The 115,343-nt window shown below is 55.9% G+C and carries 103 protein-coding genes, 1 tRNA gene, 1 pseudogene and 1 other annotated feature (1 of these 106 running past the window's edge); of the genes and pseudogenes, 51 read left to right on the forward strand and 54 right to left on the reverse strand.

The window, feature by feature from the left end:
- Positions 1–211: pseudogene (locus tag ABLU80_RS05845) on the reverse strand (hypothetical protein); the annotation flags it as partial.
- Between the two features lie 127 nt (positions 212–338).
- On the opposite strand from ABLU80_RS05845, the gene ABLU80_RS05850 reads away from it, so the two are divergent.
- Both ABLU80_RS05850 and ABLU80_RS05855 read left to right on the forward strand, forming a co-directional pair.
- Entirely contained in the window at positions 339–1,454 is a 1,116-nt protein-coding gene (locus tag ABLU80_RS05850) for a YbdK family carboxylate-amine ligase (protein ID WP_348849822.1), read from the forward strand.
- A gap of 48 nt (positions 1,455–1,502) precedes the next feature.
- Positions 1,503–2,231, forward strand: a complete 729-nt coding sequence (locus tag ABLU80_RS05855) for a phosphodiester glycosidase family protein (RefSeq protein WP_015367801.1) — start codon at positions 1,503–1,505, stop codon at positions 2,229–2,231.
- Between the two features lie 44 nt (positions 2,232–2,275).
- On the opposite strand, the gene ABLU80_RS05860 is transcribed toward ABLU80_RS05855, so the two are convergent.
- Entirely contained in the window at positions 2,276–4,999 is a 2,724-nt protein-coding gene (locus tag ABLU80_RS05860; RefSeq protein ID WP_348849823.1) for a cation-transporting P-type ATPase, read from the reverse strand.
- 501 nt (positions 5,000–5,500) lie between these two features.
- Here ABLU80_RS05860 and ABLU80_RS05865 point away from each other — a divergent pair.
- The gene (locus tag ABLU80_RS05865; protein WP_015367805.1) at positions 5,501–5,749 is read left to right on the forward strand and encodes a DUF1158 domain-containing protein; all 249 of its coding nucleotides are present in this window, start codon (positions 5,501–5,503) and stop codon (positions 5,747–5,749) included.
- 57 nt (positions 5,750–5,806) lie between these two features.
- Here ABLU80_RS05865 and ABLU80_RS05870 read toward each other — a convergent pair whose 3' ends face one another.
- Both ABLU80_RS05870 and ABLU80_RS05875 read right to left on the reverse strand, forming a co-directional pair.
- Entirely contained in the window at positions 5,807–6,148 is a 342-nt protein-coding gene (locus ABLU80_RS05870) for a RamA family antibiotic efflux transcriptional regulator (protein WP_015367806.1), read from the reverse strand.
- A gap of 32 nt (positions 6,149–6,180) precedes the next feature.
- The gene (locus tag ABLU80_RS05875; RefSeq protein WP_267984383.1) at positions 6,181–7,296 is read right to left on the reverse strand and encodes an MBL fold metallo-hydrolase; all 1,116 of its coding nucleotides are present in this window, start codon (positions 7,294–7,296) and stop codon (positions 6,181–6,183) included.
- 173 nt (positions 7,297–7,469) lie between these two features.
- Here ABLU80_RS05875 and ABLU80_RS05880 point away from each other — a divergent pair, with 173 nt between their 5' ends.
- The 3 genes from ABLU80_RS05880 to nfsB all read left to right on the forward strand — a co-directional run bounded on the left by ABLU80_RS05880 (position 7,470) and on the right by nfsB (position 9,193).
- Complete coding sequence (locus ABLU80_RS05880) at positions 7,470–8,051, forward strand: TetR/AcrR family transcriptional regulator (RefSeq protein WP_015704684.1); 582 nt, start codon at positions 7,470–7,472, stop codon at positions 8,049–8,051.
- Positions 8,051–8,419, forward strand: a complete 369-nt coding sequence (locus ABLU80_RS05885) for an MmcQ/YjbR family DNA-binding protein (RefSeq protein WP_015367809.1) — start codon at positions 8,051–8,053, stop codon at positions 8,417–8,419. The genes ABLU80_RS05880 and ABLU80_RS05885 overlap by 1 nt, the downstream gene beginning before the upstream one ends.
- A gap of 120 nt (positions 8,420–8,539) precedes the next feature.
- A complete protein-coding gene (gene nfsB / locus ABLU80_RS05890) occupies positions 8,540–9,193 on the forward strand; it encodes an oxygen-insensitive NAD(P)H nitroreductase (RefSeq protein WP_348849824.1) in 654 nt (217 codons plus the stop codon).
- A 472-nt stretch (positions 9,194–9,665) separates the two neighbouring features.
- Here the strand turns inward: nfsB and ABLU80_RS05895 are convergent, their stop codons facing one another.
- Both ABLU80_RS05895 and ABLU80_RS05900 read right to left on the reverse strand, forming a co-directional pair.
- The gene (locus ABLU80_RS05895) at positions 9,666–10,703 is read right to left on the reverse strand and encodes a DUF2157 domain-containing protein (RefSeq protein ID WP_049033107.1); all 1,038 of its coding nucleotides are present in this window, start codon (positions 10,701–10,703) and stop codon (positions 9,666–9,668) included.
- A gap of 24 nt (positions 10,704–10,727) precedes the next feature.
- Positions 10,728–11,597: a helix-turn-helix transcriptional regulator gene (locus ABLU80_RS05900; protein ID WP_020079399.1), complete on the reverse strand. Its 870-nt coding sequence runs from the start codon at positions 11,595–11,597 to the stop codon at positions 10,728–10,730.
- A 109-nt stretch (positions 11,598–11,706) separates the two neighbouring features.
- On the opposite strand from ABLU80_RS05900, the gene ABLU80_RS05905 reads away from it, so the two are divergent.
- Positions 11,707–13,134, forward strand: coding sequence for an MFS transporter (locus ABLU80_RS05905; protein ID WP_348849825.1), 1,428 nt, complete (start codon positions 11,707–11,709; stop codon positions 13,132–13,134).
- A 77-nt stretch (positions 13,135–13,211) separates the two neighbouring features.
- Positions 13,212–14,456: a mechanosensitive ion channel family protein gene (locus tag ABLU80_RS05910; RefSeq protein ID WP_015367814.1), complete on the forward strand. Its 1,245-nt coding sequence runs from the start codon at positions 13,212–13,214 to the stop codon at positions 14,454–14,456.
- 41 nt (positions 14,457–14,497) lie between these two features.
- Here ABLU80_RS05910 and pheP read toward each other — a convergent pair whose 3' ends face one another.
- The 3 genes from pheP to ABLU80_RS05925 all read right to left on the reverse strand — a co-directional run bounded on the left by pheP (position 14,498) and on the right by ABLU80_RS05925 (position 19,098).
- A complete protein-coding gene (gene pheP, locus ABLU80_RS05915; RefSeq protein WP_047054926.1) occupies positions 14,498–15,874 on the reverse strand; it encodes a phenylalanine transporter in 1,377 nt (458 codons plus the stop codon).
- Between the two features lie 106 nt (positions 15,875–15,980).
- The gene (locus tag ABLU80_RS05920) at positions 15,981–17,285 is read right to left on the reverse strand and encodes an NAD(P)/FAD-dependent oxidoreductase (RefSeq protein WP_047042330.1); all 1,305 of its coding nucleotides are present in this window, start codon (positions 17,283–17,285) and stop codon (positions 15,981–15,983) included.
- 328 nt (positions 17,286–17,613) lie between these two features.
- Positions 17,614–19,098, reverse strand: a complete 1,485-nt coding sequence (locus ABLU80_RS05925) for an aldehyde dehydrogenase family protein (protein WP_348849826.1) — start codon at positions 19,096–19,098, stop codon at positions 17,614–17,616.
- Between the two features lie 158 nt (positions 19,099–19,256).
- Here ABLU80_RS05925 and ABLU80_RS05930 point away from each other — a divergent pair, with 158 nt between their 5' ends.
- The 4 genes from ABLU80_RS05930 (at position 19,257) to ABLU80_RS05945 (ending at position 23,382) form a co-directional block, all read left to right on the forward strand.
- Positions 19,257–20,558 (forward strand): FAD-binding oxidoreductase, encoded by a 1,302-nt coding sequence (locus tag ABLU80_RS05930; RefSeq protein WP_020079404.1) that lies wholly within the window; start codon positions 19,257–19,259, stop codon positions 20,556–20,558.
- 13 nt (positions 20,559–20,571) lie between these two features.
- The gene (locus ABLU80_RS05935; protein WP_015704675.1) at positions 20,572–20,937 is read left to right on the forward strand and encodes a cupin domain-containing protein; all 366 of its coding nucleotides are present in this window, start codon (positions 20,572–20,574) and stop codon (positions 20,935–20,937) included.
- A gap of 374 nt (positions 20,938–21,311) precedes the next feature.
- On the forward strand, positions 21,312–22,811 hold the full coding sequence (locus tag ABLU80_RS05940) for an APC family permease (protein ID WP_015367825.1): 1,500 nt from the start codon (positions 21,312–21,314) through the stop codon (positions 22,809–22,811).
- Positions 22,789–23,382 carry a DUF3156 family protein gene (locus tag ABLU80_RS05945; RefSeq protein ID WP_047081044.1) on the forward strand — a complete coding sequence of 198 codons (594 nt, stop codon included), beginning with the start codon at positions 22,789–22,791 and terminating at the stop codon, positions 23,380–23,382. Before ABLU80_RS05940 ends, ABLU80_RS05945 begins: the two co-directional genes overlap by 23 nt.
- 6 nt (positions 23,383–23,388) lie before the next feature.
- On the opposite strand, the gene ABLU80_RS05950 is transcribed toward ABLU80_RS05945, so the two are convergent.
- From ABLU80_RS05950 to ABLU80_RS05960, 3 genes are all read right to left on the reverse strand, one after another.
- Positions 23,389–24,504: a class II histone deacetylase gene (locus ABLU80_RS05950; RefSeq protein WP_320944422.1), complete on the reverse strand. Its 1,116-nt coding sequence runs from the start codon at positions 24,502–24,504 to the stop codon at positions 23,389–23,391.
- Entirely contained in the window at positions 24,501–25,694 is a 1,194-nt protein-coding gene (locus ABLU80_RS05955) for an MFS transporter (protein ID WP_348849827.1), read from the reverse strand. The genes ABLU80_RS05950 and ABLU80_RS05955 overlap by 4 nt, the downstream gene beginning before the upstream one ends.
- A 117-nt stretch (positions 25,695–25,811) precedes the next feature.
- Positions 25,812–26,495 carry a LuxR family transcriptional regulator gene (locus tag ABLU80_RS05960; protein WP_015367829.1) on the reverse strand — a complete coding sequence of 228 codons (684 nt, stop codon included), beginning with the start codon at positions 26,493–26,495 and terminating at the stop codon, positions 25,812–25,814.
- A 424-nt stretch (positions 26,496–26,919) separates the two neighbouring features.
- Here ABLU80_RS05960 and ABLU80_RS05965 point away from each other — a divergent pair, with 424 nt between their 5' ends.
- The 4 genes from ABLU80_RS05965 to ABLU80_RS05980 all read left to right on the forward strand — a co-directional run bounded on the left by ABLU80_RS05965 (position 26,920) and on the right by ABLU80_RS05980 (position 31,568).
- Positions 26,920–28,107 (forward strand): anaerobic sulfatase maturase, encoded by a 1,188-nt coding sequence (locus ABLU80_RS05965; protein ID WP_348849828.1) that lies wholly within the window; start codon positions 26,920–26,922, stop codon positions 28,105–28,107.
- A gap of 45 nt (positions 28,108–28,152) precedes the next feature.
- Positions 28,153–29,886 carry an arylsulfatase gene (locus tag ABLU80_RS05970; RefSeq protein WP_020079411.1) on the forward strand — a complete coding sequence of 578 codons (1,734 nt, stop codon included), beginning with the start codon at positions 28,153–28,155 and terminating at the stop codon, positions 29,884–29,886.
- A gap of 88 nt (positions 29,887–29,974) precedes the next feature.
- Positions 29,975–30,751, forward strand: a complete 777-nt coding sequence (locus tag ABLU80_RS05975) for an SDR family oxidoreductase (RefSeq protein ID WP_015704666.1) — start codon at positions 29,975–29,977, stop codon at positions 30,749–30,751.
- Between the two features lie 25 nt (positions 30,752–30,776).
- Positions 30,777–31,568, forward strand: coding sequence for a MoaF C-terminal domain-containing protein (locus ABLU80_RS05980; protein ID WP_348849829.1), 792 nt, complete (start codon positions 30,777–30,779; stop codon positions 31,566–31,568).
- Positions 31,569–31,965: 397 nt separating this feature from the next.
- Here ABLU80_RS05980 and ABLU80_RS05985 read toward each other — a convergent pair whose 3' ends face one another.
- The 3 genes from ABLU80_RS05985 to ABLU80_RS05995 all read right to left on the reverse strand — a co-directional run bounded on the left by ABLU80_RS05985 (position 31,966) and on the right by ABLU80_RS05995 (position 35,024).
- On the reverse strand, positions 31,966–32,919 hold the full coding sequence (locus ABLU80_RS05985) for an aldo/keto reductase (protein ID WP_015704664.1): 954 nt from the start codon (positions 32,917–32,919) through the stop codon (positions 31,966–31,968).
- A gap of 130 nt (positions 32,920–33,049) precedes the next feature.
- Complete coding sequence (locus ABLU80_RS05990; protein ID WP_015367838.1) at positions 33,050–33,826, reverse strand: ABC transporter substrate-binding protein; 777 nt, start codon at positions 33,824–33,826, stop codon at positions 33,050–33,052.
- A 19-nt stretch (positions 33,827–33,845) separates the two neighbouring features.
- Entirely contained in the window at positions 33,846–35,024 is a 1,179-nt protein-coding gene (locus ABLU80_RS05995; RefSeq protein ID WP_032714021.1) for a M20 aminoacylase family protein, read from the reverse strand.
- 236 nt (positions 35,025–35,260) lie between these two features.
- On the opposite strand from ABLU80_RS05995, the gene ABLU80_RS06000 reads away from it, so the two are divergent.
- Positions 35,261–35,851: a YSC84-related protein gene (locus ABLU80_RS06000; protein ID WP_015704661.1), complete on the forward strand. Its 591-nt coding sequence runs from the start codon at positions 35,261–35,263 to the stop codon at positions 35,849–35,851.
- Positions 35,852–35,940: 89 nt separating this feature from the next.
- On the opposite strand, the gene ABLU80_RS06005 is transcribed toward ABLU80_RS06000, so the two are convergent.
- The 7 genes from ABLU80_RS06005 to ABLU80_RS06035 all read right to left on the reverse strand — a co-directional run bounded on the left by ABLU80_RS06005 (position 35,941) and on the right by ABLU80_RS06035 (position 40,987).
- Positions 35,941–36,405 (reverse strand): RcnB family protein, encoded by a 465-nt coding sequence (locus ABLU80_RS06005; RefSeq protein WP_213795591.1) that lies wholly within the window; start codon positions 36,403–36,405, stop codon positions 35,941–35,943.
- 175 nt (positions 36,406–36,580) lie between these two features.
- Positions 36,581–37,006 (reverse strand): hypothetical protein, encoded by a 426-nt coding sequence (locus ABLU80_RS06010; RefSeq protein WP_015367842.1) that lies wholly within the window; start codon positions 37,004–37,006, stop codon positions 36,581–36,583.
- Positions 37,007–37,121: 115 nt separating this feature from the next.
- Positions 37,122–38,264, reverse strand: coding sequence for an HlyD family secretion protein (locus ABLU80_RS06015; protein ID WP_015704659.1), 1,143 nt, complete (start codon positions 38,262–38,264; stop codon positions 37,122–37,124).
- Entirely contained in the window at positions 38,264–38,599 is a 336-nt protein-coding gene (locus ABLU80_RS06020; protein ID WP_020079414.1) for a DUF3302 domain-containing protein, read from the reverse strand. Before ABLU80_RS06020 ends, ABLU80_RS06015 begins: the two co-directional genes overlap by 1 nt.
- 93 nt (positions 38,600–38,692) lie before the next feature.
- The gene (locus tag ABLU80_RS06025; protein WP_074167364.1) at positions 38,693–39,349 is read right to left on the reverse strand and encodes a helix-turn-helix domain-containing protein; all 657 of its coding nucleotides are present in this window, start codon (positions 39,347–39,349) and stop codon (positions 38,693–38,695) included.
- 103 nt (positions 39,350–39,452) lie between these two features.
- Positions 39,453–40,391 carry a LysR substrate-binding domain-containing protein gene (locus ABLU80_RS06030; RefSeq protein ID WP_015367846.1) on the reverse strand — a complete coding sequence of 313 codons (939 nt, stop codon included), beginning with the start codon at positions 40,389–40,391 and terminating at the stop codon, positions 39,453–39,455.
- 101 nt (positions 40,392–40,492) lie between these two features.
- Entirely contained in the window at positions 40,493–40,987 is a 495-nt protein-coding gene (locus ABLU80_RS06035) for a DUF1097 domain-containing protein (protein WP_348849830.1), read from the reverse strand.
- 259 nt (positions 40,988–41,246) lie between these two features.
- On the opposite strand from ABLU80_RS06035, the gene ABLU80_RS06040 reads away from it, so the two are divergent.
- From ABLU80_RS06040 to ABLU80_RS06065, 6 genes are all read left to right on the forward strand, one after another.
- Complete coding sequence (locus tag ABLU80_RS06040) at positions 41,247–41,852, forward strand: ankyrin repeat domain-containing protein (RefSeq protein ID WP_045361902.1); 606 nt, start codon at positions 41,247–41,249, stop codon at positions 41,850–41,852.
- A 39-nt stretch (positions 41,853–41,891) separates the two neighbouring features.
- On the forward strand, positions 41,892–42,755 hold the full coding sequence (locus ABLU80_RS06045; RefSeq protein ID WP_348849831.1) for a DUF2877 domain-containing protein: 864 nt from the start codon (positions 41,892–41,894) through the stop codon (positions 42,753–42,755).
- Positions 42,745–44,292 carry an acyl-CoA synthetase FdrA gene (fdrA, locus tag ABLU80_RS06050; protein WP_015367852.1) on the forward strand — a complete coding sequence of 516 codons (1,548 nt, stop codon included), beginning with the start codon at positions 42,745–42,747 and terminating at the stop codon, positions 44,290–44,292. The genes ABLU80_RS06045 and fdrA overlap by 11 nt, the downstream gene beginning before the upstream one ends.
- A complete protein-coding gene (locus ABLU80_RS06055; protein WP_260841651.1) occupies positions 44,292–45,710 on the forward strand; it encodes a DUF1116 domain-containing protein in 1,419 nt (472 codons plus the stop codon). The genes fdrA and ABLU80_RS06055 overlap by 1 nt, the downstream gene beginning before the upstream one ends.
- Positions 45,711–45,837: 127 nt before the next feature.
- Positions 45,838–46,788: a carbamate kinase family protein gene (locus tag ABLU80_RS06060; RefSeq protein ID WP_047081033.1), complete on the forward strand. Its 951-nt coding sequence runs from the start codon at positions 45,838–45,840 to the stop codon at positions 46,786–46,788.
- Positions 46,789–46,805: 17 nt separating this feature from the next.
- On the forward strand, positions 46,806–48,194 hold the full coding sequence (locus ABLU80_RS06065) for an amidohydrolase family protein (RefSeq protein WP_047081032.1): 1,389 nt from the start codon (positions 46,806–46,808) through the stop codon (positions 48,192–48,194).
- A gap of 58 nt (positions 48,195–48,252) precedes the next feature.
- On the opposite strand, the gene lysS is transcribed toward ABLU80_RS06065, so the two are convergent.
- From lysS to cadC, 5 genes are all read right to left on the reverse strand, one after another.
- On the reverse strand, positions 48,253–49,770 hold the full coding sequence (lysS, locus tag ABLU80_RS06070) for a lysine--tRNA ligase (protein WP_015704650.1): 1,518 nt from the start codon (positions 49,768–49,770) through the stop codon (positions 48,253–48,255).
- Positions 49,771–49,974: 204 nt separating this feature from the next.
- The gene (dtpD, locus tag ABLU80_RS06075; protein WP_348849832.1) at positions 49,975–51,447 is read right to left on the reverse strand and encodes a dipeptide permease DtpD; all 1,473 of its coding nucleotides are present in this window, start codon (positions 51,445–51,447) and stop codon (positions 49,975–49,977) included.
- A 60-nt stretch (positions 51,448–51,507) separates the two neighbouring features.
- Positions 51,508–53,655: a lysine decarboxylase CadA gene (cadA, locus tag ABLU80_RS06080; RefSeq protein WP_015367858.1), complete on the reverse strand. Its 2,148-nt coding sequence runs from the start codon at positions 53,653–53,655 to the stop codon at positions 51,508–51,510.
- An 82-nt stretch (positions 53,656–53,737) separates the two neighbouring features.
- A complete protein-coding gene (gene cadB, locus ABLU80_RS06085; RefSeq protein WP_015367859.1) occupies positions 53,738–55,075 on the reverse strand; it encodes a cadaverine/lysine antiporter in 1,338 nt (445 codons plus the stop codon).
- A 365-nt stretch (positions 55,076–55,440) separates the two neighbouring features.
- Complete coding sequence (cadC, locus tag ABLU80_RS06090) at positions 55,441–56,967, reverse strand: lysine decarboxylation/transport transcriptional activator CadC (RefSeq protein ID WP_058676019.1); 1,527 nt, start codon at positions 56,965–56,967, stop codon at positions 55,441–55,443.
- A gap of 205 nt (positions 56,968–57,172) precedes the next feature.
- Here cadC and ABLU80_RS06095 point away from each other — a divergent pair, with 205 nt between their 5' ends.
- Positions 57,173–58,279 carry an alkene reductase gene (locus ABLU80_RS06095; RefSeq protein ID WP_348849833.1) on the forward strand — a complete coding sequence of 369 codons (1,107 nt, stop codon included), beginning with the start codon at positions 57,173–57,175 and terminating at the stop codon, positions 58,277–58,279.
- 110 nt (positions 58,280–58,389) lie between these two features.
- Here ABLU80_RS06095 and ABLU80_RS06100 read toward each other — a convergent pair whose 3' ends face one another.
- The 3 genes from ABLU80_RS06100 to ABLU80_RS06110 all read right to left on the reverse strand — a co-directional run bounded on the left by ABLU80_RS06100 (position 58,390) and on the right by ABLU80_RS06110 (position 60,803).
- Complete coding sequence (locus ABLU80_RS06100; protein WP_015367862.1) at positions 58,390–58,662, reverse strand: DUF1471 domain-containing protein; 273 nt, start codon at positions 58,660–58,662, stop codon at positions 58,390–58,392.
- Between the two features lie 103 nt (positions 58,663–58,765).
- The gene (locus ABLU80_RS06105) at positions 58,766–59,686 is read right to left on the reverse strand and encodes a Kdo(2)-lipid IV(A) acyltransferase (protein WP_015704646.1); all 921 of its coding nucleotides are present in this window, start codon (positions 59,684–59,686) and stop codon (positions 58,766–58,768) included.
- 280 nt (positions 59,687–59,966) lie between these two features.
- Positions 59,967–60,803 carry an alpha/beta hydrolase gene (locus ABLU80_RS06110; protein WP_015367864.1) on the reverse strand — a complete coding sequence of 279 codons (837 nt, stop codon included), beginning with the start codon at positions 60,801–60,803 and terminating at the stop codon, positions 59,967–59,969.
- Positions 60,804–61,428: 625 nt separating this feature from the next.
- On the opposite strand from ABLU80_RS06110, the gene ABLU80_RS06115 reads away from it, so the two are divergent.
- A complete protein-coding gene (locus tag ABLU80_RS06115) occupies positions 61,429–62,295 on the forward strand; it encodes a GNAT family N-acetyltransferase (RefSeq protein WP_045393442.1) in 867 nt (288 codons plus the stop codon).
- Between the two features lie 118 nt (positions 62,296–62,413).
- Entirely contained in the window at positions 62,414–63,313 is a 900-nt protein-coding gene (locus tag ABLU80_RS06120; RefSeq protein ID WP_015704636.1) for a LysR family transcriptional regulator, read from the forward strand.
- Here the strand turns inward: ABLU80_RS06120 and ABLU80_RS06125 are convergent, their stop codons facing one another.
- The 5 genes from ABLU80_RS06125 to ABLU80_RS06145 form a co-directional block, all read right to left on the reverse strand.
- The gene (locus ABLU80_RS06125) at positions 63,314–64,114 is read right to left on the reverse strand and encodes a substrate-binding domain-containing protein (protein ID WP_015367868.1); all 801 of its coding nucleotides are present in this window, start codon (positions 64,112–64,114) and stop codon (positions 63,314–63,316) included.
- Between the two features lie 9 nt (positions 64,115–64,123).
- Complete coding sequence (locus ABLU80_RS06130; RefSeq protein WP_032714006.1) at positions 64,124–65,431, reverse strand: MFS transporter; 1,308 nt, start codon at positions 65,429–65,431, stop codon at positions 64,124–64,126.
- A 255-nt stretch (positions 65,432–65,686) separates the two neighbouring features.
- The gene (gene kduI / locus ABLU80_RS06135; RefSeq protein ID WP_015367870.1) at positions 65,687–66,523 is read right to left on the reverse strand and encodes a 5-dehydro-4-deoxy-D-glucuronate isomerase; all 837 of its coding nucleotides are present in this window, start codon (positions 66,521–66,523) and stop codon (positions 65,687–65,689) included.
- 58 nt (positions 66,524–66,581) lie between these two features.
- Complete coding sequence (gene kdgT / locus ABLU80_RS06140; RefSeq protein ID WP_348849834.1) at positions 66,582–67,580, reverse strand: 2-keto-3-deoxygluconate transporter; 999 nt, start codon at positions 67,578–67,580, stop codon at positions 66,582–66,584.
- A 445-nt stretch (positions 67,581–68,025) separates the two neighbouring features.
- Positions 68,026–68,102, reverse strand: a tRNA-Arg gene (locus ABLU80_RS06145).
- 320 nt (positions 68,103–68,422) lie between these two features.
- On the opposite strand from ABLU80_RS06145, the gene folD reads away from it, so the two are divergent.
- From folD to ABLU80_RS06170, 5 genes are all read left to right on the forward strand, one after another.
- Positions 68,423–69,289, forward strand: coding sequence for a bifunctional methylenetetrahydrofolate dehydrogenase/methenyltetrahydrofolate cyclohydrolase FolD (gene folD / locus ABLU80_RS06150; RefSeq protein ID WP_015367875.1), 867 nt, complete (start codon positions 68,423–68,425; stop codon positions 69,287–69,289).
- 1 nt (position 69,290) lies between these two features.
- Positions 69,291–69,503 (forward strand): ribosome-associated protein YbcJ, encoded by a 213-nt coding sequence (ybcJ, locus tag ABLU80_RS06155; RefSeq protein ID WP_015367876.1) that lies wholly within the window; start codon positions 69,291–69,293, stop codon positions 69,501–69,503.
- 118 nt (positions 69,504–69,621) lie between these two features.
- Positions 69,622–70,155 (forward strand): metal-dependent hydrolase, encoded by a 534-nt coding sequence (locus tag ABLU80_RS06160; protein WP_047081023.1) that lies wholly within the window; start codon positions 69,622–69,624, stop codon positions 70,153–70,155.
- A 9-nt stretch (positions 70,156–70,164) separates the two neighbouring features.
- The gene (locus ABLU80_RS06165) at positions 70,165–70,596 is read left to right on the forward strand and encodes an STM0539 family protein (protein ID WP_047081022.1); all 432 of its coding nucleotides are present in this window, start codon (positions 70,165–70,167) and stop codon (positions 70,594–70,596) included.
- On the forward strand, positions 70,593–71,417 hold the full coding sequence (locus tag ABLU80_RS06170) for a DUF2145 domain-containing protein (RefSeq protein WP_047081021.1): 825 nt from the start codon (positions 70,593–70,595) through the stop codon (positions 71,415–71,417). The genes ABLU80_RS06165 and ABLU80_RS06170 overlap by 4 nt, the downstream gene beginning before the upstream one ends.
- Before the next feature lie 53 nt (positions 71,418–71,470).
- On the opposite strand, the gene cysS is transcribed toward ABLU80_RS06170, so the two are convergent.
- Entirely contained in the window at positions 71,471–72,856 is a 1,386-nt protein-coding gene (gene cysS, locus ABLU80_RS06175) for a cysteine--tRNA ligase (RefSeq protein ID WP_045393462.1), read from the reverse strand.
- A 173-nt stretch (positions 72,857–73,029) separates the two neighbouring features.
- Between cysS and ppiB the strand changes: the two genes are divergently transcribed.
- The 5 genes from ppiB to mnmH all read left to right on the forward strand — a co-directional run bounded on the left by ppiB (position 73,030) and on the right by mnmH (position 77,130).
- Complete coding sequence (gene ppiB, locus ABLU80_RS06180) at positions 73,030–73,524, forward strand: peptidylprolyl isomerase B (RefSeq protein ID WP_015367878.1); 495 nt, start codon at positions 73,030–73,032, stop codon at positions 73,522–73,524.
- Between the two features lie 3 nt (positions 73,525–73,527).
- Positions 73,528–74,250, forward strand: coding sequence for a UDP-2,3-diacylglucosamine diphosphatase (gene lpxH, locus ABLU80_RS06185; protein WP_020079436.1), 723 nt, complete (start codon positions 73,528–73,530; stop codon positions 74,248–74,250).
- A gap of 119 nt (positions 74,251–74,369) precedes the next feature.
- A complete protein-coding gene (purE, locus tag ABLU80_RS06190) occupies positions 74,370–74,879 on the forward strand; it encodes a 5-(carboxyamino)imidazole ribonucleotide mutase (protein WP_015367880.1) in 510 nt (169 codons plus the stop codon).
- Positions 74,876–75,943, forward strand: a complete 1,068-nt coding sequence (gene purK / locus ABLU80_RS06195) for a 5-(carboxyamino)imidazole ribonucleotide synthase (RefSeq protein WP_015704628.1) — start codon at positions 74,876–74,878, stop codon at positions 75,941–75,943. Before purE ends, purK begins: the two co-directional genes overlap by 4 nt.
- Before the next feature lie 110 nt (positions 75,944–76,053).
- A complete protein-coding gene (mnmH, locus tag ABLU80_RS06200; RefSeq protein WP_320944431.1) occupies positions 76,054–77,130 on the forward strand; it encodes a tRNA 2-selenouridine(34) synthase MnmH in 1,077 nt (358 codons plus the stop codon).
- Between the two features lie 611 nt (positions 77,131–77,741).
- Here mnmH and ABLU80_RS06205 read toward each other — a convergent pair.
- The 3 genes from ABLU80_RS06205 to ybbA all read right to left on the reverse strand — a co-directional run bounded on the left by ABLU80_RS06205 (position 77,742) and on the right by ybbA (position 82,166).
- The gene (locus tag ABLU80_RS06205) at positions 77,742–78,887 is read right to left on the reverse strand and encodes a porin (RefSeq protein ID WP_015367884.1); all 1,146 of its coding nucleotides are present in this window, start codon (positions 78,885–78,887) and stop codon (positions 77,742–77,744) included.
- Between the two features lie 181 nt (positions 78,888–79,068).
- Complete coding sequence (gene ybbP / locus ABLU80_RS06210) at positions 79,069–81,483, reverse strand: putative ABC transporter permease subunit YbbP (RefSeq protein WP_348849835.1); 2,415 nt, start codon at positions 81,481–81,483, stop codon at positions 79,069–79,071.
- Complete coding sequence (gene ybbA, locus ABLU80_RS06215) at positions 81,480–82,166, reverse strand: putative ABC transporter ATP-binding protein YbbA (protein ID WP_015367886.1); 687 nt, start codon at positions 82,164–82,166, stop codon at positions 81,480–81,482. Before ybbA ends, ybbP begins: the two co-directional genes overlap by 4 nt.
- Between ybbA and tesA the strand changes: the two genes are divergently transcribed.
- Genes tesA through ABLU80_RS06230 form a run of 3 tightly spaced genes read left to right on the forward strand, consistent with a single transcriptional unit; the run spans position 82,134 to position 84,469 of the window.
- A complete protein-coding gene (tesA, locus tag ABLU80_RS06220) occupies positions 82,134–82,760 on the forward strand; it encodes a multifunctional acyl-CoA thioesterase I/protease I/lysophospholipase L1 (RefSeq protein ID WP_015704624.1) in 627 nt (208 codons plus the stop codon). The genes ybbA and tesA overlap by 33 nt on opposite strands.
- On the forward strand, positions 82,750–83,556 hold the full coding sequence (locus tag ABLU80_RS06225; RefSeq protein WP_161798737.1) for an SDR family oxidoreductase: 807 nt from the start codon (positions 82,750–82,752) through the stop codon (positions 83,554–83,556). The genes tesA and ABLU80_RS06225 overlap by 11 nt, the downstream gene beginning before the upstream one ends.
- Positions 83,557–83,614: 58 nt before the next feature.
- Positions 83,615–84,469 (forward strand): co-chaperone YbbN, encoded by an 855-nt coding sequence (locus tag ABLU80_RS06230; protein WP_047053331.1) that lies wholly within the window; start codon positions 83,615–83,617, stop codon positions 84,467–84,469.
- Between the two features lie 96 nt (positions 84,470–84,565).
- On the opposite strand, the gene fetB is transcribed toward ABLU80_RS06230, so the two are convergent.
- A complete protein-coding gene (fetB, locus tag ABLU80_RS06235; RefSeq protein ID WP_015367890.1) occupies positions 84,566–85,348 on the reverse strand; it encodes an iron export ABC transporter permease subunit FetB in 783 nt (260 codons plus the stop codon).
- The gene (gene fetA, locus ABLU80_RS06240; RefSeq protein ID WP_046883703.1) at positions 85,335–86,012 is read right to left on the reverse strand and encodes an iron ABC transporter ATP-binding protein FetA; all 678 of its coding nucleotides are present in this window, start codon (positions 86,010–86,012) and stop codon (positions 85,335–85,337) included. Before fetA ends, fetB begins: the two co-directional genes overlap by 14 nt.
- A gap of 139 nt (positions 86,013–86,151) precedes the next feature.
- Between fetA and ABLU80_RS06245 the strand changes: the two genes are divergently transcribed.
- From ABLU80_RS06245 to ABLU80_RS06260, 4 genes are read left to right on the forward strand one after another with little or no spacing between them, the layout of a single operon-like run.
- A complete protein-coding gene (locus ABLU80_RS06245; protein ID WP_020079443.1) occupies positions 86,152–87,069 on the forward strand; it encodes an SPFH domain-containing protein in 918 nt (305 codons plus the stop codon).
- Positions 87,066–87,524: an NfeD family protein gene (locus ABLU80_RS06250; RefSeq protein WP_047063647.1), complete on the forward strand. Its 459-nt coding sequence runs from the start codon at positions 87,066–87,068 to the stop codon at positions 87,522–87,524. Before ABLU80_RS06245 ends, ABLU80_RS06250 begins: the two co-directional genes overlap by 4 nt.
- A 21-nt stretch (positions 87,525–87,545) precedes the next feature.
- Positions 87,546–89,714, forward strand: coding sequence for a hypothetical protein (locus ABLU80_RS06255; RefSeq protein WP_047081016.1), 2,169 nt, complete (start codon positions 87,546–87,548; stop codon positions 89,712–89,714).
- The gene (locus tag ABLU80_RS06260; protein WP_047081015.1) at positions 89,684–90,400 is read left to right on the forward strand and encodes a DUF3142 domain-containing protein; all 717 of its coding nucleotides are present in this window, start codon (positions 89,684–89,686) and stop codon (positions 90,398–90,400) included. The genes ABLU80_RS06255 and ABLU80_RS06260 overlap by 31 nt, the downstream gene beginning before the upstream one ends.
- On the opposite strand, the gene cueR is transcribed toward ABLU80_RS06260, so the two are convergent.
- A complete protein-coding gene (gene cueR / locus ABLU80_RS06265; RefSeq protein ID WP_042893743.1) occupies positions 90,397–90,807 on the reverse strand; it encodes a Cu(I)-responsive transcriptional regulator in 411 nt (136 codons plus the stop codon). The two genes, ABLU80_RS06260 and cueR, sit on opposite strands and share 4 nt — an antisense overlap.
- A 105-nt stretch (positions 90,808–90,912) precedes the next feature.
- Here cueR and copA point away from each other — a divergent pair, with 105 nt between their 5' ends.
- The 4 genes from copA to ybaK all read left to right on the forward strand — a co-directional run bounded on the left by copA (position 90,913) and on the right by ybaK (position 95,995).
- Positions 90,913–93,414 (forward strand): copper-exporting P-type ATPase CopA, encoded by a 2,502-nt coding sequence (gene copA, locus ABLU80_RS06270; protein ID WP_348849836.1) that lies wholly within the window; start codon positions 90,913–90,915, stop codon positions 93,412–93,414.
- A 199-nt stretch (positions 93,415–93,613) separates the two neighbouring features.
- Positions 93,614–94,441, forward strand: a complete 828-nt coding sequence (locus tag ABLU80_RS06275; RefSeq protein WP_348849837.1) for a DUF1311 domain-containing protein — start codon at positions 93,614–93,616, stop codon at positions 94,439–94,441.
- 78 nt (positions 94,442–94,519) lie between these two features.
- On the forward strand, positions 94,520–95,314 hold the full coding sequence (locus ABLU80_RS06280) for a TraB/GumN family protein (RefSeq protein ID WP_087860350.1): 795 nt from the start codon (positions 94,520–94,522) through the stop codon (positions 95,312–95,314).
- A 201-nt stretch (positions 95,315–95,515) separates the two neighbouring features.
- The gene (gene ybaK, locus ABLU80_RS06285) at positions 95,516–95,995 is read left to right on the forward strand and encodes a Cys-tRNA(Pro)/Cys-tRNA(Cys) deacylase YbaK (RefSeq protein WP_348849838.1); all 480 of its coding nucleotides are present in this window, start codon (positions 95,516–95,518) and stop codon (positions 95,993–95,995) included.
- A 58-nt stretch (positions 95,996–96,053) separates the two neighbouring features.
- Here ybaK and ushA read toward each other — a convergent pair whose 3' ends face one another.
- The gene (gene ushA / locus ABLU80_RS06290) at positions 96,054–97,706 is read right to left on the reverse strand and encodes a bifunctional UDP-sugar hydrolase/5'-nucleotidase UshA (RefSeq protein ID WP_020079445.1); all 1,653 of its coding nucleotides are present in this window, start codon (positions 97,704–97,706) and stop codon (positions 96,054–96,056) included.
- 170 nt (positions 97,707–97,876) lie between these two features.
- On the opposite strand from ushA, the gene ABLU80_RS06295 reads away from it, so the two are divergent.
- Positions 97,877–99,097 (forward strand): MFS transporter, encoded by a 1,221-nt coding sequence (locus ABLU80_RS06295; protein ID WP_015367899.1) that lies wholly within the window; start codon positions 97,877–97,879, stop codon positions 99,095–99,097.
- A 235-nt stretch (positions 99,098–99,332) separates the two neighbouring features.
- Positions 99,333–101,009 (forward strand): YbaL family putative K(+) efflux transporter, encoded by a 1,677-nt coding sequence (gene ybaL, locus ABLU80_RS06300; RefSeq protein ID WP_015367901.1) that lies wholly within the window; start codon positions 99,333–99,335, stop codon positions 101,007–101,009.
- A gap of 40 nt (positions 101,010–101,049) precedes the next feature.
- Here the strand turns inward: ybaL and ABLU80_RS06305 are convergent, their stop codons facing one another.
- The 9 genes from ABLU80_RS06305 to ABLU80_RS06345 form a co-directional block, all read right to left on the reverse strand.
- Positions 101,050–102,354, reverse strand: a complete 1,305-nt coding sequence (locus tag ABLU80_RS06305) for an inosine/guanosine kinase (RefSeq protein ID WP_015367902.1) — start codon at positions 102,352–102,354, stop codon at positions 101,050–101,052.
- A 63-nt stretch (positions 102,355–102,417) separates the two neighbouring features.
- On the reverse strand, positions 102,418–103,380 hold the full coding sequence (hemH, locus tag ABLU80_RS06310; protein ID WP_015367903.1) for a ferrochelatase: 963 nt from the start codon (positions 103,378–103,380) through the stop codon (positions 102,418–102,420).
- Between the two features lie 128 nt (positions 103,381–103,508).
- Positions 103,509–104,153, reverse strand: a complete 645-nt coding sequence (adk, locus tag ABLU80_RS06315; protein ID WP_015367904.1) for an adenylate kinase — start codon at positions 104,151–104,153, stop codon at positions 103,509–103,511.
- Positions 104,154–104,376: 223 nt separating this feature from the next.
- A complete protein-coding gene (gene htpG, locus ABLU80_RS06320; RefSeq protein ID WP_015367905.1) occupies positions 104,377–106,251 on the reverse strand; it encodes a molecular chaperone HtpG in 1,875 nt (624 codons plus the stop codon).
- 114 nt (positions 106,252–106,365) lie between these two features.
- The gene (gene recR, locus ABLU80_RS06325; RefSeq protein WP_015367906.1) at positions 106,366–106,971 is read right to left on the reverse strand and encodes a recombination mediator RecR; all 606 of its coding nucleotides are present in this window, start codon (positions 106,969–106,971) and stop codon (positions 106,366–106,368) included.
- Entirely contained in the window at positions 106,971–107,303 is a 333-nt protein-coding gene (locus tag ABLU80_RS06330) for a YbaB/EbfC family nucleoid-associated protein (protein ID WP_008805448.1), read from the reverse strand. The genes recR and ABLU80_RS06330 overlap by 1 nt, the downstream gene beginning before the upstream one ends.
- 56 nt (positions 107,304–107,359) lie before the next feature.
- Complete coding sequence (dnaX, locus tag ABLU80_RS06335) at positions 107,360–109,267, reverse strand: DNA polymerase III subunit gamma/tau (RefSeq protein ID WP_015367907.1); 1,908 nt, start codon at positions 109,265–109,267, stop codon at positions 107,360–107,362.
- Positions 107,963–108,027, reverse strand: a sequence feature (DnaX frameshifting element). Its footprint overlaps the gene before it by 65 nt.
- Before the next feature lie 92 nt (positions 109,268–109,359).
- Complete coding sequence (gene apt, locus ABLU80_RS06340; protein ID WP_015367908.1) at positions 109,360–109,911, reverse strand: adenine phosphoribosyltransferase; 552 nt, start codon at positions 109,909–109,911, stop codon at positions 109,360–109,362.
- A 150-nt stretch (positions 109,912–110,061) separates the two neighbouring features.
- Positions 110,062–110,439, reverse strand: a complete 378-nt coding sequence (locus tag ABLU80_RS06345) for a DUF454 family protein (protein WP_015704615.1) — start codon at positions 110,437–110,439, stop codon at positions 110,062–110,064.
- Positions 110,440–110,508: 69 nt separating this feature from the next.
- On the opposite strand from ABLU80_RS06345, the gene priC reads away from it, so the two are divergent.
- Together priC and rsmS are read left to right on the forward strand one after the other, a co-directional pair.
- A complete protein-coding gene (gene priC, locus ABLU80_RS06350; protein ID WP_015367910.1) occupies positions 110,509–111,036 on the forward strand; it encodes a primosomal replication protein N'' in 528 nt (175 codons plus the stop codon).
- 12 nt (positions 111,037–111,048) lie between these two features.
- Entirely contained in the window at positions 111,049–111,222 is a 174-nt protein-coding gene (rsmS, locus tag ABLU80_RS06355) for a pleiotropic regulatory protein RsmS (RefSeq protein ID WP_020079449.1), read from the forward strand.
- Positions 111,223–111,259: 37 nt separating this feature from the next.
- Here rsmS and mscK read toward each other — a convergent pair whose 3' ends face one another.
- Positions 111,260–114,604 carry a mechanosensitive channel MscK gene (gene mscK / locus ABLU80_RS06360; RefSeq protein ID WP_045366562.1) on the reverse strand — a complete coding sequence of 1,115 codons (3,345 nt, stop codon included), beginning with the start codon at positions 114,602–114,604 and terminating at the stop codon, positions 111,260–111,262.
- A 130-nt stretch (positions 114,605–114,734) separates the two neighbouring features.
- Positions 114,735–115,343: the 3' portion of a multidrug efflux transporter transcriptional repressor AcrR gene (gene acrR / locus ABLU80_RS06365; protein WP_015704611.1), read on the reverse strand. Its footprint extends 42 nt past the window's final position; the window shows 609 of its 651 coding nt (coding positions 43–651); the start codon falls outside the window, past its right edge; its stop codon occupies positions 114,735–114,737.

Consider the following 115,343-nt stretch of genomic DNA (forward strand, 5'->3'; position numbering starts at 1 on the left):
TAAGCGACAGCGCCACCGGGGATTTTGAAGCCACCAGCACCGGTGTCAGCGATACGCCACCCGCCTTCCCGGATTGCGCTGCGCTAATCCGGGCTACCAAATCGCACAGCGCTGTAGCCCCGGTAAGCGACAGCGCCACCGGGGATTTTGAAGCCACCAGCACCGGTGTCAGCGATACCCCCCCCGGCCTCCCGGATTGCGCTGCGCTCATCCGGGCTACCAAATCGCACAACTCTGTAGCCCCGGTAAGCGGCAGCGCCACCGGGGTTTTCTCATCCCGTCCGCACTCACTGCGCTTCTCCTATACTTGCAGTTTAAGCGGGGACAGGAGAAAGACGATGACGCTACCCGATTTTCACGTTTCAGCGCCTTTTACGCTTGGTATTGAGCTGGAGTTACAGGTCGTCAACCCGCCGGGATACGACCTCAGCCAGGATGCCTCCACGCTGATTGCCGATATCCAACGCGAACTGACGGCGGGAGAGGCCAAACACGACATCACCGAAAGCATGCTGGAGATAGCCACCGGCATCTGTCGCGATATCAGCCACGCCACCGCACAGCTAGGCGCCATCCATCAGGCGGTACAGCGCGCCGCTCTCCATCACCACCTACAAATCTGCGGCGGCGGTTCGCATCCTTTCCACGCCTGGCAGCGTCAACAAATCAGCGATAACCCGCGCTATGTGAAAACCGTCGAGCACTTCGGCTATCTGGCAAAGCAGGCGACGGTGTTTGGCCAGCATGTCCACGTCGGCTGTCAGAACGGCGACGACGCCATCTATTTGCTGCACGGGCTGTCACGCTTTGTACCGCACTTTATTGCCCTCAACGCCACCTCGCCGTGGTTCGACAGCACCGACAGCCGCTTCGCCTGTTCGCGTCTGAATCGTTTCTCTTCCTATCCCGATAACGGGCCGATGCCGTGGGTTGAGAACTGGCAGGCCTTTCAGCGTTTATTCCGCCGCCTGAGCTACACCAGCATGATCGACAGCATGAAGGATCTGCACTGGGATATTCGCCCGAGCCCGGTTTTCGGTACCGTCGAGGTGCGGGTGATGGATACGCCGCTGACGATAGGCCAGGCGGTGAATATCGCCGGATTTATCCAGACGCTGGCCTGTTGGCTGTTAAGCGAACGGCCGTTTAAACATCAGCCGGAGGATTACCTCCTCTACCCTTTCAACCGCTATCAGGCCTGTCGTTACGGCCTCGACGGGGTGATAACCGATGTCTGGTCCGGAGAACAACAAAGCATCCGCGCGAACATTCTACAGTTAGCCGACAGACTGGCGCCCTTTGCCCATAAGGTGCAAGCCAGCGCGGCGCTGGAATCGGTTGTGCGCCAGGCCAGGTCCACCCTCAGCGAAGCGCAGCAGATGCGCGAATTCATCGCCAACGGCGGTTCGCTGATCGGCCTGGTACAAAAGCATTGCGAGATTTGGGCGGCATAAGGAAGCGAAACGGGTATACTCGGCGCAGGATATTCAAAAGGATTGTTCATGTTATTACGCCGCCTGCTCCCTCTTGCGCTTCTTCCTTTCACCGCCTTTACCCATGCTGCCTGTACGCTCACTGACCCAACGCTGACCTTGCAAAGCTATACGGTTAATCCGCAGCAAGAGCGCATCGTGATGTACTGGCAAAAGCAAAATGGCAAAGCCTGGGGATCGCTACGCTCGCTGCTTGCGGATATCAATAAAGACGACCGCGTCCAGATGGCGATGAACGGCGGGATATACGATAAGGCCTACGAACCGCTGGGCTTGTATATCGAAAATGGCGAGCAGATAAAGCCCCTCAACCGCGCCTCCGGCGGCGGCAACTTTTTCATTCGCCCCGGCGGCGTATTCTGGCTGAAGGGCCAGCGGGCGGGAATAACGCCTATCAATAAATTTAAGCCATCGCCTGAGATAACCTACGCCGTGCAGTCCGGGCCAATGCTGATTGAAAACGGCGCCATCAACTGGCGACTGAAGCCCTCCGCCAGCTCACGCAAACTGCGCAACGGCGTCGGCATTGATAAGCAGGGACGGGTGGTATTTATGCTTAGCGAGCGCGAAACCAATTTCTACGATTTCGCCTGTTACGCACAGTCCAAACTCCACGTGCGCCAGATGCTCTACCTCGACGGCACTATCTCAAAAATGTATCAAAAGGGCGGCAGCATACCGTGGCAATACCATCCGTTCGTCACCATGATCGCGGTGGAAACCCAAAAACCTGGCTAAACGAAAATGGCGCCCGCTCTATCCTGAAGGGGCGCCATTCGGTATCAGGTAGGTTTACGCAAACGGCGGGTTAGCCGCTTCTCGACTTCGACCACCAGGAACATGGCCACGCCAATCGCCAGGGTCACGAACCAGTAGCGCAGCGGTAGTGCTTCGGTGCCGAACATGTTCTGCATCAGCGGCAAATAGATGATGACCAGCTGCATCAGCAACAAGACGCCGGTCACCAGCCAGATGCCTTTGTTGCGCAGCAATCCTTTGTTCAGGGAGAAGCTGTCGCTGCTGCGGCAGTTGATCATATAGACCCACTGGGCGGTCACCAGCATCTGCAGTAGTACGGTGCGGATGAACTCAGCGCTGTGGCCGCGCGGCGCCAGCCAGGCTTCGAGAACAAAAGCGGCGACGGCAATCATCGAACCGACAAAAGCGACGCGCCAGACGGCGAACCCATCCATTACGTGCTGGCCGGTCTTACGCGGTGGACGGTTCATCACGTTGCGCTCGGCGGCTTCAAAGGCCAGGCCGAAGGAGAGCGTGGCCGAGGTCGCCATGTTCATCCACAAAATCAGCACCGGCGTCAGCGGAATAATATTGCCCGCCAGCAGCGCAATGATGATCAACAGTCCCTGCGCGAGGTTGGTCGGCATGATGAACAGGATAGTCTTTTTCAGATTATCGTAGACGCGACGCCCCTCCTTCACCGAGCTGGCGATGGTGGCGAAGTTGTCGTCGGTGAGCACCATATCGGCGGCCTCTTTGGTCACCTCGGTCCCTTTAATGCCCATGGCGATGCCCACATCGGCCTGACGCAGCGCCGGGGCGTCGTTAACGCCGTCCCCGGTCATCCCGACCACTTCGCCGCTATCCTGCAGCGCCTTGACCAGACGCAGTTTATGCTCCGGACTGGTACGGGCGAAAATATCAAACTCCACCGCCGCCTTCGCCAGCTCGGCATCATCCATATGCTCAAGCTGATAGCCGGTCATCGCCTGGCGGCTGTTGGCGATCCCCAGCATCTGACCGATGCTCATCGCCGTCTGCGGGTGGTCGCCGGTGATCATCTTCACGCGGATCCCGGCGGTCTGGCAGGCGTGGATCGCGTCAATCGCCTCCGGACGCGGCGGATCCATCATTCCGGCGATGCCGAGGAACACCAGCCCTTCCCTCAGATCATCGTGGGTCAATGTGGCGCTGCCGACGGCTGCCTGTTTGCAGGCGGCGGCAACCATCCGTAAACCCTGGCGGGCGAAGCGCGCCATTTCGTCTTCCCAGTACTGACGGTCAAACGGCCTTGGCCCCTGCTTGCTCATCTGCTGGCCACACAGGGCGAAGATGACATCCGGCGCGCCGGTAATCAGCACCCGCTCCTCATCGCCGATCTGCTGATGGGTGGCCATATATTTGTACTGCGAGTCGAAGGGTATTTTCGCCACCAACCGGGTGGCGACCGGCGCTAACTGGGCTTTCGCCGCCAGCACCTTCAGCGCCCCTTCGGTCGGGCCGCCGGTGATCCCCCACAGGCCACGCTCGTCCTGAACGATCTGGCTGTCGTTACACAGATCGATGGTGCGCAGGTAGGTTTCCAAAACGCTGCCCGGCTGGACCACCACCGGCTCGTCGCTGCCCTCCTGGAAAATGCGCCCCTGCGGCTCATAGCTGTCGCCTTCAACGCGGTAGCAGCAGTCGGCGGTGATGACTGCTTTCACCGTCATTTCGTTCATGGTCAGAGTGCCGGTCTTGTCCGAACACACCACGGTCATCGCGCCAAGCGTTTCAACCGTCGGCAGCTTGCGGATAATTGCCCGCTTGCGCGCCATCGCCTGTACGCCGAGCGACAGGATAATCGAGATAATCGCCGGCAGGCCTTCCGGCACCGCCGCCACCGCGAGGCTAATCAGCGACAGCAGCAGCTCGCCCAGCGGGATATCGCGCAGCGCGAGGCTGAAGAAGAACAGCGCCACCATCATTGCGAGGATGATGACAAAAATCGCTTTCCCCAGCTTATCCATCTGCACCAGCAGCGGAGTACGGTGCTTTTCAATAGCCGCCATCATCTGATTGATGTGGCCTAGCTCGGTCTCTTGACCGGTAGCGGTGACCACACCGACGCCGCTGCCGGCGCTGATAGTGGTGCCGGAGAAGACCATATTGGTGCGGTCACCCAGCGGTAGCTCGCCCTGCAACGCCACAGTGGTTTTATCCACCACCGTTGATTCGCCAGTGAGAATCGCCTCTTCGACCCGTAGATTGTGGCTTTCAATCAGGCGCATATCCGCCGGGACGCGATCGCCAGCGCGCAAAATAACAATATCGCCCGGCACCAGGTCACGGGTGGGGATGGTTTCATGCTTGCCGTTTCGCTGTACGCGGGCATCGCTGGAGAGCATGTTGCGGATCCCCTGCAGCGATTTTTCGGCATTGCTCTCCTGAATATGACCGATCAACGCATTAATGACGGTAACGCCGAGAATAACCAGGGTATCGACCCAGTGGCCCATCACCGCGGTGAGCGCGGCAGCGGCCAGCAGGACGTAAATCAGGACATCGTTGAAGTGGGCAAGAAAACGCAGCCAGGCCGGTTTGCCTTTCTTTTCCGGCAGCGCGTTAGGGCCGTATGATTTCAGGCGCCCGACGGCTTCAGCGGTGCTGAGACCGTCGGCATGGCTCTTTTTTTGCGCCAGTACCGCTTCGACTGTTTGCTGATAAGCCTGCTGTGGCGCGCTGTCGCCCGAAGGCGTGATGTTGTGGGGGTTAATCATCCGGGTCAAAATTAAGTTTCCTTTTAAATTCCGTCATTCGGAAAGCCTGAAATCATTTCTGGCCAATGAATTAATGCGTTTTGCGAGCAAGATTAAATTATCCAGCCAGAATATTTATTTACTCGCAAATTAAAAAATACATGGTAAGTTGGTTCTGAAAAACAAATATTACAGGGTATTCCTAAACCATTTATAAACGAGGTGAAACATGTTTGGAATCTACCGCGGACGCCGTCTGGTGCTGTATGTCGCACTGGCAATTATTATCGCCACAATAGTGGGATATAGTACCTATACTTTTGTAAAAATGCTGGGATAATAAATGACGTTAATTTACATCACGGTGCAATTAACTTAATCACAAATATTAATCAATAAATTAACAGAGGGGTTTTAATTAATAGTATTAGAAATAATATGAATGACGTAAATTAATAAGCGGATAAAGCATATTGCGTTAACGGACTTTTTACCAGACAATATGTTTTTTAACTGACGATTAACATTATAATGAAACACCCGCTGGAAACGCTGTTATCCGCCGCCGGCATTTTGCTGTTAGCCCTGATCTCATGCTTATTGCTGCCGGCGCCCTCGCTCGGCCTGACGCTGGCGCAAAAACTGGTCACATCCTTCCACCTGATGGATCTCAACCAGCTCTATACCCTGATCTTCTGCCTGTGGTTCTTAGCGCTGGGGGTAGTTGAGTATCTGGTATTGCGCTGGATATGGCGCCGCTGGTTCTCGCTGGCAGATTAAGCCGTACGAGAGCAAAAAAAGCCCGCCGATAGAGGCGGACTGGTATGCAGCCGGCGCTCAGTGCGCACGGCTGTGGTTCTCTTTGCGATACGCGCCCGGCGGCTGATTGAAGGTACGGGTAAAAATACGGGTAAAGGTCTGCTGCGAATCAAAGCCGTATTTCAGGCAGATATCATAAACCCGCTGATCGGTATCGCGCAGGTCGCGCGCTGCCAGCAGCAGTTTACGCTCGCGAATGTAGCGCCCGAGACTTTCCCCTTTGTACTGCAAAAACAGCCGTTGCAGATGCCATTTCGAGTATCCGGCATGGCGCGCAATATCATCAATTCGCAGTGGCTGATGTAGATTGTCATCAATCCATTCCACGATAGTGTCAATCACCTGAGCGGATATATTCATATCTCTTCTCTCCTTCTGAACCACTCTGGCGGTTAGCGCCACCAGGCGTTAAATGATTGTGTCTTATCAGCGACCCACACCGGTTCGCCCAGCATTGGCGTGACTAAACGCCACTCACGTCCTTCGCTGGCTGCCGCCAGCCGCTGGTACGGATCGTCCCAGCTGTGTTTTGCCAGCACAAAGCGTCCGGCATGCCCCGGTAATACCGACCGGGCGCGTAAATCATCGGCGGCCTGCGCCGTTTCTTCCGGCATCATGTGGATGTACTTCCAGTCCTGGTCATATTGACCGTTTTCCATGATTGCCAGATCGATAGGGCCAAACTGTTCGCCAATGGCCTTAAAATGCGGGCCATAGCCGCTATCGCCGCTGTAATAAATCTTTTCCTGCGGAGTGACGAACAGGAAGCTGGCCCACAAGGTCTGGTTGCGTTTCAGCCCGCGGCCGGAGAAATGGCGAGCTGGCAGCGCATGCACGGTGAGTTCATCGCTGATTTTTATCGTCTGGTTCCAGTCCACTTCATCAATAATCGCCGCATCCATTCCCCAGTAGCGCAGATGCGAGCCGACGCCGAGCGGCGTCACCACGCGTTTAACTTTCGGCATCAGCGCCTTAATGGTGGCGTAGTCGAGATGGTCGTAGTGATCGTGGGAGATAATCAGCAGATCGATCTCCGGCATCCGCTGCGCGTTCCACGGGTAGTCGCCGGGGAAGGCCTTATTGATGAAAGAGAACGGCGCGGCGTAATCGCTAAATACTGGATCGATCAGGATGCGTTTACCCGCCAGCTGCAGATACCACGATGAGTGACCGAGCCAGACCATCACGTCTTCGCCAGAAGGTAGACCGGCAAGATCGGTATTCACCAGCGGCAACGCCTGCTGCGGGCGCGCGTTTTCTCGCTCCGTGACCAGGAAATCCCACCACGCGGCCAGCATGTTTTTCTGGCCGGTGAATCCCGGCGTCGGCAGTTGGTTATGGAACTGGCCGTCACGGTAGTTCGGCGACTGTTCGACAAGACTGAGCTGCGCACCCTGCGGCGCTTTGCCAAAACCGGCATTAAGAACAAACGGCAATGTCGTTGCTGCTGCTAATAACATAATGGCGACCACGCTAAAGGTGACACGGTTCATATCCTGACCAGACAAAAGCCCCATCCAGGGGACTTTATGATATAACTTGATTATGAGTGAGTAAGCACTCATTATTAGGAAGGAGTAGAAAATCGTCAAGACTATTTTTAATTTTTGACATCTGGCGTTGCAGTTGTGCGGTCCGCCGTGATTAGATCGAGGTTTAACTTTCAGCGAGGTAAAATGTAGTGGCTCGTCCTAAGAGTGAAGATAAAAAACAAGCGTTACTGGAAGCCGCCACGGCCGCTTTCGCCCAGTCCGGCATTGCCGCTTCAACATCGGCGATAGCCCGCAGCGCGGGGGTTGCCGAGGGAACGCTGTTTCGCTATTTCGCCACTAAAGATGAGTTGCTCAACGAGTTATACCTCGCCATTAAGATGCGCTTAGTACAGACAATGATCGCCGGGCTCAATCCTGACGAAAAACGCCCGAAAGAAAACGCGCGGAATATCTGGAACAGCTATATCGACTGGGGGATGCGTAACCCTATGGAATACCGCGCCATTCGCCGTATGGCGCTGAGCGAACGCATCACCGATGAAACGCGCATCCAGGTCAAAGAGAGTTTTCCCGAGCTGAACGAGATGTGCCAGCTGTCGGTGAAAGCGGTTTTCCTTAGCGACGCCTATCGCGCTTTCGGCGATGCCCTGTTCCTGTCGCTGGCCGAAACCACCATCGAGTTCGCCAGCCACGATCCGCAGCGCGCTCGCGAGATCATTGCCCTCGGTTTTGAGGCCATGTGGAATGCGCTACATGAGAATGAGTCGTAATGGATAACGAAGCGCTACACCATCACGCGCAGCGTATCGCGCTAACCTACCCTTTCACCGAACACTGCTGGCCGTTTGGCCCGGAGTATGACGTGTTTAAAGTCGGCGGGCGTATTTTCATGTTGACCATGACCCTTCGCGGGCGTGCCATAGTCAACCTGAAGGCCGATCCGCAAAAATCGCTGCTGAATCAGCAAATCTACCGCAGTATCGAGCCGGGTTATCACATGAACAAAAAGCACTGGATCACCGTGGTGCCGGGCGAAGATATCAGCGAGGATTTACTTGCCGAGCTTATTGACGACTCGTGGAATCTGGTGGTGGATAAGCTGGCGAAAAAAGACCAGCGCCGGCTGCGTCCCGGCTGATTTTCAAATAAATGCGATAAGTGTTATCGCATTTTTCACTCTTATCATTTCCCGCGCATCGCTGTACTCTTCCTCCCACGAAATGTGCCCGTAAGGGGCTGAAAATTGTGAGGAAGAGTCATGGATATTATCTCAGTTGCCTTAAAACGTTACTCCACTAAGGCTTTCGATCCGGCAAAAAAACTGACGTCTGAACAGGCGGAAAACCTGAAAACGCTGCTGCAATATAGCCCGTCGAGCACCAACTCTCAGCCATGGCACTTTATCGTCGCCAGCAGCGATGAAGGTAAAGCTCGCGTCGCGAAAGCAGCCAGCGGCACCTATGTGTTTAACGAACGTAAAATCCTCGACGCTTCCCACGTTGTCGTGTTCTGTGCGAAAACCGCAATGGACGATGCGTGGCTGGAAAAAGTCGTTGATCAGGAAGATGCCGATGGCCGTTTTGCCACTCCGGAAGCCAAAGCCGGTAACCACAAAGGCCGCACCTTCTTTGCCGATATGCACCGCAAAGAGCTGAAGGATGACGATCAGTGGATGGCGAAGCAGGTTTATCTTAACGTGGGCAACTTCCTGCTCGGCGTGGCGGCAATGGGTCTGGATGCGGTGCCGATCGAAGGCGTCGATTTCGCTATCCTCGACGAAGAATTTGGCCTGAAAGCGCAAGGTTATACCAGCGTGGTCGTGGTGCCGGTCGGTCATCACAGCGTGGAAGACTTCAACGCCGCGCTGCCGAAATCCCGCCTGCCGCAGTCCACCACCATCACCGAGATCTAATCTCCGCGCGCTGCCCTCCCCGGATGGCGGCGCTTTGCGCCTTATCCGGGCTACCTCCGTTACAACCGCATCAATGCTGACTGAAACTGCTGGTGTTGGTGGCCTCAAAATCGCTGAGACGTTCCCGGAAGGCCGGGGCAGCCCGCATGGATGCGGGCTGAGGGCCGTGATTTGCAAGGACGCTGCCTCGGCCCGACCCGAAGCCTGCAGGGATAAGTCGAAGGTACCACGAAGTGGCGATTTTGGCGGCCAGAGCCCGGGAGTACAGAGGGCGGTAGCGACTGGCCGCCCTCTGTGCGCTCCCTGCACCATGAGAGACATAACGCAGAAGAATTATCGGGAGCGCAATGTGCTCGGAAACAGCGCAGAACAACCGTTTTTCCAGGAGCGAAGCAATCGAAAACCGATAACAAGGGCTACGGTCCAGTACTCGGTTGGTAGCCCTGGTAAGCGTTAGCGCCACCGGGGAGGGTTACTTTTTCTCCCCCTCGCCGGCGTGCCAGATCCGCTCGGCGTAACGGCCAATCATCGCCAGCGATACCGCCAGGATCAGGAAAAACACCACCTTGTGCAGGCTGTACCAGAAGAATTCGAAGAAGCGGGTGTAGAGGTTGATGGCAAGAAACGTCAGGCCAAATCCACGCAGCATGCCATCGTCGGTTTTCAGGCTGATATAAATACAGATCGCCGCCGCCAGCGCAAACAGCAGCCCCCACGGCAGCAGTTGCGCCTGGCTCACCCCATACCAGCTATCGGAATCGTAGTTGCCGAAAATCGACAGGATCCACAGCGCGACAAACAGCCAGGTCAGCCCCATCGCCTTACTAACGGTAAACAACTGCCGCTGGCGTAATACATTTTGCATCAAGTAGCACAGCGCCAGCAGCACGCCGCCGAACAGCACGAAACGAATCGGGAAGCTCATCCCCAGCCAGTAGGCGCCCCAACCTGATATATAGCCGGTTTCCGCGCCAAACCAGTTACCTAACGCCAGCAGGAAGAACAGCCACACCAGCCCGGAGCGAGCGAAAAACCCTATCAGGCCGTAAATGGCGCAGCCGAGCAGTATTAGCGGCGCCACATAGCCGCTGCCGTCGTCCAGCCGATCGCCTAGCTGCCACAAGGCAATGGCGGTACAGACGACGCCGAGGAACAAAATCGCCTCGGTGCTGTAGTGCCACTGGGATTCGCGCCGCTGGCGGCGGAACCCCCAATAGTAAAATGCGATGGCCAGCAGCGTCGGCAGAATAATCCGCGCCACGGCGGAATCGCTGAACAGATTGATAATAGCCGCAATCAATTCAGCGTCGGCGAACAGACTCCCCAGCGCAATCAAGACGCAGGCTATCGCGGTCCAGAAGGCATAGCGGCTCAGGCGCTGCCAGTCGAAAGTACGGACAGATAGCGACGCTGACAGCCGTTGGCCGTCGCTGCTGTTCAGGACCCCCTCCTGCTGCCATTGCTCAATAGCGCGTTGAAGAATCCGCTGCTGCTTGCGGGTGACGTTCATAAGCGTTCCTTGTCCATTGCGGGCTTAGCCCTGTTGATCCAGCCAGGCCAGCGCCTGTTCTCCGGTTTCATCCAGCGGTAAATAGACCAGCAGACGCGAACCGTTGCGCGGCGCGGAATACCAGTACATTTGCTGCAGGCTAAAGCGCCCGAGCTGCGGATGGTTAAAATTTTTCACCTGGTTTTCGACGCCGCGCACCTCATAGCGCTGGTGCCATAGCGCTTCGAACTCCGCTGAAGCGGCGAAAAAGCGCGCCAGCTTATCTTCCCACTCTGGAGAACCGCGATGCTCAGCCATCGCCGCGCGAAAATAGGAAACAAAAGTCGGCAACACGTCACGATTTTCAATGCGGCTACGCCAGGCTTCGCAGGTGAGATAGAGATAGATGCAATTGCGGTCTTCTTCGGCAATCGTCGCGAAATCAACGCCCATCAGGCGGCAAAAGCTGTCATTCCAGGCGACGATATCAAAGTTCGGTTTCTGAATGCTGGCGGGCTGCGGCATCAGGCTATCAAGCATGCGTCGGGTTCCGGGACTGATCCCCTCGCAAACCGTGGCCTGCGTATTCTCCGGCGGCGTTAAGCCGGCCAGTACGAACAGATGGCGGGTTTCCAGCGGGCTGCACTGCAGCGCGCTGGCCACGCCGCTTAATACCGCCGCCGACGGATTCACCTCCCGCCCCTGCTCAAGCCAGGTGTACCAGGTCACGCCGACGTCCGCCAGCATCGCCACCTCTTCCCGGCGCAGCCCCGGCGTCCGCCGCCGCCCGACGCGCGGCAGGCCGAGTCGCTGCGGGTCAAGGCTTTCGCGGCGGGCGCGCAGAAATGCTCCCAGCTGTTTACGGCTATCATCGGGCGCGAGATTCAGCGCCTCACGTTGCAGCATTAGCGTCATTGTTCCTCCAGCATGGTAGTACCAATACCAGTATAGACAGGAACTGGTACCCGTTTAATTAATCGGAGATGCTACGGCCATCCGCTGAATGACGCAATGGAGAGATCCGATGAATTCGTCTGCTGTTTCACCCGGCCGCGCCGGATTACTGCTGTTACTGACCGGCCAGATGCTGCCGTTAATTGATACCTCGATAACCAACGTGGCGCTGGACTCGATCACCCACTCCCTCGACGCCAGCGCCACCCAACTGGAGCTTATCGTCGCGCTGTACGGCGTGGCCTTTGCCGTCTGCCTGGCGATGGGCAGCAAACTGGGCGATAACTATGGACGCCGCCGCCTGTTTCTGTGGGGGGTGGCGGTATTCGGCATCGCCTCGCTGCTATGTGGGATGGCTAACTCCATTAACGCCCTACTCGCCGCACGAACGCTGCAAGGTGCCGGCGCGGCGCTGATCGTGCCGCAAATCCTCGCCACCCTGCACGTCACCCTGAAAGGCACCGCTCACGCCCGGGCGATCAGCCTGTACGGCGGTATCGGCGGCATCGCGTTTATCGTCGGCCAGATGGGCGGCGGCTGGCTGGTCTCCGCCGATATCGCCGGGCTCGGCTGGCGCAACGCCTTCTTTATCAACGTGCCAATCTGCCTGCTGGTGTTGGCCTTTAGCCGCCGCTATGTGCCGGAAACCCGCCGCGAAATCCATTCCAGTATCGACTGGCAGGGAACTTTCAGCCTGGCGTTAATCCTCTGCTGCCTGCTGTTTCCGATGGCGCTGGGGCCGGAACTGCACTGGCCATGGGAGCTACAGCTGCTTTTGCTGGCCGTACTCCCCCTGCTCGGCTGGATGCGCCTGAGCGCGCTGCGTAAGCAGCAGCGCGGCGAGCAATCGCTGTTACCGCCACGGCTGTTGAAACTCACCAGCATCCGTTTTGGTATGGCTATCGCACTGCTGTTCTTCAGCGCCTGGTCCGGCTTTATGTTTTGTATGGCGCTGACCATGCAGGCCGGGCTTGGGATGGCGCCGTGGCAGTCCGGCAACAGTTTTATCGCTCTCGGGGTGGCCTATTTTATCTCCGCGCTGTACGCGCCAAAGCTTATCGCTCGCTACAGCATGGGACGGATTTTGCTGATCGGTCTGGCGGTGCAGATTAGCGGCCTGCTGCTGCTAAGCCTCACCTTTTATCAACTTGGCCTGCGGACCACGACGCTGGCGCTGGTGCCCTCCACCGCGCTGATCGGCTATGGTCAGGCGTTAATCGTCAACAGTTTCTATCGTATCGGGATGCGGGACATTCGCGCCTGCGATGCCGGAGCCGGTAGCGCCATCCTCAGCACCTTGCAGCAGGCGACGCTGGGGCTGGGGCCGGCCATTCTCGGCTCACTGTTCTTAACCCTGGCCAAGCGCGGCGGCGGTGACTATACGCAGGCGCTGATCGTCTTCCTGCTGGTCGAGGTGGCGATGATGCTGCTGCTGGGCGCTATTGCCCTTTGGCTGCGCCATCACCTGAACCTGCAGCCGGCGGCGACGGCGTCCTGATTCACAACTGTGTAACCTCTGATTTGCATAATAGTCATCCAGCGGTCATCATAACCGCTGGATGTACAGGAGACGTTATGCAGGAATTAATATCGCAAATCGCCGCATTAGGCATCAAAATCACCCCTACCACCTCGCTCATCATTACTTTTGGCATTATTTTTCTGACGGCGATTGTCGTTCATCTCATTCTGCACAAAGTGGTTCTACGCACCTTTGAAAAGCGGGCGCAGGCCAGCAGCCATTTATGGCTGCAGATCATTACGCAAAATAAACTCTTCCACCGCCTGGCGTTCACCCTGCAGGGGATTATCGTCAACGTTCAGGCCGTGCTCTGGCTGCAGAAAGGCAGCGAAGCGGCGGAAATCTTATCTACCTGCGCGCAATTGTGGGTCATGGTTTACGCCATGCTCTCTTTCTTCTCGCTGCTGGACGTGATTTTCAACCTGGCGCAAAAATTCCCCACCGCCTCGCAGCTGCCGCTTAAAGGTATCTTCCAGGGGATTAAGCTGGTCACGGCGATTATTATCGGCATTCTGATCATATCGCTGCTGATTGGACAATCGCCGGCGATTCTGATTAGCGGTCTTGGCGCGATGGCCGCCGTGCTGATGTTAGTGTTTAAAGACCCGATTCTTGGCCTGGTGGCCGGGATCCAGCTTTCCGCCAACGACATGCTCAAACTCGGCGACTGGCTGGAGATGCCAAAATACGGCGCCGATGGCGCGGTTATTGATATCGGCCTGACGACGGTAAAAGTGCGCAACTGGGATAACACTATCACCACCATCCCCACCTGGTCGCTGGTCTCGGATTCGTTTAAAAACTGGAGCGGGATGTCGGCCTCCGGCGGTCGTCGTATTAAGCGCAGCCTGAACATCGATACCACCAGCATCCATTTTCTTGACGAGCAGGAGCAGCAGCGGCTGATTCAGGCCAAATTGCTGAAGCCCTATATGGACTCGCGCCATCAGGAAATTAATGAGTGGAACCAACAGCACGCTAATGAACCCTCGGTGCTTAACCTGCGCAAAATGACCAATATCGGCACCTTCCGCGCCTATCTGCAGGAGTATCTGCGCAACCACCCTCGGCTACGTAAGGATATGACCATGATGGTGCGCCAGCTGGCGCCGGACGCTAACGGCCTGCCGATTGAGATCTACTGCTTCACCAATACCGTGGTGTGGGCGGAGTATGAAGGTATTCAGGCGGATATCTTCGACCATATCTTTGCGGTGGTTGACGAGTTCGGCCTGCGTATTCACCAGACGCCAACCGGCAACGACATTCGTTCACTGTCGGGCGCGCTGTCGTCATAGCATTTGTAATGTCGCCCCGCCACTCCGCGGGGCGATAAGCCTTACGCCGGGCGGCGCAGCAGTTTGAAAGCGGCAAACAGGAAGATAATCCACACCGGCAGCAGTATTGCCGACAGACGCATCCCGTCAATGGTGCACATCAGCACCAGAATCAAACCGAGAAAGGCGATACAGAAGTAGTTGCTGGCTGGCGCCAGTAACGCTTTGAACTTCGATTCACGCCCCTTACGACGCTGCGCGGCGCGAAACTTCAGGTGCGCCATACAGATCATGATCCAGTTCAGCAGCAACGTCGCCACCACCAGCGCCATCAGCAGCCCCAGCGCTTCATGCGGCAGCAGATAGTTGAGCACCACCACCAGCGAGGTAATAACGCCTGACAGCAGTAGCGAATTCACCGGCACGCCGCGTTTGCTGACGCGGGCGAGAAACTTCGGCGCATTGCCCTGTACCGACAGGCCGAACAGCATCCGGCTGTTGGAGTAGACGCCGCTGTTATAGACCGACAGCGATGCCACCAGAATGACGAAGTTCAGCGCGGAGGCCACCACGTTGCTGTCAAGATTATGGAAAATCATCACAAACGGGCTGCTATCGGATTTAATCTCTACCCACGGATAGAGCGCCAGCAGCACCACCAGCGAGCCGATATAAAACAGCAGGATACGGTAAACGACCTGGTTGACCGCTTTCGGAATGCTCTTTTCCGGGTCCTGCGCTTCCGCAGCGGTGATGCCGATAAGCTCCAGGCCGCCGAAGGAGAACATAATCACCGCAAGCGACAGCACCAGGCCATGCCAGCCAGTGGCGAGGAAACCGCCATGCTTCCACAGGTTATCAAAACCGGCTTTGCTGCCGCCGTGGCCGCCAAACAGCATCCACAGGCCAAAGGCGATCATGCCGATAATCGCCAGCACTTTTATCAGCGCGAACCAGAACTCCGCCTCGCCGTACAGGCGTACGTTGACCAGGTTGACGGCGTTAATAATGATGAAGAAAGCCGCCGCCCAAACCCAGGTGGGAACATCGGGGAGCCAGTACTGCATATAAATCCCGGCGGCAGTCAGTTCCGCCATTCCTACCAGCACGAACATCACCCAGTAGTTCCAGCCGGACAGGAAACCGGCGAACGGGCCCCAGTATTTATAGGCAAAGTGGGCAAAAGAACCGGATACCGGCTCTTCCACCACCATCTCGCCAAGCTGGCGCATAATCAGAAAAGCGACAATACCAGCCACCGCGTAGCCCAGTAATACCGCCGGGCCAGCCATTTGAATCGCGGGACCAATGCCAAGAAACAGGCCGGTCCCAATCGCGCCGCCAAGGGCGATAAGTTGAATATGTCGGTTCTGTAAACCGCGATGAAGCGTCGGGCCGCTCTCTTCTACGGCATCCGACGACGTTGACGCGTCTTTCACGTCGTTCCCCTGTGTGTTTTTGTGAAGGGGCACCTTTTATCACTTAGGGGGGATTGTCGCAAGTTGCACGGGGCACCGGGCCCCATGGCGGACTAAAAAACCACGATCAATGCAGCTTCAGGCGCGGGCGAATAATCCGGTTAATCCCGCCGGACAACATCATCAGGCCGGTTTTAAAATAACCGTGCAGCGTCACCTGGTGCATCCGATACAGCGAATCGTAAACCATCCGCGCAATACGGCCTTCGACCATCATCGGGCCGATCGGTAGATGCCCCATGATGCTGCCAAAGGTCGTGTAGCCGGAGAGCGAAACCAGCGAACCGCGATCGCGATAGGAGAACGATTTCAACTTATGCCCCTTCATCCGGGCGATAATATTGTCGGCAGTGAAGAGCGCCATTTGATGCGCCGCCTGGCCACGCGGTGGAATAAATCCACCTTCCGGACGCGGGCACGCAGCGCAGTCGCCGAAAGCAAAAATATCAGCGTCACGCGTGGTTTGCAGCGTCGGGGTCACCACCAGTTGATTAATACGGTTGGTCTCCAGCCCGGCAATATCCTTCATGAAGTCCGGCGCTTTTATCCCCGCCGCCCAGACGATTAAACTCGCCTCGATAAACTGGCCATCTTTGGTATGCAGGCCGCCTTCTTCAACGCCGGTGATCATGGTATTGGTCATCACATTCACGCCAAGTTGGGTCAGCTTTTCGTGCACAGCGCTGGAAATCCGTTTTGGCAGCGCAGGTAAAATACCGTCGCCGGCTTCTATCAGGCTGACATTTAACGCTTCGTTGGTCAGATCTTTATAACCGTAGCTACGCAGTTCTTTCACCGCATTATGTAATTCGGCAGATAATTCAACCCCGGTAGCGCCCCCGCCAACAATGGCAATATTGACCTTACCTGACGTCTGAGGGTCGGCAGAATAGCGCAGAAATTGGTTCAGCATTTGCTGATGAAATACTTTTGCCTGCTCAGAACTGTCGAGAAAAATACAGTGCTCTTTAACACCCGGCGTATTGAAATCATTGGAAGTACTGCCCAGCGCCATTACCAGAGTGTCCCAACATAATTTACGCTCCGGCACCAACACCTCGCCTTGTTCATCCCGCAGCGCGGCGATAGTAATCGTTTTATTCTGCCGATCGATATCCATTACCGAACCGTGCTGGAAGGAAAAGTGGTGTTTGCTGGCATGGGCAAGAAAGCTTAACGCATCCACGCCTTCATCCAGCGAACCGGTGGCGACTTCGTGCAGCAGCGGCTTCCACAGATGGCTCTGGCTGCGGTCGACAAGGGTGATATTCGCTTTCCCTCGGCGCCCTAATTTACGTCCCAGTTGGGTCGCTAGCTCCAGCCCACCGGCGCCGCCGCCGACAATAACGATCTCTTTTAATGGCGTAGTCAATGTGACCTCCAAAATAATTAATTAAATGTTAATTAAAAACACTCTAAATAATTTTTAGTTAACAATAATCCAAACAATAAAATGCCAGACATCCATTAGATGATGACGCGGTGCATATTGGTAATCGCAAATTTAATTGGCGGCAATTTTTAATCGGGATATTATTGTACAAGTTTCCGGGTAATTTTCCTGCACGTATATTCGAGGTAAACAAAAAGGCCACCAAATTATTATTTGGCGGCCTGGTGGTGGATTAGATAATAATAACCAGCAAGTCTTATGTTTCACTAATTAATGGTGATTAGCGGCATTCCGGTATTCCTGTGGTTTAATAACGCATCATCACCGATTTAAGTTCAGTATAATCATCAATAAACGCGCTACCAAACTCACGGCCAATACCCGATCCTTTCATGCCGCCGAACGGCACCGCCGGGTCGAGGAAGGTATGCATATTGACCCAGACAATCCCGGCGTCAATGGCCTGAGAATAGCGCAGCGCCTGGCGGATATTATCCGACCAGACGCTGGCCGCCAGTCCATACGGCGAAGCATTAATTCGGGCCAGCGCCTCTTCTTCACTGCGATAGCCAATAAAGCTGCATACCGGGCCGAAGGTCTCCTCGCGCATCAGGGTGCTCTCTTCGCTGCGCACCTTAACCGCCGTCGGCTGCAGGAAATAGCCCTCGCCGGGCAGCGCTTCGCCGCCGCAGACGATGGTATCCCCCTCTTCGCGTGCGGTCTGAATGAGCCGCAAGACCTTGTCATACTGCTGGCGGTTGGCCAGCGGCCCCATCAGCGTTTGTTCATCCAGCGGCGACCCCGGCGCGAAAGCGCTGAGCCTGTCTTTCAGCAGCGCCAGCACCGCATCCAGTTTGCCCTGCGGCAGATAAAAGCGCTCAGCGGCGGCGCAAATCTGCCCCTGGTTGAGGTAACCGGCTTCGATAATGCCGTTCACCATGGCCTCCGGCGTCAGGTCATCGAGAAACAGCGCGGCGTTTTTACCGCCCAGCTCCAGCGTAACCCGTTTACCTGACGCACTGGCCGACTGCTGGACTTTTTCCCCGGTCGCCACCGAGCCGGTGAAGCTCACCTTGGCGCAGGCCGGATGCGTGATAAGGCGTTGGGCAATTTCGCCGCCGGCGCCGTTGACCACGTTAATGACGCCATCCGGGATACCTACCGCTTTCGCTAGTTCCGCCACCCGCAGCAGCGTCAGCGGCGTATACTCGCTCGGCTTGAGGACGATAGTGCAGCCGCAGACCAGCGCCGCCGCCAGCTTCCAGATGGCAATCATAATCGAGAAGTTCCACGGTACGATGCCGACCACCACGCCCAACGGCTGGCGGCGGGTAAAGGCGGTATATTTCTCCCCGGCCATCGACGGCAGCGAGACATCCAGGGTTTCGCCGGTGATTTTCCCCGCCCAGCCGGCGAAGTAGCGCAAAAACGCCACCGACTGATCCAGCTCGAGCATTCGCGCCAGCATGATGGTTTTACCGGAGCAGAGACTTTCCAGCTGCGCCAGCTCTTCGCGATGCTCTGCCAGCGTGTCCGCCAGCTTTAGTAGCAGCGCGCCGCGCGCCAGCGTCGGCATCTCGCGCCACTGATTAAACGCCTGGCGGGCGCTTTCCATGGCACGGTCCGCCTGGCCGACATCCGCCGCCGTGATTTCGGCAATCGCCTCTCCGGTCGCCGGGTTTATCACCGCGAACGGCGCGCCGTGGCCCGCCTGTCGATGACCGGCAATAAACTGCCCGTGCGGCTGGCGTAAAAAGGCGGTCACTTCCGCCAGTAAGGTTATTTCGCTCATCGTCAGCACCCGTTTTTCAGCAAAGTTAGCCCATCACAGCACGGTTGCGCCGCGCCGCCCATCGTTCTAAAGAACGTCATTCTTCCGGACGATATTCAACGCCCGCGCGGCGTGCTGTGATGAGGACATTGAGCCAGGCAAGACGACAGGGTAACGCGATGAATATTAAAATCGATGCGCTGAACTACTACGGCGCGACGAAGAAATACCAGCTCCATTTTCCGGCGCTGCGGGAAGATATCGAAGCCGATGTGGTGATTATCGGCGGCGGCTTTTCCGGCATTAACACCGCGCTGGAACTGGCGGAACAGGGGATCACCAACGTGGTGGTGCTGGAAGCGCGCCATCTTGGCTATGGCGGCACCGGGCGCAACGGCGGCCAGGTGATGGCCGGGATCGGTCACGATATCGAAGCGGTGAAAAAACACGTCGGCAAAGAGGGGCTGGAAACGCTGTTTAAAATCGCCAATCTCGGCGCAGGCATCATTCGCGAACGCATCCGTAAATACAACATCGACGCCGATTTCGTCCCCGGCTACGGCTACCTGGCCTATAACCAGCGGCAGCTTAAAACGCTGCGCCAGTGGGAAAAGGAGTTTAAAGCCGCTACCCCGGATGAAGAGATTGAACTGTATACCGGGAAAGAGGTACAGCAGGTGGTCGGCTCCGAGGTCTACTGCGGCGCGCTGAAACATATGGGCGGCGGGCAGATCCATTCACTCAATATGCTGCTTGGTTCGGCACAGGCCGCGCATTCTCTGGGGGTGAAAATTTTCGAATCCTCACCGGTGGTGGAGGTGAATTACGGCAAACAGGTGCAGGTGCGCACCGCGATGGGCAGCGTTAAAGCCGCCAAACTGCTGTGGGCCTGCGACAGCTTCCTCAACAATATGGAGCCGGAGATCTACAACAAAACGCTGGTCACCTACTCTTATCAGGTATCGACCGAGCCGCTCTCCGATGAACTGATCGAGCGCATCAGCCCGCTGCGCGGCGCCTTCAGCGATATTCGCCCGGTGATTAACTACTATCGCGTCACTCGTGAAAACCGCCTGCTGTTTGGTAGCGCCACCCGCTTCCTGGAGTATACGCCGAACGATTTCGCCGCCTGGAATCGTACGCTGCTGGCGGAGGTCTTCCCGTACCTTAAAGATGTGAAGATCGATTTCGCCTGGGGCGGGCCGATGGCCTGCAGCGCCAACCTGTTCCCGCAGATTGGCACCTTACGCGACCATAACAACGTCTTTTATGTCCAGGGGTACTCCGGCTTCGGCGTCACCCCCTCGCACATCGTGTGCAAAATCCTCGCCGAAGGGATCAATGGCGGTTCCGACCGCTATCGTCTGCTAAGCAGCATTCCCCACGCGACCATCCACGGCCGTGACAGCCTGCGCTTGCTATTAGTCACCGCCGGAAAACTGATGCATCAAACCGCCGGTTTCTGGAAAGGCCGGAGTTAATCAGGAGAACGCTATGCACGCTTTTAAACTCAAACACCCGGTACCTGAACTGCAGCCGATCGGCAGCGTCAGCCTGCTCGGCGCGACGCCGACCGTCGGCGACCCGCAGGTGGCCGGGGCGATGATCTACGGCGAGCCGCAGGACGCCTTTACCTGCGGACTGTTTTCGTCCACCGAAGGGAGCTTTACCATGACCTATCCGTTTACCGAACACGCCACCGTGCTGGAGGGCGAAGTTGAACTGACCGTCGCCGGCGGCGAGCCGCAGCGCTTCGCGCCGGGGGACAGCTGGTTTGTCAAACAGGGTACCGAAGTGGAATGGAAAATCCTCACCCCACGTTTCGTCAAACACTATCTGGCGAACGTCGAGACGCGCTAACACGCTGATAATGCCCGGCGGCGCATTACGCCTTCGCCGGGCTACCAAATCGCACAGCGCTGTAGCCCCGGTAAGCGGCAGCGCCACCGGGGATTTTGAGGCCAAATTAAAGGCAGGCCGCACGGACCGTAGGCCGGGTAAGGCGCTAGCCGCCACCCGGCAGAAATACGCGCAACGTGGCAAGACAGATGGCCCCGCTTTCCGGGGCTATTTTATTTATCAACCGCCACATTCATGGCCCAGGTCACAGATTCACCCGTTGCTCTCCACCTTCCGGACGATATTCGTTGAGCAGGATGCCCGCCTAAATTATGACTATCCGGGAGTGGCGCTGGCTATTCCCTGCCCTCCCCTACATTGTGCAGAGGTTGACTATGTTTAGTAACAGACTCGCCAGCCATCTTGAACGCGGCGTCGTCGGCTTTCCGACGACCCTCGCCAGCTCGGTTGGGCTGATTATGGCAAGCCCGGTGATCCTGACGGTCACCAGCGGATTCGGCATGGGCGGCGACACCTTCGCGCTGGCGGTACTGCTGGCTTTTATTATGATGCAGGCGCAGGTCACTACCTTCGCTGAAGCCGCGACGTTAATCCCCACCACCGGTTCGGTGTACGACTATATCTCCTGCGGTATGGGCCGCTTCTTCGCCATTACCGGCGCGCTGTGCGCCTATCTTATCGTCCATATCTTCGCCGGCACCGCGGAGACCATTCTCGCCGGCATTATGGCGCTGGTGAACTTCGAATCGGTCAACGCGCAGATGGCCGCCCATCAAAACACCTGGATGGTCGGCGTCGGTATGGTGGTCATTTTCGGCCTGCTGAACGCCATTGGCGTGGAAATTTTCGGCAAGGTCGAAGTGGTGCTCACCTTTGGCATGTGGACGACGCTGACCATTTTCGGCCTGTGCGGCATTTTTATGGCGCCGGTGACTCACCTTTCCGGCTGGTTCGGCACGCCGCTGAACGTTAGCGATATCTCCGGCCTGTTCGGCTATATCGGCATGGCGATGTTTATGTTCGTCGGCTGCGAACTGGTGACGCCGATGGCGCCGGAAATCAAAAAAGCCCACCGCACCATTCCGCGGGCGATGGCGCTGGGTTTACTGGGCGTCGCCAGCTGCATGTTTATCTACGGCGCGGCGATTAACCGCCAGGTGGAAAACGTGGTGGTCGATGCGGCGAATAACATCCATCTGCTGGACACGCCGATGGCGATCCCGGCCTTCGCCGAGCGGGTGATGGGCCACGCCGGCCAGTACTGGCTCGGGGTCGGCCTGCTGCTGGCGGGCTGCGCCACAATTAATACCTTGATGGCCGCAGTGCCACGTATTATTTACGGTATGGCGCTGGACGGCGCGCTGCCGCGTTTTCTTACCTGGCTGCATCCGCGCTTCAAAACACCGGTGATCGCGATTGCCATCGGCGTGGCCATCCCCTGCCTGCACGCCTGGTACCTGAACGGCGATCTGGACCGCATCGTGCCGCTGATCCTCGCCGCGGTCTGCGCCTGGGGCGTAGCCTATCTGCTGGTCACCCTGTCGGTGGTGATGCTGCGCATTCGCCGCCCGGACCTGCCGCGCGCCTACCGCTCGCCGTGGTTTCCGCTACCGCAGATTATCTCCAGCGTCGGAATTATCATCGCGATCGTGAATATTACCCCACCGGGAATGGACAGCCGCGAGGTGCTGGTGCCGTTCGGGATTATGCTCGGCCTGACCGCTGCCTATGCCCTGTTCTGGACGCTGTGCGTACAGCGCGTTAATCCGTTCAAGCCGCTGGAGGTGGAAGAGGTGGTCGAGCGCGCTATCGGCAATTACGAGAAACAGACCCGCGGGGAGATGACGCCTGATGTCCTCCGTCCCCTGGTATGAAACGCCATTAATGAACGCGGTGCAGCGCGACTTAGCGGGCTGGCCGAGCGAAAAACTGAGCGAAAGCAGCGCGATGTTGCGGCTAAACGACGTCACCGCCGTCACCTTCAGCGTGCGCCAGAAGCGGCTATTTATGGCCAGCATTCACAGCTGCGAGTTTGTCGTCGAGGGGCCGGTTACCCGGCCCGCTCGCGGCAAGATCCGCGCCCACCAATCCGGCTGGCTGAAACGTCAGCCCATCCGCTTTATCGGCAGTAAAGAGAGCGCGGAACTCGCCGGCTATCTCAACGGTTTTCCTAATCTCCAGCAGACCTTAAGCGAGCTGGACTACCGCCGCTTTTCGTTGACCTTTGACGATAGCGGCTGGCGCTGCCGCATTGAACCCTGGGCCGCCAGCGAAGTGGTCTGTAAAATGCCGCCGCTGCGCCGTTATCTGAAGCTCGAAGCGCAGCAGCGGATGCTGCTGCTCAGCGTACTGGCGATGATTAATCAGGCGATAAGTCAGTGGATGCGCGGTGAAATCGCAGAAGAGAAAGCATTGACTTCCCCGCCATCACAGCGGGGAAGCTGAGGCGTTTTATAGCAAACCGAACTGCTGCGCCAGCCGATCGATGGCCTGGCGCTGGAACTGCGCGAACGCGGCGCGCGGCTGCTGCTGCTGAATAAATTCCAGCAGCGGATCCTGAACCCCGGTGCGCACCCCGCTCAGCGTTTCCATCACTGCCAGGCCGCAAAACGGCACGTAGGACTCGGCGTAGCCGCCTTCATGCACCATCACCAGTTTCCCGCCGCATAGTCGATCCGCCGCCTGCTGGACCTGTTCGGTCATCGCGCGAAAGCTGTCGCTATGTAGCTGCATCCGCGCTAATGGATCCATCGCGTTGGCGTCATAGCCGCAGGCGACAATGATCAACTCCGGTTCAAAACGCGCCAGCGCGGGAATGACGATAGTTTCCAGCGCATAGCGCCAGCTGTCGTCGCCCGCCCCGGCCAGCAGCGGAATATTGATGTTGTAACCTTCGCCCGCGCCAACACCGCGATCGTCCTCCCCGGAGTAGCCCGGCGGGAAGCAGCCATCCTGATGCAATGAGATAGTCAGCACGTCATCGCGCTGCAGATAGATATGCTGCGTACCGTTACCGTGGTGAACGTCCCAGTCAATAATCGCTACCTTGCCGAGCCCCAGCAACGCTTTCGCCCGTTCAACGGCAATGGGAATATTGGCGAGGAAACAAAACCCCATCGACTGGTCCGGCAGGCAGTGATGTCCGGGCGGCCGCGACAGCGAATAGGCGTTATCCAGCTCCCCTTTCAACACCGCTTCCACGGCGGCGCAGGCCAGTCCGGCGGAAAGAGAGGCGATTTCATAACTCCCCGGCCCCAGCGGCGCCTCTTTGCCGAGCATGCCGCCGCCGTTATCGCTGATTGACTTAAAACGCTCAAGATAGCTATCGGGATGGATCCGCCGCAGGTCCTCAAGGCTCGCCGCCGCCGCGCTGCGTAGTTCCAGCTGCGGCGTCAGCCCGGAGACGTCCATCAGGTTTTTCATCCGCCGTTTGGTCTCCGGCGACTCGGCATGGCCGCCGCCGGCCGGCGGCTGCACCCAACCACCGACCGGCAGCGTTACCGCGTGCAGGCCGGTACTGTGCCAGAAACAACGTTCATCAAAGAAGAAACCGGTTTTTCTTTTCACTCTATCCTCCCGTTGGCTAAACCTTTTCCGGCGGACGACGCCGCCACAATCAAAATCAGCGACAGCAGCGCGCAGGCGCCTGCCGCCGCCAGCAGCGGATTGGCGCTGGCGAAGTGTTGCAGTAAGGCCCCCGCGAGCGCCGGACCGGCGGCCATTCCGCCGCCGATCACCAGATTGATGCTGTTCATCAACCGGCCGTTATTATCGAGCGCGGCCACGCGAGCGAGGATAAAGGGCAGCACGAATGTCCAGGTGAACTTAAACAGCAGCGCCGCAATGGCGTAACGCACTAGCAGCGGATGGCCCGTCAGTAACAGCACGCTGGCGATCAGCAGCGCGTATCCCAGCCACACCGCCAGCCGGTCCGGACGTTGGGTACCGCGCAGCGCCGCGCCGCCGGCGCCGATAATGCCGAACACCGTCGCCGCCGCCAGCACCAGACCGACCTGTGTCGGACTCAACCCCGCCCCGCTGCCGATGGTGCCGATAAAGGTCCATACCGCGCTGAGGCTGATATAGAAGGTGAGAACTGCGAGCACCGCCAGCGCCTTTCGCCACGACGCCGCAGGCGGCTGGCGATGGGAAGCCGATCGCGCTTGAAAACACGACGGGAAGGCGGAAACCAGCGGCAAACAGCAGAGCATGATGGCGGCGAGAATCAGATAAACAACCTTCAGGCCAAAGGTCACGAACAGGCCGGGCAACACCAGCAGGCCAAGCATGCCTAACAGCAGCTGCCCCAGTACCCAGAATGCGTACACCCGCGATGGATTCGGCGTTCCCGCCGCGCAGCTGATGCACAAAATCATTAGCGTGCCGCCCGCCAGGGAAGCAATAAAGCGTACCGCCAGCAGCGACGCATACTGAGTTACCACCGCCGAAGCAAGGTTAGCGAGCAGAAATACCGCGCAGGCGACGAGTGCCACCCGCCGCCAGTCGAGGCGGTTCATCCACCACCACGCCGGGAGCGTCGCCAGGCTCATCGCGCCGAGCTCCGCCGAAAATAGCCAGCCGATCTGTCCTGGTTTAAGGTGCCATTCGCTGGCCAGCTGCGCCGCCACCGCCGGCGCGGTCATTAAAATCCCCGGCGCAATGGCGGCGAAAATAACAATCGCCGCCAGCAAACGCAGCGACACCACCAGCCCGTCAGGCCGGGAAAGGGTATTTTCAGAAAGAGGTGTACTCGACATCGTAGGGCGTGCTCCAGTCAAAAAAGCCTCCCCCCGGACGGTTATCCAGGGAGTGATACCCACAGGCATCAGGAAAACGCCGTGCTGCCACGGCGCGCGCGGGATGCGATAGTCAGATTACAGATGCAGCGTACGCTGAGCGGCAGGCATCCAGGTTCGGGAAACGAGTTCAGTCCGGTTGACGACTTCGGTCTTGGCGAAAATATTGCGCAGATGGGTTTTCACCGTCGAGAGCGAGATATCCAACTGGCGGGCAATCAGCTTATTGCTGGCGCCTTCACGCACCATGCCGACGATTTCGCGCTCTTTGGCCGTCAGGATGGCAGGGAGTTCATCCTCTTCCTGCAGGAAATCGCGAATAGCCAATTCCACCAACGGCAATACCGCCTGGGCCCGCAACCGTTCCTCGCTGGAAAAAGGCACGTCGCGCATCAGCGAGATACCGGCAACGATCCGCCGTTCGCGGCGAATAAAGATTTCGGTCATGTCGCGTACGTTATTCGGCAACATAAATTCATGATAGTAATGGCGGTTGCGGTCGCAGAGCCGCGGCGTCATCGCCGCCATGGTCGTGCTCTGGTGGCTAAAGTGCGCCGGCAGGTGCGGATCCAACGGCTGGAAGCTCTCCAGATATTGTTGGTGTGTATTATCCGAAATATTATGCAATATATAGTTTTCAGGTTTTAAACGATTATTTACTCGATAAAAAACCGCTGAAGACAGTGGAATTAACTGTGAAATAGTCTGTAAACAACGGGCTATTATCGCATCATTACGACTGGCTTTTAATAAAGCAGACATGATATTTCCCCCCGTCAAGGTGGTGGTGCGTAACACGCGGATTACCAGAGTAAGATGAAGCATACATTTCACATTTAAGTAACACAATCATTAACATGTTAACAATGTGATATCGATTACAAACTTTTCATCAATACATTGTTATTTAAAGCATTTAAAAATCGCCCTGCTATCTGTTAACGTAGCGGCGTTAAAACATAAACAAAAGTTATTAACATTACGCGTTATTTTCCGGCAAGGATTAAAAACCCTTATATTGGCAGGTCCGATCTCATCCTTAAGAACGATAGTTTTTTGCATTTTTTCATTTATACCCTAAAAAGGATGTCGATAATTTAACGCCGCGGCTTAATCAACGGATTACGCCTGACTTGCTATTGCCCAAATATGCCGCCCAGGCCAGCAATTAATAGAGGATAAGCCGATGCTGAATATCGCCGCCTTACGCCAGCAGCAAATTCCGCTGGCCGTTGAACCGCGCTCATCGCTGCCGTTTCATATTCTGATGAAACCGATTGGCCCCGCCTGCAACCTCGCCTGCCGCTACTGCTACTACCCGCAGGATGAAACGCCGGTTAAGAAGATGGACGAGGCGCGGCTGGAGCAGTTTATCCGCCGCTATATTGCCGCCCAGCCCGCCAGCGCGCGGGAAATCAACTTTGTCTGGCAGGGCGGCGAGCCGCTACTGGCCGGGCTGCGTTTTTATAAAAAAGCGCTCGCTCTGCAGCAGCGCTACGCCCCTGATGGCGTAACCATCAGCAATAGCCTGCAGACCAACGGGACGCTGATCAACGACGCCTGGTGCCGGCTGTTCCGCGAACATGGCTTTATTATCGGCGTCAGCCTCGAAGGTAGCGAAGCGCTGCAAAACCACCATCGTCCTGATAAACGCGGGCAGGCTTCATGGCCGGCTGCGCTGCGCGGTATCGCCCTGCTCCACCAGCATCAGGTGGAGTTTAATCTGCTGGTAGTGGTGCATAACGAAATCGCCGCCCACGCGGCGGCGATTTATGACCGGGTGGTCACGCTTGGCGCGCGCTATCTGCAGTTCCAGCCGCTAATGAGCGAAGGCGCCGCGCTGCGTGAGGGTTATCAGCTCAGCGCCGATAACTGGGGGCGTTTTATGGTCGGTATCTGGCGACAGTGGCAAAAGCGCTGCGATATGGGGCGGGTATTCGTCATCAATATCGAACAGGCGTGGGCGCAGTACTTTACCCATACCAGCGGCAGCTGCGTGCATAGCGCCCGCTGCGGCAGCAATCTGGTGATGGAGTCGGATGGACAGCTTTACGCCTGCGATCATCTGATCAACGCCGAACACCGTCTGGGTCGCCTTGACGAGCAGACGCTTGCCGCCGCGGTCGACGCGTCTGTTCAGCTCCCTTTCGGCCAGCAAAAAAGCCAGCGCCGCGAATGTCAGACTTGCTCCGTAAAAATGGTCTGCCAGGGCGGCTGCCCCGCGCATCTCAACGCCGCTGGCAACAACCGCCTCTGCGGCGGTTATTACCGTTTCTTTAGCGAAATCCTCGCGCCAGTACGCCCCTTTTCCCGCGACCTTAACGGCCTGAAAGCCTGGCGGGCCGCGTTTGTTGGGGCCGCGCATCCCGCGTAGCCCTTTGCCCTGATGGTTGTCCCACTATGAACAGGAGAGTCAGTCGTGAACAAAAAAGCCATGGCCGCGGCGGTCAGCATGATCCTCGCCGGCGGCGCGCACGGCGCGCAGAATGAGCATCCAAACGTCATCGTGATTATCGCCGATGATATGGGTTATTCCGATATCAGCCCCTTCGGCGGTGAGATCCCCACCCCTAACCTGCAGGCCATGGCGGAGCAAAGTATCCGCATGAGCCAGTATTACACCTCGCCGATGTCGGCCCCGGCGCGTTCGATGCTGTTGACCGGCAACAGTAACCAGCAGGCCGGGATGGGCGGCATGTGGTGGTACGACAGCACCATTGGCAAGGAGGGTTACGAGCTGCGGCTGACCGACCGCGTCACCACCATGGCCGAGCGCTTTAAAGATGCCGGCTATAACACGCTGATGGCCGGCAAATGGCATCTCGGTTTTGTTCCCGGCGCCACGCCGAAAGATCGTGGCTTTAACCACTCCTTCGCCTTTATGGGCGGCGGCACCAGCCATTTTAATGATGCGATACCGCTCGGAACCGTCGAGGCGTTCCACACTTACTATACCCGCGATGGCGAGCGCGTCTCCCTGCCGGATGATTTTTACTCCAGCGAAGCTTACGCCCGCCAGATGAATAGCTGGATTAAAGCGACGCCGAAGGAGCAGCCGGTCTTCGCCTGGCTGGCTTTCACCGCCCCTCATGACCCCCTGCAGGCGCCGGACGAGTGGATTAAGCGCTTTAAAGGCCAGTATGAGCAGGGTTACGCCGAGGTCTATCGCCAGCGCATCGCCCGCCTGAAAGCGTTGGGAATTATTCATGACGACACCCCGCTGCCGCATCTGGAGCTGGATAAAGAGTGGGAAGCGCTAACGCCAGAGCAGCAGAAATATACGGCGAAAGTGATGCAGGTATATGCGGCGATGATCGCCAATATGGACGCGCAAATCGGCACGCTGATGGAGACGCTGAAACAAACCGGGCGCGATAAAAATACCCTGCTGGTGTTTTTAACCGATAACGGCGCCAACCCGGCACAGGGTTTTTATTACGAATCCACCCCCGAATTCTGGAAGCAGTTCGATAACAGTTATGACAACGTGGGCCGCAAAGGATCCTTTGTCTCCTACGGCCCCCACTGGGCCAACGTCAGCAACGCCCCCTACGCCAACTACCACAAAACCACCAGCGCCCAGGGCGGCATCAATACCGACTTTATGATCTCCGGCCCCGGCATTACCCGGCGCGGTAAAATCGACGCCTCAACGATGGCGGTGTACGACGTGGCGCCAACGCTATACGAATTCGCCGGCATCGATCCCAACAAATCGCTGGCTAAGAAACCCGTATTGCCGATGATTGGCGTCAGCTTTAAGCGCTATCTGACCGGTGAAACGCAGACGCCACCGCGCTCGAAGTACGGGGTCGAATTGCATAATCAGGCAGCCTGGGTCGATGGCGACTGGAAGCTGCGGCGCTTAGTCAAGCTCGGCCTCAGCGCCGGCGACGCGCCGTGGCAGCTGTTTAACCTGCATGACGATCCGCTGGAAACGCACGATATCGCGGCCCAACATGCCGACCGGGTCAAAGCCATGAGCGACGCCTACGAGGCATTTGCTAAGCGCACCATGGTTACCAAAGCGCAGGGCAAGATGATCGATTATGTCGGCATCGATAGCAAAACCGGACGCTACCTGGCGGTCGATCCGGCGACCATGAAGCCGGTGCCCGCGCCGCAGGCCATTCCTGTGAGCGAGGGCAAATAAACGAACCCGGCTATCGTTCTTCCGGGCGATAGCCGGAAGTAGACTCGCTTTCTAAGGTAATCCTGAACCCCATTACAGGAGAGAGCGGATGGCGAGAGTCGTGGTGATTACCGGCGGCGGAAGCGGGATTGGTGCCGCCTGCGCGCGGTTGATGAGCGCGGCGGGCGATCGGGTGTTTATTACCGGCAGACGTGAAGCGCCGCTACACAAGATCGCCGTTGAAACCGGTGCGACGGCGCTGGTGGGCGATGCCGCCGACGGCGACGTCTGGCGGGAACGGCTGCTACCGCCGATTCTCGACCAGACTCACGGTATTGATGTACTCATCTGCAGCGCCGGCGGCATGGGCAATAGCGCCGCCGCCGATACCAGCGATCGCCAATGGCGCGAGGCGCTGGACGCGAACCTGAACAGCGCTTTCGTCAGCGTGCGCGCCTGCCTGCCTTCACTGATTGCCTGCCGCGGCAATGTGCTGTTTGTCGCCTCCATCGCCTCGCTCGCCGCCGGGCCGCAGGCCTGTGGCTATGTCACCGCCAAACACGCGTTAATTGGCCTGATGCGCTCCATCGCCCGCGATTACGGCCCACAGGGCGTCCGCGCCAATGCGATTTGTCCCGGCTGGGTCACCACTCCGATGGCGGATGAAGAGATGATTCCACTGATGCTGGAACACGGGCTGTCGCTTGCCGAGGCCTATCAACGGGTATGCCGCGACGTTCCGCTACGCCGCCCCGCCAGCCCCGAGGAGATAGCCCGGGCCTGTCAGTTTCTCTGCTCTCCGCAGGCCGCCATCATCAGCGGCGCGACGCTGGTCGCCGATGGCGGTTCCAGCATCGTCGATGTTCCAACGCTGGCGTTTACTTAACGCCCTACTCTACTCAGGAGCTCACATGACTTCAGAAGCCGTATTTATCCAGGTCGGCGCGCTGGCCGATGGTTTCGCCCCGCACGGCAACCTGCTGGCCACCGCCAGTCTGCCCGCAGGCGAACGCTTTACCTTTTATGCCGACGGGAGCGAGCCGCAGCAGTTGGTTATCGAAAATGACCAGACACTGCTTTGGAACGGCAACCGCGCGCCCTGGCGGGCAACCGCCCTGCGCCCCGATATTCTGTTTATCGATTTTCTTGACCCGGAGCGCGATAACGCCAGTATCAGCGCGGTATGCAACCTGACGCAGCGCAACGCCACGCTGGTATACGGCCAGCTACCGGACGAAGCCGCCGCGCGGCTGGACGCCTTCAGCCGGGTAGAGCAAGGGTTGCCGCTGACCGCCGTCGAGGCGCGATTTGTCTTCGCCCGCCTGGATACCCAGCCGGGACCGCTGCCGGACTTTACCACCGCGCTGGTCGGCATGCGCAATCAGTATACCTATAGCCCGACCGAGCGTTATGAACACATCTATCTCAACGATAATTTTTACGCCTGGCAGTGTCTGGATGGCGTGGAAAAGGGGCTGGCGGATGTCGATCGCTGCCATTACGTGCAGGTGGCTGAGGATCTCTATTTGTTCGTCTGGCGGGAGAAAATCATTCCCACGCTGGGGGTTATCCTTATCGATCTTAAGCAGATGCGAACCGATGGCAAGATCATGGGTTATCAGGGCAGTGATTTTGGCGCCTTGAGTAATTTCCCGGTCGGCGCGAGCGCGAAGATCCTCAACGTCACCCGCCATCAGGAATAATATTGCGTGGCCGGGAGACGCGCCCGTTCAACCGGAAGCGCCCCATCCGGTTGAACGGGCCCTGCGGGCGCGGGTGCTTCGGCATCAGGCACTGACGGAAATGCATGTTCAGGAGCAGAAACGGCGGGTGAGCCTGATGAGTAAAGGGGGTCATGTGTCGCTACGCCGGGCAACATCCGCGGATAAGGAGCAGCTTTGCGCCGGATGGCGGCTGCGCCTTATCCGGCCTACCGTTCGTGGGGCCCGCCGTTAATTTATTCACCATGGTGGCTGAAACTGCCGAGGTTGGGGGCCGCAAAATCCCCGGTGGCGCTACCGCTTACCGGGGCTACGGCACTGTGCGATTTGGTAGCCCGGACAAGGCGCAACGCGCCGCCTCCGGGGATGAGCGACTGATTCAGGCGCTGGCGCTGTCGAGCCGCGCCAACTGCTCGCTGCTAAGGCTCAGCGCCGCCGCGCGGGCGAAGCTTTCCACCTGCGCCAGGCTGGTGGCGCTGGCAATCGGCGCGGTAACGCCTTCCCGGCTCATCAGCCACGCTAACGCCACTTCTGCGGGCTTCGCCTGCTGTTCTTCCGCCACCGCGACCAGCGTGTCAATAATCCGCATTCCGCGTGGATTGAGATATTTAGCGATGCCGCTACCGCGCTGGCTTTGCGCTAAATCGGACGGCTGGCGATACTTACCGCTCAGGAAGCCGGAAGCCAGGCTGTAGTAGGTCACCACGCCTATATCGCGGCTGACGCAGAGATCGCGTAGCGCCCCTTCAAAAGCGGAGCGGTGATAGAGGTTATATTCCGGCTGCAGCACCTGCCAGGCAGGAAGGCCGCCTTTACGCGCCACTTCCAGCGCCGATGACAGCTGTCCGGCGTCGAGGTTTGAAGCGCCAATCGCCCGCACCTTGCCGGCCTGCTGCAGCGCCTGGAATGCTTCTAACGTTTCATCGATTGGCGTTTCAGGATCTGGCCAGTGGGCGAAATAGAGGTCGACGTAATCCGTATTCAGGCGGCGCAACGAGTCGTCAATCGCCTGCTGAATCCAGGCCTTTTTCAATCCTTTATGGCCGGGTAGCCCCATATCAGATCCGACTTTGGTGAAGATTTTGACTTTATCGCGTATGCCAGGGCGCGCCTGCAGCCAGCGGCCAATAATGGTTTCGGATTCGCCGCCCTGATTGCCCTCCGCCCAGCGGGAATAAACATCCGCCGTATCGATAGCATCAAAACCGTGGTCAACAAAAGCATCAAGAATGGCAAAACTGGTTTTCTCATCGATGGTCCAGCCAAAGACGTTGCCGCCAAATACTAATGGGGCGATGGAAAATCCGCTTTTGCCCAATGGACGTGTCATCATGCCGATTACTCCTTAGCTTATATTCTGTTTCCCTCAGATAACCGCAGGGGGTCTGAAGAGGATGTCGAGTGGATAATCAGAAAAGGAATCTTGCGGCGGGCAGTCCATGCCCGCAGGGTACACTCTGACATTATGTCCCGGAATAAACGTCAAAGCTAAAATATTTCCCGGCCAGTTTTTTGTAGGTGCCGTCGGCAAGCATTTTCGCAATCGCGCCATTTATCTCTTCGCGCAGCGCATCGTCGCCTTGACGCAGGCCAATCGCCGCCCCGGCGCCGAACAGTTTATTATCCTGCAGTTGTCCGCCAACAAAGGCGAAATCCTTGCCCTGCGGCTGCTGCAGGAAGCTGTAATCGGCCATCATGCCGGAGAGTACCGCGCCATCGAGACGACCTGATTCAAGGTCGCGAACGACGCTATCGGCGCCCTGATAGGCAACAATGTTAATCCCCTGCGGCCGCCAGTACTGGTTCACATAAGTTTCCTGTGCCGACCCCTGCTCGACGCCGATAGTTTTCCCCTTCAACTGCTCTGGCGTATTGCCTTTGAGGGTATTTTTGCGCGCCACCAGAAACACCGGCCCGTTGTACAGCTTATCGCTAAAAGCAATCTGCTCTTTACGCTTCTCGGTCATATACATCCCTGAGAGGATCGCGTCAAATTTACGCGCCTTCAGCGCCGGGATGATGCCGTCGAAGTTGCTTTCCACCCACACGCACTTCGCCTGCAGTTGCTGACATATCGCGTTGCCCAAATCGATATCAAATCCCGCCAGCTTGCCCTGCGGATCTTTCCATTCAAACGGCGCGAAGGTCGGGTCAACGCCAAAACGGATCTCTTTCGCCCCGGCGGCCAGCGCCGACGTCGACGCCATTAATGCCAAACACAACAACAGTGATTTTTTCATTTGAAGTCTTCTCCAGGGATTAACGGCAATGCGCTTGCACTAAACGCGCGAACAGCGTCGCGCCGGTGCTGATAATGTCATCGTTAAAGTCATAACCGGGGTTATGCACCATGCAGCCGCCCTTCTCGCCTTTTTCACCGTTGCCGAGCAGGAAGTAACAGCCCGGACGCTCGCGCAGCATAAAAGCGAAATCTTCGCTGGCGTTCATTGGCGATACCGACTCCAGCACCCCTTCGCGGCCAAAGACTTCCAGCGCCAGCGCCTGGGCGAAATCGGTCTCTTCGTTACTGTTGGTTAATACCGGGTAAGAGTCGTAAATCTCGACTTCGCTGCTGGCGCCATAGCTTTTGGCAGTAAACTCGGTCAGCTCTTGAATACGCTTAATCAGCAGATCGCGAATTTCCGGTTTCATCGCCCGCACGCTGAGCTCCATCACCACGCTCTCAGGAATCACGTTCGAGGCGATGCCGGCCTGGAAAGTCCCCACGCTGACGACCGCCGTTTCACCCGGCGGCACGTTGCGCGCGACGATGCTCTGCAATGCCATCACCAGCGCCGCGCCGGCCACGATAGGGTCGACGGTGCGTTCAGGATGCGCGCCGTGGCCGCCGTAGCCGGTAATCGTGATTTTGACCGTGTCCGCCGAGGCCATAAAGTTGCCAGCATAGAAACCCAGCTTGCCAACCGGTAGCCCCGGCATATTGTGCAGGCCGAAGATGCGTTCGCAGGGGAACTGCTCAAACAGGCCATCTTTAATCATCAGATCCGCGCCGCCGATGGCTTCTTCCGCGGGCTGGAAAATCAGATGCACCGTGCCGTTGAACTGGCAGGCCGGCGAGGCGATATATTTCGCCGCCGCGAGCAAAATCGTGGTGTGGCCATCATGGCCGCAGGCGTGCATTTTTCCGGGTACGGTACTGGCCCAGGGTAAATCGGTGGTTTCATAAATCGGTAATGCGTCCATATCGGCGCGCAGGCCAATAGTGCGCGGCGAGTCGCCTTTGCTCAGGCTGCCGACGACGCCGGTTTTACCGAGGCCGCGGGTCACCTGATAGCCCCATTCTGTCAGCTTACCGGCAACCAGCTCGCTGGTATTAAACTCTTCCAGACTTAATTCCGGATTGGCATGTAAATAATGACGGATAGAAATCATTTCATCTTCCGTGGCTTTAATTTCTGGAATTACACAATCAGACATGCCGTTCTCCGGGAATAGATTAAGAACTTAACAAGTTATCCTGGCGCAAAGTTTATGCAAGTAGCATTTCTAATTGCTGGAACACCATCCATCATATTTTTAATACAGACAAATCGCAGAACAATAACCATTAAAACTGGCAAAATTTAAATATAAACGTTTATTTTATGGGTTACACACCAACACTTACTCTACTATCCCCGCTTTAATTCAGTTTTAAATAAAAATAAACAGCCATGAAATATCATTTACTTTTACTTGCCTGCGCGCTGACGCTAACAGGCTGCAGCGCTGAGGGCGACACCGCCAGCCAGCAACGCGCCAGCATCCAAAAGATGCGTACCAACACGCTCAGTAAACTCTATAGCCTGTACCCGGAAGCGCGTAGCGATATCCAGCATTCAAAGGGCTACGCGGTCTTCGCCAGTAACAGCAGCAAGATATTAGTCTTTGGCTTCGGTAGCGGTTACGGCGTGGTGAAAAATAGCGCCACCGGCAAAGATACCTATATGAAAATGGCCCAGGGCGGCGCCGGTGTGGGTATGGGCGTGAAACAGTTGCGTACCGTACTGGTATTCCACGATAAAGACGCATTGAATACTTTCATTACTAAAGGCTATATGGTCGGCGCGGATGCCAACGCGGCAGCGAAATATGACGACAACGGCATCGCCCCGATAGGCGCGTCAGCCAACGGCGTGGCGAAAGATACCTCTTCGCTGCCGTCAAAAGTCAACGTTTATGAAATCACCGAGAAAGGTTTGGCGGCTCAGGCAATGGTCAACGGTTATAAATACTGGCCGGATGACGAGCTGAATAAAAGGTGATCCACTGTGGTCCGTACAAGTTAGCATCAATAAGCCGGGTCAGACATTAGCCTGACCCGGCGCGAATGCCATGCCGCAAGTATCATTATTTAATGACCGAGGGCGCCGCTTACCAGAATTGAAGTAATAATTCCGGTCGCTGCGGCGATCAGCACGTAATTGCCATCGATATAAGACCAGTGATGACCCTCCGGGGGGCGCGGCAGGCCACGTTCGTTCCAGTTACTGACGCGATATTCATCACCGCGATAATGCTCCGGCGCCGGATGGCCTTTACGGAAATCGTTACCCCTCCAGGCGAAATGGTCCTGTTCATGGCGTTCCTGGCGACGATCGTCATGACCTCTTCGGTCCGGGCCGCGGCTATCATTGTTGCCCTGATGGTGATCGCCAGGACCGCCCGGCTGGTGGTGTCCATTCTGGTCACCCTGCTTCGGGCCATTCTGCCATACCTGCTGTTGCCCCGGACGATGACCGTCATTTGGGCCATCGGCAAAAGCCTGAGCGCTCAGCACGCAAGATAAAATAACCGCCAGAGAAATCATCTTTTTCATAGTACACCTCCTGATATATCTCTTTTTTACCCTGCAAATGTGGAGAAATAGTGATTAGCAACCTATCCAGGACTATTCCTGGCTAAATCAGGAAGGCAGCAAACAATAAATTCAGCGAGCGCCAGACGTAAAAAAGGCCGCTTGCGCGACCTTTTTTGTTCTCAGCGAGTCAGTATTACTCAGAGACTTTATTCTTTAACTCTTCAGCGCCTTGCTTGGTTTTATCCCAGCCTTTCTCGCTGACTTCTTTAGTTTTATCCCAACCTTTGCTGGCGCCTTCTTTAGTGGCGTTCCAGCCTTTCTCAGTGCCTTCTTTGGTCTTATCCCAGCCCTTCTCGGCGCCTTCTTTGGTTTTATTCCAGGTTTTCTGCGTGCCTTCGCTTATCTGGCTGCCGACGCTATCGCTTTTCCCTTCAGCAGCATGTTTGGACTTGAGCTTCATCTCTTCGCCCTGATTCTGCGCCTGGTGCAGTTTTTCTTTTGCCGTGTTGGCATTTTCGTGGGCTGCGGCCACGGTATCATCGGTTGCATGTGTAGTGGTTGCCGCGAATACCGGAGAAGCGACCAGAATAGCGGATAGTGCAATCATTGCTTTTTTCATATTTTTCCTCTCTTAACGCGTGCTTTATGTTACGAGTCACATTCAGCATGGCATAAGCTTCTGCGCTTGGCATTAGGAAAAGTTCTTAAAACTGCCTGACCGCTATTCCGTCGTTTTAGTGATCGAGATAGAGATAGCTTTCCCAGCTTTTCATACGGATGAGGATCTTTCTTATCAGCGACAGGTGCTCAAAATGTTCCGAATAGACGGCGGCTTCGACATCCGCGCCCTGCGGCAGCTGATAATTTGCCAGACGATCGTCGGTCACTTTTAATACCACCAGCGCTCGGCCGCGCGCCGCCAGATCGTTGGCCGTCAGCAACGTCCCCTGACCCTGAAACTGGCTTTCGCCAATCGCCGGCAGCACTTCCGCGACCTGCGCTTTAAATACGGTTCCCGGAATAGAGGGGAACAGTAATTCAGCCTGTTCACCTTTTTGCAAACGCTGCAGCGCGTTCTGACGGAATGCGGCGACGTATTCACGTGAATTCGCATTATCCGTTGGCACAAACGTCATTACCGGCTTCAGCCCCAACGCGGTGGACATGGTCCCAGGACGCAGGCCGACGGTACTGACATAGCCGTCAGACGGCGCGCGTACCACCGTGTTATCGAGCTTAAATTGCGCCTCGCGCAGCTGCGCCAGCAGCGAAGCGACTTTGGTGTTCTCGCCGTGCACCACCGAATTGAGATCGTTACGCGCCTGTGCGACCTTTGCCCGGGCGGCGTCAACCGCCGCCTGCGAGGCTTTCCAGTTCTGGCGACGGGTATCGACCATCTGATCGGAAAAGGCCCCTTTATCATGACCTGCCTGGAAGCGGGCGTATTCACGCTGGGCCCGGTCGCGCTCGGCGACCGCTTTGCTTAAATCAGCCTGCGCGCTGGTTAACCCCGCATCCAGCGACAACGCATCCTGGCTGGCCGCTTTCACTTGTGCGGTCAGGTCGTCCACCTTCGCCTGGAACGGGGTTGGGTCGATGGTGAACAAGATGTCGCCTTCATGCAGCATCTGATTTGGTTTCACCGGCACGCTGGTGACTCGACCGCGGGTTTGCGAAACAATGGGCACCGTGCGATAAACCTGCTTCCCGACTTCGCTATAGGGGAAGTTATAATTCATACCGAGGATTAACATGCCAATCAGTATCACGCCACCTAATACCGCAGTGGGAACCGTCCATTTATTTAATGGAATACGGAATACTTTAAATATCACGATACACAAGGCGGCATAACACAGCAGTAATAACGTTTCCATTATTTCCCCTCCTGATTGACGGCGCTATTTTTCAGACGGTTTAATTCCGCCTGCATCGCATCCAGACGCTGATGTAAATCGTGCTGGTCGGTCTTTAACTGCTGCATTCCCCAGCCGCGGTCTTCTCGCCACAGCGTGGCCCAGATCCACAGCAGCGGCCACAGCACGTGCAGGGTGAACAAGCTCACCCAGCCAGCGTAATGAATCGCATCCTGGTGCGGATGATTTCTTTTTTTGGCTATTTCATAAGGAATATCGTGGATCACGATAATTCCATAAAATAAAATCAGCACCACCGCAATCAGGATGGCTAAAGCAATATAATCCAGGGTCATAAAATAACTCCAGAATGTGTGACGTATTTCACATTCACTTTATACAGGCGTCAGCAAGCCGGGCATAATCGCCCTGACAACTGACCATATTAATCAGAATTTATCCGGTATTTTTCGGTCGATAGAAATGAGTTGACCTTTTTTCACCGTGATATAACCGCCTTCTTTTAACGCCGCTAAAACCTGATAAACATAGCTGCGCGAAAGATTGGTCCGTTTAATAATAAAAGCGGACAGGCTTTCACGTTTTCCACAATCGATCTCGTTACGGTACAGATAACGCGATAGCATCGATTTTATGGTCTGAAAACCGGACAGGTTGCCGCGCTCGTTGTGCGCATCGAGAGCAAAAATGCCCATGTAGGCCAGAATAGTCGTCAGCTCTTTCATATACTCCGGCGAAGAGTAAAAGAAGATACGCTCGAAATCCTCAATGCTGATTCTGGCAAAACGGCAGCGATCGAGGCATTGATATAGCAGCTCTACCGCCGGGCAGTAGTGCTCAAGCAGGCCCAGCGGCATATGCTCGATCACGATCCCTAGCAGATTATCAGGCTCGCTTACGGCGAGAGTGATTTGCCCGGAAAGCAGAAAGTAAATGAACCCATCCTGTGGCTGAAAACGCTCGCCGGCGGCGCACTCGACGTTTTCGCTACAGGCGATGACGTGTGGGAGATGCGCATTTAACTGCAGCTTCTGGTAGCACGCATGAATACGACCAAAACTGCTATTCAACTTCCCCGTATCCATTGCCGTACTTTCCCGTATCACCGACGTCATCAAATATATATAAGGCAAAGCGAGGGGAAAAGTCCACAGCTGGAGTTTTGGCGTAAAGATATGTGTGGCAAGACTATTTCGCTGCTCCACGATGCAATAAATCAGCATATATCGCCGTTAAAATCCCGCCGGGGCGGAATTGCTTCTTAATCCACTGCGTCACCTGGCCGGTTGCCGCGTGCTGGGTGGCCAGCAACATGCCGGAATCCTGGCGCGGGTTGTGGATCTGGCGGATCACCAACAGATTCTCCGCAATGGCTTCATGAGCCATATAGTCGGGTAAGAAGCCGATCCCTTCGCCGAGGATCTGACACTGACATTTGGTATTGAAGTCGGGAACCAGGATCGCCTCCTGGCCATGCAGAAGCCAACCGACCTTTTTATTGATCGTACTGGCGGTGTCCTCAACCATGATATTGGGATAGAGGCGTAACTGGCTTTCTGAAATAGGTTCGGGCATAAACGCCAGCGGATGATCCGGGGCAATAGCAAACACCCAGCGGATCGCGCCGATCTCGGTATAATCGATTCCGCCGCCGTCAAGTAGCGTATCCGGCGCGCCGATAGCAATATTCGCCTGGTTATTGATGATCGAATCCCAGACGCCGTTGTATACCTCGGTGGTAACGGTTATCTGGCAGGTGGGAAACTGTTTTTTCAACACCTGCAGCAGGCGGGCGGTATGGCGCGGCGTATATAGCAGTTGATTGATGCAGATGCGCACCCTCGCTTCAATGCCCTGCGAGATAGTATCAATGCTGCGCTTTATCGCATGGAAATCATTAAGCAGATCGGTGGCCTTGCGAAACAGATAGTAGCCAGATTCCGTCAGTTCAATGCTGCGGGTGTTGCGGGTAAACAGCACCACGTCCAGCCCGGCTTCCATCCGTTTGATGGTATAGCTGATGGCTGAGGTGGTTAACCCCAGCTCATCGGCCGCCTTGCTGAAGCTGCCAAAACGCGCCGCGGTGGTGAATGCCAGCAGATTTTCTTCAGTAAAAATCGAGTTCATGCGCCCTTCCCGCCTTCGCTAAACCATACATGAGCTGAATGTATTGGTTACTGTGGCAAGGGGCAATCATTTTTGAACAATGCTTAATACCCGTCGCGGCTTCAGGCTCGCTCTTTACTGGTCGCCTCGCTGAGTTTGCGCCCGCTATATTCTGAAATAAAGCCGACACAATTGCCCGCCAGAAATCCCAACAGAGTCACCGTCCAGTTCAAACCGGTGGCGAAAAAGAGCGTCATGCCGAGGAAACCGCCGGGAATAAACGAGGTTAGCGTAAAACGCCCCTGCCAGACGATGACTGCCGAAAACGGCACCGTGGTAATGACGCTTGCCCAGAACCCCGACATACCGCTGGCTGAAGCGAGAGCGCCGGCGACCAGCGCCGCCAGCCACGCCCACACTGCCCCGGAATAGTTAACGCACAGGCTTTTGACAAAGCCGGATTGGCCACCCCCTGCCGCATAGAAACTACAGAACGCGACGAAGCCGATGGTTCCCAATAATTCCCAACCGTGCTGCAGCCCGACGTGCGAGGAAATAAGCTGCCAAACGCCTGCGCAAATACCGACGGTGATCCCCGTAGCGGTGAGTCCGTTCATCTCTTTCCCCTCTGAAAAATAAATTGATGACGTTGCTTTCTGACGGCAACTATATCGAAAGAAAACCCGATTGCGTTAAGGGGTATAAGCGTAAAGAAGTAAACATTGCTCTGCCGCACAGTCTGCATCGATTATTGAAATTCATTCAACAATCTACCGGATTATGGCGAATAAAATTTAAGCGGGTTCTTTTATCTATTTCTGGTTGCTATGCTCAAGCCATCGAGAAAGTCTCAGCCGCAACAACAGGAGCAAGATGATGGCCACGGAAAATATTATTGCTGACTATCTTTTGGCTGCAGAGCAGGGAAATATCACGAAATTAAAAGCCTGCCTGGCAAGTGGCGTCGATATTAATGCCAGTAATCGTCAGGGGCGAACCGCCATTACCCTCGCCAGCCTGAATAAACATTATGCTTGTGTCTCGGTTCTTATTGCCGCTGGCGCGGATATTAATAAGCAGGACCAGACCTGTTTTAACCCGTTTTTAATTAGCTGCCTGAATAACGACGTCGAACTACTGCGCTTAATTTTGCCGGCAAATCCCGACCTCGAACGATTAACGCGTTTCGGCGGCGTTGGTCTGACTCCGGCCTGTGAAAAAGGCCATCTTGAGATCGTGAAAATATTGCTGACGGAAACCAATATTAACGTTAACCACACCAATTTCGTTGGCTGGACACCGCTACTGGAAGCGATTGTCTTAAACGACGGCGGCGCGACGCAACAGGAGATCGTCAAACTGCTGCTGGACCACGGCGCCAACCCGCATATGACCGATAAGTATGGTAAATCGCCGCTGGAGCTGGCATGGGACAAGGGTTTCAGTGAAATCGCCCACCTGCTGGTCGCCGCCGGAGCCTGAGGAAGGAGAATCGCCATTAACACCTCCTCATGGCGGTGTGTGCAAGCGCTAACTGCGGATGAGAGCTTTCTCTCGCAGCGCGGCGGCGGACAGGTCGAGCAGGTTTTCACTCATGCGGTGAACCTGCTCATCCCCGGCAAACCAGGGCTTCTGACGCTGCTGTGTGAAACCTCTGATAATGCGCCCAATAGCTGTAGGTTAGCACTCACCCACTTTGACAACCTGCTCCGGCCAGGGGAAAGCGTCCGGTTTACCGATTCAGGGATTTACATTGGCGATAATACATGGATAGACATCCATCGTTGTGAGCGCTGGCAAACGCCGCAGGCGGTATTAAACGCGGCAACATTTAGCCAGATAGCCTGGCGACGATGGCGCGATATTATCGTTACGCAGTTACATGAGGATGACACGTTATTTCTCTATCGCGGCGACAATCCCTTTTATCACGCGATGAGTCATGAACTCCAGCAGCGACGGGAAACATTATTTAAAGCACTTGGCGAAAATAAAAATATCAGTGCCGCCGTGGCGAACATGATCGGATTAGGCATTGGCCTGACGCCATCGGCGGATGATTATTTGCTAGGTCTAAGCGTTATTTTATTCATAAAGGGGCACCCGGCTAATCAATACCGGGAAGCATTTATAACCGCGCTGCAGAGCGCCCGACAAAATACTACGCCGCTCAGCGCGATAACGCTGGAGGCAGCGATAAACCAACGTTATCGCGAAAGTATCGCCGTGTTGATTAATCTGCTGGTTAATCAATCGACAACCTTTTCTATTGAGGCTATTGCCGATATTAAAAATATTGGCTCAAGTTCCGGCAGCGACATGCTATTGGGCATGGCGGATGCCTGCGCGCTGAGCCAAACGTATGGAGGGAATAATGTCAGTTAAAATAGTGGTGAAGAAGAATACCTATTTTGATTCCGTCTCATTAATGTCGATTTCCACCCGCGCTAATAAGCTCGATGGCGTAGAGCAGGCATTTGTGGCGATGGCGACGGAAATGAATAAAGGGGTGCTGAATAACCTTGGGCTGCTGACCCCGGAGCTGGAAGCAGCGAAAAACGGCGACCTGATGATCGTCATCAAGGGCAAAGACGGCGCCGATTGCGAACAGATACTCAGTGAAATAGAAGCGCTGTTCAGCAAAAAGGCCGAAAGCGGCCAGCACGAAGCGCGCTACGCTACCCTCGCCAGCGCCAAAAAACATCTTCCGCAAAGTAACCTCGCGATTATTTCGGTCAACGGCCTGTTTGCCGCTCGCGAAGCGCGTCAGGCGCTGCAAAACGATCTTAACGTGATGTTGTTTTCCGATAACGTCTCTATTGACGACGAACTGGCGCTGAAACAGCTGGCCCACGAAAAGGGGTTGTTGATGATGGGACCAGACTGCGGCACCGCCATTATTAACGGCGCGGCGCTGTGCTTCGGTAACGCGGTTCGCCGTGGCAACATCGGTATTATCGGCGCCTCCGGCACCGGTAGCCAGGAGCTGAGCGTCCGTATCCATGATTTCGGCGGCGGCATCTCGCAGCTGATTGGTACCGGAGGCCGCGATCTGAGTGAGAAAATCGGCGGCCTGATGATGCTCGACGCCATTCAGATGCTGGAAGCCGATCCGCAAACAGAAATTATCGTCCTTGTTTCTAAACCACCGGCTCCAGCGGTGGCGAAAAAAGTGCTCGAACGCGCTCGCGCCTGCCGTAAACCGGTGGTGGCGTGCTTCCTCGGCCGCGCCGAGCCTCCCGCCGATGAGCCAGGCCTGCAGTTCGCCCGCGGCACTAAAGACGCGGCGCTGAAGGCCGTCCTGCTGAGCGGTATTAAGCAGGAAAATCTCGATGTACATCCGCTGAACCAGGCGCTGATTGCTGACGTTCGCGCGCAGCTCACGCCACAGCAAAAGTACATTCGCGGCCTGTTCTGCGGCGGTACCCTGTGCGATGAAACCATGTTCGCGGTACTGGAAAAACACGCGGATGTTTATAGCAACATTCAGCCGGATCCGGCTTATCGCCTGAGCGATATCAATCGCAGCATCAAACACACCTTCCTCGATTTCGGCGATGACGACTTCACCAACGGTAAGCCGCACCCGATGATCGACCCAACCAACCGTATCAGTCGCCTGCTGCAAGAAGCGCGCGATCCCGAAGTGGCGGTCATCGTCATGGACTTCGTGCTGGGCTTCGGAGCGCATGAAGATCCGGTGGGTTCGACGATCGCGGCGATCAAAGAGGCCAAAGCCATTGCCGCCGCCGATGGCCGCCCATTAGCGATTCTCGCTTACGTGTTAGGCACCGACATCGATACGCCGTCGCTGGAGCAACAGCGCCAGATGCTGCTTGACGCTGGCGTCATTCTGGCCAGCAGCAGTACCAATACCGGTTTGCTGGCGCGTGAATTTATCTGCAAAGGGGAGCAAGCCTGATGAGCCAGTCGCTATTTAACCAGCCGTTGAACGTGATTAACGTCGGTATCGCCATGTTCAGCGACGATTTGAAAAAGCAGCACACCGCCGTCACCCAGCTCGACTGGACGCCGCCGGGCCAGGGCAATATGCAGGTGGTCGAGGCGCTGGATCGCATCGCCGACTCGCCGCTGGCGGATAAAATCGCCGCCGCCAACCAGCAGGCGCTGGAGCGTATTATTCAGTCGCACCCGGTACTCATCGGCTTTGATCAGGCCATTAACGTCGTGCCGGGCATGACGCCAAAAACCATTCTGCATGCCGGCCCGCCGGTGGAATGGCAAAACATGTGCGGCGCCATGAAAGGCGCGGTCACCGGCGCGCTGGTCTTTGAAGGGCTGGCGAAAGATCTGGATGAAGCCGCCGAGCTTGCCGCCTCCGGTGAAATTACCTTCTCACCCTGTCACGAACACGACTGCGTGGGTTCGATGGCGGGCGTGACGTCGGCGTCGATGTTCATGCACATCGTCGAGAACAAAACCTACGGCAATATCGCTTATACCAACATGAGCGAGCAGATGGCGAAGATCCTGCGCATGGGGGCTAACGATAAGAGCGTGATCGATCGTCTGAACTGGATGCGTGACGTGCAGGGCCCCATGCTGCGCGACGCCATGAAGATCATCGGCGAAATCGATCTGCGCTTAATGCTGGCGCAGGCGCTACACATGGGCGATGAGTGCCATAACCGCAACAACGCCGGCACCACCCTGCTGATTCAGGCGCTCACGCCGGGGATTATTCAGGCCGGTTATCCGGTAGAGCAGCAGCGCGAAGTGTTCGAATTTGTCGCCAGCAGCGATTACTTCTCCGGGCCGACGTGGATGGCGATGTGCAAAGCGGCGATGGACGCGGCCCACGGTATTGAATACAGCACCGTGGTGACCACCATGGCGCGTAACGGCGTCGAGTTCGGACTGCGGGTCAGCGGCCTGCTGGGACAATGGTTTACCGGCCCGGCCCAGCAGGTGATAGGCCCGATGTTTGCCGGTTTTAAACCGGAAGACTCCGGCCTCGATATCGGCGACAGCGCGATTACCGAAACCTATGGCATCGGCGGTTTCGCCATGGCGACGGCGCCGGCTATCGTCGCGCTGGTCGGCGGAACGGTAGAAGAAGCGGTCGATTTCTCGCGCCAGATGCGTGAAATCACCCTTGGCGAAAACCCGAACGTCACCATTCCGCTGCTCGGCTTTATGGGGATCCCGACCGCGATCGACATCACCCGCGTCGGCAGCAGCGGTATTTTACCGGTGATCAACACCGCTATCGCCCACAAAGACGCCGGGATCGGCATGATCGGCGCCGGGATCGTCCACCCGCCGTTTGCCTGTTTCGAAAAAGCGATCCTCAGCTGGTGCGATCGTTACGACGTTTAGCGTTGTAGCCCGGGCGAGGCGTTTGCGCCGACCCCGGGAAATCCCCGGCAGCCCTATGCCTGGCCGGGCGACTACCACGACCACACAATAACAATAACTACATCACCTTCTGTAGCGGAAGTCAGATATGAAAGAACTCATCGTCGTTGCCATTGGCGGCAACAGCATTATCAAAGATAACGCCAGCCAGTCGATCGAGCATCAGGCCGAGGCGGTCAAAGCGGTGGCCAGCACGGTGCTGGAGATGTTGACATCGGACTATAACGTGGTGCTAACCCACGGTAACGGCCCGCAGGTTGGGCTGGATTTACGCCGCTCGGAGATAGCCCACGAACGAGAAGGTCTGCCGCTGACGCCGCTGGCTAACTGCGTCGCCGATACCCAGGGCGGTATCGGCTACCTGATCCAGCAGGCGTTGAATAACCGCCTCGCCCAGCGCGGCGAGCAAAAGGCGGTTACCGTCGTCACCCAGGTTGAAGTGGATAAAAACGATCCCGGCTTTGCCTATCCGACCAAGCCTATCGGCGCGTTCTTTAGCGAAAGCCAGCGCGATGAACTACAACAGGCGCATCCTGAGTGGCGCTTTGTAGAAGATTCGGGCCGCGGCTATCGCCGGGTGGTCGCCTCGCCGGAGCCGAAACGCATTGTCGAAGCGGAAGCTATTAAAGCGCTGACCAGGCAAGGCTTTGTGGTGATCGGCGCCGGCGGCGGCGGGATCCCGGTGGTGCGTAGTCCACAGGGCGACTACCAGAGCGTGGATGCGGTGATCGACAAAGATCTCTCAACCGCCCTGCTGGCCCGCGAAATTGATGCTGATATTCTGGTGATCACCACCGGGGTGGAGAAAGTGTGCGTGAATTTCGGCAAGCCTAATCAGCAGGCATTGGGTCGCGTCGGTATCGACGAGATGAGCCGCTATATGCAGGAAGGGCATTTCCCGGCAGGCAGTATGCTGCCAAAAATCGTCGCCAGCCTCGCGTTCCTGCAACACGGCGGCAAACGGGTGATCATCACTACGCCGGAATGTCTGCCAGCCGCGCTACGTGGCGAAACGGGAACCCATATTGTGCATGACTGATACAAAAGGAAGAAAGAATGAATAAAGACAATAGCCGCCGTGAATTTCTTACCCAAAGCGGCAAGATGGTCACCGCCGCCGCCCTGCTGGCGGCGGGCGCGCCGGCGGCGTATGCCGCGGGAAGCCAATCGTCCGCGGCCACCTGCGATAATAAAGGCGCGGTCAACGTCGCCGATAAACATTACTACCTTGATAACGTGCTGCTGGAAAGCGGCTTCGAATATGAAAACGGCGTGGTGGTTCACACCCGGACCGAGCGGCAAACGCTGGAAATAAAAGACGGCAAAATCGTCGCCTTGCGCAGCAATCTGAGCCACCCGGACGCCACGCTGCCGCGCTATGACGCGGGCGGTAAACTGATGCTGCCTGCCATGCGCGACATGCATATCCATCTGGACAAAACGTTTTACGGCGGCCCGTGGCGCTCGCTTAACCGCCCGGCGGGCACCACCATTCAGGATATGATCAAGCTTGAGCAGAAACTGCTGCCGGAACTCCAGCCTTATACGCAGGCGCACGCCGAGAAGCTTATCGACCTGATTCAATCCAAAGGCTCCACTATCGCCCGCAGCCACTGCAATATTGAGCCGGTGTCCGGGCTGAAGAACCTTGAGAATCTGCAGGAAGTACTGGCGCGGCGTAAGCCAGGCTTTGACTGCGAAATCGTCGCTTTTCCGCAGCACGGGCTGCTGCTGTCGAAATCGGAATCACTGGTTCGCGAAGCGATGCAGGCCGGCGCCCACTACGTAGGTGGCCTCGACCCGACTAACGTCGATGGCGCGATGGAGAAATCGCTCGATACCATGTTCCAGATTGCGCTCGATTACGACAAAGGGGTGGATATTCACCTGCATGAAACCAGCCCGGCGGGCGTGGCGGCAGTGAACTATATGGTGGAAACCGTGGAGAAGACGCCGGCGCTGAAAGGCAAGCTGACCATCAGCCACGCTTTTGCGCTGGCGACGCTCAACGAGCAGCAGGTCGATGCCATCGCGACCCGCATGGCGGCGCAGCAGATCACCATCGCCTCCACCGTGCCGATCGGCACTCTGCACATGCCGCTCAAACAACTGCGCGAAAAAGGCGTCTTCGTGATGACCGGTACCGATAGCGTGATTGACCACTGGTCGCCGTACGGACTGGGCGACATGCTGGAGAAAGCCAATCTCTACGCCCAGCTGTATATCCGCCCCAATGAGCAGACCCTGTCGCGCGCGCTGGCCATCGCCACCGGCGACGTGCTGCCGCTGAATGACAAGGGCGAGCGCGTATGGCCAAAAGCGCAGGACAACGCCAGCTTTGTGCTGGTCGATGCCTCCTGCTCCGCCGAAGCCGTGGCGCGAATTTCGCCGCGCACCGCCACCTTCCATAACGGTAAGATGGTCTGGGGCAGCGTCGGCGCCTGATGCCACCGTAATTTAAAAAACCCCGGCAAGCCGGGGTTTTGTCATTTACCAGACGCGATTACTTCTGCGGACGCATGGCCGGGAACAGAATAACGTCGCGGATGGTGTGGCTGTTGGTGAACAGCATCACCATGCGGTCGATACCGATACCCAGACCGGCGGTCGGCGGCAGGCCGTATTCCAGCGCGGTGACGTAGTCTTCGTCATAGAACATCGCTTCGTCATCGCCCGCCGCTTTGGCGTTGACCTGATCCTGGAAACGCTGCGCCTGATCTTCCGCATCGTTCAGCTCGCTGAAACCATTACCGATTTCGCGGCCGCCGATGAAGAACTCGAAGCGGTCGGTGATTTCCGGGTTCACGTCGTTGCGGCGCGCCAGCGGGGAAACTTCCGCCGGGTATTCGGTGATGAAGGTCGGCTGAATCAGATGCGCTTCCGCCACTTCATCGAAGATCTCGGTCACGATACGTCCCAGACCCCAGCTTTTCTCTACCTGAATACCGATAGATTCCGCCAGCGCTTTCGCCGCGTCGAAGTTATCCAGATCCGCCATGTTGGTTTCCGGACGGTGTTTCTTGATGGCTTCGCGCATGGTCAGTTTTTCAAACGGCTTGCCGAAGTCAAACACCTGGTCGCCATACGGCACTTCGGTTTTGCCCAGCACCGTCTGCGCCAGAGTGCGGAACAGCGACTCGGTCAGTTCGATGAGGTCTTTGTAATCCGCATACGCCATGTACAGTTCCATCATGGTGAACTCTGGGTTATGGCGTACGGAGATCCCTTCATTACGGAAGTTACGGTTGATTTCGAAGACGCGTTCGAAGCCGCCAACCACCAGACGTTTCAGATACAGTTCCGGCGCGATACGCAGGTACATATCCAGATCCAGCGCGTTGTGATGGGTGATGAACGGACGGGCGGAAGCGCCGCCTGGGATCACCTGCATCATCGGGGTTTCGACTTCCATAAAGCCGCGAGCAACCATGAACTGACGCATGGTGGCGAGGATCTGCGAACGGATACGGAACGTATGACGCGACTCTTCGTTGGCGATCAGATCCAGATAACGCTGGCGATAGCGGACTTCCTGATCCTGCAGGCCGTGGAATTTATCCGGCAGCGGGCGCAGGGCTTTGGTCAGCAGACGCAGCTCGGTGCAGTGAATGGAGAGTTCGCCGGTTTGCGTTTTGAACAGCTTGCCGCGGGCGGCGATAATGTCGCCGAGATCCCATTTTTTAAACTGTTCGTTGTAGACGCCTTCCGGCAGGTCATCCCGCGCGACGTACAGCTGAATGCGGCCGCCGACGTCCTGAAGGGTGACGAAAGAGGCTTTACCCATGATGCGGCGGGTCATCATACGGCCAGCAACAGAGACTTCAACGTTCAGGGAAGCGAGTTCATCGTTATCCTTCGCATCGAATTCAGCGTGCAATTGGTCAGAGGTATGATCGCGACGGAAATCGTTCGGAAAAGCGACGCCCTGCTCACGCAGCGCAGCCAATTTTTCGCGACGAGTTTTCAGTTCATTATTAAGGTCAATTGCCTCATCGGCACCTTGTGCTTGTTGTTCAGACATGTTGGTTCCTCATAACCCTGCTTTCAAACTAGCTTCGATAAATTGAACCAGGTCACCATTCAGCGCGGCCTGTCTCTGGTAACACACCAGAGAACAATCTTAACGACTCTGGATTCACTACAAGCTGATCTCACTCAGCTATGGCTTCACTAACGGTATTTTTTATCGTTGGCTTCCGCGCCTGCCAGAATATCCACCTCCTGTTCACTTGGCTGTTGAGTTAATGTCCCCGGTCTCGCTACGCTGGCCGGGGCTGCAAATCGCGGCAAAGGCGACAATGACAATCACCGCTACGCAGCCGAGAGTCCATTCGCCCATCTGCGAAAAGAAATGCTGATAGGCGGCAATCGCCGTGTCGCTGATTTGCGATTCGGTGGTTTGCTGGGCCACCACCCCGGCCAGCCAGTTGGCGACCGCGCCGGTGGCCAACATATAAATGCCGGTTAATACGCCGGTGACGCCGGGCATGTTCAGACGGGTTATCTGCGCCATCGCCACCGGGTCAATAAACAGTTCGGCAAAGCCCATCATCGCCAGCCCGGCGACCATCATGCCCATCGAGGCCTGACCGTCAGCCGCGCCGTGGCGGGCATTCAGCGCCAGCAGCATAAATCCGCCGCCCATCAGCAGCAGGCCGAAAGCAAATTTCAGCCACACTTTTAACACCGAGCGGGTTCGCCCTTCCGGGCGGATAAGCCACGCCAGGATCACGCCAGCCGCCATCACCGCTACCGCGTTAACCGACTGGAACAGCGCGGTCGGTACTTCAATATTGAACAACCGGCGATCAACAAAGTGGTCGATAAACAGACTAATCGAGCTGCCGCCTTGCTGCGCCAGTACCCAGAACAGCGTTCCGGTCAACATCAGCAGAACGATTTGCCACAGCGCGCGGCGATGCTGCGGCGATTTGATCATGATCCGCGCCACCATCTGCGCGGCGAACAGGCAGACAATCGCCAGCAGATAACCGGACCAGTTGTTTTCTAACAGCAAGGTGAAGAACACCGGCGCCAGGCACAGCATCACCACCAGCCAGCCCCAGGTCGGCAACACGAATTTGACCGCGCGCAGCGCCTGTTTGTCGACGCCGCGGGTGTCACGGAAATAGCGGCTGCCGCTTAAGAAAATCATCAGGCCGATAAACATGCCTATCCCCGCCAGCGCAAAGCCGATATGCCAGCCGTACCACTGCGCCGCCAGCCCGCAAGCAATGGGCGCGGCTATCGAACCGACGTTACCGGCGGCATACAGCAGCGAGAAACCGCCATCGCGACGATGGTCGTCAGCGGCGTACAGTTCGCCAAGCAGGCAGCTGATATTGGATTTGAACAGGCCATAGCCGCAGATAATGATCGCCAGCGCCAGATAGAGGCTCCAGGTGGAATCAGATTCGACGCCCAGCACCACGTGGCCGAGGGTCATCAACAACGCCCCGGCAATCACCGCCGTGCGGTTGCCGAGCAGGCGGTCGGCAAGCCAGCCGCCGAGAATGGGGGTTACGTAAACTAAAGATGCGTAGGCGCTGAACAGACTGATGGCGTGGCTATCGTCAAAGCCAAGTTGGTGGGTGAGATAAAGGATGAGTAAGGCGCGCATGCCGTAAAAGCTGAAGTACTCCCAGATCTGGATCGCTACGATGTAGTAAATCGCGCGCGGCTGTGAGGGTGTTTTCATAGGTTCTCCTTGCAGCGTGAAAAAAGGGAAGTGGCAAGCCACTTCCCTTGTGTGCGTCTATTACTTGTTGTTTTCTTCTTTCAGCACTTTAACGGTGTAACGACCATCCGCCTGACGATATGCGCCGTGGATATCGGTTTCGAAGCCCGGGTAGTGAGCGCCGATTTCGCACAGCATCTGCAGGAACTCCAGCACCGGGCGGCTTTCTTCGGTGATCATCTCACCAGGCATGACCAGCGGTACTCCCGGAGGATACGGCAGGATCATGTTGGCGTTGACGCGGCCTACCATCTCTTCGAGGTACACTTCTTCAGTCTGACCGTGCAGCTCTTTCTGGAACGCGGCATACGGGGTCATCACCATGGATGGCAGCACTTCGAATGCGCGGAACATCAGGTCCGGCAGGTTGTGATGCTCAACCAGTTTATGGATGTTCTGCGCCAGGTCCTGAATACGCATGTTTTCATAGAATTCAGGATCTTCACGGTACAGAGACGGCAGCATGTTTTTCACCCGCAGGTTCAGGTCGAACGCGCGTTTGAAGTCGGTCAGCGCACGCAGCAGGCTCAGCGCTTTTGTCTTATCGATACCGATGCTGAACAGGAACAGCAGGTTGTACGGACCGGTTTTCTCAACCACGATGCCGTGTTCGTCGAGATATTTCGCCACGATGCTTGCCGGAATACCGAAATCATCCATGGTGCCGTCTTTCTTCATCCCCGGAGTCAGCAGCGTGACTTTGATCGGGTCGAGGTACATGTGTTCGTTATCGATGTTTTTGAAACCGTGCCATGCGCTATCGGAGCGCAGCGGCCAGCATTCAGCGCCATCGATATGTTCCGGCTGCCATACATCGAAGAACCAGCCTTCAGACTCGCCTTTCAGACGTTTGATCTCTTTACGGAACTTGATCGAACGTTCGATAGAACCGTCGATCAGGCGTTTACCGGCGTTACCGCGCATCATCGCCGCCGCGGTTTCGGTGGAAGCCACGATACCGTAGTGCGGAGAAGTGGTGGTGTGCATCATGTAGGCTTCGTTGAAGGTTTCTTCGTTAACGTCGCCTTTCACGTGGATCATCGAAGCCTGAGAGAATGCCGCCAGCAGTTTATGCGTGGACTGGGTTTCGTAGATCACTTTCCCTTCAACGCGACCGCCGCTCATCCCGCATTTGCCTTCATAGATCGGCGAGAAGTTGGTGTAAGGGACCCATGCGGAGTCAAAGTGGATGGATTTCACATCCAGGGTTTTCTTGATGAAGTCGGTGTTATACAGCAGACCATCATAGGTTGAGTTGGTGATAACCGCGTGTACCGGCCAGGTCGCATTCGGCGTCTCTTTCACACGCTTGGCGATAGTCGCGTGCTGGAACTCGCTCTGCGGGATCCCGCCGAGGATACCGTAGGCGTTACGGGTCGGACGGAAGTAGATCGGCGTAATGTCGCTCATCATCATCAGGTGAGTCAGCGATTTGTGGCAGTTACGGTCAATCAGCACGGTGCTGCCGGCAGGCGCGGAGTACATACCGACGATTTTGTTAGCGGTAGATGTACCGTTGGTCACCATGTAGCTGCGTTCAGCGTTAAACACACGAGCGATATACTCTTCCGCTTCTTTGTGCGGGCCGCTGTGGTCGAGCAGTGAACCCAGTTCAGAAACCGAAATGGAGATATCGGATTTCATGGTGTTGGAACCAAAGAAATCATAGAAGATGCTGCCTACCGGGCTTTTCTGGAACGCGGTACCGCCCATGTGGCCTGGGGTACAGAAGGTATATTTGCCTTCACGTACATATTTGAACAGCGCTTTGGTCAGCGGCGGCAGAATGGTATCGATGTATTCGTCAGTGTTCTGTTTGATTTTGTTCGCAATATCTTCAGCGGCGCCCAGCGCATATTCGAAGAAGCGAACCTGCATGCGCAGATCGTTCAGGCTAACGTCCAGGGTGGAGTAGGTGTTAGCGAAAGCGTACAGCGGCATGTACTCGTTCATTTTGCTGATTTCTTCGCACAGTTCGAGATTGTATTTATCCCAGTCGAAGATCACGCCGCACAGACGAGAGTTGTTTTCGATAAGTTTTAATAAGTCGTCACGGTCGTTCGGGTAGACAATACGGAAGTCCAGGCGTTCGAGAGCACGATGCAGTTCACGGATGGGTTCTTCTTTGAAGTAAACACCCATGTGATTCATGATTGCAATAACGTTCATAGTCAAATCTCCAGATGTAGAAAGCCCCTCCCGTCTCGATGTGACAGGTGATGGAAGGAGCCTCAGGAAAAAGGGTTACTGATTAGTGCGCGTTAGCGGGGCTGTTGTTATCCGTTGCGTTGTTCTGCTGGCGCTGGTGCATTTTGCGACCGTAGAACATCAGGATAATCAGGCTAACGATGAAGGTGCCGGCCAGTTCGAAGGAGCTTGCGCCCATCAGCGCGATGAAGCAGAACACGCAACCCAGTACCGAACAAATCAGGCTAACGAAGTTACGAATGTTGATGCCTTCGAAACGAATCAGGTCAACACAGGAGTAGAAGTAAGGCAGCATGGTCAGCAGTACCGCGATACCGGTCAGTTCGCCGAACAGGTCAGAAGCTTTACCACCGGCGGAGTTCATCAGGGTAATCAGCACCATCAGCGCGGTCATTTTCACCGCCGCCAGCAGCAGGCCTTTTTTCGGGATACCGTTGCTATCGACTTCGCCATACACTTTCGGGAAGTTACCGTCGTTGGCGGCACGTACACCGGCCTGGCCAACCAGCATCATCCATGAGCCCAGAGAAGTCAGGCAAGCAAAGGCGGTGAAAGCGGAAACCATCGGAGCAGCCCAGCCGCCGAGAATGGTAGAGGCGCTAATCGCGAACGGCGCGCCGGATGCGGCCATCTGAGAAGCAGGATACATACCGGCGATAACCTGAGTCGCGGCGATATAGACGATACCAGCCATCGCAGTACCCAGCATGGTTGCCAGCGGTACGGTACGTTTCGGGTTTTTCACCATCCCGGTACTCACTGCGGCGGATTCTACGCCAACGAAGGCCCACAGGCAGAGCAGGATACTTTTAATGACCGCGTGGCTATCAGTGGTGCTGGAGGTGTTCCAGTTCGCCTGATAAGTTGCCGCGTCAAACCAATGCCAGCCGACGACCGCTGTCATCACCACCGGAATAAGCACCAGTACCAGACCAATAGTGGTCAGACGGCTTACCCAGGTCCCGCCGAGCATATTAACGAAGGTAAAGATCCACACGATGGCAATACAGGCAATACCTGCTGGCACCGGGTTATTTAAAATTGGGAAGAACGTAGAGAGATAAGATACTGCGGTAATACCGATTGCCAGGTTACCAATCCAGTTTGCATGATAATAAAGGACGCCGGTCTGGAAACCGAAGGCCGGAGAAATTTCCCCTGCGTACGCAATTGGGCCACCCTGCTGCGGGTTCTTGGTCGCCAGTCGGGCATAAACATAAGCCAAAGACATCGCGCCAATAATAGAAATCACCCAACCCCAAATGGCAATACCACCGATGCTGGCGAGGTTCGCAGGTAATAGTGCAATACCGCTCCCCATCATATTACCGGCGACTACGCCGGTACAGGCAAATAGCCCGATCTTTTTGGCAGAACTCATGGTTGTTTTTCTCCTAAGTTTATTTGGGAGGTACAGATCATGATAGAGAACCATTTATTGACCCGACCAACTGCCAACAAGATTACTGATTCGTACGAGATAAATCCTAAAGATAAAGTGAAATAACTACAAACATCAGACAAATGATATTTTGACCTTTTTCGATTAACATATAAACATGACATGTTGATATCAAAAAAAGATAAACATCGAATACTTACAAAGAGTTAGAGAGACATTCCGGTGTTGGAATTGTGTTACCAGGCAGGAAAATAACGCTTATTTCAGGTAACAATCAGAGTGCTCATGAGATACATAAATTTAACCTCATCATACTCAAAACCATGAGCATGATGAGGGTTTACTTATTCTGAAGCGAGGAAATTGTCGAGATACGGTACTACGCGGGTGACGGAGGTCTGGAATACTCCGTTTTCAATCCAGTACAAGGTGTTTTCGCCAGGGCGTAAATTAAACGCCGTCAGGTAGGCATCGGCAGCTTCGCGGTTCTGTCCTTTCATCTCATAAACTTTACCGAGTAGCACGTAATTCATCCACGACATTTCTAAATCAATGCCCGTGTTGATCGCGCTGTACGCTTCATCTATTTTCCCTTTGCCTAACATATCTACCGTTTTTATCTGGTAGAAAATCGCCATATCTTTAATGCCGGGCATTTCACCTACTTTTTCAACCTCGGCATACAGCGTCGCTAATTGTTTTTCATCCAACGGCTGCTGCGAATGACGTAATACATCCACCAGCGCTTTTTCGGCGTAAGCATAAATAAAGTCCGGCGATTGTTTAATGACGTCATCGAGTATATCGCTGGCTTTACCTAATGAATCGACATCACCTTTCATTAACAGCTGATGGGCCTGATAAAGACGGGTTAATGAAGGGCTTTGCGCGGGTTGATACTGTTTCAGCATCGCTTTCATGCGATCCGGCCACGGCTGCATTAGCGCGGTTGACAGACTATCCAGCAGGTCATTCTGAATGGTGAGCTGGTTATCCATGGTAATAAAGTAGCGTTTATCGAGCATCGTCGAGCCGTCGGCGTTATCGACCAGTTGCACCGACATAAAGCACTGCTGGGCGCGATAGTGGCGCTGATTAACGAATTCGATGGTCAACGTTTTACCCGAACTGCTGGGCTCGTTGATGTTGTAGTTGGTTTTATCGTGGACCATAAAGGTCGAGAAGGTGTTGAGCGAGGTGGTTACCAGGCTGCCCAACCCTACCGCATAGGCATGCTGCGATGCCCAGTTGTTGCATGAACTGCCGTTTACCAGGTGTATGTCGATATCGCGCGGGTTGAGCAGCAGGCGAGTTTTGGTTTCCGGCGGCCGCGATTCTATCGACGACAAAGCGACTAACGCGACGCAACTGCCCAACGCCAGCAGGAACAGCGTCCACACCCAGAAGGTGGTGATCCGTTTACGTTTTTCCGGCACTGCCGTCGCCGCTGGCGCAGCAGATGAAGGAGAAATAGTCGGTGGCGACGTTTCAGGAACGGTGACAGGGGCCACTGGCGGGACAACCGGCGCCAACTCTTCGCCCTCTTCCGTACACCAAATTACCGGGACCGTCAGCTTGTAGCCGCGTTTGGGCACCGTCGCAATATATTCCATGCTGCCGTCATCGCCGTCTTTCAGTGACTTACGCAACTCGGAAATACTTTGGGTGACGACATGGCTGGTCACCACGTTGCGCGTCCAGACGTGATCGATAAGCTCGTCCCGGCTAAGTACCTCGCCAGGATGTTGAGCAAAGTAGACCAGAAGATCGATTAAACGCGGTTCGAGAGTAAGCTGACGTCCGTTCCGGCTAATTTGGTTTACAGAAGGAGTAACGAGCCATTCCCCAACGCGAACAACAGGTTGTTGCATAAAAAAACCCCAGGACGAAAAGGGAAAGGCGCGATAATACCACATTTCGCCTACCTAATTATGCGGGTGGTCAATACCCCACACGTTTGGCATAAGCTACTCCCTTTATATACAAATCAGTTAACAGTCTATGAACATCGTTGTCATTTAATCCAAAATAGCCAGGGTCTATGCTGCGTCCATCAAGTCGTTAAGGAGACGCATTATGTTATTCGACCACTATTCCTTGCAGGCCCTATCGTTAAACAACCGTATCGTGATGCCGCCGATGACGCGTTCCCGCGCCGGAGCCGGTGATGTCGCTACCGATCAGATGGCGGAGTATTACGCCCAACGCGCCAGCGCCGGTTTAATTATCAGCGAAGGCACGCAGATTAGCCAACAGGGACAGGGTTATGCCTGGACGCCGGGCATCTATAATGAAGCGCAGATCGCCGGCTGGAAAAAAGTCACCTCTGCGGTACACCAGGCGGGAGGCAAAATTTTTGCCCAGCTCTGGCATGTAGGGCGTGTCTCCCATACCGTACTGCAGCCGGGCAATGCCGCGCCGGTTTCCTCGTCTGCTATTCAGGCTGAAGGGGTGAAGGTCTTTGTCGATGTCGAAGGCCGCGGCCCGGAAAACGGCGTCGGTGAAATGGTGCAGCACTCGATGCCGCGCGCTCTGACTCGCGAAGAGATCCCGGCTATCATCGAACAATATGCGCAGGCCGCGCGTAACGCTATAGCCGCCGGTTTTGATGGCGTAGAACTACACGGTGCAAATGGCTATCTGATTAATCAGTTTATTGATTCTCGAGAAAACCAGCGCACCGATGAGTACGGTGGTTCGTTAACCAATCGCCTGCGTTTCCTCAAAGAAGTCGCGCAGGCCGTTGCCGATGCGATTGGGAAAGAGAAACTGGGTATCCGCCTGGCGCCGCTGACCACCTTGATGGGGTCGAAAGACGATACGCCGGAAGCCACCTATCTGGCGGCGGCCAGCGTCCTCAATGATATCGGCATCGCCTATATCCATATCGCCGAAGCCGACTGGGACGATGCGCCGGTGATGCCCGCCGCCTTTAAAGAAGCGCTGCGCCAGGTGTTCCGCGGCACGATGATTTATTCAGGGAAATACACCGTAGAACGTGCCGAAGAGGCGCTGGCCAAGGGCTGGGCCGACCTGATTGGTTTTGGCCGTCCGTTTATCGCCAACCCGGATCTGCCCTATCGCCTGCAACACAACCTGCCGCTGAACCAGCCAATCAGAGAGCAGTTTTTCGGCGGTGGTAAAGAGGGCTACCTCGACTACCCTACCGTCGATGCGAAGTAAACGGAGCAAATCGCTTCATAGCACTTAAATAAAAAACCCGGCAGCGCTGTGGCATGCCGGGTTAAAAATAAGACTTTCGACGTTTATGTATAATTAATCAATGTGATTAATTATTTATACACTTCCGCCGTTGCTTCAAAGTTCGGCCCATGTTCACGCGCCGCGGTAATAATATAATATTTACCGCCCTTCTCATCTGCCAGCTTAGAAAGCTGGTCGTGCAGGTCAGAAGGTGAAGAGAATTGCCCGCCAGACGGCCCCACAGAAATACTGCCCACGTGAGTCAGTTTGAAATGCGAAGCTTCTTCTTTAGTAATTAATTGCGCTGCCGAGGCGCCAAAGGCAACAGCAGAAAGAGCTAAAGCGACTAATACCTTTTTCATCCTACATTCTCCTTGGATTAGAGCCTAATTGAGGCTCTTTCAGTATAGACACTAGATTAATAAGCGCGCTATTTATCGGATTATTTTTCACCGTTCACCGCGCTTAGTAGCGCGACGGTACCCCTTCCGGACGGGTCTTAAAACGACGATGCAGCCACATGTACTGTTCCGGCGCCATCAGGATACATTGCTCAATAATTTTGTTCATCCAGCTGGCGGTAGTTTCCGGGGAATCCAGCGGCGGCGTCGCCTCTGGCTGCAGCGCAATCAGCTCATACCCGGCACCATTGGGCTTTCTTCGCGGAACAAAAGGAACGATGGTGGCTTTTGACATTCTCGCCAGCATCCAGGTACCGGTGGTGGTCGCAGCATTATCCACATTGAAAAAGGGAACAAATACGCTACTGGCGCGACCATAATCATGATCCGGAGCGTACCAGAGGATCTCGCCCTCTTTCAGCGACTTAACCATACCTTTCAAGTTTTTACGATCCAGCATCGTCTTGTTAGAACGCAGCCGTCCCCAGGTTTGCAGCCAGTCGATCAGCGGATTATCATTTGGCCGGTAAACGCCAATCCCCGGCGTGAACATGCCAAACATCCGCGCGCCGAGTTCCAGGGTCAGAAAGTGAATGCCAATTAGCAAAATACCCTGCTTCTGTTCCTGCAGTTCAACGACTTCATTGACGCCGCTGGTCTCGGTCCAGCGCTCGACGCGATGGGTTGGCCAGAACCATGCCATGCCGGTTTCCATCAACCCCATGCCCAAAGATTCAAAATTCTTAACCAACATTTCATGACGCTGCGCCGGGCTGAGGTGAGGAAAGCAGAGCTCAAGATTGCGCTGCGCAATACGTACCCTTCCGCGCAAAAAATGCATTGATAAACGCCCCAGACCATGGCCCAGACGATAGATCAGCGGATAAGGAAGTTGTACCACCAGCCACAATAAGCCAATGCCCAGCCATGCCGGCCAGTAACGCGGGTGTAATAATGAAAGAGAGAATTTGGGTAAATGCGACATCTGACTATTGCTCTTCAGGATCCTTGATTTACATGCCAGTGGGAGGCCTCAGTCCGAATTTGCGGATAAGGTACCCGATCCACAACATTTAGTTTTTTCCTATTCGTGCGGTAATACGCATACAAGCGTAGAGTATAACCTCTACACTGCCCTGGTATTAAACGAACTGTGTAACAAATTTATTATTAATTTTTGGTATAGCGGTACTCAAGCTTGCGTTATTTATCTTCAACAATAAATAAATAGCCTTCGAAGAAACCTCCCCGAAGGCTGAATATTGTTATGAACGAATGAAAGCCAGCAGATCGGCGTTAATCACATCCGCATGTGACGTGTGCATACCATGCGGTAAGCCCGGATAAATTTTCAGCTCGCTATTCGCTAAGAGTTTATCCTGCAAAATGGCGGCATTCTTATAAGGAACAACCTGGTCGTCGTCGCCCTGCATCACCAGCACCGGCACCGTAATCGCTTTCAGATCGTCGGTCTGATCGGTTTCAGAGAAGGCTTTAATCCCTTCATAATGGGCTTTCGCGCTACCGGTCATCCCCTGACGCCACCAGTTTTGAATGGTACCTTGCGAAACCTCTGCGCCATCTCGGTTAAAACCGTAGAACGGGCCACTGGCAACATCGAGATAGAACTGTGAGCGATTAGCCGCAAGCGCCTTGCGGAAACCGTCAAATACTTCGATGGGCGTACCGCCGGGGTTATTGTCGGTTTTCACCATTAACGGCGGTACGGAACTAATTAATACTGCTTTGGCTACCCGACCCTGCGGTTGACCATATTTAGCCACATAGCGCGCGACCTGACCGCCGCCGGTTGAATGACCAACGTGAACAGCGTTATGCAAATCCAGACTTTCGACCACAGCAGAAGCATCGGCCGCATAGTGATCCATATCATGGCCTTCGCTTACCTGGTCGGAACGCCCATGGCCGCGGCGGTCGATAGCGATGACGCGAAACCCTTGCGCGAGGAAAAACAGCATCTGGTTATCCCAGTCATCAGCGCTTAACGGCCAGCCATGGTGGAACACAATAGGCTGAGCCTCTTTCGGACCCCAGTCTTTAAAATAAATATTAACGCCATCTTTAGTTGTTACGAATGCCATATCACGAACTCCTCTATTGAAAATATGACAACTTCTCATTAACATTCAATTGGTTACATTCAGCGCTGATATGATGTTTTCCCTTTGTTTGCGAAAAACCTCAATGGCAACGGTGCCACAAAGTGTAGAAGATGATGGCTCATTTAGCTCATCCCTCAGCAATTTAATATCATCGCAGAAGCTAAAATACGCCTTGTGCCGTTGAGAGTTAGTTCATATTACCTATTGATTAAATATGCCTTTTCGATATCTTTTATTTTATAGATAAATATCAGCGCGTTATGCCAAAAATAAATAATTAAAATATTTTTATCTTATACTTACGCTCTGCTGTAAATTTCTCTCAAATAGATTTCTTCAGATTATTCCCCGAGAAAAAAGAATAAACCAAATGATCCACGTGCTCATTTTTAAACCGAAGCGGTTGTGCCTTACTGACCTTATCCACGCAGAATGTTCGCTGTTAATTGTGAGCCAGGCAACGTCCTGAGCGATGCCCTTCTATCAATGCTGTACAAACCACAGAAAACCGCCATACTCAGGTGCAAAGCCTGTGATTTTCAAGAGGTAAAATTTGCCTGTAGCAATCCCGGATAGCAAAACGGATAAGAAAGGAATGACTGCGATGCACTACAAATTGGTTAAGCAACTCAAAGATGATAATACATTAAGAAAAAGCTTTATTGATTTAGCCATCAAAACGTTCGATCTATCCTTTGACGCCTGGTATCAGCAAGGGTACTGGAGTGAATCCTATATCCCCTACGCTTTCGTTGATAAGAATAAAGTTATCGCTAACGCCTCCGCTAATATTATTGATCTGGTCTGGCAAGGCCAACCCCGACGCTATATTCAAATAGGTACGGTAATGACCAACATTGATTACCGTAATAAAGGGCTTGCCGGACAGTTGATACAACATATTCTTGATGACTGGCGTGACAAAGCGGATGCTTTTTTCCTGTTTGCCAACTCCACCACCGTCGACTTCTACCCCAAATTTGGCTTTACGCGGACCGACGAATATCAATATGTTGCGCCCGTTTCGCCGACTCCCGGCGACTTCCGTAAACTGGATATGGATAGTGCGCAGGATATTGCCCTGCTTAAGCACTACTACCAGAAATCCAACCCCTTTTCACAGCTACGAGTGGAGAATAACTTCGGTCTGCTGATGTTTTACTGTTCGGCGTTTATGAAGCATTTCGTGTACTACTCGGAGAAAAACCAGGCCGTCGCCATTGCGATGCAAAGCGCCCATGAGCTGATCTGCTTTGATATTTTTTGCGATGCCGGACAATCCATGGCGACCATTATCAATGAACTCGCCCAGCCGCAATCGCAGCAGGCGGTGCTTGGTTTTACGCCGAAGGAAGCGCGCCTTGGCGAGTACGAAAAAATAGACGGCGACGATATGTTGTTTATCTATTCCAACAAAGAGAACATTTTCCACGACAACAAATTGATGTTCCCGCTGCTGGCGCACGCCTGATGCCAGGCCGCAGGCTATCTCTTTAGCCTGCGGCTGGTCGGCGTTGTTTCTTCCTGGAAAACCAAATAAACAGTACAATTGATTGTTGTTTTTTTGTTAAATCCAGGAGAAGCGCCACTTGCCCCTTTTTGACCTGCAGGATCTCTACGCCTTTTTAGCCCTCAGCGAGCACGGCAGCTTTCGCTATGCCGCCGAGGCGATTTGCATTTCGCAATCGGCGTTAAGCAGGCGAATTGAGAAGCTGGAAACCGCTTTAGGGGTGAGATTGTTTGAAAGAACCACTCGCCGGGTGACCCTCACGCAAACCGGCAGAGCTTTCGCCCCAAAGGCGCAGCATCTGCTTTCCGAATTCGAAGATGCCCTGGACGGTATTAGCGACCGCGCCGCCTTCGGCAACGGGCTGGTGACGGTTGCCTGTGTCCCCTCAGCCGCCAACTATTTTATGCCGCAGGTTATCAGCCAATTCCGTCTGCGTTTTCCCAAAGCGCGGATCAAGGTCATTGATACCAGCGCCGGAAATGTTTATAGCGCCGTGCAGAATCACCAGGCGGATTTCGGCCTGAGTTTTCTCTCCGAAATCGCGTCCGAGGTGGTATTTACGCCGCTGGTCCATGAACGCTACCTGGCGGTCTGCCGACGAGACGATCCGCTGGCGCAGCGTAACAGCCTCAGCTGGCAAGAATTTTTTAACCACGATTACATCTGGCTTGATAAGATCTCCGGCAATCGCCACCTGCTGGACGGCGCCCTGAGCGACGTAGGGCCACGACGCACAGCAGTTTGTGAAACCCGCCATGTGACGACCATGCTGGGTATGGTTGATGCCGGCCTCGGTATTGCGGCCATCCCGGCGATGGCGCTGCCGGCCTATGCACACCACGCGTTAGCCAGTATTCCGCTAGTGGAACCAGAGGTGAAAAGGCAGGTGGGGCTGATAAAAAAAGCGGGCAGAGCATTACCTCCTCTGGCCGCCGAACTCGAAAAAGCCATTACCGATTTTTACCATCCCACCGCATAATTAGCCCTCTTCCGGTAATTCGCAGGCGTTGGAGGGTAAAGGATCCATGCCTGTGCGACGGATTTCCGCCTGCGCCGGGACTGAAGCCAGATAGCACAGCAACTGCTTCGCCTGCGACTGCGCGGATGAATCGGCAACTACGGCGCCCGCGAAGCGGGTAACGTATTGCACTTCATCCGGCAAACGGCCAACGAACGTCACGCCGCTGACCGGCAACAGTTCGCTAACCTGCTGAAACCCTATCGCGTAGTCCCCTTTTGCCACCAGCGAAGCAACGGGGATTTTTTCGATCATTTTTGCTTTGGGGCTCGCCTGCGCGGCAATATCCAGTTTGCTGAACAGCTCCTTTTCAACATAGCGCCCACTGGCGCTATCCGAATAGGCGATGGATTTCGCCTGCAGCAATGTTTGTTTCAACGCGGCGACGCTGCTGATATCCGGTACCGGGGCCCCTTTTGGCACGACGGCGCCAATACGTGAATCCGCCAGTTCAATACGCGACCCCGGCATCACTTTGCCCTGCTTCTGCAAATCATCCAGGGCGTATCCCACCATAATCACCACATCCGCCTTTTGCCCTGCCGCCAGGCGGTTCGGTATCGCCTCCGCGGATTTCCCCATCGAGGGACCATGAATGATATGTAAGGTATTGCCGCTTTTTTGCTGATAGTCGGGCGCCAGTTTATCCAACGCCGCAGAGAAGCCGCCGGAAATCATCACCGTGATCTCCTGCGCGACGGCAACATGCGCATAGCCGCAGGTGAATACCACTAACGAGAAAACCCATGATTTACGTTGCATGTTCACCTCTTAACCTAAAGAATTTTGCGTTTTCAATGCCTGTCGGGAAACGCGTTGATAGAGATACAGCGTCGCCAGTAGCGCGCAGATTGCCGCAAAACTCATCCAGTAGCCGGGCGCCGCCTTATCCCCGGTGACTTTAATTAACGCGGTGGACATCGCCGGCGTAAAACCGCCAAACAGAGCGGTAGCCAGGCTGTAAGCCAGGGAAAAACCAGCGACCCTGACCGACCTGGGCATAATTTCCGTCAGCGCGGGGATCATCGCGCCGTTGTAGATGCCGTAAATAAAGGAGAGCCACAGCAGCACGGACAACATCATGGCGAAGTCCGGCATGCGGGCCAGCAGCGATAACGCAGGCCAACTGGTGAAAATAGCCAGCAGCGTCATGCTGACCAGCACGGGTTTACGACCAAACTTATCGGAAAGCATGCCGCCGATAGGCAGCCAGATGAAATTGGATATAGCCACCAATAGCGTGACCAGCAGGCTATCCGAGGCGCTTAATAACAGCACGTTTTTGCCAAAGGTTGGCGCGTAGACCGTGATCAAATAGAACGCGGTAGTGGTCATCGCCACCATTAACATCCCCGCAATCACCACCCGCCAGTTTGCCAGCAGAATAGTCAGCGATTGTCCTAAGGTCGGATGTTCCTTACGCTCTGTATACTCCGCGGTTTCATTCAGGTTGCGGCGTAAAAAGAAGATAAAAGGCACGATCAGGCAGCCAATCGCGAACGGAATTCGCCATCCCCACTGATGCAGACTCGACTCACTGAGCAGCATATTGAGCAGATAGCCCAATGAGGCGGCCACCATAATCGAGACCTGCTGACTGGCGGATTGCCAACTGGTATAGAACCCTTTACGTCCAGGTGTCGCCATTTCTGCGAGGTAAACCGAGACGCCGCCCAGTTCCGCACCAGCAGAAAAGCCCTGCAGCAGTCGGCCGCACAGCACCAGCGCCGGCGCCCACAAACCGATAGTCTGATAACCTGGCACCAGCACGATCAGGATGGTCCCCATCGCCATAATCGACAACGTGCCGATTAAACCTTTACGTCTGCCGACCTTGTCAATCCAGGCGCCTAACACCACGGCGCCAACGGGCCGCATCAAGAACCCGGCGCCGAAAACGGCGAAAGTCATCATTAAGGAAGCGAATTCATTTTCGGAAGGAAAAAAAGTATGGGCAATATAGGTGGCGTAAAAACCAAATAAAAAGAAGTCAAACTGCTCAAGAAAATTCCCTGAGGTCACTTGCAGGATCACTTTGGCCCTGGCGCGAAACACTGAAGTAGCGGCAGTTGCGGACATCACACTCTCCCTGATTAACTGAATAGTTAACTCTCATTAACATTTAGGTAACCGTAAGAGTGCGGGAAGTTGTAGCCAGGAATAAGCGCATTTTGCGCATCTATTGATGCGTCTGACACATTAATAAAGCCTGTGAGTGAAGCGACATCAACAATGACGGGGCGATGGGTTCCCCCTTCCGCCCCGCCCCTAAACACTGATAGTGTGAACTCCGCTGCATTTCCATCCCCGGCAATCCGGGCTTGAGCGGGCGTTTTAACGTATATCGCGCACGGCAACGTGATCCATGTCGTCAAAGACCTGGTTCTCGCCAACCATCCCCCAGATGAAGGTATAAGCGCGGGTACCCACCCCTGAGTGAATCGACCAGCTTGGCGAAATCACCGCCTGCTCGTTATGCATCACAATATGACGGGTCTCCTGCGGCTGCCCCATCATGTGGAACACGCAGGCGTCCTCATCCATGTTGAAATAGAAATAGACCTCCATCCGCCGCTCATGGGTATGGCAAGGCATGGTGTTCCACAGGTTACCCGGCGCCAGTTCGGTCAGGCCCATGCTGAGCTGACAGGTTTCCAGTACATCCGGCACGAAATATTTATTGATGGTGCGACGGTTGCTGGTCAGGTTGTCACCCAGCGTCACCGGCGCTACATCGGCAGGGGTGACTTTCTTCGTCGGATAAGTGGTATGCGCCGGGGCGCAGTTGTAGTAAAACTTCGCCGGTTTTGCGTGGTCGACGCTGGTAAACACCACCTCTTTCGCCCCTTTACCGACGTACAGCGCCTCACGGTGGCCGATTTCATAACATTGGCCATCAACGGTAATACAACCCGGGCCGCCGATATTAATCACCCCTAACTCACGGCGTTCGAGGAAATAGCTTACCCCAAGCTGTTTACCGACTTCGCCACCCACCGACACCCCGCGCTGCACCGGCATAACGCCGCCAACAATAATGCGGTCAATATGGCTGTACACCATGGTGTATTCATCAGCCACAAACACTCGTTCAACTAAAAACTCATTACGCAGCCCCTGGGTATCCAGAGTTTTCGCATGCGCGCTGTGGATACTTTGTCTTACGTCCACGTTAGCCTCCAGGCAGATTCTTGAATGACAAAGCCCTCCGCAGGAGGGCGAAAATAGATTAGTGATTTGCCGATGGCACCACGCTGGCGCCAGGCGCTTTCACCACCTGCGCGTTGCCAAAGCGTTTGGCATACAAGGCGGTAATAATCGGTACTAAAATCGCAGTGACGATGACGCTTGCCGCGACCAGCGCCGTCGCCGAAGCGGCCACCGGTTCAAAGGCCGGATTAATCTGCGCGATGATCACCGGGTTCGCAACCGCCGCGCCCGCTGCGGAAGAAGCCGCGACGCCAGCTGTCCCGTTACCGCCGCCGATAACCCGGTCAGCAATAATCAACGGAATGCCGGTAATGATGATGACCGCCACGCCAAGCACAATCCCCAGCAGTCCGGTATCCAGAATCACGCTCAGATTGATGGTGTTGCCCAGCGCAAAGCCAAAGAACGGAATCAGCACCGGGGTGGCTTTGCTAAAGAAGGCGCGGAAGTCGTGGTCGAGGTTACCTAAGGCAAAGCCCACCAGGAATGGCAGCACCGCGCCGATAAAATGGTGAGGCTCGAAGGAAGCCAGACCGGCGGAGCCAAGGATAACCATCGTCATCAGCGGCCCGGACTCCAGCGACATCAATACAAACGCGCCGGACTCTTCTTTACTGCCGTACTGATTCATCAGGCTGGCGTACAGGCCACCGTTTGTCATATCCATTGCCGAGACAATTGCCAACACCGACAGTCCGGCAAAGAAACCGGTCTGGACGCCGTTTTCCGGAATGACCATCGCGGCAATAAAAGCGACGATCCAGGCGACGGCAATTTTGGTGATCACTAACGTACCGGATTTACGTAATACGGTACCGGTGGCGCGCAAATCGATCGATGCGCCGATACAGAAAAACCACACCGCCAGGATCGGTACCGTGCCGCCAATCATGCCTTTGGTGAATGAACCAAAGTAATTACCGGTATCCGGCGCCAGGGTATTAAGCACCGCGCCAAGCAGCAATGGAACCAGCATCATGCCGCCAGGGATACGTTCAATGGTTGCTTTGATCTTCATTTTTTATCCTCATCTCCACCCCACCTGAACGGCAAGGATGTGACTTATTCTTTCAATATCGTTTGAAAAAATTCTTACTGTTCATTGCATTACGAACAGATGAGAAAAGTCAGGAGTCTCAGGGTTGTGCGCACCACACTGATACCATGCCGTTATCATTGATCATGTGAAATAATGATTCAATGAAAACAAAACGGCGTTTTAGTTACCGTCATCACATATCAAAAAGAAATCGAAAGATGGGAATTTATTGAAACGTTAGCGGAGGAGTAGATGCGATGTTGCGGCGGTCGGAAGCAGGATGAAAGCGGATGAACAAACACGGCAGCCCGAGTAACGGAACCAGCACGGCAAATTGACTCGATTTTTGAGGAAGATGTCCCAAATATGTCACACAAGGAAAAATCAGCGATTGGGGGGAAGTTGATAAGCAGTTGATTTTAAATGGCACGCCCTACAGGATTCGAACCTGTGACCTACGGCTTAGAAGGCCGTTGCTCTATCCAGCTGAGCTAAGGGCGCACTGAGAAGCAGGAGCTTCGGGAGGTGCAATCGCGTGAAATTATACGGTCAACCTCCGGTGAGTCAATGCATTTTGCCGGGAAAAGACAGCAGCATAGCGAGCTTGTCGATTATTAACGCGATGTCTGGTTAAGGATTGTTCGCCCTTTGCGTTCGCGACTGGCCCTCTACGCCGCCACGGCGCAGAAAAATAGCCTGTTTCTCCCTCTCTCGCAGCGTAAAACCGATAAAAACGCAAACGATAACTGACAGCGAGGCTGGCTTCTGACAAAATATCCACATCCCCCTTTCGTAAAGTGACAGATGGAATCCTCTCTCTGATGGCAGCAAAAATTATTGACGGTAAAACGATTGCGCAGCAGGTGCGCTCTGAGGTCGCGGAAAAAGTGAAGGCGCGCGTAGCGGCCGGAAAACGCGCCCCCGGGCTCGCCGTTGTGCTGGTCGGCAGCAACCCTGCGTCGCAGATTTATGTCGGCAGCAAACGCAAGGCATGTGAAGAGGTGGGTTTCGTCTCCCGCTCTTACGATCTCCCGGAAACCACCAGCGAAGCCGAGCTGCTGGAACTTATCGACACGCTGAATGCCGATAATACTATCGACGGCATCCTGGTACAGCTGCCGCTGCCTGCCGGTATCGACAACGTTAAAGTCCTCGAGCGCATTGCGCCGGACAAAGACGTCGACGGCTTCCATCCGTATAACGTTGGTCGTCTGTGTCAACGCGCGCCGCGTCTGCGTCCATGTACGCCGCGCGGTATCGTTACCCTGCTTGAGCGCTACAATATCGATACCTATGGCCTCAACGCGGTGGTGATTGGCGCTTCTAACATCGTCGGTCGTCCGATGAGCATGGAGCTGCTGCTGGCGGGCTGTACCACTACCGTCACCCACCGTTTCACCAAAAACCTGCGCCACCATGTTGAAAATGCCGATCTGCTGATTGTCGCAGTCGGTAAACCGGGCTTTATCCCGGGCGAGTGGATTAAAGAAGGCGCCATCGTGGTGGACGTCGGCATTAACCGTCTGGAAAGCGGCAAAGTGGTCGGCGACGTGGTGTTTGAAGACGCGGCGGAACGCGCGTCCTACATTACGCCAGTGCCTGGCGGCGTCGGCCCAATGACCGTAGCCACGCTGATTCAGAATACGCTGCAGGCGTGCGAAGAGTATCACGACATTCAGGAGGCCTAAGATGGCGAATTTTTCTCTGGGCAAACACCCGCATGTTGAACTATGTGACCTGCTGAAGCTGGAAGGCTGGAGCGAAAGCGGCGCGCAGGCCAAAATCTTCATCGCCGAAGGACTGGTGAAAGTCGACGGCGCGGTGGAAACCCGCAAACGCTGTAAAATCGTTGCCGGGCAAACGGTGACCTTTGACGGTCAAAGCATTACCGTGATTGCCTAATCCTCTCTGGCGCCGGATCCGGCGCCAGCGCTCTCCCGCAGGAAAATCAGAATAATGCGGGGATGTAATCCTCAAATACCCTACTGATAATAGGCTTTTATTTGTAGAATATAAGCCAATGCCAACTATCATCACTCATGCCGCTGTTCCACTGTGCCTGGGATTAGGGCTGGGACGCAAAATTATTCCCCCGCGCCTGATGCTGGCCGGCGTAGCGCTGGCGATGTTGCCGGATGCCGACGTGCTGGCATTTAAGTTCGGCGTCGCCTACGGCAACGTTTTCGGCCACCGCGGATTTACCCACTCGTTACTGTTCGCGCTGGTGGTACCTTTGCTGTGTCTGGCGATAGCTGGCAGGAAATTTCGCTGCGGGCTGGTGCGCAGTTGGGCGTTTCTTAGCGTCTGCCTGTTATCACATAGCCTGCTCGACGCCCTCACCGACGGCGGCAAAGGCGTTGGCTGGCTGTGGCCCTGGTCCGATGAGCGCTTCTTCCTGCCCTGGCAGGTGATTAAAGTGGCGCCATTCGCGCTATCGCTTTATGCCACGCCTTATGGCCATCAGGTGATCCTCTCCGAGCTACAGTGGGTCTGGCTGCCGGCAAGCGTACTGGCGTTACTCCTCTGGTTATATCGTCAATCTATTCAACGTTAAGGGACTACTATGCGTAAAACGACCATCCTCGCCGCAGCATTGCTGGCAATTTCGTCCATCTCTCATGCCGATGAGCGTACCACCGCCGTCTATGCTCTCTCTTCAGGAATTGCCAGCATCGGCAGTTCGGCCCTGGTGAGCGGTATTATTCTCTCGCCGGTCATGGTCCCCGTCGCACTGATCACCGCTTCTGTCGACAAAAACAAAAAGCAAAAAACCGCGCTGCTGACCACCAAAGATCCTAAGCAGAACACCGTTAAAATGGTGCTGCCGCTGCAGGCGGTCGAAGAGGCTAATCTCAAAACCGGGGATAAACTGACGCTGGAGAAAGCCCCGGAAGGCACCGGCGCATTGCTGAAAAAAGAAGATAAGGTCCTGGCCCACATGGTGAATCAAGAGGACGCGTCGCTCTCCGCTAACCAACCGCTGTCGGCGAAATGAAGCGCCTGGCGCTCGCCTTATGCCTGGGGGCAGCATCGTTAAGCGTGACGGCTGCCAGCACCGATTGCGGCGCTGGGTCGCCATCGGCAGAAACTATCGCCGCCACCATGCATCAGGCGCAACGGCTCAAACAGCAATTGAACAGCGAGCCGGAGCGGGTGGTTATTTTAGTGCGCCAGGGTCAGGATATGTCCAGCCGCGGGCTGACCTGGTCTCACGCAGGTTACGCCCTCCGACAGGCCGATAATAGCTGGCGGGTGTACCATAACCTGAATACCTGCGGTACGGCGCGGTCAGCGCTGTACGTACAGGGGCTTTATGAGTTTCTCGCCGATGAACTGGTTAACCAGCAGATAGCGGTTTTACGCCCGCGCGGCGAACTTAACGCCGCCTTACAAGAACTTTTACAAAGTCCTGTCAAACTGAACCTGTTCCACAGCGCGCGGTATAACCTGATCGCCTGGCCCTTCTCCGGGCCGTATCAAAACTCTAACGGCTGGCTGCTGGAACTCTTCGCCCGCGCCAACGACGGCCATATCTGGTCGCGTCAGCAGGCCAGAGACTGGCTGGCGCAGGAGTCGTACCAACCCTCGCTGGTCGACGTCACGCTTTTTGAGCGCCTGGGCGCAAAGGTGGTGGCCAGCAATGTTTTTACCGACGATCAGCCGGATGAGCTATTGGCGCAAGGTAAAGTGGGTTTAAATAGCGGCGATAGCGTGATTCGGTTTATCGCGCGTTACAGCCGGGCGATACCCGGCTGTCAGCATCTGAATCTACCCGACTCTGTTTGCGTTTTTATACCTGAACACCAGGTTCAATAAACCCTGAACGCAAAAAGGCCACGCAAGCGTGGCCTTTATATTAGATATGGCGTTTACTTACGGCGCCAGGTAGTGCCCTGCGGGCCGTCTTCTAACACAATACCCATCTCGTTAAGACGATCGCGGGCCGCATCCGCCGCCGCCCAGTCTTTCGCTTTACGCGCATCCAGACGCTGTTGAATAAGCCCTTCGATTTCCGCCACTTCGCCATCATCGGCCTGCGCGCCGCTCTGCAGGAAAGCGTCCGGCTCCTGCTCAAGCAGACCCAGCACCGAGGAGAGCTTACGCATATGGGCCGCCAGCGCGTTCGCGGCCGCCGCGTCTTCCGTTTTCAGGCGGTTCACTTCACGCGCCATATCGAACAGCACCGAGTAGGCTTCCGGCGTGTTGAAGTCGTCATCCATCGCTTCAATAAAGCGCGCTTCGAAGGCTTCGCCGCCGGCAGGCTGCGCGGATTTGTCGGTCCCGCGCAGCGCGGTGTACAGACGCTCCAGCGCCGAACGCGCCTGCTTGAGGTTCTCTTCGCTGTAGTTCAGCTGGCTGCGATAGTGGCCGGACATCAGGAAGTAGCGGATGGTTTCGGCATCGTAGTACTTCAGCACGTCGCGAACGGTAAAGAAGTTGCCCAGCGATTTCGACATTTTCTCGCGATCGACCATCACCATTCCGGAGTGCATCCAGTAGTTGACATATTCGCCGTCGTGGGCGCAGGTCGATTGCGCGATTTCGTTTTCGTGATGCGGGAACATCAGATCCGAACCGCCGCCGTGAATATCAAAGTGATTACCCAGCTGTTTGCAGTTCATCGCCGAGCATTCAATGTGCCAGCCTGGACGCCCTTCACCCCACGGTGACGGCCAGCTCGGCTCGCCCTCTTTCGACATCTTCCACAGGACGAAGTCCATTGGGTTACGCTTGACGTCAACCACGTCGACGCGAGCGCCCGCCTGCAGCTGGTCGAGATCCTGGCGCGACAGCAGACCGTAGTTAGGGTCGGTCGGCACGTCGAACATCACGTCGCCGTTATCCGCCACATAAGCGTGACCGCGGGCGATCAGCTGCTCGGTGATTTCGATAATTTCAGCGATATGGTGGGTGGCGCGCGGCTCGTTGTCCGGGCGCAGAATGTTCAGAGCGTCAAAATCTTTATGCATTTCGGCGATCATGCGATCGACCAGCGCGACAAAGCTTTCGCCGTTTTCATTAGCGCGCTTAATGATTTTATCGTCGATATCGGTAATATTGCGCACGTACTTCAGCTTGTAACCAAGGAAGCGCAGATAGCGAGCGACAACGTCGAAGGAGACGAAGGTGCGGCCATGGCCGATATGACAGAGATCGTAAACGGTAATTCCACACACGTACATGCCAACTTCCCCGGCATGAATAGGTTTAAATTCTTCTTTTTGGCGCGTCAGTGTATTAAAAATTTTTAACATCGAAGATTCCGTGTAGACGTGTGTGGATATAAGTCGCTTATTCTAACCCTAATTCAAACCGGAAGCAGCACACATTGCAAGGTGCATCGACCCCCGCGGTTATGCTATAACAGCCACCTATGTCATACCCAACCTTGGGTTCAGCACTACAATCATCGGAACAGGATGCAAAAATGGTTACTTTCCACACCAATCATGGCGATATCGTAATCAAAACGTTTGACGACAAAGCGCCGGAAACAGTTAAAAACTTCCTGGACTACTGCCGCGAAGGTTTCTACGACAACACCATTTTCCACCGTGTTATCAACGGCTTCATGATTCAGGGCGGCGGCTTTGAGCCGGGCATGAATCAGAAAGCGACCAAATCTCCGATTCAGAACGAAGCTAACAACGGTCTGAAAAATACCCGTGGTACGCTGGCGATGGCCCGTACTCAGGCCCCGCACTCCGCCACCGCGCAGTTCTTCATCAACGTAGTAGACAACGACTTCCTGAACTTCTCTGGCGAAAGCCTGCAGGGTTGGGGCTACTGCGTCTTTGCCGAAGTGGTTGAAGGCATGGACGTGGTCGACAAAATCAAAGCGGTTGCCACCGGCCGCAGCGGCATGCATCAGGATGTGCCGAAAGAAGACGTTGTCATCAAAAGCGTCACCGTCAGCGAATAATTCGTGGCGACACTTTTTATTGCAGACCTGCATCTGCAAACAGAAGAACCGGCGATCACCGCCGGTTTTCTGCGTTTTTTACAGGGGGAAGCCCGTCAGGCTGACGCCCTGTATATCCTTGGCGATCTGTTCGAGGCGTGGATCGGCGATGACGATCCGAACCCGCTGCATCAGCAAATCGCTTCGGCCATCAAAGCCGTCGTCGACGCCGGCGTACCCTGCTACTTCATCCACGGCAACCGCGATTTTCTCGTCGGTCAGCGCTTCGCCCGCCAGAGCGGCATGATCCTGCTCGCTGAAGAAGAGCGGTTGGATCTCTATGGCCGTGAAGTGTTGATTATGCATGGCGACACTTTATGTACCGACGACCCCGGTTACCTGGCGTTTCGCGCTAAAGTCCATACCCCGTGGATCCAACGTCTGTTTCTCGCCCTGCCGCTGTTTATCCGCCGCCGCATCGCCGCCAAAATGCGCGCCGATAGCAAAGCCGCCAACAGCAGCAAATCGATGGAAATTATGGATGTGAATCCGCAGGCGGTCGTTGACGCGATGGAGCGGCATCAGGTGCAGTGGCTGATTCACGGCCATACCCATCGCCCGGCCGTCCATGAACTGCTAGCCAACGGTCAGCCCGCATGGCGCGTGGTCCTCGGCGCGTGGCACAGCGAAGGGTCAATGGTGAAAGTCAGCGCCGATGGCGTCGAACTCATCCATTTCCCGTTTTAATTTCGCCAACGATTTCCCTGTATTTCCGCCGACGCAACCGTTTTCCTTGCCGGGATATCGTGCTATTCTCTGTGGCCTCTAAAGCAGTGTGAAGCACACCCACAGGAGTTTTCAGACGCATGTCTTCCCGCAATAATCCGGCGCGTATCGCCATCGTGATGGGGTCCAAAAGCGACTGGGCTACCATGCAGTTCGCCGCAGAAATCCTTGATACCCTGAACGTTCCGCACCATGTTGAAGTGGTTTCCGCCCACCGTACGCCCGATAAATTGTTTAGCTTCGCCGAAAGCGCCGAAAGCAACGGTTATCAGGTGATCATCGCCGGTGCGGGCGGCGCGGCGCATTTGCCGGGCATGATTGCAGCGAAAACTCTGGTGCCGGTGCTTGGCGTGCCGGTTCAGAGCGCGGCATTAAGCGGCGTTGACAGCCTCTACTCTATCGTTCAAATGCCCCGCGGCATCCCGGTCGGCACGCTGGCCATCGGCAAAGCCGGCGCCGCTAACGCCGCCCTGCTCGCCGCGCAAATTCTCGCCCAGCATGATGCCGAACTGCACCAGCGTCTGAGCGCCTGGCGTCAGGCGCAAACCGATGAGGTGCTGGATAACCCGGACCCGCGAGGTGCGGCATGAAACAGGTTTGCGTCCTCGGTAACGGACAGTTAGGCCGCATGCTGCGTCAGGCCGGTGAACCGCTGGGCATCGCCGTCTGGCCGGTTGGCCTGGAAGCCGACCCGGAAGCAGTGCCATTCCAGCAAAGCGTCATCACCGCTGAAATCGAGCGCTGGCCGGAAACCGCCCTGACCCGCGAACTGGCGCGCCATCCGGCTTTCGTCAACCGCGACGTTTTTCCGATCATCGCCGACCGCCTGACCCAGAAACAGTTGTTCGACAAACTTGGCCTCGCCACCGCGCCGTGGCAGCTACTGGCGGATAAAAGCGAGTGGCCCGCCGTGTTTGCCCGTCTGGGCGAACTGGCTATCGTCAAGCGCCGCGTCGGCGGCTACGATGGCCGCGGGCAGTGGCGTCTACGCGAGAACGAAACCGCACAACTGCCGGATGATAATTACGGCGAGTGTATCGTCGAGCAGGGAATTAACTTCTCTGGCGAAGTATCGCTGGTCGGTGCCCGCGGCCGCGACGGCAGCACGGTGTTTTATCCGCTGACCCGCAACCTGCACCAGGACGGCATTCTGCGCGCCAGCGTCGCCTTCCCGCAGGCCAATGCGCGCCAGCAGGCGCAGGCCGAAAGCATGCTGACGGCGATCATGAACGAGCTCGACTACGTGGGCGTGATGGCCATGGAGTGCTTCGTCACCGCCGAGGGACTGCTGATCAACGAACTGGCGCCGCGCGTGCACAACAGCGGCCACTGGACGCAGAACGGCGCTTCCATTAGCCAGTTTGAACTGCACCTGCGCGCCATCACCGATCTACCGCTGCCGCCGCCGGTGGTCAACAGCCCATCGGTGATGATCAACCTGATCGGCAGCGATCTGAACTACGACTGGCTGAAACTGCCGCTGGTACATCTGCACTGGTACGACAAAGAAGTTCGTCCGGGGCGTAAAGTCGGGCACTTGAATCTGACCGACAGCGATACCGATCGCCTGAGCGCCACGCTGGAAGCGCTGAAACCGCTCCTGCCAGCCGAATACGCCAGCGGCGTTTTCTGGGCGCAGTCGCAGCTTAATTAAGCCATTCGTGCCGGGGATTTGATCTATCCCCTTCCCCGGCATGCCCTTCGGCGCGTAGAATCCCCACCTCGCAGTAAGCACATCCCGGTTTTAACTCAAAAGGACGACCCATGGAAAATGGGACACACTATCGCGCCATCCTCAGCGCGGATACGCCGCTTATCGACGTCCGCGCGCCGGTGGAATTTCAGCAAAGCGCGATGCCCGCGGCGATTAACCTGCCGCTGATGAACGACGAAGAACGCGCCGCCGTCGGCACCTGTTACAAGCGCCAGGGGCCGGAAGCGGCATTAACCCTCGGACATAAACTGGTCGATGGCGACCTGCGCGCCAGCCGCCTCAAGGCGTGGCTGTCGGCCTGCGCCCGCTATCCACAGGGCTATCTGTGCTGCGCCCGCGGCGGCCAGCGCTCGCATATCGTGCAGCAGTGGCTGCGTGAAGCTGGCGTCGATTATCCGCTGATTGTCGGCGGCTACAAAGCGCTACGCCAGGCGGCAATACAGGCTACCGAGGAGCTGGTACAGCGCCCTATCGTGCTGATTGGCGGCTGCACCGGCAATGGCAAAACCCAGCTGGTTTGCTCGCGCCCGGACGGTATCGATCTTGAAGGTCACGCCCACCACCGCGGTTCGTCATTTGGCCGTACGTTGCAGCAGCAACACCCGCAGGCGACGTTCGAAAACCATCTGGCGGTCTCCCTGCTTAAAAAGGCTGAACAACAAACACGTTGGGTGCTGGAAGATGAAGGCCATATGATTGGCGCGAACCACCTGCCGGAGTGTCTGCGTATACGCATGGCGCAATCGCCGCTGGCGGTGGTGGAAGATCCGTTTGACGTTCGTCTGGAGCGACTGCGAGAAGAGTACTTCGAACGTATGCACCGCGACTTTATTGCCGCCTATGGCGAAGAGAAAGGCTGGCAGGAATATAGCGAGTATCTGCATCACGGGCTGTTTGCCATCCGGCGTCGGCTGGGGCTACAGCGCTTTGCTCAGTTAACCGAACTACTCGACGCGGCATTGTTGCAGCAACAGCGTACCGCCAGTACCGAAGCTCACTTCACCTGGCTGGTCCCGCTGTTAAATGAATACTACGACCCAATGTATCGCTATCAGTTGGGGAAAAAAGCCGGAAAAATTATTTTTCGCGGCAACTGGCAGGAGGTCGCCGCCTGGCTGAAGAAGTAGCTCCCCCAACCAGACGGTTTCCCGGGTAGCGGCTGGCGCCTTACCCGGGCTACCAATGGCACTGGGCCACCCATTGCACTGGATCTGTAGGCCCGCGCAAGCGCAGCGCCGCCGGGCAATATCCGCGGATAAGGAGCCGTTTTTGCGCCGGATGGCGGCTGCGCCTTATCCGGCCTACGGTCCGTGCGGCCTGCCTTTAATTTATTCACCACGCTGACTGAAACTGCCGGTGTTGATGGCCTCAAAATCGCTGAGACGTTACCGGAAGGCCGGGGCAGCCCGCATGGATGCGGGCTGAGGGCCGTGATTTGCAAGGACGCTGCCTCGGCCCGACCCGAAGCCTGCAGGGATAAGTCGAAGGTACCACGAAGTGGCGATTTTGGCGGCCAGAGCCCGGGAGTACAGAGGGCGGCGGCGACTGGCCGCCCTTTGTGCGCTCCCTGCGCCACGGAAAACATATTGCAGAAAAATTAACCGGGAGCGCAAGATACTCTGGAGCGAAACGAGATAAACGCTTTTCTCAAGCTAAAAGGTTGCAAACCGTTAACAGTATCTACTCCCGCTTAGCGCAGCGCAAGCCGGGGAAATTCCCGGCTTGCGGCGGCTCATCGTCAGAAGTCGTAGCGCAGACGCACCAGGTTCATATCGCCCAGATCATCGGTGCTGGAAGTAAACACGTGCTCGTAATCAACACGGAAACCGTAATCCAGCTGGAAGCTAACACCCAAACCGTTATCAATACGCTGGTAGTTGCGGCCATTCACGTACTCCAGACGGTCGCCCATAAAGTACGGCTGAATAGATTTAACAGCGTATTGATTGATCGGGAATTTATAGCCAGCAAAGTATTCAATACCCCAGGCATCGCCGGCGAAGTAATCATGCACATTGGTTTTCTTGGTAGTCAGGAAGTTCTGATACCAACCGCCGCCGAAGGAGAAGGTCCAGTTATCCGGGGTCCAGCTCAGCGCGGTACCGACAATATTCTGGTCGTAGGTTTTGCTATCGGAGCTTGACGGGTCGCGCATTTCGGCGCGGGTGTAGTTCCACGCGGTACCCCAGGTCAGGTCTTTCATGATGTGGTAATCCACGCCGATAGACCCGCCGCCTTTACGTTTGTAGCGCAGACCATCGCCCGGCAGATACTCACTATCTTCAAACAGATAGGATCCGTACAGATCGACATCACCGACGGTTTTCTTATATTTCAACATATTGCGTGAACGATAAGAACCATCGTAGTCGCCGTTAATACCGTTACCCGGAGCCTGACCGATCATATCGTAGTCCCAGATATCGGTTTTCACGCCGACGACATCATAGTAAATACTGTTCTGCTGACCGTAGGTTAATGTCCCCCAGGTATCGCTCTTCAGACCGGTATAAAGCATACGACGAGTGGTATTGTTCGCCCCTTCCGCGTAGTGATTGTCCCAATCGAACAGCGCCGGAATATTCACGCCCAATTCGTAGTAGCTGATCCAGCTAATATCATCAAACAGATAGTAATCAGCGGCGAAGCGGAAACGGGTGCCGCCGTCGAAACCGTTACGCTTGTAGGAACCTTTATCGCCATCGCCGGTCATCATGTTGAACTGCGGACGAATACTGCCGCCGACGGTAAAGTTAAGGCGGCTTAACGGATCGCCCGCCTGCGGATCTTGTTTCAGCAGCGTAATCTCAGCCTGGGATGCAAAAGAGGTTAACGCTAATGCTGCGCCGATCGAGATCGCCAGCGCTTTTATTTTATGTGCCATGCTTTTTCCTTGAGTAATAAGCAACCTTATATTTGCCAGTTGAATATTAACTGCGAATTAGCACGACGTGTTGTTGGGTTTTTAATGTTTTGTGCGCTTAAAAATCAAGGGATTATCATTTTGTGCCGTTAAAATAAAAGCGCCGCGAAATTGCGCGGCGCTTCATAAAAATGAAATCTATTTACTGGTTAAATTGTCGGAATAACGCTTTTCCTTTTAATAAGCGTAATCCCAACCATCCGCCGCACAACGATAATAATATAGCGCCGGATGATGGCAGCATAACCCACAGCCGCCAGTCCGGCGTCCATGGAAAATCAAACACTTTGGTTTGCAGCATCGCCAGCGCCACCTCGGCGCCAATGGCCGCCACCAGCCCCGACACCACGCCAAGCAGAGCGAACTCCGCCCACAGCGTGGTACGTAGCAAGGTTTTACCGGCCCCCAGCGTCCGCCAGACGACCAGCTCCTGATGCCGCTGACGCATCCCGACCTGTACCTGAGCCAGCAGCAATAGCACGCCGCAGGCGGTGACCAGCACCACCATGACCTCCAGCGCGCGACTTACCTGCGTCAACACCTGGCCTACCTGGCGCAGGATGGCGCCGATATCCAGCAGGCTAACAGTGGGGAACTCGCGATTAAGCTGGGTCAGCATCGCGTTGCCATTATCCCAACGGAAGCTGGTGAGCCAGCTTTGCGGCTGCCCATCCAGCGCCCCTGGCGGGAAAATAAAGAAGAAGTTTGGCCGCAGGCTCTCCCAGTCAACTTTGCGCACGCTGGTCACCTTAGCGTTAAATTGCTGAGTGTCGCCGGTAAAGGTGACGCTATCACCGATCCTGACGCCCAACCGCTGCGCCAGCCCCTCTTCAATCGACACCTCGCCCGCCTTCGGCGGCCAACTGCCGGCCACCAGCGGATTATGATCCGGGCGCTGCTCGCTCCAGGTGAGATTAAGCTCGCGGTTTAGCGCTTCGTCTTTATTCCCTTCCGTCGTCTGACCGTTAATCTGCGTCAGACGCGCGCGCACGATGGGATAAAACTCCGCCGCCCGGGTCTGGTGTTCGGCAAGGAATGTCTTCACCGGCACCACCTGTTCGGGAGCGATATTAATCAGGAAGTAGTTCGGGCTTTCCGGCGGCAGCTGCTGTTGCCAACGATCGAGCAGATCGCCGCGCAGCACCAGCAGAAGCGCCAGCAGCATAAACGACAGCGAAAACGCCGCCAGTTGGCTCAGCGTTGACCACGGCTGGCGCAACAGACGGTTCACCGCCAGGCGTAGCGGTAACGCTTTTAGCGTGACGCGCTTGAGCAACCACAGCAAGGCCCAGCCTACCAGCCCGCATAGCAGCGCCAGCACCAAGGCCCCGACCAGCACCGACCACAGCAGCGGGCTACCGCCCATCAGCCATGCCAGTCCGCCGACAACCACCGCACAAACCACCGGAATATAGTGTTTTAGCGGCCAGACGTTAGCCACCACATCTTGCCGCAATACCCGCAGCGGCAGAGTCGCCAGCAGCAGCCGGTACGGCCGCCAGCCGACCAGCAGCGAAATCACCACCATCGCGCCGATTGCCCACAACCACGGCCAGCCGCTGGCGGGCGACAGCGCGGCGGGCAGCACTGGCTTAAGCATCAACAGCAGGGCTTTTTCCAGCAGCAGCCCCATCGCGCCCCCCGCCGCCACGGCCAGCGCCAGCAACATTAGCCACTGACCGACGATAAGTTTACGTAGCTGCGCCCGCCCGGCGCCTAAGGTTTTGAGAATAGCGACCAGATCGTAGCGGCTGCGGCAGTAATGGCCCATCGCTACCGCTACCGCGGCGACCGCCAGCAGCAACGTTAGTAACGCGGACAGCAGTAAAAATTGCTGCGAGCGCTCCAGCGATTTACCCAACGCGCTATCATCCTGCTCCAGGCCAATCCAGCGATGTTCCGCGCCAAGCTTCGGCAGCAGCCACCGCTCGTAAGCCGCCAGCTGCTGTGCGCTACCGGCGAATTTATAGCGCCAGGAGACGCGGCTGCCGGGCTGTACCGCGCCGGTTTTCGCCACGTCGGCGATATTCATCATTAGCCGCGGCGCCATCTGGAAGGGGTTGAATCCGGCGTCCGGCTCTTGAATGACCTCGCCAGCGATGCGCAAGGTGGCGTCGCCAACGTCAATGTTATCGCCGGTTTTCAGGTTCAGTAATGCCATCAGCCTTGGCGCCAGCAGGACGCTGCCGCGCTGCGGTTTTAATCCCGCCGGTGCGGTCTCCAGCGTGCCGTACAGCGGATAAGTATCATCAACCGCCTTCACATCCGCCAGCTGCGGGGTATCGCCAGCGAAAGTCATGGTGGCGAAGTTCAGCTGTTCGCCGACGGTTAACCCTAGCGTACGCGCCTGGGCGAGCCACTCGGCAGGCACTACGCGTGAACTGCGCAGGGTGCGATCCCCGGCCATGAATTCGCGGCTTTGCTGGCTAAGCCCTTTTTCCATACGGTCGCTGATTGAGCCCAGCGCCAGCACGCAGGCCACCGCCATGCTTAATGCCAGCCAGACGATGAGCAGCGAAGGTGAGCGCCATTCGCGCCAGAACCAGCGGGCTATCATGCTTCCTCCTGCAACTTGCCATCCACCAGGCGTAAGCGACGATCGCAGCGCGCCGCCAGCAGCGGATCGTGGGTCACCAGAATCAGCGTGGTACCGTGTTCGCGGTTGAGCGAGAACAGCAGATCGGCGATTTTATCGCCGGTGTGACGGTCGAGATTGCCGGTCGGCTCATCGGCAAACAGCAGCGCCGGACGGCCGTTAAAGGCGCGAGCCAGCGCCACTCGCTGCTGCTCGCCGCCGGAAAGCTGCGCCGGCAAATGGTGCAGCCGTTTGCCAAGCCCCAGCTGTTCAAGCAGCGCGCGCGCATCGCCACGGCTCTGGCTATCGCTGGCGCCGCGCAGCAATGCCGGCAGCTCGACGTTCTCAAGGGCGTTTAGCGTCGGAATCAACATAAACGATTGAAAGACAAAGCCTACGTGCTTTGCGCGTAGCCTCGCGCGCGCCTCTTCATCCATTTGATGCAGCGGCTGCCCCAGAAGAGACACTTCGCCGCTGCTGCCGTCGTCGAGCCCGGCAAGTATCGCCAGCAGCGTGGATTTCCCGGAACCGGACTCGCCAATCAGGGCGATGGTTTGCGCCGGTTTGACAACCAGCTCAACTCCGGTAAGGATGGACAGCTGATGCTCTCCCTGACCGACGGATTTCTTAAGATGATGAACTTCAAGTATGTTTTCCGCTGGCATTTGCCTTTCCTGTTTATGGTTCTGTTTACCTGCCGCGCAATGGCGGCGGATACGCTGTTAGTGCTTGGCGATAGCCTGAGCGCCGGCTATCGGATGGCGGCGAATACTGCCTGGCCTGCTCTGCTCAATGATAAGTGGCAGGCCAAAACGACGGTGGTCAATGCCAGTATCAGCGGCGATACATCGCAGCAGGGCCTGGCGCGCCTGCCGGCGCTACTGAAGCAGCACCAACCGCGCTGGGTGCTGGTGGAACTGGGCGGCAACGACGGGCTGCGCGGTTTCCCGCCGCAGCAAACGGAGCAGACGCTACGCACCGTTATTCAGGATATCAAAGCGGCGAAGGCCCAACCGCTGCTGATGCAAATACGCCTGCCTGCCAACTATGGGCGCCGTTATAATGAAGCCTTTAGCGCGATTTATCCGCAGCTGGCCAAAGAGTTCGATATTCCTCTGCTGCCCTTTTTTATGGAGGAGGTTTATCTCAAGCCACAATGGATGCAGGACGACGGCATTCATCCTAATCGCGATGCGCAACCGTTTATTGCCGACTGGATGGCAACCCGGTTGGCTCCCTTAGTTAATCATGACTCCTGAACGCCGGGAGTCATTCACAGGTAAAGTTATGCAAAAATCGGTTTTAGTTACAGGATGTTCCAGCGGAATTGGCCTCGAAAGCGCGCTCGATTTAAAGCGTCAGGGCTTCCGGGTACTGGCCGCCTGCCGTAAGGGGGAGGATGTCGCCCGTATGCAGGAGCTGGGTCTGACCGGTATTTTGTTGGATCTCGATGATCCGCAAAGCGTCGAAAATGCCGCCGCCGAGGTCATCGCGCTAACCGAGAACCGCCTGTACGGCCTGTTCAATAATGCTGGCTACGGCGTCTACGGCCCGCTCACCACCATCAGCCGTCAGCAGATGGAACAGCAGTTTTCCGCCAACTTTTTCGGCGCTCATCAGCTCACCATGCTGCTGCTGCCTGCCATGCAGCCGCACGGTGAAGGCCGCATCGTGATGACCTCTTCGGTGATGGGGCTGATTTCCAGCCCCGGCCGCGGCGCCTATGCCGCCAGTAAATACGCGCTGGAGGCGTGGTCCGATGCGCTGCGCATGGAACTCCGCCACAGTGGCATAAAAGTCAGCCTGATTGAGCCTGGACCAATCCGCACCCGCTTTACCAACAATGTTAACCAGACCGGCGACAAGACGGTAGAAAACCCCGGTATTGCCGCGCGCTTTACGCTCGGCCCGGAGGCGGTGGTGGAAAAAGTGCGTCACGCCTTCGTCAGCGACAAGCCGAAACTGCGCTATCCGGTGACGCTGGTCACCCACGCGGTAGGCTGGTTAAAACGCCTGCTGCCGGCCCGTGCGATGGACAAAATTATCCAGGGCTGAGTTGAAGCGCTGAATGTCGCCCCCATCTAAAACAGAAATCGACCAACGAGATACGCTCATGTCCGAACAGAATATTGTCAATATTACCGAAGCTAATCTGCAGCAGACGCTGCAGCAATCCATGAACGCGCCGGTGCTGTTTTATTTCTGGTCCGCCCGTAGCCAGCACTGCGAACAACTGACGCCGGTGCTTGAGCGCCTGGCCGCCCAATACCACGGTCAGTTTACGCTGGCGAAGGTAGATTGCGACGCGGAGCAAATGCTGGCTTCGCAGTTTGGTCTGCGCGCGATCCCAACGGTGTATCTTTTCCAGAACGGCCAGCCGGTAGATGGTTTTGAAGGCCCGCAGCCGGAAGAGGCCATCCGCGCCCTGCTGGATAAAGTGCTGCCGCGCGAAGAAGAATTGAAAGCGCAGGAAGCGCAGGCGCTGATGCAGGAAGAAAAATACGCCGACGCGCTGCCGCTGCTGAAAGACGCCTGGCAGTTGTCTAACCAGGATAGCCAGATTGGCCTGCTGCTGGCGGAAACGCTAATTGCCCTGCAGCGTTCCGATGAAGCTGAAAGCGTGCTGAAAACTGTGCCGCTGCAGGATCAGGACACCCGTTATCAGGGGCTGGTGGCGCAGATTGAACTGCTTAAACAAGCGGCTGATACCCCGGAAATCCAGCAACTTCAGCAGCAGGTCGAGCAGAACCCGGACGACGCGGCGCTGGCGTCTCAGCTGGCGTTGCAGCTGCACCAGGTCGGGCGCAACGAAGAAGCGCTGGCGCTGCTGTTCACGCATCTGCAAAAAGATTTAGGCGCCGGCGATGGCCAGGTGCGCAAAATGCTGCAGGAGATCCTCGCGGCGCTCGGCACCGGCGACGCCCTGGCGGCGAAATACCGCCGCCAGCTGTATTCATTGCTGTACTAATCAGAGGCGCTGACCCGGATAGCGCTACGCTTATCCGGGCTACAGATTACGCCGTGGTAGCCCGGAGAAGGCGCAACGCGCCGCCTCCGGGAATACTTACGGGCGCTTTTTCAACTGCGTCACAACCAATTGATGGCGGGCATTGAAGAACTTCCGGTAGGTCAGATAACCGGCGATAATCGTCGACAGACTGGCGGTCGATAGCAACATAAACGTGACCATAATCTGATACTTAATCGCCTTCACCGGATCTATCCCGGCGAAAATCAACCCCGACATCATGCCCGGTAAACTCACCAGCCCGACCGTTTTCGCCGAATCTACCGTGGGAATCAACGATGCGCGTATGCTATCGCGGATCAGCCGCGCGGAGGCCATCTTCGGCGTCGCGCCAAGACTTAGCTTCTCCTGAATCTGCTGCTGCTCGCTGTTAAAACGCTGGCCCATATTGTTGTAGCACAGCCCTACCGCCACCATGGCGTTACCGGCCACCATGCCGGCAATCGGAATAACCTGCATCGGCACAAAGGCGATCGACCCCGAGAAGACCAGCACCGCCAGGGTTAGTCCGGCGCCAGTGGTAATAGCGATAAACGATGAAACAAAAGCTTTATCGATATATTTACTGCGCTTCTTCGCATTCCACGCCGCGTTAAAGCAGATAAACAGCACCATCAATAGCGTCAACACCGCATGATTGACGTTAAAGATATATTTCAGCACGTAGCCGACGATAATCAATTGCACTATCGCCCGGCAAATACTCCAGATGATATCTTTTTCCAGCGCCAATTTTTCCCGATAGCTGACGACGATTGCCACCAGCACCAGCACCATCGAGAGCGCCAGCGACTCGTTAGTAATATTATGCCCGTTCATTTTTTACCTCCTGCATTTTCCCGCCGGCAGGCTGTAGCGTGATCACTTCATCAGCGTGGGCAATTTCGTTCTGATCGTGAGTGACCCACAGAATGGCCCCCCCTTTTTCCGTCGCGTAGCGATGAATAATCTCGTTAACGTTGCGCTTATTACTTTCATCCAGCGCGCTGGTAATTTCATCAAGCAGCAGAACCTGCGGTAGAAACTGCAAATTACGAATGAGCGAGACCCGCTGTTTTTCACCGCCGGAAAGCTCATTAATGGATTTCTCCAGCGTATTATCCGCCAGCCCGAAGCGTTCGAGATCGGCAACCAGCGCTTTAGGATCCGGCTGTTTGTTGCGGATCTGCCATGGGAAGACCAGGTTGTCATAAACCGAATCGCCGAACAGCGCCGGGGTTTGCGCGCAATAAGAAACCTGCTGGCGATAGTTTTCCGGCGACAGCGTGGCGATATCTTTATCGTTGAAAAAAATCTCGCCGCTGGTCGGGCTCAGCAGCGAGGCGATAATTTTCAGCAGCGTACTTTTGCCGCATCCGGATGGCCCGGTAATCAACTTAAATTCCCCGGCCGCAATCCGGAGATCGATATTATTCAGGATGACCGCGTCGTCGGTTTTAAAACCGACGCCCTCGAGGCGCAAAATCGCGTTATTTTCCTTCATTATATGTCCAGTTTATTTCCTAAAACCCAAACAGTTTACTCCAGTTTTCTTTCACCGGAACAAGGAGAAAGTTATACTCTGTTTAAACATGCGCCATTTCGCTGCGGCGCCCATCAGGCAACAAGACAGGAGGTTTTTGATGCTGATTTTTATCCCCGTTCTTATTTTTGTCGCACTGGTCATTGTGGGGGCGGCAGTAAAAATCGTGCCGCAGGGATATCAATGGACCGTCGAACGCTTTGGCCGCTACACGCAGACGCTGCAGCCGGGTTTAAGTTTAGTGGTGCCGTTTATGGACCGCATCGGCCGTAAAGTGAACATGATGGAGCAGGTGCTGGATATCCCTTCGCAGGAAGTCATCTCTCGCGATAACGCCAACGTCACTATTGACGCCGTCTGCTTCATTCAGGTGATCGATGCGCCAAAAGCCGCCTATGAAGTCAGCAATCTTGAGCTGGCGATCGTCAATCTGACGATGACCAATATTCGTACCGTACTCGGCTCGATGGAGCTGGATGAAATGCTCTCCCAGCGCGATAGCATTAACACCCGCCTGCTGCATATCGTCGACGACGCCACCAATCCGTGGGGGGTGAAAATCACCCGCGTCGAAATCCGTGACGTTCGCCCGCCGGCGGAGCTTATCTCCTCGATGAACGCCCAGATGAAAGCCGAGCGAACCAAACGCGCCTATATCCTTGAGGCTGAAGGGGTGCGCCAGGCGGAAATTCTCAAGGCCGAAGGCGAAAAGCAGTCGCAGATCCTCAAAGCCGAAGGCGAACGTCAGTCTGCCTTCCTGCAGGCGGAAGCCCGCGAACGTTCCGCCGAAGCGGAAGCCCGCGCCACCCAGATGGTGTCATCGGCAATCGCTTCAGGCGATATTCAGGCGATTAACTACTTCGTGGCGCAGAAATATACCGACGCTCTGCAGCAGATTGGCGCCGCCAACAACAGCAAAGTGGTGTTGATGCCGCTGGATGCCAGCAGCCTGATGGGCTCGATAGCCGGGATCGGCGAACTGCTGAAAGAGAGTAGCGCCGAGCGGAAAAAATCATGATCGCCCTGATCCTCGCCCATCCGCATATTTTCTGGCTGACCCTTGGCGGGCTGTTGCTGGCGGCAGAGATGCTCGGCAGCAATGGCTACCTGCTGTGGAGCGGCGTAGCTGGCGTCGTCACCGGCCTGCTAATATGGGCTATTCCACTCAGTTGGGAATGGCAAGGGACGCTGTTTGCCGTCCTTACCCTGCTGGCGGCGTGGCTGTGGTCAAAATGGCTGCGTAAACGCATGAGGCAGCAGCGCCCCGCCGACGCACAGCTTAACCAGCGCGGCCAGCAGCTGCTTGGCCGCCGTTTTACTCTCGACAGCGCGCTGGAAAACGGTCGCGGCCACGTCCGCGTCGGCGACAGCTCCTGGCCGGTGCTAGCCGATGAAGACCTCGCGGCGGGCAGCAAGGTTGAAGTGGTCGCCGTCGAAGGAATTACCCTCCATATTAGAGTCGTTTCACGATAATCATTTCACAGGACATCCGTTATGGTCAGGAAGACAACCTTTAATCTTACACTGTGCGCTCTGCTGGTGACGGCCCCTCAGGCGTTTGCTTCTTCTGATATCGAAGATTGCTCCTGGAGCGACGCGCTGTGCCTGCTAAAAGGCGACCCTGTATTGACGCCGGGAAACGACTCGCGCGACAACCTGCTGCGCCTGCTAAGCGAAGAGAAATCTTTCGTCCTGCCCGTTCAGAACATTCCCGCCGATGTCAGCCGCTCACGCGAGGTTTACTTCGCTTATCATCCTGAGTGGGATAGCGCGCCGCCGCCTGCCGCACCGCCTGCGCAAAGCGAAGACGAAACCTTTACCCGACAAATGGCGGCGCTGAATATCGATCCCGCACGGGTGATGCCAGGCGATTCGGCTGAACGGCTGGGAACCTCCGACTATGAACTGGAAAACCGCTTTGTCAGCAACACCCTTGCCGCCGTCAGCCAGTTCAACGCCGCCCTGCTGGCCGCCCCCTCTGTGACGCCACAGCAGCGTCATGACCTGGCGCTGGCGCGGCTGAAACTGTTTTATGGCGCCGATATCACCGCAGTCCTTGATATTCTCAATAGCTTCCCGGCAGATACGGACGCCGACTTATTCGCTTATTACCTTTCCGGCATCGCCCACTTCTATGGCGGCAATTACCCCGCCGCAACCCAGGATTTCACCCTGTTGCTGAAAAGTAAGCAACCCTGGCTGACCGAGACCGCGCAATATATGCTGATGCGCACGGCGCTCAACAAGAGTAGCCAGAATAGCGTTGGGCAGTACGGTGATTTTGATATCGCGCGCATCAATCGTGAAGATGCCGCCCTGGCGCAAAAAGAGGCGCAAACTTACTTGCAGCGCTGGCCAACAGGGTTGTATGCCGATTCCGCGCGCAACATGTTGCGCCGCATTAACTGGTATCTGCAGGCGTGGCCACAGCTGGCTGGTCTCTATGAACAGGCCTTCCAGCAGGCGAGCGATGCCGGAGAACTGCGTCGTTTGGTGAGTGAATATGATAATGTCTTCGGCATGCCGTTCTACGACCACCCCATTCAGACGGCATTCCCCGATGCGCCGCAGGTTAGTTATGTCGAACTTCTGCGCGCCCTGCGCCTGGATGCCAACAGCAAACCGGCCTTAACCCAGGCGCAGTTGGACGCCAGCAAAGCGGCGTTTGAGAAGAGCGGAAAGCTGCCGCTGTGGCGCAATCTGCAGCTGCAGCTATGGAATGCAACAGGCAATGATGCCGCCATCCTGCAGGCGGTCACGCCGGCGAAAACGCTGCCGGCGCACGATATTCTCGCCTTCAGCGAACAGGTCCTCTACGGCGAAGCGCTAATGGCGCAAAAGCAGTGGCCGGCAGCGGTCGATTTTTGGCGGCAACTGCTCCAACTCAGCCAGGACCGCGAGCAACAGCAGTTTATCCAGGCGAAGCTTTCGGCAACGCTGGTCTACAGCGGTGACGCTGCGGCAATCTTTGCCGCCGATAGCCCGGTGACCAACCTGCGCTTTCGCTCCCGCGTGCTGAAAACCCAGGCCTCGCCTGAATTGCTACGCCAGCAGGCCGTCAGTGGCCCCAATAATGAAGAGCGTACCATCGCTCTGCACACGCTGCTGGTGCGGGATCTCACCGAGAATCGCTTTGGCGACTGGCTGAAAGACAAAACGCTCGCTAGCGCCATTACCCAACCGGTTATCAGCGAGGCCTTTAACGACGTCAACCTGAGTAGCTTTGACTGGAACGGCAAGGCGACTGAAGCAGGCTATGCCTGCCGCAGTCTGGATGAAACCGTCACCGCGCTCAGTAAACACGCTGACGATGCCCATGCGCTTAACTGCCTCGGCGAGTTCTTCCGCACCACCCAAACGCATGTTGACCTGTGGAAAGATGGAGCCGGCAACGATGTACTGGAGGACGCCATCAACCGCCAGCAGCCTGTAGGTCAATACGATCGGCAAAGCTATTACCAGCAGATTATCACCTCGCCGAAAGCGGAGCCGGAAGATAAAAGCTATGCGTTGTACCGGGCGATCCTCTGTTACGCTCCCTCCGGTAGCAACGAGTGCGGCGGCGAAGATGTCGATAAGCTGCAGCGTAAAGGCTGGTTCACACAGTTGAAAACGCAGTATCCGGGAAGCCCGTGGGCGCAAAAACTCAAATACTACTGGTAATCGCGCTACTGGTCGGCCCCGTGCAGGCAACGGAGCGCGTTGACGCGCGCCAGCATTCCGCTTTCTGGCTGTGGTCCGGGGTGAAGGCCGGTGACGAACTGCGAAATGCGCAAACGGTCTACCTGCATCAGGGCGAGGTGCTCAAGCAAGCGGGCGAGGTGGTATTTCAACGCCTCGGCCTACCGGTGAGCCGCCTGACGTTTCCCTCAATCTGGCTTACCGTTCGCTTTACCACACTTGATGTGCCGCCGACGATTGTGCCGCGCATCGTGCGCCTGATGCAACGTTGGCAGACGGCGGGCAATCAGGTGGTTGGCTTGCAAATTGATTTTGACGCCGGCACTTATCAGCTCGCCGATTACGCCCGCTTTTTACGCCAACTGCGCCAACAGCTGCCGCCCGAGTTCGCGCTGGGGGTAACTGGCCTGCTGGACTGGGCCAAAACCGGCGATATTGCCACACTCAATGCGCTAGCGGTGGATGAACTGGTGGTACAAAGCTACCAGGGACGGCGCACGGTGGCGCATTATCAGGATTATCTGCCCGCGCTCAGCCGATTGCGTATCCCGTTCAAGCTCGGACTGGTCCAAAACGGCAGTCGCGACAAACTGGCGGAAACTCAGTTGCAACGCTCCCCCTACTATCGCGGTACGGTGGTCTTTATGCTCAACCCAGCCCGGCATTAAACCTGCGCTTTGCGGTGACAACAGCCGGAAAGATTATCAATAATCGGGCAATCCGCGCTCTCATCGCCAGGGCAGGCGTCCGCCAGCGCCAGCAGATGCGCACGCATATTTTGCAACTCGCGGATATGGTTCTCAATATCTGCGACTTTCTCCAGCGTTCGTTTTTTCACATCGGCGCTGTGCCGCGACGGATCGTTGAATAACGTCACCAGCTCGCGGCACTCTTCCAGGTTAAATCCCACCTGCCGCGCCTGACGCAGCAGCGTCAGTTCATCAAGGTGCTTCTGAGTGTAGGTACGGTAGCCGTTATCGCTGCGCAGCGGCGCCGTCACCAGCCCTTTCTCTTCGTAAAAACGAATCGCTTTGCTGGTTAAACCGGTTTTTTTCGCCACATCGCTAATATTCATTTTTCCCCCTTGACCTTCCCCTTGCTGGAAGGTTTAACCTTCTTAATACTCGATGAAAGAGTGTGTTCGGTCAATCATTAACCGGAAATTATTCAGGAGTTTTTTATGTCTAACACTATCGACCTGACGCTTGATGGCCTCTCCTGCGGCCACTGCGTTAAACGCGTGAAAGAGAGCCTCGAACAACGTCCCGACGTTGAACAGGCTGATGTAACCGTTACCGAAGCCCACGTCACGGGTAGCGCCAGCGCTGAAGCCCTGATTGAGACTATCAAACAAGCCGGATACGGCGCGGAGCTCAGCCACCCAAAGGCTAAACCGCTGGCAGAATCATCAATCCCGTCGGAAGCACTGACAGCGGCCACTCCTGAGCTTCCGGCAGCCCATGACGAGGATGACAGTCAACAGCTGCTGATCAACGGCATGAGCTGCGCCAGCTGCGTTTCCCGGGTACAAAACGCGCTTGCCGCGGTGCCGGGAGTCTCACAGGCGCGGGTAAACCTGGCGGAACGCACGGCGCTGGTGATGGGCAGTGCGTCCGCCGCAGAATTAGTGCAGGCGGTGGAAAAAGCCGGCTACGGCGCGGAGGCGATCGAAGACGATCTGGAACGCCGCGAACGGCAGCAGGAAACCGCCATCGCCACCATGAAACGTTTTCGCTGGCAGGCGATTGTCGCCCTGCTGGTCGGCGTACCGGTTATGGTCTGGGGCATGATCGGCGATAACATGATGGTCAGCGACGACAATCGATCGCTGTGGCTGGTCATCGGTCTCGTCACCCTCGCGGTGATGGTCTTCGCCGGCGGTCACTTCTACCGCAGCGCCTGGAAAAGCCTGAAAAACGGTACCGCCACCATGGATACGCTGGTCGCCCTGGGAACTGGCGTCGCCTGGCTATATTCAATGAGCGTCAACCTGTGGCCGCAGTGGTTTCCGATGGAAGCGCGCCACCTGTATTACGAAGCCAGCGCAATGATCATTGGTCTTATCAACCTCGGCCATATGCTGGAGGCCCGCGCGCGCCAGCGCTCCTCGAAAGCGCTGGAAAAACTGCTCGACCTGACACCGCCTTCGGCACGCGTTGTGACGCCTGAAGGGGAAAAGGATCTGCCGCTCGCTGAAGTAGAGGCGGGTATGACCCTGCGCCTGACCACTGGCGATCGCGTTCCGGTTGACGGCGTGATAAGCCAGGGCGAAGCCTGGTTTGATGAAGCGATGCTCACCGGCGAGCCAGTGCCGCAGCAAAAAGGCGATGGCGACGCCATTCATGCCGGTACCGTGGTGCAGGATGGCAGCGTACTGTTTACCGCCAGCGCCGTCGGCAGCCAGACCACGCTGGCAAGGATTATTCGCATGGTACGTCAGGCGCAAAGTAGCAAACCGGAAATTGGCCAACTGGCCGATAAAATCTCGGCGGTATTTGTTCCGGCAGTGGTAGCCATTGCGCTGATTAGCGCCGCTATCTGGTACTTCTTCGGCCCGGCGCCGCAAATCGTCTATACCCTGGTCATTGCCACCACGGTACTGATTATCGCCTGTCCATGCGCATTGGGCCTGGCGACGCCGATGTCGATCATCTCCGGCGTCGGCCGGGCGGCAGAATATGGCGTGCTGGTGCGTGACGCCGATGCTCTGCAGCGCGCCAGCGAGCTCGATACCCTGGTGTTTGATAAAACCGGTACCCTGACCGAAGGCAAGCCGCAGGTGGTGGCCGTGAAAACCTTCGCCAGCTTTGATGAATCCACTGTCGTGCGGCTTGCCGCCGCGCTCGAGCAGGGTTCAAGCCATCCGCTGGCGCGGGCGATCCTCGATAAAGCCGCCGACAGAACTTTACCGGAGGTAAACGGCTTCCGTACCCTGCGCGGGCTCGGCGTCAGCGGTGAAGCGGAAGGCCATCGACTGCTGCTCGGCAACCAGGCGCTGCTTAACGAGCAGCATATCGCTACCGCTGAACTGGAAAGCGAGATGACGGCACAGGCCTCGCGCGGCGCCACGCCGGTGCTGCTGGCGATCGATGGTCAGGCCGCTGCGCTGTTCGCCATCCGCGACCCGTTACGGGAAGACAGCATCGACGCGCTGGCGCGCCTGCATCGTCAGGGCTACCGGCTGGTGATGCTGACCGGGGATAACCCTACTACCGCCAATGCCATCGCCAAAGAAGCGGGAATTGATGAAGTGATCGCCGGCGTGCTGCCGGACGGCAAAGCTGACGCGATTAAACGTCTGCAGAGCCAGGGGCACAAAGTGGCGATGGTCGGCGACGGTATTAACGACGCCCCGGCGCTGGCGCAGGCGGATGTCGGTATCGCCATGGGCGGCGGCAGTGATGTCGCTATTGAAACTGCGGCGATCACCCTGATGCGCCATAGCCTTAACGGCGTGGCCGATGCTTTAGCGATTTCGAAGGCGACGTTACGCAATATGAAACAGAACCTGCTGGGCGCATTTGTTTATAACTCGCTGGGCATCCCGATTGCCGCCGGGATCCTCTGGCCGTTGACCGGTACCCTGCTGAACCCGGTGGTCGCCGGCGCGGCAATGGCGCTGTCGTCAATCACCGTAGTCAGTAACGCTAACCGCCTGCTGCGCTTTAAACCGAAAGAATAAGCAACGCATTCATCCTGAAAGCCAAATAGCCCCGTAGAATCATTGCTACGGGGCACTATTAAGCGCAACATTTATTTTCTACGCCAATTAATAAGGCTGCTTTGGTTGATTTGTCGATAAAATTCGTATTACCTTCGCATAGTAATAAGTTCCTTATTTAATTATAATCAGACACCCACAAAATAAGGACATTTTGAATATGTTTAAGAAAATCATTCCGCTGTTGTTGTTATTATCATCTTTCCCCTCCCATGCCGGATTTTTTGATTCAGCTCCTGAATTAAAATGCGGGAATGATAACGCTGTTTCTGCTATCAAGGAGTGGATTGTCAACGAGGCGCTCAGCGAATTACAAAGCACCTATCTGGAGCTCCCATCACAGTTTTATAACCTGCCGCAAAACCAATATGAACAGCAAATTCGAGCCATAGCCCTGAAAACCGATGATGTACTAACCCAGAGCCAGCGTACCGAGCTAAACAAACGAAGCTGTACGGCGAGATTTTCCGCCGCTATTCCTGCCTCAACTCTGGAGCTGGTAAAAGCATTACCCGATAATCTGCGTCTGATAACCAGCGGTGATGGCAAAACGTTAAATAATCACATTGTCTGGAAAGACATTAATTATGATATTCGTTTTGCGGATAATGAAAAAGACATCATTATCATACCAAATGAAAGCAACTATTTAATTGCAAAATCTGTTTTCAATATGGCGGTATTCTCCGTGGCCAAAGATGCGCTGATAGAGAATAGCAAGCGCGAAGAGCTACGCGACATTGAAGATGAATATAACGAAAACGATCGCACCTTAAATGCGAAATGGTCCGCCCTCCCTGATTCAATTCGCTCTGTAATGAAAAAAGAGCAACAAATCTGGGCGACAAACAAGGCCAAAACATGTGGCTCACTCAGCGATGCCAGGTCTGAAATGCTTCCTGTTACACAAAGAATCAATATTTTTGCTTGTCAAAACCGGTTAACGATATCGCGCATTGACTATCTGGCAGGTAAACCAATGCCCTGATGGCGCTGGGCAAAATACCGCCAGTTGCGCCCATACTAACAACGCGCTAGCATGAATACCTCACACTTCGGAGCGCGTATGGGCCTGTTAAACCGAATAAAAATGCTGTGGCGAGCCGCCGTCGGCTCGTCTTATTCCTGGCCTGCAATGGATATCGTCCTGCCCGGCGACCGTTATTTACATCTCGTCGGCAGCATTCATATGGGCACCCGCGACATGGCGCCGCCGCCGGCCAAGCTACTGAAAAAAATACGTCAGGCAGACGCCTTAATCGTCGAAGCGGACATCACCGGTAATGAAACGCCTTTCAGTAATCTCCCCTCTTATCCCCCGCTGGCTGAACGTCTGAGCGAAACGCAATTAGCAGAATTACGCTCACGCGCCGGCGAGCTGGGTTTGTCGGTCGATCTTTTCGATAGCCAGCCACTGTGGCAGGTGGCGATGGTGCTACAAGCCACTCAGGCGCAAAAACTGGGATTACGGCCCGATTACGGCATTGATTATCAGTTGCTGATGGCTGCCCGCGAGAGCAACATAAGGGTGATGGAGCTGGAAGGCGCCGATAGCCAAATCGCGCTCCTGCGCAATCTACCAGACGGTGGTAAGGCGCTGCTGGAAGATACGCTGACCCACTGGCGCACTAACGCCCGTTTACTGCAGGTGATGATCGGCTGGTGGCTGGAGCAACCGCCATCGCGCGGCGCGGAAACGCTGCCAACGACCTTCAGCCAATCTTTATATGATGTACTGATGCATCAGCGCAACATAGCCTGGCGCGACACGCTGCTTGCTCTGCCGCCGGGGCGCTATGTGGTCGCCGTCGGCGCGCTGCATCTATATGGCGAAGGGAACCTGCCGGATATGTTGACGTAAAAAAATGGCCAATATTGCTATTGGCCCGTCAAAGAGGAATTTCATCATTATTATTATCCCGGGATATACATCCCGGATCGTCTGATTGTCGCTCAAAGTGACCATCACTGCCAATACTATTGCGCAAGATGGTACTATTTTTTATACAACCCTCACGCGTATGCTGGTCATACGTTAGGTCGGTTGGTAAGAAGGATTACTATGACTCCCGCCGTTAAATTACTCGAAAAAAACAAAATTACCTTTCAGATCCACAGCTACGAACACGATCCTCAAGAGACCAATTTTGGCGATGAAGTGGTTCGCAAGCTGGGGCTCAATGCGGATCAGGTTTACAAGACGCTATTAGTGGCCGTTAACGGCGATATGAAACATCTGGCGGTCGCCGTCACCCCGGTTGCCGGACAGTTGGATTTGAAGAAAGTGGCCAAAGCGCTGGGCGCCAAGAAGGTAGATATGGCCGACCCAATGGTCGCACAGCGGATCACCGGATACCTGGTCGGCGGCATCAGCCCGCTGGGGCAGAAAAAGCTCCTGCCAACGGTGATTGATGCTCCGGCGCAGGAGTTTGCCACCATCTATATTTCCGGCGGCAAACGCGGGCTCGACATCGAACTGGCGGCAAGCGATCTGGCGAAGCTTCTGGACGCGAAGTTCGCCGATATCGCCCGCCGCGATTGAGAGACCGGATCCCGGATAGCGGCACACGCGCCTTATCCGGGATCCGTTAAGCGATAGCTTACTGCCAGCTGACCTCGCCCTTCGGCTCGTAAGCCGCCGCATCCAGCGGCGAGTTCTTCTCGATGTACTCTTTCAGCACCTCGGCATCGATAAAGCCGGTATTGACGTATCCCGGTTTATTATCGATGTGCGGGTAGCCGTCACCGCCGGTGGCGTTAAAGCTCAGCGTCGCCATACGGTAAGTTTTCGCCGGATCCACCGGTTCGCCTTTGATTTTCAGATCGTTAAGCTTGCCATCTTTGGCAACGAAACTGACGTTGGCGAACTGAGGATAAGCGCCGGAATCCGGCTTCATCTGCGCGACGGCGGTCAGGTACTCAGTCACCTCTTTACCGCTCATATCGACGTAAGTCAGCACGTTGCCGAACGGCTGCACTTTCATCACGTCTTTATAGGTAATATCACCCGCTTCGATAGAGTCGCGAATACCGCCGCCGCTCATCACCGCGAAATCAGCATTGCTGCGCGCCATCTGCGCCGCCAGCAGCAGACGCCCCATATTGGTTTGTACGAAGCGAACTTTGCTGCGATCGCCTTCAAGATGGCCGTTGACGCTGCCTATTTTCACCTGTAACTGCGCCTTGCCTTTATTCTGGAACGGCGTTAACAGCGAGAGCATCTGCGGGTTTTCAGCAATTTGCGGCGTATACAATACGCGCTCGCTCTGACCGTTATCCCAGGTGACTTTCTTCTTCAGGTTGACCGGGATCAGCTGATAGTGCACCAGCTTCATCTCCCCGTTGCGGAATTCAAAATCGGCGCGTCCGACATATTTACCCCACTCGTGAGCCTGCACGATCCAGATGCCATTCTGGCGATCCGGCGCGCACGGGGTGCCGGGGATATAATCGACCTGCTTTTTATTTTCCGAGGCCATGCAGACCGGATCCTGCGAATGGCCGCCGACGATCATCGCCAGCGATCCCGCAGGTAAACTCCGCGCCATTTCAACGTCGCCAGGCGCGTTAGAGCCGTGATTACCGTTGTCATAGTGGCCCATATGGGTGGTCGCCAGAATCACGTCCGGCTTTTCATTTTGCTGCAGTTCCTGAATCACCAGCTTGGCTTCTGCCGCCGGATTACGGAATTCGATATCGGTGAAATATTCCGGGTTGCCGATTTTCGCCGTATCGTCGGTCGTTAAGCCAATCACCGCAATTTTAAGCCCGCCGCGCTTAAACAGCGCCCAGGGTTTAAACAGGCGTTCGCCGGTGCTTTTCTGATAGATATTGGCCGACAGGAAAGGGAACTTCGACCACTTCTCCTGCTGGCGCAGCACGCTGAGCGGGTTATCAAACTCATGGTTGCCAACCGCCATGGCATCGTAGCCAATCAGGTTCATGCCGCGAAAATCAGGTTCTGCATCCTGTAAATCAGATTCCGGCACCCCGGTATTGATATCGCCGCCGGACAGCAGCAGGACGCTACCGCCTTCGGCCGCCACCTCTTTGCGGATACCGTCCACCAGCGTCTTCTGTGCCGCAAGGCCATATTCGCCATAGTCGTTGCGCCAGAAATGACCGTGGTGGTCGTTAGTGTGCAGGATGGTGATTTTATAGGTTTTGTCCTGCTCATAGGCCTGCGCTGACAGGCTGCCCAGCGATAAGGCGGCGAATAACGCCAGCGCTACGCCGCGTTTTAAATAATGCATGTTTCACTCCCTGACTTAATAACAAGTGCCGAAAGTATAGCGAGTCAGCCGCTTTGACAAATATGTTTTCAGAATTGCGACTTCCTTCAAACCTTAGGGACAGGTATGTTAGTCGGATAATAATTCAACCTGCATTCTCTACAACAAATAGAACTCGCTGAAGTGAACCTATGACAACCAACCAATCCGCTCAGTCCTTACCCGGTACCGGCGCGCCGCCGCAAAAAGCGCGCACCTCATTTGGCATCCTGGGGGCAATCAGCCTTTCCCATCTGCTAAACGACATGATCCAGTCGCTCATCCTGGCGATTTATCCGCTGCTGCAGGCGGAATTCTCGTTAACTTTCGTGCAGATCGGTATGATCACCCTCACCTTCCAACTGACGTCATCGCTATTCCAGCCGGTGATTGGCTACATCACCGATAAACGCTCGATGCCGTGGTCATTACCGGTGGGGATGTGTTTCACCCTCTGCGGCTTAATTCTGTTAGCGCTGGCCGGCAGCTTCGGCATGGTGCTGCTGGCCGCTGCGCTTGTCGGTACCGGCTCTTCGGTCTTCCATCCGGAATCCTCACGCGTGGCGCGGATGGCTTCCGGCGGCCGTCACGGCCTGGCGCAATCGCTGTTCCAGGTTGGCGGCAACTTCGGCAGCTCGCTGGGGCCGCTGCTGGCGGCGGTGATCATCGCCCCCTACGGCAAAGGCAACGTCGCCTGGTTCGTGCTGGCCGCGCTGCTGGCGATCGTCGTGCTGTCGCAAATCAGCCGCTGGTATGCCGCGCAACACAGAATGAATAAAGGCAAACCGAAGCCGGTTATCGTTAATCCGCTGCCGCGTAACAAGGTCATCCTGGCCGTCAGCATTCTGTTAATGCTGATTTTCTCCAAATACTTCTACATGGCGAGCATTAGCAGCTATTACACCTTTTATCTGATACACAAATTCGGATTATCGGTGCAAAACGCCCAACTTCACTTGTTCGCCTTCCTGTTTGCAGTGGCCGCAGGAACGGTGATTGGCGGGCCTGTTGGCGATAAGATAGGTCGTAAATATGTAATTTGGGGCTCTATCCTCGGCGTGGCGCCATTTACCCTTATTTTACCGTACGCATCGCTGGAATGGACCGGGATCCTGACGGTGATAATTGGTTTTATCCTCGCATCAGCCTTTTCCGCTATCCTGGTCTATGCCCAGGAGCTGTTGCCGGGGAGAATCGGTATGGTTTCCGGCCTGTTCTTTGGTTTCGCGTTTGGCATGGGCGGCCTTGGCGCCGCGGTGTTGGGGTTGTTAGCCGACCATACCAGCATCGATCTGGTCTATAAAATCTGTGCTTTCCTGCCGCTTCTCGGCATTCTGACGATATTCCTGCCTAATAACCATCAAAAAGCCTGAGTATCTGGCGGCCAAAGTGAAAGTTTGGCCGCCACAACCCCTTATCCCATCAGCATTACGCCGCCATGACCTGTCGCCATTTTCCTATCTGTGCTTTTTGCTGCCGTAATTCCAATTTTTCGCAAATTTCAATAATTATTCATAAACAAAACGAGCAAAAGTGTCATAAACTATTAATCGGTTTTTTGCTTTAAGTAGCGAAAATGGATCGGCTCACCACACGCAAGGAGACGGAATGCATCACGCAACACCGCTAATCACCACCATTGTCGGCGGCCTTGTGCTCGCCTTTATCCTCGGCATGATTGCCAATAAGCTACGTATTTCACCACTGGTAGGATATTTATTAGCGGGCGTGCTGGCCGGTCCATTTACTCCTGGTTTTGTTGCGGATACCAAGCTTGCGCCTGAACTGGCCGAACTTGGCGTCATCTTGCTGATGTTTGGCGTCGGGCTGCACTTTTCGCTGAAAGATCTCATGGCGGTAAAGTCGATAGCCATTCCCGGAGCCATCGCCCAGATAGCCGTGGCGACGCTGCTCGGGATGGCGCTCTCTTCCCTGCTCGGCTGGTCGCTGATGACCGGCATCGTTTTTGGCCTGTGTCTTTCCACCGCCAGTACCGTGGTGCTGCTGCGCGCGCTGGAGGAACGGCAGCTTATTGATAGCCAGCGTGGGCAAATCGCCATCGGCTGGCTGATCGTTGAAGATTTAGTGATGGTACTGACGCTGGTGCTGCTGCCCGCTATCGCCGGAATGGTCGAAAAAGGCGATGTTGGGCTGGCGTCGCTGGCGCTCGACATGGGCATTACCATCGGTAAAGTCGTCGCCTTTATCGCCATTATGATGCTAGTGGGCCGCCGTCTGGTGCCGTGGATCATGTCGCGCAGCGCGGCAACAGGCTCACGCGAACTATTTACCCTGTCGGTACTGGCGCTGGCGCTCGGCATCGCCTTCGGCGCCGTTGAGCTGTTCGACGTCTCCTTCGCCCTTGGCGCATTCTTCGCCGGGATGGTGCTTAACGAATCCGAACTCAGCCACCGCGCCGCTCACGATACGCTGCCGCTGCGCGACGCCTTCGCGGTGCTGTTCTTTGTCTCCGTCGGGATGCTATTTGACCCGATGATCCTGGTCGAACAGCCGCTGGCGGTGCTGGCGACGCTGGCGATTATCATCTTTGGTAAATCCGCCGCCGCTTTCTTCCTGGTACGTATGTTCGGCCATTCGCCGCGTACCGCCCTGACCATCGCCGCCAGCCTGGCGCAAATCGGGGAATTCGCTTTTATTCTTGCCGGTCTCGGCATGGCGCTGGATCTGCTGCCGCAGGCCGGGCAGAACCTGGTGCTGGCTGGGGCGATAATTTCGATTATGCTTAACCCGGTGCTGTTTACCCTGCTGGAAAAATATCTCGATAAAACCGAAACCCTTGACGAGCAGACGCTGGAAGAGGTGCTGGAAGACGAAAAACAGGTGCCGGTGGATATCTGCAACCATGCTCTGCTGGTCGGCTTTGGCCGCGTCGGCAGCCTGCTTGGCGAGAAACTGATGGCCCAGGGGATCCCGCTGGTGGTGATTGAAACCTCCCGCACCCGCGTGGATGAGCTGCGTGAGCGCGGCATCAGCGCCGTGTTGGGCAATGCGGCCAACGAAGAGATCATGAATCTGGCGCATCTCGACTGCGCCCGCTGGCTGCTGCTGACCATCCCTAACGGCTATGAAGCCGGTGAAATTGTCGCCTCAGCGCGGGAAAAATGCCCGAACATTGAGATTATCGCCCGCGCCCATTACGACGATGAGGTCGATTATATTACCGAACGCGGAGCCAATCAGGTGGTGATGGGGGAACGCGAAATCGCGCGGGCGATGTTACGTCTGCTGGAAACGCCGCCGGCTGGCGAGATTGTTACCGGTTGATCCGACGCCCCGCTCGCGGGGCGTACGCTTATCCACGGGATTAACGGTCCCAGTAGGCCTCTTCCAGACTATCTTCCCGCTCCGGCAGGCCGCGGGTTAAACGCGGCGAATGCTGATTCAGCACCTGATAGCTGACGCGGTTGGCGTATTTGCACACCTGCGCCAGCGATGAGTAGGTCAGCCATTTGCATTTATGTTTGCTGGAATTCGGCACGTTATTACGATGGTAGTTATTGGCGGTGATATCATGCAACAACGCCGCCAGCGCGCCGTCGCCTGCGCCGTTGGTGTTCATGATCTTCTCTGGGCCGCCCATATAAGGCGCGATGTGCGAATAGATACGCAGCGGATTAACGCAATCCTGATGGCGCATCGCGCGGCTGAATTCATACTGGTTGAACTCGGCAATCGCCCCCGGCAGGAGCGGATGTTGCGTTTTACGCTTCGCTTCCTCTTCGGTGAAGCTCGCCATATAGAGACCCGCCGGTCCTGCGGTGCACAGCACCAGGTCGACCCAGTCCAGCGCTTTATCCGCCGCGGTGAGCGGATCGGCGATACCGGTCAGCGCTTCCGCTTCTTCTTCATTCATCGCCAGAATCGAAACGTGTTCCTTGAGGAACTGCTGCCACCATTGCGGGTTGTCAGCAATCACGTATTTCGTTCCCAGCGTCAGCACCACCGGCACATCATGCTTTTTGGCATACTCAATGGCTTTCATCGTCGCGTCCGGCATCGGCTCGCCCGGCTTACAGCGCACGAGGTAGGAGGTCAGCACCAGCGCGGAAGCGCCGGCAATCACCTCTTCAGGAATGCTTTCCGGACGCAGCTTGTTCATGTGACCAGGACTGATGGCAAAGGTACGTTCGCCGCTATCGCTAATCAGCGTAAAACAGCGGCCAATGGCGCCATCGACGCCCTGCAGGTAGTTGAGATCGGTACGGCTGGAAGTATTGCACAGGTAGCGATAAGCGTAACCGCCGATCTCAATATTGCTGCACATCACGCCGAGCAGCACCGAGCGGTCGTCCGCCAGCACCGAATAATTGTGCATGGTATTGCCAATGGTGCCGCCGGCAAATTGATGGGTGATCAGGCCGTCGCGTACCAGTTCCTGATACAGCGCTTCGGCGACATCATCTTCAATCACCAGCGAATGACCGGCGCTCAGGCCGTAGCGTACGATAAACGCCTCATCCACTTTCGCTTCGATATCCACCAGCGTCTGGTCGATGCCAACCACCCAGGAGACGTTGGACTCATTTTCTGGCTGAATTTGTTGCAGCAGCGGATCGCGAGCGCTAACGGGGAAATAGTGTTTAGATTTGCGTTTACCGGGAAATTTCATAGTGGCGATTAAATGACAGGGAACAAGCGGGGAATAGTAGCATATTCCCCGCTACGCGCGCGATTAGCGATACGACGCGGTCAGGTTCACCATCATCTCAATATGCGCAGGATCGGCATTAAGCGCCGGAATATACTCATATTGCTTACCGCCGGCCTCAAGGAAAATTTCCCGGTTCTGCACCGCGATTTCTTCCAGCGTTTCCAGACAGTCGGCGGAGAAGCCCGGACAGATAACCTGTACGTGCTGTGTGCCCTTCTCGCCAAGCATTTTTAACGTTTCGTCGGTATATGGCGTCAACCAGGGTTCACGGCCAAAGCGCGACTGGAAGGTCATCATCACCCGCTCCGGCGGCAGCCCGAGCACTGAAACCAGCTCGCGAGTCGTTACCCGGCAGCGCTGCGGGTAATCATCACCCTCATGGGCGTAGCGTTGCGGAATACCGTGATAGGAGAGCAGCAGCACATCCGGTTCGCCGTGAACGGCAAATGAAGCGCGTACGCTGGCCGCCAGCGCGTGGATATAGTCAGCGTCGTCGGCATAGTCGCGGATAAACGAAACGCCCGGAATGGCGCGCTTTTTCGCGAGGATCCTCGCCAGTTCATCCCATACCGCCGCCACGGTAGAACACGAATATTGCGGATACAGCGGCAATACCACGATATGGTCAACGTCCTGGGCCAATAGCTCATCGACCGCGCTTGCCAGCGACGGCGAGCCATAGCTCATCCCCAGCGCTACTGGAACATCGGGTAGCCTGGCCGCCAGCGCCTGCTGCTGTTGCCGGCTATACACCATCAACGGCGAGCCTTCCGCCATCCACACAGACTGATAGAGCTTCGCCACGCGGGGAGCGCGAATCGGCAGTATGATGCCGCGCAGTAGCGGCCACCACAGCAGACGAGGCGTATCCACTACCCGTTTGTCGCTAAGAAATTGTCGCAGATAGCGCTTCACCGCATCGGGCGTGGGCGCATCGGGAGTGCCTAAATTGGCTAGCAAAATACCTGTTTTCGTCTGATGCATTACCGCCTCTTAACCATTTGAATCGCTGACAATTGTAGCGTAAATGGCGTTAAACGGAACCAATCATAGCAAAAGGTAGAAATGAGAGGTGTTCTCATCCTGCCGCAGCAGGATGAGAAAGGGCTTAATTAGCCGAGGATTTTTTCCAGATCGGCGCGCACGTCAGCCACCGCTTTAGTGCCGTCGACTTTCGCGTATTGGGTGTTACCCGCCTGCGCTTCTTTCTGATAGTAACCGATCAGCGGCGCAGTCATCTGATGGTATTCCACCAGGCGCTTGCGTACGGTCTCTTCCTGATCGTCTTTACGGGTGGTCAGCTCTTCGCCAGTCACGTCGTCTTTACCTTCAACCTTCGGCGGGTTGAATTTGATGTGATAGACGCGGCCGGAAGCGGCGTGTACGCGGCGGCCCACGATACGATCGACGATCAGTTCGTCCGGTACCGCGAACTCCAGAACGTAGTCAACGGCGATGCCGGCTTCTTTCATAGCGTCAGCCTGCGGGATAGTGCGCGGGAAGCCGTCCAGCAGGAAACCGTTACGGCAATCTTCCTGGGCGATACGCTCTTTCACCAGCGCGATGACCAGCTCATCGGTCACCAGTTTGCCGGCGTCCATAATGTCTTTCGCTTGTTTACCGAGCTCGGAGCCGGATTTTACCGCGGCGCGCAGCATATCGCCGGTGGAGATTTGCGGAATACCGTATTTCTCCATGATGAACTGAGCCTGAGTTCCTTTACCCGCGCCCGGAGCGCCAAGCAGAATAATACGCATTACGAAAATCCCCTCAAATGTCGTTTCAATTTTTCAAAAAACGCTAAACCATACCACCAGAACGGCCATGGCTCAAGGAAGGCGGTGCGGCTGAAACGGTTAATGGTCAGATATTTTATGCAATCTAATGTGAAATGCCCCGTATGAGCAAATCACTCAGACGGGGCATTTATTCCGTTCCCGGCATCGCGTCGCTCGGCCGGGCTACTCATTCAGGTTCGCGTCAGGATGCCAGCAGCTGATTCATACGGCGGATGAACTGGTTAGGATCCTCCAGCGTACCGCGTTCCGCCAGCAGCGCCTGATCCAGCAGCAGTTCGACCCACTCGCCAAACTGCGCGTCGTCCTGGGTATCGGCAGCGCGTTTCACCAACGGATGCGCCGGGTTCAGCTCGAAGATGTATTTCACTTCCGGCGCCGCCTGACCGGCAGCGGCGAACAGCTTCGCCATCTGGGTGCTCATTTCGTCGGCATCAGTGGTGACAATCGCCGGAGTGTCGGTCAGACGATGCGTCAGACGCACCTCTTTCACGCGCTCACCCAGCAGGCCTTTCACACGCTCAACGAACGGCTCCAGCGCTTTTTCGGCTTCTTTGGTGGATTCGTCAACTTCGTCCGCCAGTTTCTCCAGCGACTCGTCGGCTTTGGCAACCGACTGGAACGCCTTGCCGTCGAACTCGGTCAGGTAGCTCATCATCCACTCGTCAATGCGATCGGACAGCAGCAGAACTTCGATACCTTTTTTACGCAGCAGCTCGAGGTGCGGGCTGCTCTTCGCCGCCGCATAGCTGTCGGCGGTGATGTAGTAAATCTTCTCCTGCCCTTCTTTCATGCGCGAAACGTACTCTTCCAGCGACACGGTCTGCGCGGAAGAATCGGTATGAGTAGTGGCGAAGCGCAGCAGTTTAGCAATCGCTTGCTGGTTGGAGGCATCTTCCGCCGGGCCTTCTTTCAGCACCAGGCCAAACTGTTTCCAGAAGGTCTGATATTTTTCGGCGTCGTCTTTCGCCAGCTTTTCCAGCATCTGCAGCACGCGTTTGGTCAGCGCGGTGCGCAGATTACGGGTGACGTTGCTATCCTGCAGGATTTCACGCGACACGTTCAGCGGCAGATCGTTGGAATCTATCAGGCCGCGCACGAAACGCAGGTAGTTCGGCATAAACTGCTCGGCGTCATCCATGATGAAGACGCGCTGCACATACAGCTTCAGGCCGTGTTTATGATCGCGGTTCCACATATCCCACGGCGCCTGCGACGGAATATACAGCAGGCTGGTGTACTCCTGCTTACCTTCGACGCGGTTGTGGCTCCAGGTCAGCGGATCGCTGAAATCATGGGCAATATGCTTATAGAACTCTTTGTATTCGTCATCGCTGACTTCAGATTTGCTGCGGGTCCACAGCGCCTGCGCCTTGTTGATTTTTTCCCACGAAATAACGGTTTCGCCGTCCACTTCTTCGCGTTTTTCAATCTCAACCGGCAGCGCGATATGGTCAGAATATTTACTGATGATCGAACGCACGCGCCAGTCGTTGAGGAAGTCGTCTTCGCCTTCACGCAGATGCAACGTGATTTCGGTTCCGCGATCGGCCTTAGTGATATCGGCAACAGTATATTCGCCTTCGCCAGCGGACTCCCAAAACACGCCGTTTTCCGGCTTGTCGCCCGCGGCGCGGGTGCGCACGGTGACTTTGTCGGCAACGATAAAGGCTGAATAGAAGCCGACGCCGAACTGGCCGATCAGCTGGCTATCTTTCGCCTGATCGGAACCCATAGATTCGAGGAACGCTTTGGTGCCGGATTTGGCGATGGTGCCGAGATGGTCAATGACCTCGTCGCGGTTCATCCCGATGCCGTTATCAGCGATGGTCAGCGTGCGGTTGTCTTTATCAAACGATACGCGTACGCGCAGCTCGCCGTCGCCTTCATACAGATCCGGCTGGGACAGCGCGCGGAAACGCAGCTTATCCGCCGCATCCGAGGCGTTGGAGATGAGCTCGCGCAGGAAGATTTCTTTGTTGGAATAAAGAGAATGGATCATCAGGTGCAGAAGCTGTTTCACTTCTGACTGGAAACCACGGGTTTCTTGTCCTTTCATGTAAGTCGACCTCAACAATGCCATTTATTATTAATGGAAATAACGTGTTGGGGAGGAGATGGGGATAGGTGCGGGAAATTTCAAGCGGAGGCAGCGAACGCCGCCTCCATTTGTTCAGAAAATAATCTTGTGGCGCCCGGCCAGTGAGTGCGACAGCGTGGTGCCGTCGACCATTTCCAGCTCGCCGCCAACCGGTACGCCGTGGGCGATGCGGCTGGCGTCAACGCCATACTGCGCGCAGAGCTCAGCGATGTAGTTGGCCGTCGCCTCGCCTTCAACCGTTGGGTTGGTGGCGAGGATCAACTCGCTGATTGACTCGGCTTCGAGGCGCTGCTCGAGGCGGTCAAGCCCGATGTCATCCGGCCCGATACCGTCAAGCGGCGACAGGTGGCCCATCAGCACGAAGTAGCGGCCGGAATACTGCCCGGTCTGCTCAATGGCGTAGATGTCCGCTGGACTCTCCACCACGCAGATCTGACCGTTTTCCTGGCGACGCGGGTTGCTGCAAATATTGCACACCTCCTGCTCGGTGAAGGTGCGGCAATCGGCGCAGTGGCCGATTTCCGACATCGCGCGCGTTAGCGCCTGCGCCAGACGCATACCGCCGCTGCGATCGCGCTGCAGCAGCGTAAACGCCATGCGCTGCGCCGACTTCGGGCCAACGCCCGGCAGACAGCGCAGCGCTTCCATAAGCTGAGTTAACAGCGGGCTGGTTTGCATCAGAACGGCATCTTGAAGCCTGGCGGCAGCTGCATGCCGGCAGAAACGGAGGCCATTTTCTCTTTCTGGGTCTCTTCAATACGGCGCGCTGCGTCATTGAATGCGGCAGCCACCAGATCTTCCAGCATCTCTTTGTCGTCTTCCAGCAGGCTTGGGTCGATTTCCACGCGGCGGCAGTTATGCGCGCCGTTGATGGTTACTTTTACCAGACCCGCGCCGGACTCACCGGTCACTTCCAGCTGCGCGATCTCTTCCTGCATTTTCTGCATTTTGTCTTGCATCTGCTGGGCCTGTTTCATCAGGTTACCCAGGCCGCCTTTTCCACCAAACATAGGCTTCTCTCTCAGTAAGTCATCGTTAAGGTACTGAACGCCAGTCAGACTGGCGTTCAAATGGGGCGGATACTCTCTTCATCCAGATCGGCGTCGAAGAATCGTCGCAGGGTCTGGATGTTGTTATCCGCAATAATCGCGTCGCGCGCCTGCGCGAGCTTCTCTTCATAAATTGCCTGTCGCCACTCCAGCGGCGTGCGCATCGCCGAATTATCATCTTCAACGATAGTCAATTCAACCGGCGCACCGTACAACACGCCCAGCGCTTCAGCAAGTTTCTGCTGTGCGCCGGTGGAGTTGAGATGCCGCTGACTCGGGCGTAAATGCAGACATATGCGATTGCCGTCCTGCTCTTTCCACGCGTTCAGCGCCACCTGTTCAACCAGTTTCGGTACCGCCAACTGGCTCACTTCCGCCGCCCAGCTATCGCGCTCGACCGCTTCCACGGCTAGTTTCGCCGCCAGCTCCGGCGTTTTTTCATGCTCCAGCGCTTTTTTCAGCGCTTTCGGCGTGGCAACCTCGACCTGGGTTTCTTCAATCGGGGCCGTCGATTTCCAGCGATAGGCTTCTTTCTTCGCCGGGGCCTGCTCAAGCGCGGCCGCAGCCGGACGAGCCTGTACGCGCTCGGTAATCGAACTCAGTCGTTCCAGCGCAGCGTTATTCACCGGCCGCGCGCGGGATGCGGCTGCCGGTTCACTCTTTTTTGGGGTGGTTGCTCCCGGGGTTCGCTGCAGCCGACTGCGCGCCGCCAGCACCTGGCTGGTGCTTTGCGGCAGATTCTGCGGCGGCGGAGCCGATGCGACCGGCGGCGCTGTTTGCTGCTGCGGCGCAGGCGCAGCGGTCTGCATGGGCTTCGCTTCCGGCTCCGGCAGCGGCTGACGCGGATGGAAAGCCAGCGCGCGCAGCAGCGTCATTTCAACCCCCATACGCCGGTCTGGCGCATAAGGCAGCTCTTTGCGGCCAATCAGCAGCGTCTGATAGTAAAGCTGCACGTCGGCCGGCGGCACGGTACGCGCTAGCTCACGCATTCGTAGCTCGACGGCGGCCATATCCGCCCCCAGCGCCGATGGCGAGAGCTGAACCATCGCGATACGGTGCAGCAGACTTTGCATTTCCACCAGCAGCGCTTCCCATTCAACGCCGCGCGAGGCGGCGTCGCTGACGCCCGCCATCACGCGCTCGCCGTCGGCGGCCACCAGCGCTTCTATCAAGGATAGCGCCTGATCGTCGTCGAGGGTGCCGAGCATTTCGCTGACGGACTGCGCGGTTAAGCGGCCATCGCCGCTGGCGATTGCCTGATCGGTCAGGCTTAATGCATCGCGCAGGCTGCCATCCGCGGCGCGCGACAGCAGCTGCAGCGCACGCGGCTCAAACGCGATCTGCTCTTCGCCAAGGATGTGTTCAAGCTGATGGCGGATCTGTTCGACATCCAGCGCCTTGAGGTGGAACTGCAGGCAGCGGGACAAAATCGTCACCGGCAGCTTTTGCGGATCGGTGGTCGCCAGCAGGAATTTGACGTGCGCGGGCGGCTCCTCCAGCGTTTTCAATAACGCGTTGAAGCTGTGACGCGACAGCATATGCACTTCATCGATCAGGTAGACCTTGAAGCGGCCGCGGGCCGGCGCGTACTGGACGTTGTCCAGCAGATCGCGGGTATCTTCCACTTTGGTGCGCGAGGCGGCATCGATCTCAATCAGATCGACAAAGCGGCCTTGTTCTATTTCGCGACAGTTATCGCAGACGCCGCACGGCGTCGCGGTAATACCGCTTTCGCAGTTTAACCCCTTCGCCAACAGACGGGCGATGGAGGTTTTCCCTACTCCGCGGGTGCCGGAAAAGAGATATGCGTGATGGATGCGCCCTAACGATAAGCCGTTCGCCAGTGCGGTCAGCACATGTTCCTGGCCGACGACGTCAGCAAAGGTTTGTGGGCGCCATTTACGGGCTAAGACCTGATAACTCATGGGCTGGCTCTGAAACGCTGGAAGGTGAATTCACGAGGGGGTAATGCTATCACAGCCCCGCCGGATCGGCGAGGCTATGTGTCGGGATTTGCTTAGTGGCCCGGGAAAGGCACCAGGCTAAAGCAATTGATGCCCAGTTTTTCCAGGCGCTGTTCACCGCCCAGATCGAACAGATTGATAATAAAAGCGGCATCGTGAACTTCGCCGCCCAGGCGACGAATCAGCTTCACGGTGGCGTCAATGGTGCCGCCGGTCGCCAGCAGGTCATCAACGACCAGCACCTTATCGCCTTCTTTAATGGCATCAACGTGGATTTCCAGCTGATCGGTGCCATATTCAAGCTCATAGCTTTCGGCGATGGTTTCGCGCGGCAACTTGCGCGGCTTACGAACCGGAACAAAGCCAACGCCCAGCGCCAACGCAACCGGGGCGCCGAACAGAAAACCACGCGCTTCGGTCCCCACCACTTTGGTGATGCCGGCGTCTTTATAACGCTCGGTCAGCAGTTCAATGCTAAGCGCATAGGCTTTAGGGTCTTCCAGCAAGCTGGTGACATCGCGGAAAAGGATGCCCGGTTTCGGATAATCCTGGACGCTTTGGATGCTGTTCTTCAGATATTCAAGCTGCTGTGCAGTTGCGGTCATAAGTTTATGCCTGATTGAAACGGTGTTACCCACGGGCGTGCAAAATGGGCCAAAGAAACATTTGTTTAACCTTTGACCAGGCTTACCCGCGCTCGAAAACGCCAGAATTTACTGGCTGTCGCCAACAATTGCAACAGGCATTATTGCGCATCAGTGCTTTTGTTGCTTTGCGTCAACCACCGGAATGCGCCACATAAATATCAGCAGGCAGGCGAGGATCGCCAGCAGCAGGATGCGCACCCACATAAGCTTAACCAGCCACAGAGAAATGGCAAAGGTCAGTAAAATCATGATAATGGCTCGCGGCTTGGCCCCCGGCGGCATCGCCCGGTACTGCTGCCAGTGGCGAAGATAGCCGCCAAACCACGAGCGATACAGCAGCCAGTGGTGAAAGCGCGGCGACGAGCGGGCAAAACACCATGCGGCGAGCAGGATAAATGGCGTTGTCGGTAACAGCGGTAAGAAGACGCCCAGCGTCCCCAGCACTACCGCCAGCCAGCCAATGATGATTAAAATAATACGTGGCATAATGCGAATCGTTATCAAGCAGATGTCGCTACTGTAGCACAGTTGCTGAGTAGGGAATGGAGGAGTTATTTGAAAACAACCCGGCTTTTACAAACGCTGAAAAATCAGCTGGCTGAACTGGCGCTTCAGGTGGCGCCGCTGTCCAGCCACGCTACGTTGAGCCCGCGTTTCGACCGCCAGCTGTTCCGTACCCGCGACACCCAGATGCAGGCGTATCTCGACGAAGCACAGCATAATCTCGCCGAGCTCCAGCATGCCGTTGAGCATCAGCATCTGCCCCAGGTCGCCTGGCTCGCCGAGCGGCTGGTGGCGCAGATTGCCGCCATTAGTCGTGAGACGGCGACCTGGTCGTTACGCCAATGGGACAGCGCCTCGCCGACGCTAAACCGCTGGCAACGCCGCCGCCTGCAGCACCAGGAGTATGAGCGCCGCCTGCTGGCAATGCGCAACGATCGCCAACGTCAGCTGGCGTCGGCAACTACCCTTGCCGAACAGCAACGGCTAACGAAAGAGGTCGAGGCCTATGCCGGGCGCCTGGCCCGCTGTCGCGATGCGCTGGAAAATATTGAAAACGTACTGGCGCGTTTAACGCGCTAACAGGAGAGGACTATGTCGCTGGAAAATGCACCGGACGAGGTCAAACTGGCCGTCGATTTAATCATGTTGCTGGAGGAAAACCGGGTCAGCGCAAAAACGGTGCTGGGAGCGTTGGATATTATTAAGCGTGACTATGAAAACAAACTGAAAAACGCCCAACCTGACGCGCCCTGGTCAGAAGAATAAAACGATTCGGGGCGGCATATGCCGCCCCGATTAGCGATTATGCGATGCCTGGCGCCGTATCATCCCCTTTATTATCGCGCTTCACTTCCGTCACTTCATCTCCCTTCTCGTTACGCAGATGAACTTCCAGCTGGTTGAAGGCAATATCGATATTGTTTTCACGGCACAAGCGATCGATAGAACGGTTAAGCTCATCCACCGCGTAGCTGCGATCGCGCAGTTCACGCACATAGAGGCGCAGTTCATGATCCAGCGTGCTGGCGCCGAAGGTGGTAAAGAAGACCGACGGCGCTGGTTCCTGCATCACTTTCGGATGTTCATGCGCCGCCTGCAGCAGCACCTCTTTCACTTTATCGAGATCGGATCCGTAGGCTACGCCCAGGCGGATCACCACGCGGGTGATGGTATCGGAGAGCGACCAGTTGATCAGCCGTTCAGTCACGAAGGCCTTGTTTGGAATAATCACCTCTTTGCGATCGAAATCGGTGATGGTCGTCGCGCGGATACGGATCTTACTGACGGTGCCTGAGAAGGTACCGATAGTGACCGTATCGCCGATACGCACCGGGCGTTCGAAGAGAATGATCAGGCCGGAGACGAAGTTACCGAAAATCTCCTGTAAGCCGAAACCTAAACCAACCGACAGCGCCGCGGCCAGCCACTGCAATTTATCCCACGACACGCCCAAGGAGCCGAAGACCGTCATCGCGCCGATGGCGATAATCGCGTAATTGAGGATCGTCGTGATGGCATAAGAAGCGCCCTGGCGCATATTAAGACGCGACAGCACCAGCACTTCCAGCAGACCCGGCAAGTTGCGGATCAGCGCCCAGGCGACCATCGAGGCGACAATCGCAAACAGCAGGCTGCCCATCGTCACGCTTTTCACCACGCTGGCCCCGGCTTCGGTGCCGTTGTAGTGCCAGAGCGTAATGCTGTCGAGATAGGCGAACACGGTTATCAGATCGGACCAAATCGCCCAGAACAGCACCGCGAACAGCGCCACCATCACCAGCATGGTGATACGCAGCGTTTGTTGGTTAACCTGTTCGAGCGCGATCGTCGGCTCTTCCTGCGGTTCGGCGCCTTCCGCCCCTTCTTTCACCAGATGCTGGCGACGCGCCAGCGCCCGGCGCCAGGCAATACGTCGCGCCGCCACACTCAGGCCGCGGAGAACGGTCTGGTACAGCAGGTTCCACATCATCACCAGATAGACGGTCTCAATCCAGCGGCCAGCCAGACGCAGCGTGGTATAGAAGTAACCGGTCGCCGTGAGGACCATCAGCGCGACGGGCACAATCGACAGCACGGTCACCGTCAGCAGGCGCAGGCTGTGCGACTCTTTGTCACGCCAGCTTTCGCGGCACATCGGCCACACCAGCACCGCAATGAGCAGCAGGTTGACGAAGATAACAAACTGCCCCAGCACGTCGTCCATCAAATTAAGCGGAGAGAGCTCAGAAACAACCGACCAGAAATTCAGCGGCAGCAGCGCCAGGCTGACGCGGACGATCTGCCGCCGCCAGTGACTGGTGAGCTGAGCGGGCATATTGAAATGCTTCACCGCCACGCCGTCTTTTTCCAGCACCTTCCAGCACAGGCCGAACACCAGCCAGAACATCGCTAGTTTTTTACTGTAGGCCCATAGCAGGTTGCTGACATTCAGCTGCATCGTCAGCAGGATAAGCCCGGCGGCGAGGATGAGCAGCACCACCGGCAGCGCTCTGATTAAATCTATCAGGATCGCTTTTGGCGTGTTTAGCTGAGTATCATTGCGTAACTGGCCTACCTGGGAGGCCAGCTTAGCCTGGTAATCACGCAGCCACTGCAAGCGCCAGCGGATCAGCCCGGCAATCAACAGCAGCGGCAGCCCGGCGAGGAACGCGATAAATACCGCCGGCCAGGCTTTCTCCCAGTTGACGGTGATTTTCATCGATTTGAACTGGGCTTTCAGCGCTTCCGGGAAGGATTTAATCCACTCCCAATCCATCGGCTTATTGCTGTTCACCCAGAAAATCTGCTGGGTCAGGATCGATTTCAGATTGCTGGAGACGCTCATCAACTGCTGCTGGTTAATCTGCAGGTTGATGGCCATCATCAGCTGGTTCCCCAGCTGTTTGTTAAACTGGTCGAGCAATTCTCGGCGCATGTCCACGACTTCCAACAGGGCGTCGTGAACTTCCGGCGTGACTTCGCTGCTATGGCCCTCTTCCAACTTTGCCACAAAGGCATCGCTCTGGAATAACGCATCGCGCTGCTGGTTAACTTCAAACTGCTCCAGGCGCAGATCGGCAATGCGGTTGGTCATATCCTGCAGCTCATCCGCTGATGGCAATGTTTGCTGCTGCTGATAGAGGATACGCGACAGCAGCAGGCTGCCTTTCAATACCGAAATCTGCTCTTTGATATCGCGTTCGGATTGCAGCGCGCGGTCGAGCCAGTTTTTCACTCTGATATTGCGCTGCACCAGTTGGTTGCCGTTTTCCGTCGCCTGAATCAGCTTTTCGCTAAGCTGATGGTTAACTTCAAGCTCCTGCTTGACCAACGGGTTATTTTGGATCCGCGAGGTCTCCTCCGGCGAGACCGCTTCCTGAGCGGTTTTCTCGGTGAGGGTCAGCCGCTTGCTGTTCACCGCTTCCTGCAACAGTTGCAGCTGATGTTCCAGCCGGTTGCTGTGGGCGGTCACGTAATCGCGCTGTTTCTGCAGCGTATCCTGCAGCACAGTATTGCCTTCCAGGCTCTTACGCTGCTGTTCGATCTCCGCATTCAGCAAGGCCTGCTGCGCCAGCAGCAACCCCTGCTGCGTCGGGCGCAGCGTCTCTTCACCCGGCGCGGTGCCGTTGAGACGGTTACGAATTTGCTGTAGCTGCTGGGAGGCGGAGTACATCGCGTTCTGCACGCGCTCCGGCTGCGTCTGCAGCGAGACCAATTGGCTGTTGTAGGTCGCCAGATCGTTCTGCGCGCTTTGCAGATCGTCGAGCGCCTGAGACACCCTGGATTCAAGCTGTCGCAACGATAACGTGCTCAGGGTTTTACGGGTGACCTCATCATCAGGAACATCGCTCAGCGCATTCAGGCTGTCTACCGCCTGACGCATTTTCGCCGGCGCCTGTTCAACCTGCTGACGCAGTTGCACAGTTTCAGACTTTATACGCTCAATCTTATCGAGCGTTTCTAAAGTCTGCGTCAGGTCCTGCTGAACTAATTTTTCCTGCGGCGTGAGTTCTTTTTGCTTATTTAGCGTAGTGAGCTGGCTTTGAATGTCAGAACGGTCAGGTAAATCTGCAGCCTGAACCTGGCTGAAGCTCAGAGTGCCAACTATAAGGACCAGTGCAAAGACAATGGTGGAAATAGCATGAGGCCAACGATTTGTATGCTGCATAGTATTAACATGAATGGTTGCAAATGCCGGAGAATACCGGGGGTCGTCGCAGCGCGCAGAATAGCACTTCTCCCTGCGCGCGAATAGCGGCAGAGATAAGTAAAATTTACCTTTATTTACGCCTGCGGATTCAGGCCATGACCTCAGACGAACTTCGTAGCGACGGGCAGGTCTGATACATCTCAATCAGCGCATCGACATAAGCACGGGCTTCCGCATGAAGGTTAAAACTCTCTGGTGCAAAGAGCCAGTTTTCCATTAATCCGGAAAGATAACTGCGCATCAGAATTGCCGCACGGCGAGTGAGTAAATTCGCAGGTAATTGTTGAGCAGTGATACAATCTTTTAATGTTTGCTCAATACGATCGTAGCTTTCAAGCCATAAACTGCGCTGTGCTTGTTGGACAACGGCCATTTCTCCGACAAATTCGCATTTATGGAAGATGATTTCCATCATCAGGCGTCTACGCTCCTCTACTACCGTCGCTTCGAGGATATAGACGAGTATTTCGCGAACAACTGACAGTGGATCGTTAGGGAATTTTGCCCGATACTCAACTTCGAGATCGCTAATGCTGGCGTCAGAGAGACTCCATATTTCATTAAACAGATCGGATTTGTTTTTGAAATGCCAGTATATAGCGCCCCTGGTCACTCCAGCAGCTTTTGCAATCGCGGCCAACGAGGTAGATGATACCCCCTGCTGCGAAAACAATCGCAGGGCGACGTCAAGAATCAG

This window comes from Klebsiella sp. CN_Kp104 (genome assembly GCF_040064515.1).
GTDB lineage: Bacteria > Pseudomonadota > Gammaproteobacteria > Enterobacterales > Enterobacteriaceae > Klebsiella > Klebsiella aerogenes.

What these genes read in the sequence shown, in the direction of transcription:
- ABLU80_RS05850 (WP_348849822.1), top strand. Translation starts at nt 339, where the DNA reads ATGACGCTACCCGATTTTCACGTTTCAGCGCCTTTTACGCTTGGTATT.
- ABLU80_RS05855 (WP_015367801.1), top strand. Translation starts at nt 1,503, where the DNA reads ATGTTATTACGCCGCCTGCTCCCTCTTGCGCTTCTTCCTTTCACCGCC.
- ABLU80_RS05865 (WP_015367805.1), top strand. Translation starts at nt 5,501, where the DNA reads ATGAAACACCCGCTGGAAACGCTGTTATCCGCCGCCGGCATTTTGCTG.
- ABLU80_RS05870 (WP_015367806.1), bottom strand. Translation starts at nt 6,148, where the DNA reads ATGAATATATCCGCTCAGGTGATTGACACTATCGTGGAATGGATTGAT.
- ABLU80_RS05885 (WP_015367809.1), top strand. Translation starts at nt 8,051, where the DNA reads ATGGATAACGAAGCGCTACACCATCACGCGCAGCGTATCGCGCTAACC.
- nfsB (WP_348849824.1), top strand. Translation starts at nt 8,540, where the DNA reads ATGGATATTATCTCAGTTGCCTTAAAACGTTACTCCACTAAGGCTTTC.
- ABLU80_RS05895 (WP_049033107.1), bottom strand. Translation starts at nt 10,703, where the DNA reads ATGAACGTCACCCGCAAGCAGCAGCGGATTCTTCAACGCGCTATTGAG.
- ABLU80_RS05900 (WP_020079399.1), bottom strand. Translation starts at nt 11,597, where the DNA reads ATGACGCTAATGCTGCAACGTGAGGCGCTGAATCTCGCGCCCGATGAT.
- ABLU80_RS05905 (WP_348849825.1), top strand. Translation starts at nt 11,707, where the DNA reads ATGAATTCGTCTGCTGTTTCACCCGGCCGCGCCGGATTACTGCTGTTA.
- ABLU80_RS05910 (WP_015367814.1), top strand. Translation starts at nt 13,212, where the DNA reads ATGCAGGAATTAATATCGCAAATCGCCGCATTAGGCATCAAAATCACC.
- ABLU80_RS05925 (WP_348849826.1), bottom strand. Translation starts at nt 19,098, where the DNA reads ATGAGCGAAATAACCTTACTGGCGGAAGTGACCGCCTTTTTACGCCAG.
- ABLU80_RS05930 (WP_020079404.1), top strand. Translation starts at nt 19,257, where the DNA reads ATGAATATTAAAATCGATGCGCTGAACTACTACGGCGCGACGAAGAAA.
- ABLU80_RS05935 (WP_015704675.1), top strand. Translation starts at nt 20,572, where the DNA reads ATGCACGCTTTTAAACTCAAACACCCGGTACCTGAACTGCAGCCGATC.
- ABLU80_RS05940 (WP_015367825.1), top strand. Translation starts at nt 21,312, where the DNA reads ATGTTTAGTAACAGACTCGCCAGCCATCTTGAACGCGGCGTCGTCGGC.
- ABLU80_RS05945 (WP_047081044.1), top strand. Translation starts at nt 22,789, where the DNA reads ATGTCCTCCGTCCCCTGGTATGAAACGCCATTAATGAACGCGGTGCAG.
- ABLU80_RS05955 (WP_348849827.1), bottom strand. Translation starts at nt 25,694, where the DNA reads ATGTCGAGTACACCTCTTTCTGAAAATACCCTTTCCCGGCCTGACGGG.
- ABLU80_RS05960 (WP_015367829.1), bottom strand. Translation starts at nt 26,495, where the DNA reads ATGTCTGCTTTATTAAAAGCCAGTCGTAATGATGCGATAATAGCCCGT.
- ABLU80_RS05965 (WP_348849828.1), top strand. Translation starts at nt 26,920, where the DNA reads ATGCTGAATATCGCCGCCTTACGCCAGCAGCAAATTCCGCTGGCCGTT.
- ABLU80_RS05975 (WP_015704666.1), top strand. Translation starts at nt 29,975, where the DNA reads ATGGCGAGAGTCGTGGTGATTACCGGCGGCGGAAGCGGGATTGGTGCC.
- ABLU80_RS05980 (WP_348849829.1), top strand. Translation starts at nt 30,777, where the DNA reads ATGACTTCAGAAGCCGTATTTATCCAGGTCGGCGCGCTGGCCGATGGT.
- ABLU80_RS05985 (WP_015704664.1), bottom strand. Translation starts at nt 32,919, where the DNA reads ATGATGACACGTCCATTGGGCAAAAGCGGATTTTCCATCGCCCCATTA.
- ABLU80_RS05990 (WP_015367838.1), bottom strand. Translation starts at nt 33,826, where the DNA reads ATGAAAAAATCACTGTTGTTGTGTTTGGCATTAATGGCGTCGACGTCG.
- ABLU80_RS05995 (WP_032714021.1), bottom strand. Translation starts at nt 35,024, where the DNA reads ATGTCTGATTGTGTAATTCCAGAAATTAAAGCCACGGAAGATGAAATG.
- ABLU80_RS06000 (WP_015704661.1), top strand. Translation starts at nt 35,261, where the DNA reads ATGAAATATCATTTACTTTTACTTGCCTGCGCGCTGACGCTAACAGGC.
- ABLU80_RS06005 (WP_213795591.1), bottom strand. Translation starts at nt 36,405, where the DNA reads ATGAAAAAGATGATTTCTCTGGCGGTTATTTTATCTTGCGTGCTGAGC.
- ABLU80_RS06010 (WP_015367842.1), bottom strand. Translation starts at nt 37,006, where the DNA reads ATGAAAAAAGCAATGATTGCACTATCCGCTATTCTGGTCGCTTCTCCG.
- ABLU80_RS06015 (WP_015704659.1), bottom strand. Translation starts at nt 38,264, where the DNA reads ATGGAAACGTTATTACTGCTGTGTTATGCCGCCTTGTGTATCGTGATA.
- ABLU80_RS06020 (WP_020079414.1), bottom strand. Translation starts at nt 38,599, where the DNA reads ATGACCCTGGATTATATTGCTTTAGCCATCCTGATTGCGGTGGTGCTG.
- ABLU80_RS06025 (WP_074167364.1), bottom strand. Translation starts at nt 39,349, where the DNA reads ATGGATACGGGGAAGTTGAATAGCAGTTTTGGTCGTATTCATGCGTGC.
- ABLU80_RS06030 (WP_015367846.1), bottom strand. Translation starts at nt 40,391, where the DNA reads ATGAACTCGATTTTTACTGAAGAAAATCTGCTGGCATTCACCACCGCG.
- ABLU80_RS06035 (WP_348849830.1), bottom strand. Translation starts at nt 40,987, where the DNA reads ATGAACGGACTCACCGCTACGGGGATCACCGTCGGTATTTGCGCAGGC.
- ABLU80_RS06040 (WP_045361902.1), top strand. Translation starts at nt 41,247, where the DNA reads ATGGCCACGGAAAATATTATTGCTGACTATCTTTTGGCTGCAGAGCAG.
- fdrA (WP_015367852.1), top strand. Translation starts at nt 42,745, where the DNA reads ATGTCAGTTAAAATAGTGGTGAAGAAGAATACCTATTTTGATTCCGTC.
- ABLU80_RS06055 (WP_260841651.1), top strand. Translation starts at nt 44,292, where the DNA reads ATGAGCCAGTCGCTATTTAACCAGCCGTTGAACGTGATTAACGTCGGT.
- ABLU80_RS06060 (WP_047081033.1), top strand. Translation starts at nt 45,838, where the DNA reads ATGAAAGAACTCATCGTCGTTGCCATTGGCGGCAACAGCATTATCAAA.
- ABLU80_RS06065 (WP_047081032.1), top strand. Translation starts at nt 46,806, where the DNA reads ATGAATAAAGACAATAGCCGCCGTGAATTTCTTACCCAAAGCGGCAAG.
- lysS (WP_015704650.1), bottom strand. Translation starts at nt 49,770, where the DNA reads ATGTCTGAACAACAAGCACAAGGTGCCGATGAGGCAATTGACCTTAAT.
- dtpD (WP_348849832.1), bottom strand. Translation starts at nt 51,447, where the DNA reads ATGAAAACACCCTCACAGCCGCGCGCGATTTACTACATCGTAGCGATC.
- cadA (WP_015367858.1), bottom strand. Translation starts at nt 53,655, where the DNA reads ATGAACGTTATTGCAATCATGAATCACATGGGTGTTTACTTCAAAGAA.
- cadB (WP_015367859.1), bottom strand. Translation starts at nt 55,075, where the DNA reads ATGAGTTCTGCCAAAAAGATCGGGCTATTTGCCTGTACCGGCGTAGTC.
- cadC (WP_058676019.1), bottom strand. Translation starts at nt 56,967, where the DNA reads ATGCAACAACCTGTTGTTCGCGTTGGGGAATGGCTCGTTACTCCTTCT.
- ABLU80_RS06095 (WP_348849833.1), top strand. Translation starts at nt 57,173, where the DNA reads ATGTTATTCGACCACTATTCCTTGCAGGCCCTATCGTTAAACAACCGT.
- ABLU80_RS06100 (WP_015367862.1), bottom strand. Translation starts at nt 58,662, where the DNA reads ATGAAAAAGGTATTAGTCGCTTTAGCTCTTTCTGCTGTTGCCTTTGGC.
- ABLU80_RS06105 (WP_015704646.1), bottom strand. Translation starts at nt 59,686, where the DNA reads ATGTCGCATTTACCCAAATTCTCTCTTTCATTATTACACCCGCGTTAC.
- ABLU80_RS06110 (WP_015367864.1), bottom strand. Translation starts at nt 60,803, where the DNA reads ATGGCATTCGTAACAACTAAAGATGGCGTTAATATTTATTTTAAAGAC.
- ABLU80_RS06115 (WP_045393442.1), top strand. Translation starts at nt 61,429, where the DNA reads ATGCACTACAAATTGGTTAAGCAACTCAAAGATGATAATACATTAAGA.
- ABLU80_RS06125 (WP_015367868.1), bottom strand. Translation starts at nt 64,114, where the DNA reads ATGCAACGTAAATCATGGGTTTTCTCGTTAGTGGTATTCACCTGCGGC.
- ABLU80_RS06130 (WP_032714006.1), bottom strand. Translation starts at nt 65,431, where the DNA reads ATGTCCGCAACTGCCGCTACTTCAGTGTTTCGCGCCAGGGCCAAAGTG.
- kdgT (WP_348849834.1), bottom strand. Translation starts at nt 67,580, where the DNA reads ATGAAGATCAAAGCAACCATTGAACGTATCCCTGGCGGCATGATGCTG.
- folD (WP_015367875.1), top strand. Translation starts at nt 68,423, where the DNA reads ATGGCAGCAAAAATTATTGACGGTAAAACGATTGCGCAGCAGGTGCGC.
- ybcJ (WP_015367876.1), top strand. Translation starts at nt 69,291, where the DNA reads ATGGCGAATTTTTCTCTGGGCAAACACCCGCATGTTGAACTATGTGAC.
- ABLU80_RS06160 (WP_047081023.1), top strand. Translation starts at nt 69,622, where the DNA reads ATGCCAACTATCATCACTCATGCCGCTGTTCCACTGTGCCTGGGATTA.
- ABLU80_RS06165 (WP_047081022.1), top strand. Translation starts at nt 70,165, where the DNA reads ATGCGTAAAACGACCATCCTCGCCGCAGCATTGCTGGCAATTTCGTCC.
- ABLU80_RS06170 (WP_047081021.1), top strand. Translation starts at nt 70,593, where the DNA reads ATGAAGCGCCTGGCGCTCGCCTTATGCCTGGGGGCAGCATCGTTAAGC.
- cysS (WP_045393462.1), bottom strand. Translation starts at nt 72,856, where the DNA reads ATGTTAAAAATTTTTAATACACTGACGCGCCAAAAAGAAGAATTTAAA.
- ppiB (WP_015367878.1), top strand. Translation starts at nt 73,030, where the DNA reads ATGGTTACTTTCCACACCAATCATGGCGATATCGTAATCAAAACGTTT.
- purE (WP_015367880.1), top strand. Translation starts at nt 74,370, where the DNA reads ATGTCTTCCCGCAATAATCCGGCGCGTATCGCCATCGTGATGGGGTCC.
- purK (WP_015704628.1), top strand. Translation starts at nt 74,876, where the DNA reads ATGAAACAGGTTTGCGTCCTCGGTAACGGACAGTTAGGCCGCATGCTG.
- mnmH (WP_320944431.1), top strand. Translation starts at nt 76,054, where the DNA reads ATGGAAAATGGGACACACTATCGCGCCATCCTCAGCGCGGATACGCCG.
- ABLU80_RS06205 (WP_015367884.1), bottom strand. Translation starts at nt 78,887, where the DNA reads ATGGCACATAAAATAAAAGCGCTGGCGATCTCGATCGGCGCAGCATTA.
- ybbP (WP_348849835.1), bottom strand. Translation starts at nt 81,483, where the DNA reads ATGATAGCCCGCTGGTTCTGGCGCGAATGGCGCTCACCTTCGCTGCTC.
- tesA (WP_015704624.1), top strand. Translation starts at nt 82,134, where the DNA reads ATGATGAACTTCAAGTATGTTTTCCGCTGGCATTTGCCTTTCCTGTTT.
- ybbA (WP_015367886.1), bottom strand. Translation starts at nt 82,166, where the DNA reads ATGCCAGCGGAAAACATACTTGAAGTTCATCATCTTAAGAAATCCGTC.
- ABLU80_RS06225 (WP_161798737.1), top strand. Translation starts at nt 82,750, where the DNA reads ATGACTCCTGAACGCCGGGAGTCATTCACAGGTAAAGTTATGCAAAAA.
- ABLU80_RS06230 (WP_047053331.1), top strand. Translation starts at nt 83,615, where the DNA reads ATGTCCGAACAGAATATTGTCAATATTACCGAAGCTAATCTGCAGCAG.
- fetB (WP_015367890.1), bottom strand. Translation starts at nt 85,348, where the DNA reads ATGAACGGGCATAATATTACTAACGAGTCGCTGGCGCTCTCGATGGTG.
- fetA (WP_046883703.1), bottom strand. Translation starts at nt 86,012, where the DNA reads ATGAAGGAAAATAACGCGATTTTGCGCCTCGAGGGCGTCGGTTTTAAA.
- ABLU80_RS06245 (WP_020079443.1), top strand. Translation starts at nt 86,152, where the DNA reads ATGCTGATTTTTATCCCCGTTCTTATTTTTGTCGCACTGGTCATTGTG.
- ABLU80_RS06250 (WP_047063647.1), top strand. Translation starts at nt 87,066, where the DNA reads ATGATCGCCCTGATCCTCGCCCATCCGCATATTTTCTGGCTGACCCTT.
- ABLU80_RS06255 (WP_047081016.1), top strand. Translation starts at nt 87,546, where the DNA reads ATGGTCAGGAAGACAACCTTTAATCTTACACTGTGCGCTCTGCTGGTG.
- cueR (WP_042893743.1), bottom strand. Translation starts at nt 90,807, where the DNA reads ATGAATATTAGCGATGTGGCGAAAAAAACCGGTTTAACCAGCAAAGCG.
- copA (WP_348849836.1), top strand. Translation starts at nt 90,913, where the DNA reads ATGTCTAACACTATCGACCTGACGCTTGATGGCCTCTCCTGCGGCCAC.
- ABLU80_RS06275 (WP_348849837.1), top strand. Translation starts at nt 93,614, where the DNA reads ATGTTTAAGAAAATCATTCCGCTGTTGTTGTTATTATCATCTTTCCCC.
- ABLU80_RS06280 (WP_087860350.1), top strand. Translation starts at nt 94,520, where the DNA reads ATGGGCCTGTTAAACCGAATAAAAATGCTGTGGCGAGCCGCCGTCGGC.
- ybaK (WP_348849838.1), top strand. Translation starts at nt 95,516, where the DNA reads ATGACTCCCGCCGTTAAATTACTCGAAAAAAACAAAATTACCTTTCAG.
- ushA (WP_020079445.1), bottom strand. Translation starts at nt 97,706, where the DNA reads ATGCATTATTTAAAACGCGGCGTAGCGCTGGCGTTATTCGCCGCCTTA.
- ABLU80_RS06295 (WP_015367899.1), top strand. Translation starts at nt 97,877, where the DNA reads ATGACAACCAACCAATCCGCTCAGTCCTTACCCGGTACCGGCGCGCCG.
- ybaL (WP_015367901.1), top strand. Translation starts at nt 99,333, where the DNA reads ATGCATCACGCAACACCGCTAATCACCACCATTGTCGGCGGCCTTGTG.
- ABLU80_RS06305 (WP_015367902.1), bottom strand. Translation starts at nt 102,354, where the DNA reads ATGAAATTTCCCGGTAAACGCAAATCTAAACACTATTTCCCCGTTAGC.
- hemH (WP_015367903.1), bottom strand. Translation starts at nt 103,380, where the DNA reads ATGCATCAGACGAAAACAGGTATTTTGCTAGCCAATTTAGGCACTCCC.
- adk (WP_015367904.1), bottom strand. Translation starts at nt 104,153, where the DNA reads ATGCGTATTATTCTGCTTGGCGCTCCGGGCGCGGGTAAAGGAACTCAG.
- htpG (WP_015367905.1), bottom strand. Translation starts at nt 106,251, where the DNA reads ATGAAAGGACAAGAAACCCGTGGTTTCCAGTCAGAAGTGAAACAGCTT.
- recR (WP_015367906.1), bottom strand. Translation starts at nt 106,971, where the DNA reads ATGCAAACCAGCCCGCTGTTAACTCAGCTTATGGAAGCGCTGCGCTGT.
- ABLU80_RS06330 (WP_008805448.1), bottom strand. Translation starts at nt 107,303, where the DNA reads ATGTTTGGTGGAAAAGGCGGCCTGGGTAACCTGATGAAACAGGCCCAG.
- dnaX (WP_015367907.1), bottom strand. Translation starts at nt 109,267, where the DNA reads ATGAGTTATCAGGTCTTAGCCCGTAAATGGCGCCCACAAACCTTTGCT.
- apt (WP_015367908.1), bottom strand. Translation starts at nt 109,911, where the DNA reads ATGACCGCAACTGCACAGCAGCTTGAATATCTGAAGAACAGCATCCAA.
- ABLU80_RS06345 (WP_015704615.1), bottom strand. Translation starts at nt 110,439, where the DNA reads ATGCCACGTATTATTTTAATCATCATTGGCTGGCTGGCGGTAGTGCTG.
- rsmS (WP_020079449.1), top strand. Translation starts at nt 111,049, where the DNA reads ATGTCGCTGGAAAATGCACCGGACGAGGTCAAACTGGCCGTCGATTTA.
- mscK (WP_045366562.1), bottom strand. Translation starts at nt 114,604, where the DNA reads ATGCAGCATACAAATCGTTGGCCTCATGCTATTTCCACCATTGTCTTT.